Raw genomic sequence first — 104,058 nt, 5'->3', positions numbered from 1 at the left:
GTTAATTGAATGATTTACATCTCCAATTATGGCACTTTGATGCCGCATTAAAGAGGAGGAGACCATCTCATCACCTTTTAGGCACTTTTTTAGTAAGCATTATCATTCTCTCTAGGCATTACCTAGAAGTGATTGAATGCATCTCTGATTCATTTATCTCTAGCTTAAATAATTTTTCAGTTTGATTTATGTTAATTTTCTTTGATCAGAGAATTGCTATGATGTTTCGCTCAATACTAATTCGACGGAATGGAATCATGAAAAAAATAGTAATTATCGCGGGCATGAGCATGATTTTCTCAGCTCAGGCAAATGCGCAGACTGAAACAACAAAAGCAGAAACAAAAGCAGCAGTCAAAGAAGCTAAAATGATCACTAAAGCATTTGGTGGTGAGCTTAAAAAAGCACTCAAAAAAGCAATGAAAGCAGGTGGCCCCATTAATGCACTCAATGTTTGCAATACTGAAGCCATGCCAATAACCAAAAAGGCAGCAATCGATCATAACGCTCTGGTAACACGTGTCAGTCTTAAAAATCGTAACCCTGAAAACATTCCGAATGAATGGCAGAAGTTAGTGCTTGAAGACTTTGATGCACGAGCGGCAAAAGGCGAAGACGTAAAGAAAATGGGCTATAGCAAAATTGTGGAAGCAGACGGCAAAAAAACATTACGCTTTATGAAAGCCTTACCAACTGGTGGCAATTGTCTGGAATGCCATGGTTCAAAAATAGATGCGGATGTACAAGCAAAACTGAAAGAACTATACCCAGATGACAAAGCAGTCGGTTATGAAAAAGGCCAGGTGCGTGGCGCTGTAGTGGTAGTCAAAGAGTTAAATTAATAAGAACAGTTACTATTATAACGACTTAATTTGTATTTGTATTTAATCATTCAAGCAATAAAAACAAAAATTACATTAACCGTTCACGCTCAATAATCAGATTATTTGCACCATCATTGATCTGTAAATCACCATCCTGCAAAGTGCAGTTTAATGTCATTCTTTTATTATTGAGCTTTTCTAGTTCATCCGCATTCACCGAAAATACTTCAAGATTCTTAAATCGACTCAGCTTATCTTTATTCTTGTCCCACCAGCTATCGGTATGATCTTGATTGTATGAATAGACAATGACACTTTTTGATAATCTACAGGCTTTTTTGATGCGCTTGACATCCGGCTGCCCAAAATCTATCCAGAGTTTAATTTGATTATCAGATGATTGTTCAAGAAGTTCTGGCTGATCATGTTGCCACTGCTGATTCCGCACAGTAAGTTTATCATTAGCATTATAAATATAGGCCACAATACGCATCATGCTTTTTCTGATGGTTTCAGTCGATAGATATGCCAGAGTAAGTTGATGTGATTGGTAATAGTGCCGATCGATATCGGCGATGCTGAGTCTAGCTTTACACACCGTCGTAGCCGGAATCAACGCAGACGTTGCCGATGATGTTGACTGTGTAGATCTAGATGCAGACAAAGATGAAAATATTGAACTCATAGTATCCCCCTTTTGTTATTTTTAGTATTCGGGGGAATTTGTCTAACGGGGCTATTATTACTTATTGAAGCTTGCTACAGGATGAACGGTACATCCCCCATCTTTTGATCGGTTTTTATTAAGTGAGAATTTAGAAGAAAAGAATAAAGAGTCATTTGATCAAACCGTTAGCATAGCTATAAACTAAACAAAAACCTGACCTTTAACCAAACATCAGCCATAAAAAAAGCCGATGATATTGCTATCATCGGCTTTATATCACTATAAGGTTATTACGTATAAACAGTTGTATCAGCGTTTACTTTAAAAACTGAAAGGGTGATAAACCATTGACTGTCAAAATGACATTAACTAACACAAATAAAATTGAGAGAATCAACATCAACGTCATAGTATCCAGAGAACCCTGCTTAGCGTTTTCATTTCTTATATTTTTTAATTTCATTTTCGTCCTCCATCTATTCTAAATTAACTAAACTGATATAGAGTCTCGCTATATCCAACGATGCCATTTGTGAGTCATCACTATGACACTTTATATAAGTTAATATATTAGCATATATAACTATACTAAAATAATAACATTGATTTTTGTGTAATAACTTTTTCAAGTTTTATAAAACATTAATAAAATGAATTGATGTTTTTAAAGCAATTTGAGATAAATCAAAGACAGTATATTAATATATGCTAATATTCTTTTATCAAGGAGAGTCTAAAAATGTCTAATTTAAAAGAAGCTGAAACAAAACTAATAAAAGGTGGAAATCAAGAAGCCGCAGAAGCACTCGAAACCTTTGAGTTCAGATGGCGTTATGCCGTGTTCCCAGCGATGATCGCCTTTACGATTCTCTCAGCATTTGGTTTTTATTTAATTTATGGCATGCTCCAGCACATGCAAAGTATGTCAGCGGATATCCACCGTATGACTAGTCTTATGGAAAAATCAGTACCCGTGATAAGTTCTGATATATCTTCGCTAAACTCTACCATCGGCACCAGCATGCCAAGTATTCAACAAAATGTGGCAGAAATGTCAGATTCAACGGGGTCAATGGCGGTCAGCACACAACAGATGGATAGAACAACCTGGGAGATGAATCGTTCTTTCGCCAAACCGATGAATATGTTTAACTCATTAATACCCTTTAATGTTCCACCACCGAATCCTGTGGGTTATCAATCTTATTAATGATGCAAACTACATGAAAAATAATTCATAGTATTCAACATGAATTTTATACGCAATATATATTAAAAGAATCCAAGCATTAAAGATCCGTTACTTAGTTTCATTCAAAAATATAAATAATAAATAAACTCATAGAACCTCATAATTTTATTCAATTTATTTTGCAATATTATTGCCAGCAATGTTAAAAGTTTTTCTTATAGTAGATATATTCTTTAATTTATAGTAATTTCTCCATCAGTATTATTTATCCAAGGAGAAAGGATATGCGTTCAAGTTACATCTGGAAATTTATACCACTATTACTAACTACTAGTTTAACCCTGTTATTGACTGCATGTGGAGGGGGTGGAAATAATAATGACGAAGAAATACTTGATGATACTGAAGCTCCAGTTATAACACTTATTGGAGTAAATGAAGTCTCCATAACAGTAGGAGACTCTTATTCTGACGCCGGTGCAACGGCAGAAGACAATGTTGATGAAAATGTAATTGTTACATCAACTGGCACTATAGATACTTCTACGGCAGGAAGTTACATAATAACGTATAGCGCTGTAGATTTAGCGGGAAATAATGCAACAGCAGTTACCCGAACAGTAATAGTTGAAGCAGAAGATATAAATGAATCCATTACAGATACTGTTGCTCCAACTATAACCCTAATTGGTGACAGTGAAGTCACCGTTATGATTGGAGATATTTACAGTGACGAAGGCGCGACAGCATCTGATAATATAGATCAAACGGTCGAAGTTATTAAATCAGGAAATGTAGAAATATTAACTGCCGGAAGTTATACACTAACTTACAATGCAGCTGATTCTGCCGGAAATAAAGCCACTCCCATCACTCGTACAGTCATTGTTATAGATTCAGATACTAATCCTCCTGTTATATCTTTAATTGGCAGTAACTCTATTTCTATAGAACTGGATGGAACATTTACTGATCCCGGTGCCACAGCAACAGATAATATTGATAATTCAGTAACCATAAATAAATCGGGATCCGTTGATACAACAACTGAAGGCGTTTATATAATTACATATAACGCTAAAGATGAAGCGGGAAATTCGGCCATCCCAGTAACACGAACTATCACTGTTAGTGCACCAACGGTGACTGCATTAAGAGGGGTGTTTGAGGACTCTCGTGTCATTGGGCTTAATTACGAAACACCGACTAGAAGTGGGATTACTAACGGACAGGGCGAATTTGAATGTCTACCGGGTGAATTTGTTAACTTTAGTCTTGCTGACATCCCTCTGGGATCATCAATCTGTGCAGCGCTTATATCTACCTTTGATATTGGAGATTCTTTAGATAAAGATGGAACAACTGGAGATTACATAGACATCAATATAGCTGCCCTCCTTCAAAGTCTAGACAATAACCAAAACCCAGCTGATGGATTTATAGACCTTACAGGGATGGTTGCTAGTACAACGACAGGGCTTACTCTTGAAGATATACAGGACGGTGTAACACAAGCTGAATTAGATACCATTACTGGCGAAATCGGAAAAGCAATCAGAGTTACTCCTGAAGAAGCTGTTAAGCACGCAACGATTAGCTCGAATAACTCTTTTGTTGAAGAAGACGGTGTTTTAAAATTAAATACCATTTTGACTCAAGATGATATCGATGCTGGATACTATCGAGTTCATAACAGGATTGGGCGTATCTTTGAGGCTGTTGAACCCACCTCAGAAAATCCTATCTTATCAATTGAAAGTGACTTAACTGCAATTTCTCATCAGGACCTTGATCAAGGTCGTTTGAGAAATAGTATTGTCCTACATAGTTTTCCAGAAACTCATTACTTTGGTATAGGAATCACATACAGAAATGATACCTTCAGTTTAAATTTTTATGTCGAAAGGTATGACTCTTTAGGATATGAAGAACTTGTCCCTGAAAAACTACCGTCATTTTATGATGTAACCATTGAAGAGGGTAAGACATATAACTTTAAACTTGAATACTTTATCGAAACTGAGGATGTTTATACATATGTTGATGGGGTAAAGATACTTACTTGGAATCTCAAAAACTCATCAAGAGTTACGACAGATCAAATATCTGATACTACAACGATAAGAACTTTTTCTGAAACAAGAGCGCAAAGTACTATAAACCCTTTAACTGGAGCAGGTAACATTGTAGGAGCAAATATCATTGGATCTGTAGATAATCTAATTGTTCATTTAGATGGTCAGGATATTTTAACAGATGATTTTAATGACAATGACTTCTCTAACCCTGATATTAACTATTCTGAAAGATTTTTAAGAGCTGGAACTATTACTCCACCTACCCCGACTTTTGAAACGTTAGGCTCTCATCCTACTGCATTAACAACACCTAATGGAGGCGAAGTATGGACATGGTACTCAACAGAGCAAGTTCAGTGGGATAATACTAAAATTACCGGAAATACGGTGGATTTATACATCTTACATGATGACCCTTCGGATCTTAATAATTTTTCAACAAGTACCGATTTACTCTCAAACAAAAACTGGTACAAGTTTGGTGAGGGCATCTCAAATAATGGAAATTATTCAATAAACCCAGTGGATCTTAATGGATCAGGTGATGCCTATATAGTACTGATAGTATCTAGCTCAAATCCTGAAATGTGGGATGTCAGTGATCAAACTTTCACTTTGCAATATGCTCCACCAACTTTTGAAACGCTTGGCTCCAATCCTTCAGCCTTGATTTCACCTAATGGTGGTGAAGAATGGAAATGGGGTGAAATTGAAAATATTGTATGGGATAACATTGCAATTACTGGCAATACGGTAGATCTATATATATTATTTGATGATCCATCCAATCTACATGACTTTTCAACAAGTAGCGATTTACTTGCAAACAAAAACTGGTGGAAGTTTGGTGAGACTATATCAAATACTGGTAGTTATTCAATAGATCCAAAGACTCTTGGTGCACACAGCGGACAATATGTAATAATGATTGTTTCAAACTCAAATCCTGAAAAATGGGATTTGAATAATGCTTTTTTTACAATTCTGTTACCTGATTTAACGCCAGAATTATTAACTCAGGGAGCTTGGTATAGTGTTGATGATCAAGGTGAATGCCATTCAAAAAATACCTATAATTATGACGGAACAGGAAATGCTGAAAATCTTGATGAGAATGGTTTTAATTCAATTCAGCCATTTACTTATACTATAGCCGATATGAAAATTTTGACTGTTGATATAAATATCAATAGTCAAATTGAATCTGTTCACTATGAACTTATTGGTGTGAATGACAATTATTTGAACTACTTTAGGACAGATTCAATTGGCTCTCAGTTTATAATATCATTTTCGAGTTATTCTGAAGCTATTAACTTTTCAGAATCCCTTGGCAATACTGGTTGTGTTAATGTAATTCCAGAATAAATGATTCTACAACCAGCAAAAATTAAGCCACTATTAAGTGGCTTAATTTTTAGAAATTGAAGACACACATGAAGAACAAAAAAATGATTCTTTCGGAGCAATAAATTATTAAGAGCCCGCAACCACCATGCCTTCCACAAGAATAGAACCTGTTTGCGTTCCGCCACGTAAATCAACATCGCTACCGACCGCAACAATATTCTGGAACATATCTTTGAGGTTACCCGCGACTGTCACTTCTTCGACGGCAAACTGAATCTCACCATTCTCCACCCAGAAGCCTGCTGCTCCGCGTGAATAATCACCCGTGATATTATTCACGCCACTACCGATTAGCTCAGTCACAAACAAACCTGTTCCGAGCATTTTCAATAGTTCTTCGAAATCCTGACCTGTCGAATCGATGGTTAAGTTATGGGTGCCACCTGAATTCGCGGTACTTTTTAAGCCTAGTTGACGCGCTGAGTAACTGCTCATGATGTAGTTTTGAACAATACCATCGACAACTAAATCGCGATTACTCGTGGCTACGCCTTCTTTATCAAAATAACCACTGCCGAATCCGCGCTTGATGTGTGGCTGTTCGTGCAAATGGATAAAATCTGGGAATACTTTTTCACCAATACTATCGAGTAAAAAAGTTGATTTACGGTATTGTGCGCCGCCGGCTATTGCCCCCGTGAAATGACCAATCAGGCTGCGAGCAGTTTCTGGCGAATACAGTACATTAGTTTCCCGGGTACTGATCTGCTTACTCATTAAACGTGCCAGAGTTTTTTCTGCCGCTTTTTTGCCTACTTCTTGTGCTGATTGTAGTTCGGTATTCACCCGCGAGGTGCTATACCAGTAATCACGCTGCATTGCGTCATCGCCCACTTCCTGACCGATTACCGAGCAACTTAAGGTATGTCGACTGGAAGGGGTTGTGCCCATAAAGCCATGCGAATTAGCAATCACACCAATTCCACTGTATGTGCTGAGTGCGCCGCCATCTGAATTGATAATACGTGGATCATGCGCAAATGCCGCTGCTTCACATTCCTTAGCTACTTCAATCGCTTTTTCTGCGGTTAAATCCCAAGGGTGGTATAAATCCAGATCATTAGCATCCGTTGCCATCATATCGGCATCGGCTAGACCGGTGTATTTATCTTCTTCGGTATATTTTGCGATGTTACAAGCCGCTTTTACTGTGTCTTCAATCGCTGCTGGTGATAAATCACCAGTACTCGCTGAGCCAGTATGTTTACCGATATATACCGATAAATTCAAACCCTGATCGCGGTGATATTCGAGTTTATCGACATTCGCTTTATGAATTTCTACGGATAAACCTGCGCCTTTATTCAGGCTCAGCTCTGCATCTGTCGCGCCGTATTTTTTCGCTAATTTTAAAACGGTTTCTGCTGTTTCTTGTAGAAACGCTTCATCTTGTTTGATGTTGTTATTTGCCATATCTAGTTTATCCCCGGACTAAGCGTCCGTGCCCCCTACTGTCAATCCATCAATCTTCAAGGTTGGCTGCCCAACACCAACTGGCACGCTTTGACCGCCTTTGCCACAAACGCCTACGCCTCTGTCGAGTTCTAGATCGTTACCAATCATGCTGACTTTAGTCAGTACATCTGGACCGTTACCAATCAAGGTTGCACCTTTTACGGGGCGAGTCACTTTTCCATTTTCAATCAAATACGCTTCAGAAGCTGAGAATACAAATTTACCAGAGGTGATATCGACCTGACCTCCCCCGAAATTCACGGCATATAGGCCTTTCTTTACCGAAGCAATAATCTCTTCAGGATCATCATTGCCAGGCAACATATAGGTGTTTGTCATACGCGGCATGGGTAAATGCGCATAAGATTCACGACGACCGTTACCGGTTGATTCAACCCCCATCAATCTCGCATTGAGCTTGTCTTGCATATAGCCTTTCAACACGCCGTTTTCGATTAAGGTTGTGCAATTTGTTTTAGTGCCTTCATCGTCGATACTTAAGGAGCCACGACGATTTTCAATGGTTCCGTCATCCACCACGGTTACCCCTTTTGAAGCAACGGTTTCGCCAATACGCCCGCTAAATGCTGAGGTACCTTTGCGATTGAAGTCGCCTTCTAAACCGTGCCCGATCGCTTCATGCAGAAGAATTCCAGGCCAACCTGAGCCTAATACAACGGTTTGTGCCCCTGCTGGTGCATCAACAGCATCCAGATTAACCAGTGCTAACCTAACTGCTTCATCAGCGTATTCTCGAATACGATCAGCCTGTGTGAAGTAATCAAACCCAAATCGACCACCGCCACCCGTGCCAGCTGATTCACGTTTACCGTCCTTTTCTACAATGACGGTAATATTCATTCTCACTAATGGACGAATATCTGCATTGAGATGCCCTTCGTTATCGGCCACTAATATGTGTTCATGGACACCCGCAATATTCGCGATAACCTGAGTTACGTATTGGCTTGCAGCTCTAGCTGATTTATCGGCCAGTCGTAGCAATGCTATTTTTTCATCTTCCGACATTGCAGCCAATGGATTATCAACGCCATACAGTGCAGTCACTGATTTATTTTCACGCGCCTGCCATGCTTTAGTTTGTGAAGATGTGCCAGAGCGACCAATAGCGGCAGCCGCTTTAGCTGATTCGGTTAGTGCTTCCAAGGTAATTTCATCTGAGTAAGCAAAACCGGTTTGCTCGCCGACCACCATGCGTACACCCACACCTTGATCGATACTGTATGAACCGTTTTTGATGATGCCTTCTTCCAGCACCCACGATTCAAAGCGGTTTGATTGAAAATAAAGATCGGCTAAATCGGCACCTTTCAAATGGGAAAAGACATTCTCAAGATTTGATTCTGTCAGCCCAGAGGGCTCTAGTAAATGCTGTTTAGCTTGGTCTAGAATGGATGAACTCATATATACAATGCTCTTTATACGGTTTTGGGTATTTATAAACACACCCCCCTACTTTTAGGCCTTTTTTATTTAGGACTTATGTGGGGTGTATCAAAATCTGAGTCTTAAGCCAGTAATTTAATAACTGACTTTAATAATTTTTTAGTCATAACAACGTAGATAATATCTGTTAGCAATACTATCTATTAGTAACAATATCTATTAGTAACAGAAACGAAAGGGTTTAGCGTTTAGATCAGCTTAGTGTGTTTTAGCACAGGAAAACTATCGCGCACTTTTTTCTGTGCTTCCAAGTCTATATTAATGGTGATGATTCCCGGGCCTTTCAAGCGCAAACCGTGAACTTGCCCCAAATAATCAACCGCCATGGTATTTCCATAAGTATGACGACCGTTGACATGATAACCACCTTGAGCGGGTGCGATAACATAACACTGGTTCTCGATAGCACGAGCTTTGATTAATGGCTCCCAGTGAATCTTGCCCGTTGTTTTGGTGAAGGCTGAAGGAATAAGAAATATTTCCGCACCTTGTTTAACCATCTCACGATATAAAATGGGGAAACGTAAATCATAACAAATCGACATACCAATTTTGCCGAAAGGCGTATCGACAACGACGATATCTTTGCCGTGTTCGAAGGTATCGCTTTCTCTGTAATGTTCTTGTGCTTTTTTATCTTCACAGGCGATATCGACATCGAATAGATGAATTTTGTTATAACGCGCGACTGCCTCACCCTTATCATTAAACATGATAGAGGCCGCACTGACTTTTTCTGACTCGTCTTGTTTTAAAGGAATAGAACCAGCAACAATCCATACTTTATTATCAATCGCACATTGACGCATCGTATCTTGAATCGGTCCCTTGCCATACTCTTCGGCGAGGTCAATATTCTCCGATTCGTGCATTGCCATTAAAGCAAAACTCTCAGGCAAAACAACCATTTGTGCGCTTTTCTTGGCTGCTTCTCGAATCAGTCGAGTGGCTTCCATTAGGTTCGCTTTTATTTGTGGCCCTGAAGCCATTTGTACAGCTGCTATTTTAGTTAACAAATATTTTTCCCTTGCAGGTTCCTTTATGGTTTTTGAGCAAATTTATTTAGTTTGAATTGGTTTGACTTAGCTTTCTATAACGTTTCCTATAACACTTTCTAGTGTGTTTAAGTGCGTATAGTACAGAAAATGATAATGCTTAAGTCACCCCCCTACTTTTGAGGGGTTTTTCAAATGTTTTCAACACATTAAAATCTAACTAATTTATCAATCCAGAAACGCAAGAATCTCTTTCTCTATATCCTGTTTATCAATAACGGTGCTTTGAGTGACTTCTTTATCAAATAGACTGCTAATCATTTCAGGAATAGCGATATTGGCTTTGCTAGCAATTGCCTGTAGTGCTTCTTTATCACTTCCACCGTCTTCGCCTGTCAACGCATTCGCAATTGTTGGGGAAAATTTAGTCCATTCTGCAGTTGAATAAACAATCGTTTTTAAAGGCTTATCGCGACAGGTATCGTACGTTTTAAAACAAGTCGCCGTATGAGGATCCATTAAGTAACCTCCCTCAAAGGCCTGCTTTATGTATTCCTGACCTTCTTCATTCGTACAGAAATCAGCGGAAAATACCTTTTGAATTTCAGCCAGTTCACTAGGGATCAACGCATAACGTTTATCTGTATCCAGATCTGACATTAGTTCTTTAGTACGCTCACTGCCAAATAAATCAAATAGGATACGTTCAACGTTCGATGACTTCAAAATATCCATCGCTGGTGAGCTTGTAGGTATCACAGATGAATCACTAATATCGTAAATACCTTCATTAATTAAATGCGTTAACACATTGTTTTGATTAGAGGCAATGAGAATTTTTTCAACGGGTAATCCCATTCGCATCGCGTAATAACCACCCAGTGCATTACCGAAGTTTCCGCTTGGTACGTTAAGATAAACCTTATCACCCAGTTCAATTGCACCCTGTCTAACTAGTTCTAAATAACTGTGAATATGGTACATCAACTGGAAGATAATACGACCAAAGTTGACTGAATTCGCCGCAGATAAAGAGATGTTCTTTTCTTTCAATTTGGCATTGAATGATTCAGAACTAAGCAATAGCTTTAATGCAGATTGTGCATCGTCAAAGTCACCATGTATTCCGATGACTTTGAGGTTTTCTGCATCTTCAGTCACCATTTGCAGACGTTGAACATCAGAAGTGCCACCATCAGGATATAAACACGCTACACGCACATTTTTACGATTCTTAAAGGTTTCTAGTGCTGCTGGGCCAGTATCACCACTGGTCGCTGCAAGAATCAGATATTCTTCATCACGCTTTTGCGCAATGGACGAAAGCACCACACCAAACGGTTGCAATGCCATGTCTTTAAAAGCACGGGTTGGGCCGTGATAAAGCTCACTCACATAAAGGTCATCTTTAACCTTCACTAATGGTGCAGGATTTTCGCTATTATCGAACTCATCATACAGATTCAATGCCGTTTCAATATCTGACTGATCAATATCGACATTAAACGCAGCCAGAATGTCACGCGCTAACGCTTTATAGTCTTTGTCCAGATGACTTTGTAAAAAATCAGTGCCAAGATCAGGTAAAGACTCAGGTGAATAAATCCCACCAAAAGATGACATTGGGCCGAGGATAGCTTCTGAGAAGCTCACTTCAGTGGCTCTTGTTCCATCATTTCCGCGTGTTTCTATAAATTTCATGCTGAGTTTTCTTCCTGTTTAAACGTATTTATATATTCTTTCTAACTATCTGATTAGCAATAGTATTACTAATCAGATATGGTTAAATCTAGCTGAGTGATTCAACACGAATTCTGGTTGCTTCACCATTGATCACATCCAGTGCAGCAATCTGCTCTAGCGCACTATTCATATTGCCTTCATTGACCACATGCGTCAGCAAAATAATATCAACGTCTGTTTCACCTTGTCTTGGCTCTTTCTGGATAAATGCTTCTATGCTGATTCCCTGTTGACCTAAAACACGCGTCACTTCAGCGAGAACGCCAGCCTCATTCTTGGCAGACATGCGTAAGTAATAAGCCGTTTCAATATCATCCATACCAACGACAGGCGTGTCGGATAAAGCATCTGGCTGGAATGCCAGGTGAGGTACTCTGTTCTCAGGATCAGTCGTTAAAGCACGAGTGACATCTACGATATCAGCAATTACAGCTGATGCTGTTGCCTCATCACCTGCACCTGCACCGTAATAAAGCGTTGCACCCACAGCATCGCCTTTCACAAGCACTGCATTCATTACGCCATCAACATTTGCGATTAAACGTCTTTCCGGTATGAGTGTTGGATGCACACGTTGCTCGATGCCTTTGTCTGTACGTTTTGCAACACCAAGATGTTTGATGCGGTAACCGAGCTCTTCTGCATAAGCCACGTCTTCCTGAGTTATCTTGGAGATACCTTCGGTATAGGTTTTATCAAACTGCAGTGGAATACCAAATGCGATTGATGAAAGGATACTCAATTTATGCGCAGCATCAATCCCTTCGACATCAAAGGTCGGATCCGCTTCGGCATAACCGAGTGCCTGAGCTTCGGCTAACACATCATCAAAATCTCTGCCTTTGTCACGCATTTCAGTCAGAATGAAGTTACCTGTTCCGTTAATGATTCCCGCCAGCCATTCAACGCTGTTTGCAGATAAACCTTCACGCAATGCTTTGATGATTGGGATACCACCAGCTACTGCAGGTTCGAATGCAACGACTAAGCCTTTCTCTTGTGCTTTAGCGAAGATTTCATCGCCGTGAATGGCAATTAATGCTTTATTCGCTGTGACCACATGCTTGCCGTTTTCCAGGGCTTGCATCACAAGCTCTTTAGCCGGTGAATATCCACCAATTAGCTCAACCACGATATCGATATCTGGGTCGTTTACAACTTCGTAAGCATCTTTGGTTAAACGGATATTCTCTACGCCTAATTCAGCTGCGCGTTCTGGTTCTAGGGTTGCAATAAAGTCGATTTCAATTCCGCGTCCAGCGCGTCTTGCGATTTCTTTTGCGTTTCTTTTTAGAACAGTCGCTGTACCGCCACCCACTGTTCCTAATCCCAATAATCCAACCTTTACCGCTTTCATTAGTTACCTTCATTTCGTGTCAATAATTAGACGCAGAACATTACAGTTGTGTACCTTGACTGTCAATCAGCATTCACTATGATAGGGTTAGGTTTTCCTGATATTTACAGCCTTTATTTAAGCTGTAAATATTACCATTTACTTAGCGATTAATTGACTCATCAATGCAACTATGAAATTTGCCGAAGATCACAATAGCTCACGCTATAAAATCAGTGCTTACGATAACGATTCTATTGCTATCAATGGCGAACCTTATATGCGTTCGCTAGTATTATCTCCCATGGAATTAATTGCAGACTGGGCACCTCAACGCTATTCAGACTTAACAGCTGATCACCTTGAAGCGTTTTATCGTTTGAATGCAGAAATTATTATTCTGGGAACGGGCAATACCCAGATTTTTCCATCCGCCGACATTCTACGACGATTAGCCGAGGGTAAAATCGGTTATGAAGTGATGGATACTCAAGCAGCCTGCCGTACTTTTAATATTTTAATGGCAGAAGGCAGAAACGTAGTAGCTGGACTGTTTCTTGATTAACTAAACTTTAAATAAAATAACTGGCTTAAAATAATCAATCTAAAGCTATCCCATTATTCCACCCCCCTACTTTGGACGACTTTTTATTTTATCATTGTCTCACTGTTGCGCATTGAAAGTGTAAATAGAACCGATTCAAATCTGTGAGTCTTTATAGATACTCAATTTTTAGACAAAAAAAAGCATGCCTATAAAGACATGCTTTAATTTACAACAAGTTACGTTTCATTGTGCGATCTTCACCTCAACACGTCGTGCTTCATTACGGGTACCCGAACCAACAGTTTGTGTCGGTTTAGCAACGATTATTTGATCGGCTGAGATACCCGCACGCTTCAGAGCAACCACAACAGCTTCTGCTCTTTTTAATGACAGAATCTGGTTCAGCTCAAGGTTACCCGTAGCATCATGAAAACCTGAAACCAGTACCTTTGAGCCGTCATTATCTTTTAAATAGTCGATAATTCCAGACAACGTTTTAGTTGTATTTGCAGGTCTCGATGCACTATTAATCCTAAAATAAAGCTTAGCCGTATCAGGCAAATCACCTGCTGGAGCTTGCATCATTTTTGGTTTAGCGCTCTCCAGTTCCTTAATGCGTGAACGTAATCCCGGAATAAGCTTGTTTTCGATCTCAAGGAAATTAACTTTATTTAATAGCTTGGGGTTGTCCACTTCTTTAGTCACGGTCACGGGCTCGATACTTTCAAGTGCCGCAATCTTGGCTTTAAGTCCGGCTATTAGACCATTCTCTTTTTCCAGTTCAGCGAGACGTGCAGCTAATTCAGGATCTTCTTTCTTAATCGTTATCGGATCAATGTTTTCCAAGGCTGTGATCTTAGCTTTTAAACCGGGAATTAAACCATTCTCCTTTTCTAAAGCTTCAATACGTTTCGCTAACTCAGGATTTTCTTTACCGCCGGTAATTGGGTTTATCCCTTCTAAAGCGGTGATTTTAGCTTTCAAACCAGGAATTAAAGCATTCTCCTTTTCCAGCTTGGCTAAACGCTCAGAGAACTCTGGGCTCGCTTTGTTAACTGTTAATGGGCTAATACCTTCAAGCGCGGTAATTTTTGCACGTAAGCCTTCAATCAAGCCGTTTTCTTTTTCAAGCTTAGCCAGACGTTCAGTGAGTTGTGCATCAATCGCATCTGCTTTTTTGATCACAATTGGATCAATTTTCTCGAGTGCGCCAATTTTCGCCTTTAAACCAGGAATTAAGCCATTCTCTGTTTCGAGTAGACCAATTTTCTTCAACAGTTCTGGATTATCAACTTCTTTGGTGACAACTTTGGGTGGCATAGCCTCAAGTTCAGCTATTTTAGCTTTTAGCTCTGCAACCATGCCGGTTTCTTTTTCCTTAGCTTTTTCGAGATCAGCAATTTGAGTGAGTAACACAGGGTTGTCTATGATTTTTTCTTTTTCTACAACTTTTTCAACGATAGTAGGGGGAACTTCGCAGTTTCGACCACCGGGGCCATAACCTAATGCCCACAGTAGCAAAAGCAATAAGAATAAAATAACAGCAATGACGCCCCATATTTTACGAAAACCAGGCCAGTTAGATGATATTTGTGAATTATTACTCATGATTATTGCCCTCCATCCAATTCATCTTGCCACTTCTTTAAAGCGTCCCATCTATTCTCCGCAGCCATTTTGGCTTGGTCTGGCCATGTGCCAGGTTTTGCCAGCTTATATCTTGGGCCAGCATCGTCGAGAATTTTCTGGATATCATCTACTGATGTTGTTGCCAAAGCAGCGTAGTAGTGAATATCGGCAGCATGGATTAAGTCGTTTATTTTTGGTCCGACTCCTTCAACAATAGTAAAATCGTCTTGTCCGTTCTTTTGTTTTACTCTAAAACCCGCTTTTTTTGCAGCATCCAGATCAACCGTTGAACCTTGTGAAGATGATGGCTTAGTCACAGGAGTTGAAACAGAAGATGGCGTAGAAGCAGCTGGAGTTGCGGCAGTTGTAGATGTACTCGCTACACCGTAGGTATTTGTATTGCCTGAGGAAGCTGGAGCTGTTGATGCGTTGCTTTTAAGCGCACGAATTTCAGCTTCAAGCTCGCTTATTCTCTTTAAATGTTCAGGATTATCTACTTCGACTATTTTTTCAGACTTAACAACTTTATCTACCGTTACTTCTCTCGTTTTAGATCGTGCTGATTCTAGACTTGCAACTTGAGACTGTAGTCCCGCTATTTGGCTATTTTCACTTTCTAGTTTACTGATAAGCGATAAATGTTTTGGATTATCTACAACTCTCTCAACTTGTTTTTCTACAATTTTTTCAACAGGTGGTTCACCGTGCTTAAGTCGTTTAGCTAACCAGCCGGCGAGTAACCATCCAATCAAAGCACCAGCCAGATATGGCCATAGCTGACATAAGAATAAAGTCATATGTATTGCTCCTAACAGTAAGTAAAAAGTGAAGGTTTAAATTTTAAACAAAAGGTAAAAATGCCAAACAACATTCCCTCATTAACTCTAGTAGTATCAAAGATATAGATAGTTCATAGCAGGCATTTAAAGTCTAAGATTCAAATTTATTTCGGTGCAGGTGGCGGCATTTCGTCAAACGTTTTTATGCTCTCATCCATGCAGTCCCAGACTGGTTTCTTTTTATTATAAACAATGACTTGTGGCTTAAACCAAGAACTATTATCAACACAACCAACGGCAATACTAATGATTGCTGGCGCAGAAGTATTCGTACCAAACAACCTGCTACCGCAATCAGGACAAAAATGACGTGTTAACTGCGCACCATCATCTGCCGTTGTTGTGTAGGAGCTTGTTTGCCCTGCAATTTTGACATCTTCTTTCTTGAAGAAAGCGAGAGACATATGCCCTGTGCCTGTAGAGCGTCGACAGTGATCACAATGACATTGCGCCATTCGTGCCGGTTCGTTTGCCAAGGTATACGTAACTTTTCCACATAAGCAGCCGCCGCTTGCAAAGGATTGTTCGCTCATATTTTTCTCTCTTTCTATATTAAATAGTAAAGAGTATAGAAGTTAATCTGGACTACAGCATGAAGAACCGATAATTTGTGCTTGAGGACAAGGATAATCACCATAACTACAGTAAACACAACACTCACCTTTTTTGGTTTTAATCACCTCTTTGCATTCAGCACAACGAAAACTAGATTGATACGTATTCTCGGGCATTTGTTCTTGAAATTTATGGTTACAATTAGGGCAAGTTAGTATTGAATCAATTATCATAGCCATACATTAACACGATTTTTCATTTAGCTAACGACATTCAGACCTCCATATATGAACTTGAATACCAACAATAAAAAAAGAAGAAAATACCCCTTTAAGCGTCAGTTAAATAGAAAAGTCAGACGTATTGTCTTTATATTAGTGGCCGCTGCAATTGCAACTGGCATCAATTATTACAACACCAATTTTAAAGACTCCGATAATTCACACGTCGAACTCAGTGAAAATCAAAATAGTTCTGGTTTACAAAAAGATCAACTGTTCAGCAATAAGCACCAGACTCAGGTACTCGCACAACTTGAAAAGGCAAAAGATCAAACTAACTCACGATTCTGGGTTGGGTTAAATGCAACTGTCATCAAACTATTAAAAGATGATTTAACAGGCAGCCGTCACCAGAAATTCTTAATCAAAGTAGAAAATGGTATGACTCTATTGGTTTCTCATAATATTGATCTTGCACCACGCGTTCCGATTAAACAGAATGATCAAATCAGCTTACAAGGTCGTTATGAATGGAATAACCGTGGCGGAGTGATTCATTGGACTCACCACGACCCCAAAGGTAAAAAGGCTGGAGGCTGGATCTCTGTTAATGGTAAAAAATATAAATAATTCAATAGCTCAACCGATTCATTTAAAGCCACATCAAGTAAACGACTATGCCTGACCTTATAACTAATTTATCTGTCTTGTTAGATAATCTCCATCTCCCTACTAATTCTAGTGAACTTGAACAAGCTCAACGAATTTTTCATGGTAGAGGGCATGCCTATGAAGGTTTACATCATGTAACGATTGACTGGTTACCACCGATTATTTTGATTACCCTGTTTGCCAAGGAATCAACAACTGCTATAGACGAATTAGCTGCAGAACTTAGAAAAAAGCTTCCAGATGCAAAAAAGGTATTGTTGCAGCACCGTTATTTATCGCATGGACCTATAGACGAGATTTACAGTGATGATCCATCTAACCCCGTGCAAAGACTGGAAGTTTTAGAAGGTAATTTAAAATTCCAGATAACTTTAGGAAAAGCGAGAAATACTGGCTTATTTCTAGATATGAGGAATGGCCGTCAATGGGTTAAGCAACACAGCCATGGCAAACGTATTCTGAATTTATTTTCGTATACCTGCGGTTTTTCTGTCGCTGCAATCGAAGGCCGTGCAAAGTCCGTATTGAATATTGATATGAGCAGTGCTGCATTGAATATCGGCCGAACTAACCATCGACTCAATAACCATGATCTGGATAATGTACGCTTCCAGAAACTGGATATCTTTAAATCTTTCAGCAGAATAAGAAAATATAGCCCTTATGACTTATTGATTTGCGATCCTCCAACCATACAAAAAGGAAGTGTCGATATCGCAAAAGACTACGCTAAGATTATTCGTCGACTGGATAGCTTTATGGATTTTGATAGCCAATTGATGATGTGCATCAATGCGACTCAAATTGAAGGAGAGAGCAGCAAGGAATTCTTGCTCAGCAAGATGGAAGAGTTTGCGCCAAATTACCAATTGATCGAGGAAATCAAACCGCCAACGGTTTATAAAGAAACACAAGGAAGAGGCGTTAAAATACTGATCTATAGGCGATTTTCATAATAAAAACAGGTAATTTACACCCCCCTACTTTGAGGGCTTTTTTTTAACTGTAAATGCTAATTGGAAAAAACTCGGTGACTATAATCGCAGGATGACCATTAACCCGAATACGGTAACTTCGAGCGATTATTTCACCTTGAAGTTGATTGGTTAGTGCGTCTTCAGCAGGGGCAGATTTTATATAATTAACATCGAAAATATCTCTGTAGGTTTCCACACCCTGCTCTCTTAACAGTTCACCTATACCTATTTCACCCTCTTCTAAACGTTTACCGATGTGCTCTGGCAAATGCTTTAAAGATACGGTGGATCTGGCTGCAGCAAATATTTGGCCACTATGGTCACCTTTTAAATACACTTCACGTTGCAATACTTTATCCCCTGCATTTACCTCCAAACCATCAACTTTATGGCTTAGAATTTTCAAAGTATTGTTTAAAGGAGTGATGCTAATAGGTTCCCAAAACCAGGCTTCAAGCGATTTGGTTACAGTCCCATCTGTGACCAGCATAGTCCTTAAAAATGGTGACATATTATTAAGATCAAGGTCAGGTCCAATGTCTGATTTAATCATTGAATCAGCGGTATAGCCACAGCTTTTAAAGTAAGAATTCTTTGTCATTATTATTTATTGCTGCTTCCAAAGCCCTGTTAAGGAGATAAAACGATTACCCATTTTTTTAAAGTTTTTGACATTCTTTGAGGTTGGCCAAGAATCGTAATTGCCACTGAGATTTTCAGTACTGGTGGGTAAAAGCTGCTTTTGATCCGTTTTTATCCACTTCAAGGTTAATCTGATACCTTCTTGAAACAACAAACAATTATTAAAAAACAACGATTTGGTTTTATCGACATCATACGCACGCTGCATGAGTATTTCCCCTGAATCAAATGTTTCTGCCATCCTGTGTACAGTAACCCCAATCGTTTTTTGCTCATCGTTCATCGCGAAGAACACCGGATCAACACCTTGATATTTGGGAAGTAATGAAGGATGTATATTGATACATTGAATAGAGTCTAATGCTAATACATCTTTTTTTATTAATTGATTGAAATGACTGCCCAATAAAAAATCTGGTGTCACCGATCTTATAAATTCAATAGAGTCTATAGAATTAATGTCTTTGGTATCGTGAACGGGAATATTATGTAATTTAGCCAATCGATGTACATCTCGTAATGGCCATTTCTGGAACAAGAAAAGGGGCTGCAACGCTTTAAATGCATCGGTCACCATAAAAAGATAACTCGAGTAACGTAAGCCCGATGTTTTTATTAGTTTAAGCGCACCACTTAAATGCCCATATTTAGTACTTAAAACACGGGTAGAGTTTATTACCCCGACTAGTTCTATATCATTATCTGCTATGAGCATTTCCATAACTTTGGAGGAATAAATGCTCGCATAGGTGCAAAAAATAATTCTTTTTTTAGCTTGAGCAGACGTACTCTCATTCTTTAATAGAACCATCGTCTATTAAAACTTACCCATTTCTTCAACGAGAATATCGATGGTCTGTTCTATTTGCTCTTCAGTATGAGAAGAACAGATAAAGAAACGTAGGCGCGCCATACCTTCTTGCACTGCAGGATAAAAAATAGGTTGAACATTGATACCGCGTTCAAAACACGCATTAGCAAGTCTTCCAGCAGTTGCTGAGCTACCTGTTATGATAGGAATGACTGATAAACCCGCGCTCGACCCAACATTCAATCCTTTTTCTTTAGCTAATTTCAAAAATTGCTGACCACGAGCTTTGAGGCTTTCAACGCGCTCTGGTTCACGATCTAGTATTTTTAAAGCAGCAATTGCAGAAGCTGCTAGCGGTGGTGAAATTCCTACGCTGTATAAAAACCCGGGAGCTGAGTACTTAAGGTGTTCAACCAGTGCTTTTTCACCAGCGATATAACCCCCACAGCTTGCTAAGGTTTTACTGAGTGTGCCCATCCATAAATCAACTTCATGTCCGTCTACACCTTCCTGCTCTTGAAGTCCGTGACCTTTTTCACCCAGCACCCCCAAAGAATGAGCTTCATCTACCATCAAAAAAGCTTTGTGACGTTTTTTGATTTCTATAAAACGTTTCAGATCGGGATAATCACCATCCATGCTATAGATGCCTTCGATGACAATAAGTACACGTTCATAATTTTTACGTTGCTGGAATAGCAATTCATCCAGAGCTTGCCAATCATTATGAGGAAACGGTAGTCGAGTTGCGCCCGATAATTGACCACCTTGAACCACACTATTGTGAATCAAAGAATCATGTAAAATTAAATCTTTAGGACCAAACAAATAACCAATAGTGGTGACATTAGTCGCATGCCCACTGACAAAAACAATACAATCATCGACTTCGTATTTTTTCGCTAAGGCAATTTCCAATTCACGTTGAATAGGTCTTTCACCCGCCACAGGTCGACTCGCTGATGCAGAGGTACCATATTTGTCGATAGCTTGTTTTGCCGCTTCAGAAACCTCAGGGTGCCCACATAAATCCAGATAGTTGTAACTGGCAAAGTTAATATATTCATGACCATTGATAGTGGTCGTATTACCAGCAACACCTTCATGTTCTTTAAAGAAAGGACTGGGTACGCCTAGTTGTTTTCCGCCCGCTTCCAATATTCTGATTTGTTGATAACCAGGAAACATATCAAATCGACAAAATTCATCAGGTATCTTCGAATTTGATTGAAGTGACTTTCTTGTTCTTAACACATCGCCGTTCTGCATCTTGGCTTCTGTGACTTTCTTTAAGCGTTTTTCCAGCATTTTTTGTGCTAGTTGGTCTTTCACAGACCCGCTTAAACCGAACAAGTTACTCTTTTTAGTTTTTGACATCCGTTTACTTTACCACTGGTTAATGCTTCATTGCATCTTCGATAAGTTTCTTCGATAACTCTTCAGCTTCTTTCTCAGTCATATTTTCTGCATGACCGTGACGAGATGCTGCAACAGAAATACTTTCTTCATGTGTTGATTTATTATTAGCCAGATCTGAATCAGCGCCCATTGAGTCATCATCAGACTCAGATAATTGCTCGGTAATTCTTTCTGCAATTCGGAGAATATTAGCGCCTTCAGTCAACGCCATTACAGGCAATTTAACCCCAAAACGTTCTTCAATCGCTAACACGAGTTCCATACCCATTAACGAATCCATACCTAGATCAAAAATTGACCTCTCTACATCAAGTTTCTCTCTTGGCAGACGCAATATCTGTTCTATCTCATCAAGCAACAAATCTACAACAAGCTCTTGAATCTCCGCCTGCCCCAGATTTGCAATCAGCGTCTGAATATCTTCAAAATGGTCGCTTTCTGATGTTTTGACCATTCTTTTCAATTCATCATATTTTGGAGAGTTAGCAGCAGGCATTACACGTTGTATGACCCCCCAATCCAAATCTATAACTCCAACACCGACCTTATCGCTAAGTATTATTTTTTCTAACATTTTAAGCGCTTTATCTGAGTTTAGCGCTTCACCACCTAAACGTGATTGTAACGCTTCTTTAGTTTCCTCGTTTCGTGCTAAATAACCTACATCAGAGATCGCACCCCAGGCTACATAATTTGCAGCCAGGCCTAATGACTTTCTATACGCGGCTAAAGATTCGAGGTAACTATTTGCGGCAACATAGTTAGCCTGACCCGGATTACCGACATAAGTAGTGGCAGACGAATATAATACGAAGAAATCAAGATCAATGTCAGTTGTAGCCTTATGTAAATTCCAGCCACCCATTACTTTAGGCTGCATTACTGTAAGAAACTGTTCTTGAGACATATTTCGAATTAATCCATCATCCAAAACCATTGCTGCATGAACAACCCCTTTTAAAGGAGGTATATCTTGTTGAATCTCACACACTAATTTAGTTACAGACTTCATGTTAGTAACATCACAAGCACGAGTATAAATACTCACACCCTTAGCTTTAAGTGAGTCTAATATCGCTTTTGTTTCTTCATCTGTTTTGGAAACATTGGCACTTCTACTCACTAGTACTAACGATCTAGCACCCTTATCCACCAACCAACAAGCTGTTTTTAAACCAAAACCACTCAGTCCACCGGTCACTAAATAACTAGCTTTTGAATCACAGACTAATTCTTCATCTTTCATTGGTAATGGATGAATATCATCTTGAGATATCGAGTTACTATTTTCAAATGAAACAACAACCTTACCTATTTGTCTTGATTGTTGCATATAACGAAATGCATCTTCAATTCGAGTGGCTGGGAAAGCTCGGTAAGGCATAGGCCTTAAACTACCATCATCAAATAACTTCATCATTTCTTTAAAGAGACGATTAGCTAGCTTAGGTCTTTCTATCAGTAACTGATCTGCGTCGATGCCAAAATAGGAAATATTATTTCTAAACGGTCTTAACCCAACTTTACTATTCTCATAGAAGTCACGTTTTCCCAACTCAAGGAATCGACCAAATGGTTTTAATATTGACAGATTTCTTGTAATAGCCTCACCCGCCAGAGAGTTCAGTACTATATCAATACCCGAACCATTGGTTATTTCCATGATCTCATCAGCAAATGCTAGAGATCTGGAATCCATCACGTGGTCTGCACCTAGTAATCGAACAAAATCTCTCTTCTCATCACTGCCGGCTGTAGCAAAAATCTCAGCACCACAATATCTCGCGTATTGAATAGCAGCAATTCCCACTCCACCAGCAGCTCCATGGATCAGTATTTTTTCACCTGGTTCAATTTGTGCTAAATGCTTAAGCGCATAGTAAACAGTGAAAAAAGTAGTAGGTATTGTCGTTGCTTCTTCAAAACTCCAATCTTTGGGCTTATGGGTTATAGCGGTGGTTTGAGTAATGACTCTTGAGCTAAAACAAGCTGGAGCAAAACCAACGACTTCATCGCCCATATTGAACTCAGTAACAGCACTACCTATCTTCGTCACAACTCCAGAAACTTCCATTCCCAAGGTTGGACCAGCAAAACCGTTTTCTACTGCTTCATCAGAGAGAAGCCCCATTGCGTACATAACATCTCGAAAGTTAAGTCCTGCCGCATGCGGCTTTATTTGTATCTCATCAGCTCTACAGAAGTTTTCTGACAATTCTTGCCAAATTAAATTTTTGAGCTGACCTGGAGAACTAAACTTCAAACAGTAATCAATGTCTTTTTTCGTTTTCGCAGTTGTTGTTTTTATATTTTTCGCATTCTTTATCTTCTTAGTAACCGCTTTCGGACGTAGAACTGTACGTTTCATTCGCATTACATGACGTACGTTTTCATTAACAATGACTTCGTTTTCATTGTTATCAGTACTGACCAGCAATAGTTCATTCATAAGAACACGGCTAGTTATATCTAGATCAAATTTTCCCTGTAAATCAATAAGCTTGCAATCAAGATCTGGATGCTCATTCATGATGACTCTTCCAAGTCCCCACAATGGCGCTTGCGATGGATTCGTATCAAACAAAAAGTCCTGATTATCCTCTGCCAGTGTTGCACCACCAGAAGTTACAATTTTTAATTGAGGCATTTTTGTTACGCCAGACTTTTCTAAGCCTTTAACCAAATCTATTGTACTGCTACACCTTAAATTCTGAAGTCCAAGCTCTATATCTTCAACTTCACTAGATTCGGTTTCGTTATACCAACGTAAGCCCATCAAATGCACGATCACATCACAACTCACCTCTTGTTTCTTTAAGGTAGAAAGGATGTGATCAAAATGTTCTTCTTTTTCATTGTTGCTGGAATCAAAATTCAATGAAAAATGCATAGGACCCAGGCGTTTATAGGTTTCACCTGTTTCAACAAGAATGACTTGATGACCTGCTTTATTCAATTCTGTAATTACTGCATGCGATAATGAACTAGAGATTTCATCATCATCTTTCAAAATCATCCAGTTTTGAATTTCGTTTTCTTTGGTAGCTGTTTTTTCAATTGCTACAGTGTGATTATGATTTGCTATAACCATAAAGGCACCAACATCACCTGTAGCTTCAGGTTCAACTAACAACTCTACTTGATCAAAGCCTAAATCCTTCAAATCAGAACGCCAGGAATTAGCTGTCATAAGAAGCGGAGATGGTCTAGTCACATCAGAGGTGTGTATCCACCAATCAGCTTGCAAACCAAAAGTCATATCCATAAAACGGTCTGATTGTCTTTCTATCAACAACATAACCCCTTTAGGTGAAAGGACCTTTTTTATATTTTCTTGCGCTTTGGCGCAGTCATCTGATCTATATAAGGTATTGGCTGCAATGACTATGTCAAATTTAGCATCATTTAATAAACTGTTAGAAATATCCTGACTTAAGTCTATTTGTTGAGTATTTACAAAGTCCCAATCTTCTAATGAAAAATCCGCTTTTAATAGCAACTCTTCATCGTGATGTACGTATAGGTAATCACACTGCTCTTCTGGAAGAACAGGCAATATTTGCTGGCTGATTTCTGTATAGTTACCACCAATTTCTAAAACCCTAAGTCGTTTATTTGCAGGCCAGTCAGATACAATTTCACTTAAAATATCTCGTAGAGCTAGATTCATGCTCAAGTTACTAGGAGAAGCACCACTCCAATGTTCTTGAATACTACTTTTATTGGAAAATAACAAACTTTTAGCATCGATTTTATTCTGTAAAACATCTGCCAAATGTTTGCCGCATCGTCCTAATAGCATTAACTCTGGAAGATAAACAGGAGAGTCGCCAAGAACCGAAAGCCAAATATCCTCTGCTGAAGGTAAGTCACTTGATGCAACTAAAAGCCATTGCTCATTTTCAAAAGTAGCTAAATCATCCTCTACTAAAATCTCGAGTAAACGAGATAATAAAGGAAGCTTTACAGATTCAATATGAGCCTGTTCTGCTAATGATTGAAGAGTGAACTCATCTCCTTTTGGATTTAACGTTTGTATCGCTTGCCAAGCAAACATGGACACCATTAAATCAAATAATGGCAAAACTTCTTGATAATGCCTATCTCTTTGTAGAGTAGACTCATGATCTTTTAAAAACTCAACGGCATTACTGACTAACACAGCGGGCTCAGCAACCGGTGAAACAGAAGCAGAATCATTCAAAGGCATTAAGAATGGCTGGAATTCATAACACGCTGGTAATAAAGCTGCACTGCGCATCAGCTGAACACCTCTGAAACGGCAGTCTTTCAATTCAACCAAGACTGCCCCATCAGAATCCAGTAATAAATAATCAGCAACTACTGATTGAGGGCTTTGTTTAGTTACATTCACATGTAAATAAGATAGGTTTTCTATGGACGATGAATAGTAATAGAGTTTACCTATTTGAACAGGTATTAATGCTGCTTGATTTCCGTTTTCAATCTTATTAGAGAAGATATCTACCAGTACCTGAAAACCAGCATCAAGCAAAGCTGGATGCAATAAATATAAACTATTATCTATATTTAATTGGCTTTCGCTTTTAATTTTGGCCAAAGCACTCAGCGATGAAACCCATACTTCTTCTATTCCCTGAAAGGTTGGACCATAGCTCAAACCAACTGATTCAGTTAATTTGTAATGCCCTTTAGAAGAGATAGTATGATTAGAGTTTGTAACAAAACTATTTAGTGCATAGTTTTCCGGAACTTTCTTATTGGTTTTACCTAACAGTCTACCAACAACATTTTCTGACCATTGACTTTCACTGAGACGATCTCGACTACTAATAATGAAACTGCCATCTTTAGGAAACAATTTGAAAAGTAATGACTTACCATGATCTAAAACGATTGGGGCTCTGATTTCTAAGTTTTCTATTTCCCACTGTTTCTTTAGGCCATCATCCGTTGAAAACCATTCATTAGAAGCTGCTAAAGCCATCTCTACAAAAGCAGCAGCAGGCATCACTGCACCACCATCTACGACATGATCATTCAAATAAGATAAGATTTCGACATCTACTTGATTTTCCCAGCACGCTTCATGATTCTTTAAGCGATAGCCTAATAGAGGGTGCACTCGATCTCTATTTACAAGATCTGATCCTTCTGCTGTCAAAGAATACCAGTGCCTTTCTTTTTGCCAAGGGTAATGAGGCAAATCAACATATTGACTAACTTTTTTAGGAAAAATAACTATTTCATCCAAGTTACATCCAGCCAGATAACAGCTGTAGAGCGCACTTAATAAACCAGTTTTAGTTTCACTTTGACGCTTAATCGTTGTTAATGCCAGAGATGATACATCCTTAGCTCTGCTACACTCATTAACGTAAGTTCGAAGTACCGGATGAGGACCGATTTCAAGATAAACTTGATAACCTTCATCCAACATATTACCCATAGCACTGGAGAAAAGAACGGGCTTTCGAATATTCTCCCACCAATAATTTGCGTCTAGCTCTTCACCTTTGAATAAGTCTCCACTGACTGTAGAGAAAAATTCTATCTTGGTTTTCTGAGGCTTCAATTCTTTCAAAGAAGTCTGAATCTCATTTTTAACAGGGTCCATAGCACTGCTATGAAAGGCATAATCCAAATCGAGAATGCGGCAAAAAACATTATTCTGTTTTAAGTTACTTTCAATTAACTGTAGAGACTCCAAAGAGCCAGACAGCGTGACAGATTTGGGGCTATTGATACCCGCAATTGACACATCACTTTCAAGAAGTAGTTCTGATATTAATTCGTTAGCATCTGATTCACTAATAGCGACTGCAGCCATTCTACCCATGCCACTGGTTTTACCCTGTGCATGGCTTCTTCTATAGATAACTTCCGTTGCCTGAGCTAAATCCAGAGCTCCTGCCGCCCATGCTGCCGCTACTTCACCAACACTATGGCCAATAACAGCATCGGCTTTTAAGCCTTTTGATTCGAGAACTATTATTACACCAACTTGTAATGCAAATAGTAGAGGTTGAGCAACTTCTGTTAGATGAAGTCGTGAGTTTCCCTCAGAAGCCTTAAACTCATCAATTAAAGAAATATCATCATAAACATTAATCAGCTCATTAATTTTCAATACTGTTTCCAGGAAAAGAGGTTCTTTTTCTAATAATTCACACCCCATTCCTTGCCATTGTGATCCATTACCGGAAAACACAAGCGCAAGTTTCACACCACCGTCTTGATTCAAAGAGTTTTTGTTTTGAATCTCTACTTTTGTACCCGCTGTAGCGCCGGTATGAATTTCCCCTTGAGAATAAGCATGCAAACACTCGACAACTTCTTCTACGGTATCAGCATTTATCGCTAAGCCATGATCAAACTTCTGACGAGTTTTATAAGCCGAGTATGAAATATCATCAAAATCTTCACTCGCACTCTGTAATAAATCACGATACTGGCCGGCCATGGCTTTTAGTGCATTTTCACTTTTAGATGAAAGCAATAGAGGAGAATGTGCAGCGTGTTGCTCTTGTTTATTTGCAAGTGTTTTATTTTTAACTTTTTTTGTATTCTGAGAAGTTTTTATTTTCTCTTTCTTATATTCCTCAACAATAATATGCGCGTTTGCTCCACCAAAACCGAATGAATTAACACCCATCAATAACGGCTTTTTTCTTTCTCTTAATGGTGTAAACGAAGTAACAACGGATAATTTATCTGCTTCAAAATCTATATTAGGGTTAGGTATTTCAAAGTGTAAAGAAGGTGGTATTGCCCTGTTTTTTAAACTTAAAATTACTTTTAATAATCCAGCCATACCAGAAGCAGTTTCAAGATGCCCAAGATTCGTTTTAGCAGAACCAATAGGCAATGATTTTTTGCGAGGTCTTCCCAGTACTTTTGCCAGCGCTCCAGCTTCTAAGGGATCACCTACTGCCGTACCTGTTCCATGCGCTTCTAAATAACTAAGATCATTTGGATGAATTCCTGCACGGCTGTAAATCGTTTCTAATAAGCCAGCTTGCCCTTCAGTACTTGGCAATGTAATTCCATTTGTACGACCATCACTATTTATCGCCGTATCAACGATTACAGCATGTATAGGATCGCCATCAGCTTCTGCATCTTCCAAAGGTTTTAAAAATAAAACAGCAGAGCCTTCGGATCTTACGTAACCATCTCCAGTAGCATCGAAAGCACGACAGCGACCGCGAGGAGACAACATAGAAGCTTTTGAGAAACCGACAAAACCAAACGGATGAAGCAACATATTCACCCCGCCAGTTATAGCGGAAGGGGCATCACCATTCCAAATGGCGTTACATGCTTGATGAAGAGCGACTAAAGAAGAAGAACAGGCCGTATCTACGGAAACACTTGGTCCATGCAAATCGTAAATATAGGAAATTCTATTTGATGCAATACTGGCTGTATTACCTGTCATTGAATAAGGATCTAAAGAACTCAAATCATCCATACGTCGATGCGCATAATCGGTGCTCGCTATACCTATGTATACAGCACACTGTGTGCCAGCGAGAGACTGAGGAATTTGTTTACCATCTTCTAACGCTTCCCATGTTAATTCTAAAAGAAGACGTTGCTGAGGATCCATCTGTGCCGCTTCACGTGGGGATATCCCAAAGAAGGCAGCATCAAATTCATCTACTTGTGGCAGAACACCTGCGGCAAAAGTGTAACTTTTACCGGGTTCTTTTTTGTTTGGATGTTTGTAAAAGTCAGTTCCCCAACGTTCTGAACTAACTTCTGTGACGACATCTTTACCATTTTTCAACACATCCCAATAAGCATCTGGTGAAGAAGCTTCACCCGGGAAACGACAAGCCATACCGACAACGGCAATTTTCTTTTTTACTTCTGACAATGAACTATCCTTGAGGAGATCTCACATCCTAATTATGTGAGGGATTCTACATGATATTACACCTTTCGTGCATAGCTTCTGTCACTTAATTACAGGCTATGTTTATAACAGAAGAATCCAGAGTAACAATAAAAGCCGCACAAACTATTTTTCACTTAATTAATACCATATAAATAAAGCGTTAACTCATTAATTTCTATTTTGAATTATCATTGGTAAACGCCCTTTTGGCCTTAATGTCAGGCGACACTCATGCTCAACTTTTCTGTTCTCATCGAGTGACAAGCGAAATTTTTGAGCCAAAATAGCAATTGATAAAACGGATTCGATAATTCCGAAATTTTTCGCTAAACACACTCTGGGTCCCGCACTAAATGGGATATAGGTAAATTTAATTGGCTTCGGCGCATCGGGCATAAAACGTTCAGGTATAAAATGATCCGGCTTATCCCAATATTTTTTATGACGTTGAATTAACCATGGAACAATCAACATAATCGAACCCGGTGGTACTTTCTTACCTCGAATAATATCTCCTTCGAGTGCTTCTCTGGATAAAATTGGAACCGGAGGATACAAGCGCATGGTCTCATCGAGAATCGCGCGCGTATATTTTAGCTTATCAACATCCGCAAATTCAGGTGTTCTCCCTTGCAATACTTCATCTAACTCTGCGTGGAGCTTTTTTTCAACCTCAGGTGCTTGTGAAATTAGATACCAAGTCCATGCCAACACATTAGCAGTAGTTTCATGACCAGCCATAAATAAAACAATTAATTCATTACGAATTTGTTCCTTAGTCATGGTATCGATGCCACTTTCAGTCTGATTCGCCTTCAGCAGTTCGGCAACCAATGTCCCCTCATGACCACCTTCTTCGGCTTTCGCAATGATTGCATCGACAGCATTATGAATTGTTTTTGCTGCCTTACGTGCCTTGCCCACTTTAGCATTAACATTTGGCCACCAATCCGGCAATCCGAGAAAATTACTTAGTGCCATTTGCTTTACTACTGACTGATAAGCGGCAAAAGCATCAACCACAGCAGCACTATTTTCAGAGCCTAATTTTTCCCCAAACAAAGTTCTTGCGATGATTTCAGCAGTCAGCTTACCCATCTCTGTATGAACATTTACCTCTCCACCTTCAGGTACTTTCGCCCATTCTTCTGCCATCTCATGAATCGTCGAGGTCATCACCCGACTAAACATTTTGATATGCGCAGAATCAAAAAGTGGCATTTGAATTTTGCGCCTACTCGCCCAGGTATCACCATCACTAATAAATAAACCATCACCCAGTAAAGGCTCGAGCGCCCGTCTCATTTGAGGACTCTTACGCTCATAGTTTTCTTTCGCTTCTACAAATATATAACGCACTAGATCTGGAGAATTCGCAATAAAAATATTCTGCTTCAGAATTTTCCGATGCATAAACTCTACTTCGAATGATTCCTCATCCCAGACAGAGAGCAAGTCTTGTTGTGCATAGTAAAGCGCTTGAAACGGATTTATTTCTTTAGTATGACGCTTCGGGTATGGAGGTATGAAATCACTCATAAAATTTTATTCTAAGTTTGGAGAGCGGCATAATATTGCCAGCACAGGCATTAAACAAGAGACTTATATCAAATTTAATCGCTTCAACCGTTTGATTTTCACTAAGTCACACCCTACTTTGAGGCATTTTTTACACGTTTAAATTAGTAAGATGCAATTAAATCAGTGTGATTTATATCATGCCATTCGCTTTAACCATTGCAAACACTTCCCTCAAACCGGTGCCATTAGTACCTGAGATATAGACGGGATTCGCTTTACCATTAAATTTCTTTTTGTGTGAAGCATTCCCCTGGAATGGGTAGATATGATTTAATTTTTCGAAGGCATACCAGAAGGCTTTGCGAGTCAATTTATTATAATTGAGCTCTTGCGATAATCCTCTTTGCAAAAACAACGGTGACATCCCCAGATTTACAACTTCGACGCCCTCAGTTTTAAAAACCTCGATTGCCGCTAAAATAATCGTTGCGCTGGTGCCGTGTGGGACATTATCAGCGATACGATCAATATTGTGATAGTAGGCTACAATCATACCGTCTCGATAGATTGGATCAAAGGTGGCAAAAGCTATTAATTTATCATTTTGGTAAGCCCAGAAATAGCGTACATCTTTTTCGGTATCCGTTCTTAACGGCCGAACTAAAAAACTATATTCACTACCACCTTTATTTTTCAACCAATTTTCAGAAATCTGCGAAATCGCTTGTTGCTCTTCTGTAGCTGACATATCAGAAATATTTTTCTCTAAGACAGAAACACCTTCCCGCTTACATTTATTTTGCCATTGCCTTAGCTTTGCCCGCTGCTTACCTGCCAGACTAAAGTCTGAAACAGGTATCTCAGTTTCAATACCGAAAATATTTGTTTGATAGCCCGCCTCATTTAGCACTTCTGCAAAACTGCGAGACGCTTGAACAAAAATCACATCTGAAAATTTATAGATAAAAGCATCCAGCATTTTTCTGTAGTTGTCAGGATGACAGACGGGATTAGAAAGTACTATCTTTCGTTCTTTGCGAGACCAAAACCAATGCTTGAAATCGATATAGGCGATATAGCCAATATCCTCCATAACAAAATATTTCATGCAGGGCTCTAGGCTTGTATAAGCCATACAATGACTTCCATATTTTTCCAGATAGGGAATCAGTCTATTTTCACTAGGAGACAAGTTAATACTCTTTATTATTTCTATTTTTTAGCTATTCAGTAGCGGACAATAAATTAACTCAGGACAGTAATTAACTGCCCCAAGTACTTAGCCGACTTCTCTGCTATCTTCATCATCTGAATCAATGGTAGATGGGTGACCTATTAGCGTCAGAGGAGCAAGTTCTTGTAACGCACGCTCATACACTCTTCGTTTAAAGTATACGACCTCTTTTGCGGGTAGCCAATAATTAACCCAACGCCAGCCATCAAACTCAGGCACGTCACATGCCTCCAAATCAACCGAAGAATCATCACAGGTAAGTTTTAACAGGAACCAACGCTGCTTCTGACCAATACACACTTTTCCATTATTACAACGACGAACCATTTTATTGGGAAGGCGATAACGCAACCAGTCTTGAGTAGAGCCTACTACCTCAACATGTTTCTCACGCAAACCTGTTTCCTCATGCAATTCTCTAAACATCGCTTCAAGTGGTGTCTCACCTTCATCTATACCACCTTGTGGAAACTGCCAGGATGTCTGGCCAATTCTTTTTCCCCAAAATACTTCACCATCGCAATTAGATAGAATGATACCAACATTGGCTCGAAAGCCGTCATCATCAATCACGATATTCTCCAAAACTATTAATTAAGTCGATTCTTCCACATCGGCAGTGAATCAGCAAATTTTTAGCGATACAATAAGGGAATTAATATTTAATAAGCAGGAAACAGCATGGCACTAGCATTATTCGATTTAGACAATACTCTTCTAGATGGAGACAGCGATTATGAATGGGGTAATTTTTTAGTTTCTAAAAAACTCGTAGATGCGGAAGAATACGAAAAAGCAAACACCTACTTTTATGAGCAATATAAACAAGGCACATTAGATATCGTTGAGTTTTCAGCTTTTAGCTTTAAGCCGCTCTCCTTAATTCGCAGAGAAGAGCTTGATAGTTTGCACCAGGAATTTATGCAAACTTATATCTTACCAAGAATAAAACCTCAGACCCCTACAGTATTGAATAAACACAAAAACCAGAGTGATACCTTGGTCATCATAACTGCGACCAATAGCTTTATCACTCGCCCTATAGCGACTCACTTAGGCATTGAACACCTGATTGCTACCGAACCCAAAATTATAGATGGAAAATATACAACGGAAATAGAGGGCATCCCCTGTTTTCAAGAAGGCAAAGTCACGCGTTTAAATGATTGGTTAAAAATGAATAATGATTCAATGGAGGGAAGTTATTTCTACAGTGATTCAATCAATGACCTACCTTTATTAGAAATAGTAGATACACCTATTATTGTTGATCCGGATGAGAGATTACGCGAGGTTGGCACTAAACGAGAATGGGAAATAACTTCATTAAAATAATCAAAATAATAAGTCACCCCCCTACTTTTAGGCAGTTTTTATAAGATTATTTGCAAAACCCCATCAAAACTTTTCACAAACCATAAAATGGTGGCGAAGCAACTTCAGGCAAGTTAAATCTTTCAGGATATTTAACACTGACAAAATACAAACCACAGGCGGGGGCAGTTATCCCTGCTTGTGTACGATCTTTTATTTCCAGGAGCTCTGTAAACCACTGCGGTGATTTATCGCCAGTTCCCACCAGAAATAAACTACCTACAATATTTCTAACCATATGATGTAAAAAAGCGTTGGCGACGATATCAACATAGATATATCGATGATCACGTATTACTGTAATTTCCTGTAACTCACGCATCGCATGTTTTGCCTGACAGCCAGCCGCACGAAAACTACTAAAATCATTTTCACCCAGCAATCTAGTCGCTGCATCCTGCATAGCAATCTCATCCAGTTGATAACGAAACCAACAGACTTTTTTATCTAATAAAGCAGGACGTGTATTTTGATTCAGAATAATGTAACGGTAACGTCTGGATTGCGCAGTAAATCGAGCATGAAATTCATCGTCAATCGATTTAATCCAACGCAAAGCAATATCATCAGGTAGATTGGTATTGGTCCCCATAATCCAGGCTTTCTCATCGCGAACAGCATCAGATTCAAAATGCACAACCTGACCTATTCCATGCACCCCGCTATCAGTCCGACCAGAACACGTTAAATCTATTTGATGGTTTGCCACTGAAGACAAAGCTTTTTCTACTTCGCCCTGCACAGAAGGCCCATGCGACAAACGTTGCCAGCCATAATAAGCCGTTCCATTATATTCAATGCATGCTGCGTATTTCATTAAAAGTTCTCTGTTGATAAGACATAAGTATATAGCTTTGTCTTACATTAGTTCCATATTTTGCTTACTACCTCAACTACCAAAAATCAGTTTATTTCAGCCATAAAAAAACCGGGCTATGCCCGGTTTTTAATTTACTTTTGAGTAGTTAAGTAATTACTTAGCCATTGTTATGAAGTAACTCTTCAGCCTGACGCTTTTGCTCGTCACTGCCTTCTTCCATAACTTCTTCTAAAGTACTTCTTGCTCCTTCAATATCTCCCATGTCGATATATGCTTTTGCAAGATCAATTTTAGTTTCAACTTGTGTTTCTTCGATTACCTCAGAACCTGAATCCAGATCAAGGAATGATAAGTTATCATCAAAATCCGCGAGTAAGTTATCATCATCAAGCTTGCTATCTAAGGTTTCACTAGCAACCGCTTTGTAAGCATGATCACCAGGCATTATTTTATCAAAGTCATCCGAATCTAATTCAAGATTAAGATTTGCTAAATCATGACTCTCTGCCATATCCAAACCTTCTTCCAGAGACACTTCAGAGAAGTCTTCCTCATCTAACAATTTGTCTAATGAATCATCATCCATTGAGAATTCAAGGACATCAGATTTATCTGCAGCGATATCTAATACTGAATCTGGTGCGTTATCAGCCTTATCTGTTATATCATCCATCGCATCATCAATATCAATACTAAAGTCATCATCAAGATCAATTACATTTGTATCGGCAATATCAATAATGTCAGTTTCAAAATCTTCTAGATCATCAATCTCTGCTATTGGATCAATATTGTCGTCTTCACCTAATATGTCATCTAAGTCAAAGTCTTCTAAATCATCAATATCACTGCCTAAATCATCATCTAAATCGCCCAGGTCATCAAGTTCCGACATTTCTGCATCAAAACTTAATTTTTCAGATTCATCCAGAATAGTATCTTCGATTAGATCATCATCAGAAAGTGCATCAGCCATTTCACTAACGACCTCTTCTGCTTTATCTCCTGCCGATGCTACCGCTGTTCCCGCTACCATTGCGACACCCGCTGCTGCACTAGCCATCTTAGGTAATGATGATGCATCATATAATTTGCTATCAGGTAGTAATGCTTTACCCCATTCACAAATTTCATCCCAGTAGTTCTGTTTATCATCTGCTTCCAGATCCATAAACACTTTAGTGGCTTCTTCAAATGACTCTTTTTCACCCGCTGCTTTATAATTTTCTAGCAACTTAGCATGTAGAGCAGCATTATTAGGATAGCTAGTAATAGCACGTTTAATTTCAGATTCTGCCTGATCATGTAAGCCATATACGATGTATACATCTGCTTCCTGGATCAAATCATCCAGTTCATTATCAGTTTCAGCTGACACAGGTTCTGGATGGCTTTCTTCGACATCAGTATGAGCATCGATATCAGCTTCACTCATTGCAAATTCTGATTCTTCAATCATCTCGTTATCATCAACGAATGTTGCTTCATCGTTTGCAAAGTCATCAATTTGATCACCGTGCAGACCATCATCAATCATGCTTGAGAAATCTTCTACATCTTCACCTTTAGATTTACGACGTCTTATGTAAGCTAATCCGCCAAGTAGAGCTAGCAATGAACCTCCACCAACACCTAAAGCAACTGGTGAGCTTATGATACTCATGATATCGAATGCTGACTCTTCTGCAGCCTCATTCTTAAACGGTGGCGTTGGTTTCTCCTTAGCTGCAACTGGTTCTACAACCACTGGGGTGTTAGCTACAACCGCAGGATCTGGAGTACGAATTATTTCACCATTCTCATTTGCCAAACTACCGGCTACTTGTTCCTGAATATCAGTACCTTGATTTTCAACAACTGGTTGAGGTGTCTCTGATGAATTTTCAGAAGCAGTTTCATTATTATTTTCTACTGCCGCATCAACTGTTTGCTCAGTACTCTGCACTGGAGCAGGCTCACCATTCAGATTAGCTTGTAAACCAGCGAGCTGTTCACTCTTAAGTGTAATCAAACGGTTCTTTTTACGCAGTAACGATTCAAGTTCTGACACTCGAGACTTCAATTCTTCGTTTTCGTTTTGTTTAGAAGTCAAAGACTCCGTTAACATCGCTAACTGTTTATTAAGTCCTGCTACAGAACCATCACCAGATCCTGTTGCTGATCCAGCGGCGTTATTATTTTTACCCATTACTTCTAGACGGGCAGACTGGTTAGCAGTCTTTGAACTACCTTTTGCTTTTGCAACCTGTTCAGCACGCGCTGCTTTCCAGGATCTTGCCTGGGCAACAATTTGAGATTTTGCTGTACGAATTGTGGTAGATCTAGCCTCTTGAATAGAAGGACGAGCCATCAGAACACCTGATTTCAGGTTATTCATATTACCCTGACTAAATGCTCTTCGGTTTTTCTCAAACAAGGCAACCATCATCTGCTCTTTACGAACACCTTGATAACCTAACTTACCTGCGATTTTAGATAATGTATCACCACGTCTTACACGGTAATTTCTAATCTGTGGAGCTTGCGCAACCCTAGCAGGTGCAGCAGCCGGCCTTCTAAGAGGCACTCTATTTGCTGGTGCTGGAGCAGCTGCTCTTACTACGCGACGTGGTTGTTGTTGAACACGACGTGGCTGAACAGCAGGTCGTGTAATTCGACCTTGTGCTCTTGGCTCTGCTCGAACACCTGCGTTGTTACTGGCGATCGCTGTATTAGGTCGCATTAACACCGGTGGATCAAGAAGAACCGTATATTCTTTAAGGAGTTGCCCATTTGGCCAGCTAACTTCTAATAAGAAGTTAAGGAAAGGCTCATTAATAGGCTGATTAGAACTAACCAGAATAACAGGTCGGCCATTTTGCACAGTTGTTTTAAAACGAATACTGTTCAAAAACGCTGGTCTATCAATTCCCACTCTATTAAATACGTCAGGAGAAGCAACTCTAACACGTAGACTTTTCGCTTCTGCGACGCTTGTTGAAAGTAAGTTAATTTTACCCTGGAAAGGTTGATTCAAACTGGATTTGGATTCAATCTCACCTAGACTGAGTGCATTAGAAGCTGTTGGGATAGCCATTGCCATGCAAATGGCTAGACTTAAGGCTTTCTTATTCACTTGTTATTCCCCTTTTATTATTTTTATCAACATTCTGAATCCATTCATTGCTTCAACACACTTACGAAACATTCCTGAGACTCATTGCTCTAAACAGAGCTAATGGTTAGTTATATTTATTGTTATTGCATCTACGCATAGGTCTTTTAATTATTATTAATACTATGATGTAAATACTCCAGACCCCTAAATACTGGATACTGTGCACAAATATATCAAAATAAGGATGAATCAAAACTGAACGATTCACTTTATTGTCATTTTTTGTCCTTATTTGTCCTTATGCAAAAAAAAACCTGTCAGAAAGTGACAATTTCTGACAGGTTTTAACGTTGTAAGCTATATAAACCCTACTTATATAAGAAGAGTCTACTAACGAAATTACAAACAATATTGTTTAAATATAATCTCTTATGAGTACTTCAGCGATCTGAATGCTGTTTAATGCAGCACCTTTTCGTACATTATCTGCAACAACCCACATATTTAAACCATTTGAATGTGAAATATCTTCGCGAATTCGACCGACATACACAGGGTCGTTGTTTGCACCTTCAGAAACAGCAGTCGGATACCCGCCATCTTCACGTCTATCAATCACTTCTACGCCTGGTGCATTCTGTAACAATTCAGTTGCGTACTCTGCAGTAATTTTGTCGCGTGTCTCAATATGCACAGCTTCTGAATGACCAAAAAACACTGGAACACGGACAGCTGTCGGATTTACTAAAATATCATCATCCTCCATGATCTTGTTAGTCTCCCAAACCATCTTCATTTCTTCTTTGGTGTATCCATTATCCTGGAATACATCGATCTGCGGTATGACATTAAAAGCAATTTGCTTCGGATAAACTTTCACTTCTGCTTCTTTACCGTTTAATAACTGTGCTGTTTGACCAGCAAGCTCATCAATTGCTGGCTTACCAGAGCCAGATACTGCTTGATAGGTACACACATTAATACGCGTGATTTTAGCCGCATCATGAATCGGCTTTAACGCAACGAGCATTTGAATCGTCGAACAATTTGGGTTCGCGATTATTCCACGATTAGTATATTCAGCAACCGCATGAGGATTAACCTCTGGTACGACCAATGGAATATCGTCGTCATAACGGAATTCAGAAGTATTATCGATAACGACACAACCTTGAGACGCTGCGATTGGCGCATATTCACGTGAAATTGCGCCACCAGGCGAGAACAAACCAATTTGCACTTTCGAAAAATCAAACGTCGCAAGATCTTCAACAACCAGACTTTTGTTTCCAAACTTTACACGTTTACCTGCAGAACGCTCACTTGCTAAGGCGTAAACCGTTCCTACTGGGAAATTACGCTCAGCCAGAATCTCCAGCATTACTTCACCTACTGCGCCAGTTGCGCCAACTACCGCTACATCGTATGTTTTATTAGACATCTTAATTATCCTTTTAGGGCAGCAACTACTGCATCGCCCATCTCACTTGTTGAAATCTTTTTCAGACCTTCGCTTTCTACGTAAATATCCGCTGTGCGTAATCCTTGCTTTAATACAGCCTCTACCGCTGCATCGATCTTGTCTGCCAACTCTGCTTTATCTAAAGAGTAACGTAACATCATGCTCACAGACATAATTGTCGCCAATGGGTTTGCAATATTTTTTCCTGCGATATCAGGTGCTGAACCATGAATCGGTTCGTACATGCCTTTGCCATTTGCATCTAAAGACGCTGATGGAAGCATACCGATAGACCCAGTTAACATCGCTGCTGTATCAGACAAAATATCACCGAACATATTACCCGTTACCATCACGTCAAACTGCTTAGGATCTTTAACTAACTGCATCGATGCGTTATCCACATACATATGACTTACTTCAACTTCAGGATATTCCTTAGCAACACGATCAATCACTTCATGCCACAATTCCATCACTTCAAGAACGTTAGCTTTATCTACTGAACAAAGACGTTTACCACGCTTCATGGCAATCTGGAATGCAGAATGAGCGATACGCTCGATCTCAGACTCTTTATAGATCAGTGTGTTGTAACCTTGGCGCTCACCATTTTCCAATGTGCGAATACCACGTGGCTCACCAAAATAAATACCACCGGTTAATTCACGAACAATCATCATATCCAGACCTGCAACAATCTCAGGACGTAACGATGAAGCATCTGCCAACTCTTCATTCAAAATAGCCGGACGAAGGTTTGAGAATAATTGCAGATCAGCTCGAATACCTAACAAGCCGCGCTCAGGTCTAAGGTCACGAGGTAACTCTTCGTATTCATAACCACCTACAGCACCCAATAAAATGGCATCGGCTTCTTTTGCTAACACTTGAGTAGCTGGAGGATAAGGATGACCAGCAGCGTCATAAGCTGCCCCACCGATATCACCGTTGGTAATTTCCACATCCAAACCAAAATTTGATTTAAGGGTGTCGATTACTTTGATTGCTTCTGCAACAATCTCTTTACCGATGCCGTCACCGGGAAGTACTAAAATCTTCTGTGTCATTTCTCTATCCTTTCCAATCTTTAAAATTCTTTAATTAGTCGTTTGCTTAATCACCTAAACAACAATATTCAAAAAGTGCCTATAAGTAGGGGGGTGGCTTAAATTAAGTCACCCCCCTACTTTTGAAGTGTTTTTTAACTAAACAACCAAGGTGCAGTCTGTTTACGTTTCTCCTCATACGCTTTGATTTCATCGGCATGTTGTAAAGTTAAGCCTATATCGTCCAGACCATTCAACAAACAATGTTTGCGCACCGGATCAACCTCAAAACTGGTAGCTTCAGTATGCAAATCATCTTGCTCGATCACTTGTTGTTTTTCAAGATCAATCGTTAGGCTGTAGCCTTCCATCATTTCTGTTTCTGAAAATAGCGAATCAACTTTCTCTTCTGATAAAACAATCGGCAAAATGCCATTTTTAAAGCAGTTATTATAGAAAATATCAGCAAAACTCGGGGCTATTACTGCACGTATTCCAAAATCTTCCAGAGCCCAAACCGCATGCTCACGTGATGAACCGCAACCGAAATTTTCTCGCGCCAATAAAATCGAACCACCTTGGTAACGCGGCTGATTCAAAACAAAGTCTTTCTTAAGTGCACGCTTGGAATGATCCATTCCTGGCTCGCCTGTTTTTTCATAACGCCAATCGTCAAATAATGTCGGGCCAAAGCCTGTGCGGCTAATCGACTTTAAATATTGTTTAGGAATAATCGCATCAGTATCCACATTCGAACGATCTAATGGGATTACCAAACCTTTATGAACTGTAAACTTTTCCATAACTACACCTCCGCTCTTTCTAAGTCGCGCACATCAACGAAGTGCCCTTTGATCGCTGCAGCCGCTGCCATGGCAGGACTTACCAAATGTGTTCTTCCGCCTTGTCCCTGACGCCCTTCAAAATTTCGGTTTGAAGTCGACGCACAACGCTCACCTGGCTCCAACTTATCGGCATTCATCGCCAAACACATGGAACAGCCCGGCTCTCGCCATTCGAAACCGGCATCAGTGAAGATAGTATCCAAACCTTCATCTTCAGCTTGTTTTTTGACTAAACCAGACCCCGGAACAACCATCGCCAAGGTTACGTTATCAGCAACTTTATGACCTTTAACGACTGACGCCGCCTCGCGCATATCTTCGATGCGTGAATTGGTACAAGAACCGATAAAAATCTTATCAACAGCAATTTCATTGATCGATTGCCCTGCTTCAAGCCCCATATATTTAAGTGCCGAAGCAATGCCCTGACTTTTAACCGCATCATCTTCTGTCGCTGGATCAGGTACTTTCGCATTAACCGATAGCACCATTTCAGGAGAAGTTCCCCACGTTACTTGTGGCTCAATACTACCCGCATGGATACGTACGATTTCATCGAACTCTGCATCATCATCTGATTTTAAGTCTTGCCATGCTTCAACCGCTTTATCCCAAGTATCACCAGTTGGAGCATAAGGACGACCCTTGACGTAATCGATAGTTTTTTGGTCTACCGCGATCATGCCCGCACGCGCTCCACCTTCGATAGCCATATTACAAACTGTCATACGACCTTCCATAGAAAGATCCATAATGGCTTCACCAGCAAACTCTATCGCACAACCAGTGCCTCCCGCTGTACCGATTTCACCAATAATCGCTAGCACTATGTCTTTAGCGGTGACACCAGGGCCAACTTTGCCTTCAACGCTAACCAACATGTTTTTCATTTTCTTTTGAATCAAACACTGAGTCGCCATTACGTGCTCAACTTCAGATGTGCCGATACCATGTGCTAATGCGCCAAATGCACCGTGTGTAGACGTATGTGAATCACCACATACAACCGTCATACCCGGTAAAGTCGCACCCTGCTCTGGGCCGATAACATGTACGATTCCCTGACGGATATCATCCATCAAGAATTCATTGATTTTGTATTCTTCACAGTTCTTATTCAGTGTTTCAACCTGAATCTTAGCCACGGGATCAGAGATACCCGCCGTACCATTGCCGCGATGGGCTTTAGTCGTTGGTACATTATGATCAGGTACTGCAACAATTGAATTCGTGCGCCATAGATCACGATTAGCCAATCTTAAACCTTCGAAGGCCTGTGGCGATGTAACCTCGTGAACCAGGTGTCTATCGATATACAATAATGAAGTACCGTCTTCTTCACGGACCACATGCGAATCGAATATCTTGTCGTAAAGTGTTTTTCCTGACATAAAATTTACCTTTCATTAACTAGTCGTAGGGCATTTAAATTTTTAAAAAACCAACAGCGCCCAACTTATCTATCATTCGGGCGAGTTTACTCTTAATACTTATATAACTATAATTGTATATTTTCATAATTTTCATTCCAATTAGTTATATAGAATCTACTCTTAACCGTTATGGATATTTCAGCCTACAAAGCCTTCATCTCAGTCGCCGAATTAGGCACCTTTTCTAAAGCAGCGGAACACCTTTATATAACGCAACCCGCCGTTAGTAAACGCATAGCGTTGTTAGAAGAACAACTCGGTAGCAAATTGTTTGACCGTATTGGCAAACGCGTCATGCTCAATGAAGCAGGTCGTGCTTTATTACCGATTGCAGAACGCATTTTGCAAGACATGAAAGAATCACAACGTGTTATCGACAACCTCAATGGTCAAGTCAGCGGTGAATTATCATTAGTCACTTCGCACCATATCGGCCTGCATCGTTTACCCGACATTTTGAAAAATTTTACCGAAAGCTATCCACAAGTGCGATTAGATTTAGCTTTTATGGATTCTGAAGACGCCTGCCACGAAATAGAAAAAGGCCATTTCGAACTGGGTGTCGTGACCCTCCCATTAAGTAATTCAAAACGTTTAAAAATCACGCCACTGTGGAATGATCCATTAACGATTGCCGTATCTCCCGATCATCCTCTAGTAGCAATAGCCAAAGACAAGGCTATTATTCTTTCTGAACTTGCCAAACACAGCGCTATTCTTCCTGCGGTGGGCACTTACACCAGAAGTGTTATCGAAAAACCGGTGATACAAAAACAAGGTGCGTTAGATGTAATACTGGAAACCAATTATCTTGAAACTATCCGAATGATGGTCACCATCGGTTTAGGCTGGAGTGCGTTGCCTAAAACCATGCTCGGCGATGATTTAACGGAGATAAAAGTAAAAGGTCTTAAAATTGAAAGAACGCTCGGGATTGTCCAACATGCCAGCCGAAGCCTTTCAAATGCAGGAAAAGCATTCATACAAATACTGGAAAAACATACGCCTGACAATTAGAGCTAAGCCACCCCCTACTTTTGAAGGATATTACGTTTTTGTTTTTTAAAAACGTAAATAGAGTTTATGCAGAGCTAGGCTTTTTTTACAGAATAGTTTTGTTAATGATAACTTATAAAGCAAGAATCTAAATTAACCAGTAATCTTTCGCTCAAGATTCTTGTAAGTTTCGCTGGTTTTATCTTCTTCCCGACACACACTTAACAAATCCTCAATAAAATAATTTAGGGCGCGACGTTCAATCTGCTTAATTTGCGCCTGTTGTTTTTCATTAACCATGTGATACATCGTCGCAGCACCAAAGTCTCCAACAATAATATTCGCTTCTTCATCGAACAAAGCATTGTGCGCATACAAGTCCCCATGACAGACCTGACTGGAATGCAAATGGTTAAAGACATCTTCCATTTGTTCCACCATTTTCTGAATTTGCGCTATCGACAAGAAAAAATCATCAGGAAAGGTATCGCGAGTACACGTTTCAAAATTCGGTGGTTGACCTAGATTATCAAAATGCGGCGGAATCAAACTCATGATTAAAGCGAGATTACCTTTTCCATTCAACCCTGTTTCATTTACCTGAGCCAAAGACTTCACCAGATTTGGATGATTGCCTACTTTCAAACAGGCATTCAATTCATCTTTTGGATAACCATCGCTGGTGACTTCGCCTTTAAATACTTTAACCGCAATATCGTTTTGAAACTGTATATGGTACTCAGATTGCTGCTGATTCCAGCGTGCTCTGGAAATCACTCCAGAAGCGCCACGCCCAAGTTCTTCTAGCAACTCATAACTTTTTGAAGGTATTTCAGGAGCTGACTTGATCTCGATATCCGAATAACTAAAAGGATTACCCGAAAATGCAAACCACGCAAGTTTCGGCAAACCCAGTAATTGATCGGGACATTCCGTCAATTTATTCGCCGAGATTCGGACTAATTCTAAATTAGTAGATTTAGCTAAAGTTTGCGGTAGCTCTGTTAATCGATTACCTGCCAATGCTAATTTTTGGAGTCGAGGTCGCTCACCCAAAGAATCAGGCATTTTAGCAATCTGGTTATCCGTTAATATCAACCAACGTAATTTAGGCGGTAATGCGTTCTCAGGAACGTGCTTTATTTTATTCGATTTAAAACCAATCATTTCCAAATTCAGGCATTGCCCAAGCACCTCTGGTAATTCTTCGAAGTCATTATCTGAAACAAACAGTATTTTAAGCTTCTGCAACTGCACCAACTCTTCGGGTAATGAAGACAAGTTATTGTCAGTTAAATCAAGGATTTCTAAACTATCCGCCAGAGATAGAATCTCCATAGGAAATGACGTTAGATTTTCTGACAATGATAGACGTTGAATGCCTGAAAGTTCACCAGATTGTAATTGGGAAAGAGTATGCAAAATAATGAATCCAGAAGTGGGTAGATACGAAAGGGCGTGAGTTTACTAGAAAACAGAACAACATCTTAAAAAAACGATAAGAAAGCTCAAGAATTGATAAATTTAGTCACCCCCCTACTTATAGCGGGTTTTTCATTCATCTGGCATAAATAGTGAGTCTGCTAAATTACTTCTTACATTAATTTGTATACTAATTAAACAATTTCAAAGAAACAAAATGCTAATTCTTTTTGTAGTAAGCCTGTTCTTCTTCTGGATGATTTATCGGGAGATTAAAAGTCATCAAGCACTGGATACCTTTTCTAAAGGTTATATAGCCGTGCTTTTCATACTCGGCGTGCTTTCGTGCAAGCCGATTCTCGATCACTGGCGTTTTGAAAGTCTATTATCTTCTAAAGCCACTTTACTGGCTGATGGCAAACCCGCACATGTAAAATGCGCAACTGTATTTCAATCGGTCTATGACAAGTTTGGGCTTGCTGGCACAGGCAATCCAATAACGGGAGAAATCGTATTGCAATATCCTACCTGCAATGATTTACGTGATTATCTGGAAGCCCCTGAAACAGCGAATACACGAGAAATCACCAGCCTCCATGTTTTCACACATGAGGCTATGCATGTGCGCGGCGAAATGAATGAACAAAAAACCGACTGTCAGGCCATCCAAAGAAATGTCAGAGCAGCCAGAATGCTAGGCGTACTGCATCACGTCGCTGAACAAAATGCGCAAGATTATTACGATGGAGCTTATAGGTTTCATCCTTATTTTAGTGAGAAATGCGCTAAGGGGAAGGAGATGGATGAAAATCTGAGTGAAGCGATCTGGTAGACTTTATTTGTTCAAGACTATTTTGAAGGCATTATTTATAGAAGACGCAAGTCACCCCCCTACTTTAGAGCACTTTTTTATCTGTCTCTAAAAAATAAAAGATTTGCCATAAAAAAGGGCAACTTAATGTTGCCCTTTTTTATGATCAGCTATATTGAATGTTTTACAAACGCTCAAATACCACTGCAATTCCCTGACCACCACCAATACACATAGTCACTAATGCATGTTGACCATCGACACGCTCAAGCTCATAAAGTGCTTTAGTTGCGATGAATGCACCAGAACAACCTACTGGATGACCTAATGCAATCGCGCCACCATTTGGATTTGTTTTATCCATATCAAGCTCTAAACCTCTTGCAACTGCAATAGCCTGAGCAGCAAACGCTTCGTTCGATTCAACAACATCCATATCCTGAATCGTCAAACCTGCTTTTTTCAGTGCTAATTTAGACGCTGGAATCGGGCCTTCACCCATGATTTCATTGGATACACCAGCAACTGCGTATGAAACAATTCGTGCAATCGGTTTCTGACCCGCTTTTTCTGCCGCTTCGGCTGCTGCCAATACGAAGAATGCTGCGCCATCATTGATACCAGATGCATTTCCTGCGGTTACCGAGCCATCTTTTTTGAAAGCAGGACGCATTTTAGCCAGAGATTCCATACTGGTCCCTGGTCTTACATGCTCGTCTGTATCAAATGTCACTTCACCCTTACGAGTTTTCATGGTCACTGGAACAATCTGTGATTTAAATCGACCTTCTTCGATGGCTTGTGTTGCACGACGATGCGATTCTACAGCTAATGCATCTTGCTCTTCACGGGTAATACCCCATTTTTCAGCGAGATTTTCTGCAGTCACACCCATGTGCCCAACACCGAAAGGATCTGTGAGCGTTGAAGTCATCATATCAACCAGGTGCGTATCACCCATACGTGCGCCTGTTCGCATCGCAGGAGACATATAGCCGCCGCGTGACATCACTTCTACACCACCACCAACACCATAATCACAATCATCAAGCATGATTGATTGCGCAGTTGAAACGATTGCCTGAAGCCCAGAACTACATAGACGATTAACAGCCATGGCAACTGATTCCATCGGCAGACCTGCTTGAATAGCAGCAACACGTGCGACATAAGCAAAACGAGAATCAGTAGGAATACAGTTACCTACGGTTACATAATTAATATCTTTAGGGTCAACAGTTGAACGGCTTACAGCCTCTTTCATCACTTGTCCGGCTAATTCATGTGGTTCCATCTGGCTCAATGAACCACCAAAACCACCTACAGCTGAACGAACAGCACTTAAAACTACGACATCACGACTCATCTTTTTGCTTCTCCTACCTTTGTGTTTTAGTTATGAATGTTACTTGCTATTAACCATAGCAAAATAAAGTAAGGTGTGAAGCTTGATTAGGCAATTATAGAGATAAGCATAAAATGACTGTTTTCTTTTTAATCATTGAGCTGGTCTATAATTTTTTACACTAGCATACAATTTACAAATAAATATTCGTTTTAAGTCCCCCCCGTACTTTAGGGCACTTTTTTACTAAAATAATTTCAATAGATAAAAAAGGTAATTTTATGATCATCGACCACATCGGTATAGCAATATCAGATTATGATAAAAGCCTAGCTTTTTATACCAAAACTTTAGCGTCTTTAGATATTTTTTTGGTAATGGAAGTTGAAGGTTGAGCGGGATTTGGCAATAACAAAGAAAAGGCTGAATTCTGGTTTGGTCCAGACGAGAAAGCGCAGAACCCAATGCATATCGCATTTTTAGCTGATAGTCGCCAACAGGTGGACGAGTTTTATACTGCTGCAATAGCAGCAGGAGCAACATGCAACGGCGAGCCAGGAATTAGAGAAATCTACCACCCTAATTATTATGGTGCGTTTGTGATTGATCCAGATGGGCATAACATCGAGGCTGTTTGTCACAGCCCCGAATAGTGATTTACTACAAGGCGAGCAATTATTTAGCCGTCCAACCGCAATCGATTTTCCAGTTAGATCCGGTAATTGATGAGCCTTTATCAGAACACATAACGAGTACCAGATTGGCTACTTCGTTAGGCTCGATCAAGCGTTTGATTGCAGCAGGTTCCAGCATAACTTTTTCAACCACTTCTTCTGGTGTAATGTTGCGTGTTTGCGCCTGATCTGCAATTTGATTTTCGACCAAAGGAGTACGGACGTAAGCTGGGCTTAGTGCATTAACGGTAATACCATGTTCGCCACCTTCTAAAGCCGCTGTGCGCGTTAAACCGATCAGGCCGTGCTTGGCTGATACATACGCTGATTTATACGGTGAGGCAATCTCACCATGAACCGAAGCGATATTGATAATACGTCCCCATTTTTGCTTTTGCATGGTTGGCCACGCATAACGCGTTAATAAAAATGGTGCAGTCAGTAGGATGTGAATCATTTCATCCCAGGTATCTTCAGGGAAATCTTCAATAGGTGAAATATGCTGATAGCCACCGTTGTTTACTAGTACATCAATACGACCAAATGTTTTTAAGGTTTCATCAATGAGGTTTTTGCAGGACTCGCGACTGGCTAAATTGGTCATGGTAAAATGACAACCTAAATCAGCCGCCAATTGATGCCCCATATCCTCATTTAAATCTGCGATAACGACATCGTAACCTTCACCAATCAAAGCTTCTACACAGGCTTTTCCTATACCGCTCGCACCACCCGTAACTATTGCACATCTTTTCATTTTAAAATCCTATTAGGTAAAGTTTATTATTTTCGAGAATAAAAAATTTCGTGAATAAAAATATAGCAAAAAAAAGCCCCGACGAATCGGGGCTTTATTAATACAAACTATATAATTGCTGTATTACTTTTTGTTTGCTTCAGCTCTTTCTTTAGCTTCTTTGATAACTTCTTCAGCAACATTCTTCGGACAAGGCATATAGTGTGAGAACTCCATAGAGAACTGACCACGACCAGATGTCATTGTACGTAAGTCACCGATGTAACCAAACATTTCAGATAGTGGCGCATCAACTTTGATACGTACACCTGTTGGGCCTGGCTCTTGTGACTTGATCATGCCGCGACGACGATTCATATCACCAATTACATCACCAACGTGATCTTCTGGAGTGAATATATCGATCTTCATGATAGGTTCGATTAACTGAGCACCCGCTTTAGGCATAGTCTGACGGAAAGCGCCTTTTGCTGCTAATTCAAATGCCATCGCAGATGAGTCAACCGCATGGTAAGCACCATCCATTAACGTAACTTTTAAGTCAAGAACAGGATAACCCGCAAGTACACCAGTATCCATCATGCCTTTGAAAGCTTTATCGATAGCTGGCCAGTATTCACGAGGAACATTACCACCAGTAACTTTAGATTCGAAAACATAACCTTCACCCACTTCTGCAGGCTCAAGAATATAATCGATCTTACCGAACTGACCAGAACCACCAGACTGTTTCTTGTGTGTGTAACTGTCTTCTACAAGCTGTGTAATTGTTTCGCGGTAAGCAACCTGTGGCTTACCCACTTCAACGTCAACACCGTGAGTACGCTTAAGGATATCAATTTTGATATCCAGGTGAAGCTCACCCATTCCTCTAAGAATTGTCTCACCTGAATCTTCATCAGTTTCAACACGGAAAGAAGGATCTTCTGCAACCATTTTACCAATCGCAACACCCATCTTCTCCGAACCACCTTTATCTTTTGGTGATACTGCGATCGAGATAACTGGATCAGGGAAAACCATCGCTTCAAGCGTAGAAGGATGCTTAGGATCACATAGTGTGTGACCTGTTTGAACATTCTTCATACCAAGAACAGCAACGATATCACCTGCTTGCGCAGATTCTAATTCGATACGATCATCAGCTGACATTTCAACGATACGACCAATTCTTTCAGTCTTACCTGTGAATGAGTTTAATACAGTAGAACCTTTCTCAAGCTTACCTGAGTAAACACGTAAGAAAGTTAATGCGCCGTAACGGTCATCCATGATTTTAAATGCTAGAGCGCGTAATGGCTCATCAGTACTTACAATCGCGTACTCACCTGTCTCATTACCTTCTTCATCAGTTAGTGGCTGAGGATCTACTTCAGTAGGATCAGGTAGGTAATCAACAACTGCATCCAATATAAGCTGGATACCTTTGTTCTTAAACGCAGAACCAGTATAAGTTGGGAAGAATGCCAGGTCACGAGTTCCTTTACGGATACACTTTTTGATAACGTCCATATCTGGCTCATTACCTTCCAGGTATTGCTCCATTGCATCATCGTCTTGCTCAACTGCAGTTTCGATAAGCTTTTCACGCCACTCTTCAACCTGATCAACCATATCAGCTGGTACATCTTGAATAGTATATTTCAGTGGATCATCAGATCCGTCCCAAACCCAGGCTTTACGCGTTAATAAGTCTACAACACCAGTAAAGTTGTCTTCAACACCAATAGGAAGAACCATTACTAAAGGATGCGCACCCAGTACGTCTTCAACTTGCTTAACAACTCTGAAGAAATCAGCACCAACACGGTCTAACTTGTTTACAAAGATAATACGAGCAACTTCTGATTCGTTCGCATAACGCCAGTTAGTTTCTGACTGAGGCTCAACACCACCAGATGCACAGAATACACCTACACCACCGTCTAGTACTTTAAGTGAACGATATACTTCAACCGTAAAGTCAACGTGACCCGGGGTATCGATAATGTTCATGCGGTGATCTTTCCAGAATGCACTTACTGCTGCTGACTGGATCGTGATACCACGCTCTGCTTCTTGCTCCATGAAGTCAGTTGTAGATTCACCATCGTGTACTTCACCGATTTTATGAATCTTACCTGTAAGACTTAGGATACGCTCTGTAGTTGTCGTTTTACCGGCGTCCACGTGGGCGAAGATGCCGATATTACGGTATTTTGATAGGTCTGCTGACATGACTTTACTCTGTGTTATTACTCTTAATTAAAAGTTGTAGTCAGGCTGTGTAAAAAATAAACAGCAATAACTACGCTTTGTTATATGCATATATTATTAGTAGCTGTATCTAAACAACGGACTAAATTATAGGCGAGTCGAAAAAACGCGATATTATATATTAAAGCGCCTTTATGACATAGTAAAAAGAACAATCATTTTCTACCATGTTCCTTACTTTAAAAATGGCTTTGTTAATCGCTTCATTAATCAGTTTATTCTTCAGCCTAGCTCCATTAGAATTCCCAACTAAAATAATCATCTAGCATTGTCGTATTTAGATATTAATATCTTTGTATTTAGATCGATTTAACATCTAATTAACATCAACTCAATGGATAAAAAATGCAATACACACTAAATAATTCTGATTCTCCTGCAAACATTCAAGATGATTGTATTGTAGTACCTGTATTTAGCGCCAATGAGAGCGCTGAACTTCATCTAGCAGCTAAGAGCGTCGATGAAGCCTGTTCTGGAAAAATAAGTAAGTTCATTGACACTGGTGACTTTAAAGGAGCTCTTGAAGAGACTCATATTTTTTATAATCTTGACGGCGTTAAAGCGTCAAGAGTTTTGCTAATCGGCTGCGGCGAAGAAGATAAATTTGATATAGCAAACCTTAACAAGGCAACTAAAGCCGCTGCAAAAGCACTTAAATCATCGACATTATCTTCAGTAAGTCTGTATTTAGCTGATGCATTTGACAAAAAGACAGTGCAAAGCGCAGTAACGCAAATGATCATTGCCTACGCAGACAATGAATATCAGTTACTTGATTATATAAGTGAGAAGAAAGACCCAAGTAAATTAGATGCTATTAACATCGCATTTACTAAAGCATCAAAAAAGGACACTGAAAATGCCGAACAAGGCATTTTGCACGGATCTTCAATTGCGAAAGGCATGAAGTTATCCCGTGATCTTGCAAACCACCCTGGTAATGTTTGTACCCCTACCTACATTGCTGACGAAGCTAAAACTGTCGCTAAAGACTATTCTTCAATTAAAATTGAAATCCTGGAAGAGTCTGACATGGAAAAACTAGGAATGGGATCATTCTTATCTGTCAGCAAAGGCAGTGATGAGCCGGGTAAAATGATTGTTCTTGAATACCAAGGCGCTAAAGATAAAAAGCAGGCACCAATTGCTTTAGTAGGAAAAGGAATAACCTTTGATACAGGTGGTATTTCACTAAAACCTGGTGCAAACATGGATGAAATGAAATTCGACATGTGTGGCGCAGCAGGCATGCTGGGAACACTCAAAGCTTGTGCCGAAATGAAACTACCTTTAAATGTTGTAGTTGTATTAGCCGCTGCTGAGAATATGCCGAGTGGCAGAGCATCTAAACCTGGCGATATAGTCACTTCTATGGCAGGCAAAACTATCGAAGTATTGAATACTGATGCAGAAGGTCGACTGGTCTTATGTGATGCCCTCACCTATGTTGGCAAATACAAGCCGGAAGTCGTTATCGATGCAGCAACACTTACTGGCGCTTGTATTGTGGCATTAGGTCATCATATCTGTGCAGTACTGTCTAATGACGAAGAGTTGGCAGGCGACATCATTGATGCTGGCAATGCCATTAATGATCGTGCCTGGCAGTTACCGATGGGCGAAGACTACAAAAAACAACTTAAAAGCTCTTTCGCTGATTTAGGCAATATCGGTGGACCACCAGCAGGAACAATTACAGCTGCATGTTTCCTTGCCGAATTCACTAAAGAATATAAATGGGCACATCTCGATATTGCTGGAACGGCATGGTCTGGAAAGGACTCCACAGGAAGACCAGTACCATTATTATCACAGTACTTAATCAATCGAGCTTACAACTAAAAAACTCGTTAGATAAACACACATGACTGAAATAAATTTTTACGTTAGCAAAGAACAAGGTTTAGACAACAGGTTAGCTGTTGTTTATCGTTTGCTCGGCATGGCTTTAAAAAGAAATCTTTGTGTTCATATACATACGGGCTCTGAGACTCTGAGTAAAAATGTAGATGAGTTTTTGTGGAGGAATGAAGCTTCAAGCTTCATTCCTCACTCAATCATTTCAGCTGAAGACCGTGAAAATGAAAACACTAGCAAACCTAGTAAATACGAAAAAGTCAGTATTTCCCATGATTTTGAGCCTATTGAGAATTGCGATTATTTGATAAACATGTCGCTAGAACGCCCTTCATTTTTCTCGAGATTTACCAAAGTTGCTGAAATATTGGACACTGAGGATGAAATTCTAACCGCCGGTCGCAAACGATATTCCTTCTATCGAGATCGCGGATATACTCTTGGATACCATAAGCTGTGATTTTCAATCTATCTATTTTTAATGAAAAAGCACCCCAACATTCCCATGGTAACCAATCTGGTTGCCGCAGGTGACCCTAAACTCAAAGCTTTAGCTATTGCAGCCAAAGAAAAGGGAAAGCGTTCGAGTGCGCTTCATCTTGATGAATTAAATCAAAGAATCGATGAGCTGGAATCTGCAATAGGTCAGGATAAATCAGGACCCATTGGCAGAGCTTTTGCGATTAGGGCTGAAACAAACAGAAAAACGAGAACAAAAAGAAAAGTTACCACCAAATAATCTATAAGAAAAAATAGTGTGTACTAATTACTAAACTTTAGACATATATCAAACAAGAAATTTCTAATACATTTAAATTAAAAATGTATTTATATTAATTTAAAATGAACATTTCTTGTCAAAAAAACCACTGAATTGAGACCCCATTTTTTGAAATTGATTGATTTCGAATAGTCATTTATAAGCATATTTGATAGGATAACCTTATAATGAAAAACCTTGCCATACATCAAGCCCTCCGCTTAGACAAATATCCAGACGAAATGGCATGGCTTTGCTTTCCGGATTCTGAATTACCTGAAGGCACCACTGAATTACTTCGTTTATGTACTTCTAAAAAACAACTAGAAGAATTTGCTAAAGTACATGACCTGGAAAGCGACGTCCTTCATCATGCCCTGCTTAACTTTGTAGAAAAAGCGATGGTTATTGATGGCAATAGCGATGAAAAAATCCTGGGAACGAAATTAGCAAACACCACATTTACCAATCGCAACGAATCTGAAGAAACATTAAAGTTGCACTATCAACTGCTAATGAAGATTTTTCACCCTGACCTCAATTCAAATCCAAATGCTACACAATATTCATCACTAGTTACTAGTGCCTATACGCATTTAAAACAAAAACGTACTGATCAAGAAGAATTAATAACCGTATCTGAATATCGAAAGCCACCTAAAAGTTTTTACAGCGCCACTCAAAAAACTGAGACTCAGATCTCGAATACCAGAAGTGCGATGGCCATCATTTCAGCCATAACAATTTTTACCTTAGTGGCTATGGTTGGACATTTTTATGATCCCGCAAATCCAGAATTAATTACAACCAGCATAGATGACTCTTCACAAGATCCAGAATCTATGGAACAAGTCAATCCTATAAGAAAAGCAGCAATTAGTAGCACTGTCGAAGTTTCTGACACTAACCTTCAGACAATGCTGAGAAAACTCGAAAGTGCTTATGAAGAAGGTCGTGTGGATATCATTAAACCGATTCTTGCGAATACACCTGAAATAAAAAATCAAACTGATCAACAGCTCAATGACAAATTAGAAACTCTTTTTGAAATCACCAGTGAAAGAAAAATGGTGTTATTTGATTTTGATTGGAGCAATGTTTCTGGTGAAGTTCAAGGTAAAGGGAAATTCCTTTCCAGATATCATTTAAAAGGTGAAGAAAGATGGCTCACCAGAGAAGGTATCGCTACAATTACTCTATTAAAAGATGGCAACACCTTAAGCATTAACCAGCTAGAACTAGAAAATAGCTCAATTGAGCAATAATATTTAGTTTTCGCCCTCTTTTAAAATCATTATCATTTAACTTTTTATTAACAGCGGCATACCATTAACGTTTTAAAAATTGCTGACATTCAGATCGGCTCACTCCAAACCCTCCTTGCCAAGTATAAGTTAGCGCTAAAAATCTCAAGCCCGTCTGAAGAAATTCCCGGTAGTTACTGGGGAGACTCAGAAGCGGGCTTAATCGATAATCAACTATTTGTTCGAAAAGACACCCCGCTACATTCAGCCCTTCATGAAGCCTGCCACTTTATTTGCATGGACCAACAGCGTCGAGAAAATCTCGATACCAATGCAGAAGGTGATTATGATGAAGAAAATGCAGTATGCTATTTACAAATACTGTTAGCCGATGAAATACCAGAAATGGGTAGACTAAAAATGATGGCGGATATGGATGAATGGGGCTATACATTCAGACTGGGATCCGCAAAAAACTGGTTTGTGGAAGACGCAGAAGATGCTCTTGAATGGTTAATAACATTCAATTTATTAGATTCTTCGAACCAACCTAATTATCAGTTACGACAATAGACCCATACGACTTTCCCTAATCAGGAACAGAATAATACTCGATAGATGCTGGCAACATACTCGCACTTTTCTATTTAGTATCCCTTTCGAATTTTTGCAATAAAGCAGAGGCATACACTGCAATACCCTCCTCTTTACCCGCAAAACCCAAACCTTCAGTAGTTGTTGCTTTAATGCTAATTCTATCAAGCGACACACCAAGGTCTTCGGCTATAACTTGTCTCATAGTCAATATATTCGGCGCCATCTTTGGGCTCTGAGCCACTATCGTGCAATCACAATTTGATAGCTTATAGAATTTTGAAGTTACCAGTTTATACACACTCTTGAGCAGTACTCGGCTATCAATATTTTTAAAATCAGAGTCATTATCTGGAAAGTGTTGCCCGATATCACCCAACGCCAACGCACCAAGCAAGGCATCACACAAAGCATGGATAAGAACATCACCATCCGAATGCGCTAAAAGCCCATGTGTATGCTCTATTGTTACACCGCCTAATACAATATGATCACCTTCTGTGAAAGCATGCACATCATATCCATTACCAATTCTCATCATGACTCACTACCCATAATTTATAGTATTTCTATCCATCTGATTTCTATTCTTAGAATCTTTATATATCAGCTATCTTTCTGTTTATTCTTTAATAAGAAACTGGCGTATTGAATATCTGAAGGATAGGTTACTTTTATATTTTCATGACCCCCTTTTACTAATTCAGGATGTTCACCAAGCGCTTCAAAAGCCGACGCCTCATCAGTAACAGCAATAGATTTAGTTTTACAAAATTCTAAAGCTTTCATTAAAGGACCTAGCTTAAATAGCTGAGGCGTTAATGCATGCCATAGATTTTCTCTTGATTCTGTGTGTGAGATTCTAAATTGATCTGGAAAGCTCCGCTTCATCGTATCGCGAACAGGTGTTGCCAAAATAGCGCCAACACTTTCACCAGAGCGAATTTCTAGCAAAGCATCAATATCAAGCTGCGATACACAAGGTCTAGCTGCATCGTGCACCATAACCCAACTATCATCATCGATTCTTTCTACCATACGTAGATAAACAAGAGCCTGCTCTACAGAGTCACTTCTATCCTTGCCACCTTCAACAGTAAATATTGGGGTTTTGTTTTGTTTTATATTTAGCTGTTTCCAGTAAGGATCATCCGAGCTCAAGGCAACAATGATACCCGCGACTTGAGGATGATTGATAAAACACGCAAGTGTATGCTCGATGATAGTTCTATCTGCAATTTTCAGGTACTGCTTAGGTTTCTCAGCCTCCATTCTAGAACCCACACCTGCTGCAGGAATTACAACCCAAACAGATGAGAGAATGGAATCAGTCATTACCTGTTTTGATATCTATACTAGAAGAGTCTTTTTTTGAGGGTTTAACAGCAGTAGATTCATTTTTAGCACCATCTACTGCTACTGCTTCACTAGTTACAGCCTTAGACTTTTTCTTAGGTTCTGGCTGAAGCACTACTTCGAAAAAAGTTTCACCCTTTTTGGTCATCCCAAGCTCACTACGTGCTCGTTCTTCCAATGCATCCTTACCCGAAGCGACATCATCTAGTTCGGCTTGAATTTTGCGAATCTGTTCCTTCTTCTCAGCATTCGATTGCTCTTGCACTACTTTACGGTTTTCCAGTTTCCACAGATGCGGAAAACTACCTGGTCCAACCCACAAGCCAGCCAATAGCAGCATAAGAAGCACTGAAAAAATAATTAACAAGGCCTTCATAGATCGATTTCTAATAGTAAATTGGGTAATACTTTAACGCAGTATAATCTACCCCGGTTTTTTCAACAAACACGGGGTAAATTAATGATTTTAGTTCTTAAACTAACGATTTAAATAAAAATTAAGAAAGGTGTTTAAATGCAGACTTTCCTGCATACACACCATTGCTTCCTAACATCTGTTCGATACGAATCAATTGGTTATATTTTGCGATTCTGTCTGAACGAGACAGCGAACCTGTTTTGATTTGACCTGCATTAGTCGCAACCGCAAGATCAGCAATAGTCGTATCTTCCGTTTCTCCAGAGCGATGAGAAACAACCGCAGTATAGTTAGAGTCATGAGCCATCTTAATCGCTTCTAAAGTCTCAGTAAGCGTTCCAATCTGATTGAATTTAATCAAAATTGAGTTAGCGATACTTTTCTCGATACCCTCTGCAAAAATCTTTGGGTTAGTCACATACAAATCATCACCCACCAGCTGGATTTTATTACCCAGACGCTGAGTAAGCACAGACCAACCATCCCAATCAGCCTCGTCCAATCCATCTTCGATGGTAATAATCGGGTACTGATTTACCCAAGTTTCAAGGTAATCGACCATTCCTTCCGCATCAAAGCTTTTACCTTCTGAAGCCAATACGTATTTACCATCTTTGTAATACTCAGATGCCGCACAATCCAAACCCAAGTAAATATCTTTGCCTGCACTGAAACCAGCATTTTCAATTGCTTCAAGAATCACTTCGATCGCTTCTTCATTTGATGAAAGGTCAGGTGCGAATCCACCTTCGTCTCCGACTGATGTATTCATTCCCTTCTTGGAAAGAACTGATTTCAAGTTATGAAAAACTTCTGTTCCATAACGAATAGCTTCAGCAATGCTATCTGCACCAACCGGTACAATCATGAATTCTTGCATATCAACACTATTGTCAGCGTGCTCACCACCATTGATGATATTCATCATTGGAACTGGCAACTGAAATTTATCCTTACTCTCTTCACCAGAAGCAAACTCATTGCCAAGGTATTGATACAGAGGCAATCCATTATCGTTAGCTGCTGCATGCGCTACCGCGAGAGAAGCACCTAAAAGTGCATTAGCACCAAGGCGTGATTTATTGTGCGTACCGTCTAGTTCGATGATTGCTTTATCGATGCCTTTTTGATCGTTAACGTCCATGCCTTTAATACAATCAGCAATCTCGCCCTCGATATTAGCAACCGCTGTTAACACACCTTTGCCCATGAATCTCGACTTATCACCATCACGTAACTCAATGGCCTCACGTGCACCCGTAGAAGCACCAGAAGGTACAATCGCACTTCCCTTAACACCATTGGCCAGCGTAACTTCCGCTTCAACAGTTGGGTTACCACGAGAGTCAATAACCTCTCTTGCTATAATATTTGAAATCTCAGACATGACGTCTCCAATTAATTATTAAATTCGAATTCTATTAATGGAAAAAAAGTGCCCCGCAAAGCATAAATTCTATTTACGTTTTAATACGACAAAAACGTAATATCATTCATAAGTAGGGGGGTGTCTTTTTATTCTCTTATTTGGCTTATTCGTTTTTGCAAGACTTTAACTTAGAGCGTTTCTTCCAAAAACGGCGCAGACTTAACAGCCTGATCAATCTTGAGTAGCATTTCAAGCAGTTCACGCATACGACCTGTCGGCCATGAGTTTGGTCCATCACTTAAGGCTTCATCTGGATTTGGATGTGACTCCATAAATACACCAGAAACGCCTGCTGCTATCGCAGCTCTTGCTAACACAGGCACATGCTGACGTTCGCCATCAGATCTATCGCCTTTACCACCGGGCTGTTGTACAGAATGCGTTGCATCAAATACCACTGGGCAACCTGTTTCACGCATCGTCGCTAAACCACGCATATCAGACACTAAGGTATTGTAACCAAAGGTATAGCCACGCTCACATACCATAATCTGTTCGTTGCCCGTCGCTTTTGCTTTATCCACGACATTTTTCATATCCCAAGGTGCGGTAAATTGACCTTTTTTGATATTTACAGGTAATCCCTGTTTTGCCACATTTTGAATAAAGTTTGTTTGGCGACATAGCAATGCCGGCGTTTGTAACACATCTACTACTGATGCAACTTCATCTAGAGGCGTATCTTCATGAACATCGGTAATTATTGGCAGACCTAGATCTGTTTTTACTTTTTCGAGAATTCGTAAACCCTCTTCCATTCCAGGACCACGATAACCGTTTATAGATGAGCGATTAGCTTTATCAAAAGAAGCCTTGAAAATATAAGGAATACCTAGCTCATCTGTGATTTCTTTTAAACTAGCCGCAATTTCCAGAGTTAGTTTTTCAGATTCAACAATACAAGGGCCTGACAACAAGAAGAAAGGCTTATCTGGTCCAACTTCAAAATTACATAATTTCATATATATTCCTAGCTTACTTTCTTTATGAATAAGGTGTTAATTAAGTAGAGCTTTTCTTAGGTTTTGAATCTCGATATTTAATTGCTGCCGTAATAAAACCGGTGAAGAATGGATGTCCAGTACGTGGATGCGAGGTGAATTCCGGATGAGCCTGACAAGCCAGGAACCATGGGTGATCAGGTAACTCAACCATTTCTACCAGAGTTTTATCATGTGAATACCCAGAAATTACCAGACCATTATCGGTCAGCACTTTACTGTAGTTATTATTAAACTCGTAGCGATGACGGTGTCTTTCTACGATTTCATCAGTACCATAGGTTTTATGCGCCAATGTGCCTTCTGTTAGATAACACGTTTGACCACCCAAACGCATGGTGCCACCCATATCAGAGTCTTCATCGCGCGTTTCTACTGCACCTTCTTCGGTCTTCCATTCGGTAATTAAACCAATAACGGGATCAGGGGTACTTTGATCAAACTCTGTACTGTTCGCATTCTCAAGGCCCGCTTTATGACGTGCAAATTCGATAACAGCCAACTGCATACCCAGACAAATTCCCATATACGGGATATTATTTTCTCGTGCATACTGGATTGCGGTAATTTTACCTTCAACGCCACGCGAACCAAAACCACCGGGTACTAAAATCGCATCGACATTTTCAAGTTCACCTAAACCTTCTTTTTCAATTTTTTCAGAATCGATGTATTTGATTCTAACTTTTGATTCAGTCTGAATACCTGCGTGACTCAAGGCTTCATTCAATGATTTATAGGATTCTGTTAAATCAACGTACTTACCCACCATCGCAATCGTTACTTCGCTTTTCGGGTAAGCCATGCGATTCACAACCAATTCCCAATCTGAAAGATTGGCTTCTGGAAGATTCTCAAGCTTTAATTTTTCAGCGACTATTTGATCAAGATTTTGCGAATGCAACCATAATGGAATTTTGTAAATATTATCCATATCAATCGCTGGAATAACCGCGCGTTCTTCAACATTGGTAAATAATGAGATTTTACGACGCTCATTATCTGGAATGGGTTGTTCGCTTCGACACATCAAGATATCTGGTTGAATACCGATCGAACGTAACTCTTTTACTGAGTGTTGTGTTGGTTTTGTTTTTAACTCACCAGCCGCTGCTAAATATGGCACCAAGGTTAAGTGCATAAACAAGGCATTACTGCCCTCTTCTACACCCATTTGGCGAATAGCTTCCATAAACGGTAAAGATTCAATATCACCTACCGTTCCACCAACTTCAACCATGGCGATATCGTAGCCTTCTGCACCAGCGCGCACAGAGCTTTTGATTTCATCGGTAATATGAGGAATAACCTGAACCGTCGCACCTAAATAATCACCCTGTCGTTCTTTACGAATAACGGTGCGATAAATTCGGCCTGTGGTGAAGTTATTTAATTGAGTCGCAGTGAAGTTTACAAAACGTTCGTAATGACCCAAATCAAGATCAGTCTCTGCACCGTCTTCGGTAACAAAAACTTCTCCATGCTGAAACGGACTCATCGTTCCGGGATCAACATTAATATAAGGATCAAGCTTCATCATGGTTACTTTTAAACCACGTGCTTCAAGAATTGTGCCCAAAGAAGCGGCTGCAATACCTTTTCCCAAAGAAGAGACAACACCACCGGTGATGAATATATATCGTGTCATAAAAAGGTTTTCCGCTTCTGAATAGTTGCCATATATCTAGATTTAAATAGATAATTATCAGAGGCGAATCGTAACATACAGCGCTGACAGTAAACAGGTTTAGCAAGCACTTAATTAGCTTCTTTTAAAATAAATTATGAATATCTAATATAAGAAAAGTCACCCCCCTACTTATAGCCGTTTTTTTTCATATTATTCAGGTGTATATCTTTACCATAGAACATTAGCTTTATAACTCTAACAAAACGCCAGCACTCACTTTAGCGCGTCGTGACACTGACTTTTTTATACAAGTGCGTTGAGTTAACACTGATTAACCATTATTCTCAGGCTTCGTTTAAAAAGAGATATCAGGCTAACAATCCAATGAAGAAACGCGCACCTAAAAAAAACAATCCTAACCTTCATTTACTCTGGCCAACACCCATCCTGATTAAGAAATTTGGCCAACACCAAAAAGTGAATAAAGAGTTACTCGAACTTTTTGGCAAACATCGTAGCGCGCATCAAACGGTAAAATCTGAAATGTACGCCAGCACCGATGATATGTGGGCACAATACAAAGACAACCCAGCGCTACAAAAGTTGGTTAAATTTATTATGGATGGCGTTTTCGAAATCGGCAGCGAAGTCAACGCGCCTTACTGGGGACAACCCAAAGATATCAATATAGAAATTACCGGCTTATGGTTTCAGGTTGCTAATGGACACACTTTTCACGAGACACACGTACATGGAAATTGCGCGTGGTCTGGGGTTTATTATGTGCAATCGGGTGATGCGGACAAGTCAGCCGAGGATGTTGAGAAAGGTAAAATGCCTAATGGCGTAACCCGTTTTTATGGACCGAATATGGAAGCTTCAGCAGGTGGGCATGGGGAATTTGGTAATGTTTATTTGCAGGATACCCATTTCGATTCGTACCCTGAAGATGGCAAACTGGTGATTTTTCCACCGCACATCAAACACATGCCATTCCCCTACTCAGGAGAAAAAGATCGTGTAATCGTATCTTTCCATGCACGTATTCATAACCCTTCGGGATTTAAATATGGATATTCAAACGCTTAGGAATAATCGTTAACTTTCTTTCTATTAGACTTTTGCAGGCATCCAGGGCGGAAGTCTGATATTCCATTGCTCAAAAAGCGCTTGTAGCTCTCCGCTTTTGATAAGCGTTTTCATTCTTTTTTCGTAAATCCTGATTAACTCGTTTGATCTTTCACAATCGAGGAATCTTGGGTATGTATCTATAGTATAAGCAATTTCTTTTCCTATATTACTCATATCTGGATTATTGTCTTTTATATAATTCTCTGTCGTTAGAGAGTCATCGAGAAAATAATCAACCCTGCCGGCTCTCAACAGTTCCCAACCTTGTTTTAGTGTCCCAATCTCACTCCAGTTGACATCAACATCAAGGTATTTGTGAAACCCGTAACCATGCATCCAGATAACTTTTTTGTTTTCTATCGATTTTTGGCCATTCCAGTCAACCTTGCTTTTATCAAATAAAGCAAGCGTGTAGCTCGTGTTCATGGGTTGCTTAGGATAAATAAAAGAAGGCTTCTCAGGCGTTAAATAGGCATTCACCATAAAATCAGAATTACCCGACTTTACCTCGTGAGTAGCTCTTCTCCATGGTGCAATAATAAATTCTAATTGTATTCCTTCAGGCTCATAGATTTTCCTGAAAAAATCGAAATAAAACCCAGTGCCATCCTCATTAGTATACCCATCCCAGGAAGGCGTAATCATTTTGATGGTTTTAATGGATGTATTTTTTATTGGCGTACTGTTTACTGGTGCATTTTTTACTGGTGCACTTTTTGTTGGCGCGCTATATGCAACAGAGGATATAAAAAAGGCATGAAAGCCCCCCAATATAATAGATAGTGCAATTAATTTAAAAGGTAATGTCATCTAATATTATTGGTTCTTATTGTTTTTCAGAAAGTAACAAACATTATGATTTTATTATATTTTATTCATGTTTTCCATTTTTATTTGTTTATCAATTGTTCCTCTATAAACCATATCACCATCTTAGAGTTCAGCAGCAATGCTTGATCAGCTAAATTTCACGAGTTTGAATACATTTAAACCTTACCAGACCTTATAATTGGTCTAATCAAAAAATTAAACTAAAACAAAAGCAATCGCATAAACAATCAAACCAACAAGTATCGTTTTAAACGTATGCTTGGTAATCCAGGCTGTAATTACCGCTGCAATAAGCGCATATAAATAAGGGTTACTAAACGCGATATCGAGTTCACCATCATGCACTAAACTAGTTTGCGCGATTATCGCTGTTAACACAGCAATCGGAACAAATTCCAACGCGCGACCTAATAATGGCGGAATCCTAAATTTGCCCGCCAAAGCGATGGGTAAATACCTTGGGATGAAAGTGAGCGCCATCATCCCGATAATCAATAACCATTCATTCACTGTTGTCACCTACTTTGTTGCCACCTGCTTCAATTTGATTCTTTGCATAGGTATCACGGGATAAAAACAAGCCAACCAATATCGCTAATAAAGAAGAAAATAACAAACCTGTTTGATGTGGCCAATTGAAGGTTAACAGAGCAGAAATAAATGCCGTTCCCGCACACGCCCATTGTGCTTTATTTTGTAAAATCGGCACCACTATTCCTACAAAGGCTACGACCATCGCAACATCCAAGCCCCATTTGGTTAAATCCGGTACTTGCTGCCCTAAAAATACGCCAATTAAAGTACAACATTGCCAATTGAAATACATGGCAAACGCAGCGCCTAAATAATACCTTTGGAAATTTGGCATTCCAGGTTCATCCAGCAAACGCTTACTCAACGTAGCGTAGGCCTCATCAGTCAGCCAAAATGACATAATTAATCGCAGCTTTTGCGGTAATTCACTCACAAGAGGCATCATACTTATCGAGTACAACATATGCCTGAGATTGACAATAAACACGGTGAGTAAAATGACCGGCAATGCAGCACCAACACCCAATAAAGTCACTGCCACAAATTGTGAAGAACCCGCAAAAACGAACAGCGACATTCCAATAGTCGCCAATGTGGAAAGCCCGTTTGCCTGAGCCAAAGCGCCATAAACGATACCAAAAGGAGCGGCAGCAATTAACAGGGGAATAATATCCCTCGTACCTTGCCAGAATAATTTCGTGGTTTCTTTCATAGGCGCAAGTGTAGTGCATGTAAATCAATCAACAAGGTACATTTTTTATTTTTTTGATGCTGACAGTTACAGCTGAATGTAATTTAGTCACCCCCCTAGTTTTAGGCACTTTTTTTAAAAATCCGAAAGTAAAGTCAATAATTTAGACTAGAATCATCCTAATAAAATAAAATCACAAAGAGGCTTAAGATGGCAGATGTACCAGTATATATGGTAGTGAACTTACACATTACCGATAAAGATGAATACCGAAAATATGAGAAGAGTTTTTTCCCTATTCTGAAAAAATATGGCGGAGAATTTTTAACCTATGATGATTCTGCAGAAACGCTAGAAGGCACTATACCTCGCGAAGGGCGCATGATTCTTTTCACTTTTCCCTCAGAACAAGCTGCCAAAGACTGGTACGCAGATGCGGATTATCAGGCAATTTCTGAACATCGCCGTACGGGTACCAATATGGAATTTTTAACGATGGTTAAGGGGTTACCACCTCGCGATTAAACACATCACTTGATAAAAAATTAAATGGTCACCCCCTACTTATAGGGGGTTTTTAGTTTATATCGACGCTACATTTATATTACTTCAAAGCAATCCACGCTCAGCAAATGAAACAATGTCATCGCCAATAATAAAATGGTCAAGCACACGAACATCAATCAACTGGAGCGCATCTTTAAGTTTTTGGGTAATGAGATTATCACTTTGACTGGGCTCGGCCACGCCCGAAGGATGATTATGGGCGAGCACAATTGCAGCGGCATTATGATGCAATACCCGTCTAATCACTTCTCTAGGGTGAACACTAGCTGCATCAATAGTGCCTCTAAAAAGCTCTTCGTATTCGATGACTCGATGTTTATTGTCCAGGAACAAACAGGCAAATACTTCAAACGGATATTGCTGAAGACGAGATTGTAAATACTTTTTAACATCGCTAACATTGCTCATCGCATCGCCGCGATGAATCTTTTCTTCGAGGTAACGACGACTCATCTCGACCACCGCCTGCATTTGTACATACTTCGCCTGACCTAAACCTTTACCCTGACAAAAACTTTTTTCATCAGCACTCAATAATGGACTTAAACCACCACTTTCAGCGAGCAAGTCTCGTGCAAGATCGACCGCTGTTTTGCCTTTTATGCCAGTGCGTAAAAAAATCGCAAGCAACTCTGCATCGGTTAATGCTTGCGCTCCTTTAACGAGTAATTTCTCACGAGGTCTATCTTCTACAGCCCAATCAGTTATTGCCATAAGTACGGGGGTGTCCTATTGCTTTGTGTTTAACAATGAATCAAGACGAACAAATCAATTCATCTCGTCATGTAACATGCAATATTCTCAGGTTATTTGGTATAATTAGCGCAATTATGTCATTTATAACGAATAAACAAATACTTATAGGGATAAGCGGTGGTATTGCTGCTTATAAAACTGCTGAATTAACGCGCCAGTTAATCAAAAATGGGGCTGATGTCAGAGTGTGTATGACAAAAGCAGCTTGCGAATTCATCACGCCACTCACACTGCAAGCACTCACCGGGAATCCAGTACCTACAGATCTATTAGATGTCGATGCTGAAGCGGGAATGGGTCATATTGAACTCGCACGCTGGGCTGATCTCATTATGGTCGCGCCTGCTAGCGCTGATTTCATGGCTCGAATTACCCACGGTCATGCTAATGACTTACTTTCTACGATTTGCTTGGCGACTGATGCGCCGATTCATTTAGCACCAGCGATGAATCGATTAATGTGGTCGAATGCAGCAACTCAACATAACGCTCAGATTTTGCAGTCACGGGGAATCACTTTGCACGGACCGGCCGAAGGCGAGCAAGCCTGTGGTGAAACAGGTGCTGGTAGAATGCTTGAGCCGCAAGAATTAACGGAAGCGCTGTTATCTTTAGAACAAAACTCTTTCGATCAAAACACAGATTCATCGACAAAGCCCCTTGCTGGTAAAACCGTTTTACTAACCGCGGGCCCAACTCGTGAAGCAATCGACCCTGTACGATATATCACCAACCGTAGCTCAGGGAAAATGGGATATGCCATTGCTAATGCCGCTAAACAAATGGGAGCAAACGTTATTCTGGTGTCTGGGCCTGTTGCTTTAGAAGCACCGCTTGGTGTCGAAAGACACTTGGTAGAATCTGCCAAAGAAATGCATGCAAAAACATTATCGCTGGCAGATAAGGCAGATATTTTTATCGCGACTGCTGCTGTGGCAGATTATTCACCTGCCAATATAGCCGATCAGAAAATCAAAAAGTCTGAAGATGATTTATCGTTAAAACTGGCTTACAACCCTGACATTTTATTTGATGTATCTCATAAATACCCAGACCTATTTAGTGTAGGATTTGCCGCTGAAACCGAGCATTTAGTTGAACATGCAAAAGCAAAAATGCTGCGTAAGAAACTGGATATGATTGTTGCGAATCAAGTGGGTTCAAACAAAGCATTCGACAAAGACACCAATCAAGTAGAAATAATTATAAAAGATGGGGAAAACGACAAACAAATCTCAATTCCTGAAATGGACAAATCAGAATTAGCATTCAAAATCATGAAAATTATTTCTGAAAATGCTTAACCTTATTATTTAACTATCGTTAAAGTTTTATTAAACCAAATTTTAATTTTCGACACTAAGCAATACAGACATGTCGAAATACATGCACAAAAGGGCTAAACACAAAAATGCACGAACCAAATTATATCGTAGATTATAAAATTCTTGATGATCGTATCGGAGATACCATTCCACTTCCTTCATACGCGACTTTAGGTTCTGCAGGTATGGATTTAAGAGCCTGTATAGACGAAGCACTTGTGGTTAAACCTGGCGATACGCATTTAATTCCAACCGGTATAGCCATTCATATCGAAGACCCAACACTCGCAGCAACGATTTTACCTCGCTCTGGTTTGGGCCATAAACATGGCATCGTGTTGGGAAATTTAGTCGGACTGATTGATTCTGACTACCAAGGCCAACTATTTATATCCTGCTGGAATCGTGGTGATACCGAATACACCATCGAATCCGGAGATCGTATTGCACAGTTGGTGATAATTCCCGTGATTCAGGCAAAACTGAATCTGGTTGAGTCTTTTGACGATAGCGAACGAGGAACTGGTGGCTTTGGACACTCTGGTCAAAAATAAACATATCAATAAAGACATTTTCAAAGCCTATGACATACGTGGTCAAATAGGCAAAGAATGGTGTTCTGAAAATAATTTTCATGATGCCTTTCTGATTGGAGAAGCGATTGGCAATCAACTTCTCGAACAACATTCACCGAATATAATCATTGGGCGCGATGGCAGACTATCTAGTCAGGACATCTCCCAACAGTTAATTAAAGGACTTTTAAGCTCCGGCTGTAACGTCACTGATATAGGCCTAACAGCGACACCTGTAGTCTATTTTTCTTTACAGTACCTCAATATGACTAATGCAATCATGATTACGGGTAGTCATAGTCCATCTGATCATAATGGCATCAAAATTGTTTTCGATTCTCAACCGTTATCCACTTCAGCCATTGAATCGCTATATTTTGATATAAGCAAAAACGATTATCCTATCGTTAAAAGTGGAAAGCTGACAGCATTTGATTCTGCCAATCAGCATTATCAAGAAGCTGTCATAAAAGACATAGCAATCCAAAGAAAACTGCGTATCGGGATTGATTCAAGCAATGGTGCTACCTCACTATTTTCTGAAGATCTTTTTAATAATCTGGGTTGTGAAGTCTACCCCCTATTTTGTGAACTAGATGGAACATTTCCCAATCATTCACCTGATCCTACGACGCCTGAAAATCTCACCTATTTAATTAAACACGTTAAAGAAAACAATCTCGATATCGGTATCGCCTTTGACGGCGATGGTGATCGTATGATTGCTGTAGATAATCTAGGCAATATTTTATGGCCAGATAGAATCATGATTTTACTGGCACAAAGTATCCTCCAATCCTTTCCGGGTAGTCGTATTGCCTACGAAATCAAATGCAGTTATTTACTTCCCAAAGCAATACGTAAAGCTGGCGGACAAGCTGCAATTTGTGCCAACGGCCACTCAAAAATAAAACTTGAGATGAAGCGTTTAAATGCAATTATGGGGGGTGAATTTAGTGGCCATATTATTTTACGTGATCGATGGAATGATTTTGATGACGCCCCTTATGTTGCTGCACGATTATTAGAAATTTTATCAAAAACAACACAATCTACCGCCGAAGTATTTTCAGAAATTCCTAATGGTTTCGCTACTGAAGAATACAAACTAAAATTCGCAAGCCACAATGAATCCGTTGAGCTAATAACCCAGTTTATTAAAAATGCGTCTTTCCCCGGCGCTGATCTCAATCTAATTGATGGACTCAGAGTCGAATACGATGATGGCTGGGGATTTATTCACGCCTCAAATACCAGCTCTAGTATTGGTTTACGTTTTGAAGGAGCGACTGAAGAACGTCTGCTAGAAATAAAAAAACAATTTAAAGCGGTATTTAAACTTATAGACTACAAACATCACCTTCCTTTTTAGTTATAATCTGCGTCACAAAACACATCTAATGACTGTGGAATTTAATCAACAGTTATTAGAAACAAATTAACTAAAAAGCGAATTTCATATTATGTCTGTCCAAGATGCCAATCAAACTGCCCATATTTTAACCGAAGCCTTACCTTATATTCAGCGTTATGCGGGTAAAACGGTAGTGATAAAGTATGGCGGCAATGCCATGACAGATGAAAACCTTAAAAAGAGCTTTGCCAGAGATATCGTGCTGTTAAAACAGGTAGGTATTAATCCGGTAATTGTTCATGGTGGTGGACCACAAATTGGCAAACTACTTGATCAAATAGGAAAAGAAAGCAAATTCATCGAAGGCATGCGTGTCACAGATGGTGAAACCATGGATGTTGTTCAAATGGTTTTAGGCGGACTGGTAAATAAACAGATTGTCAGTAACATCAATCAAGCAGGCGGAAGAGCCGTTGGTTTGACGGGCAAAGATGGCAATCTAATTCTGGCTAAAAAGCTTGAGATGAAAAGCAAAGCGACTGAATCTCAACCTTCAGAAATCATTGATCTTGGATTAGTTGGTTCTGTAGAAAAAATCAATCCCGACATTGTTACTTTGCTGGATAATGAAAAATTCATCGCTGTTATTGCTCCTATTGGTGTAGGTGAAGACGGCGTTTCATATAATATTAATGCCGATATCGTTGCTGGTGAAATGGCCGCAGTATTGAATGCCGAAAGACTATTATTACTCACCAACACACCTGGTGTACTCGATAAACAAGGTGAATTATTAACGGGCCTGAATAAAAATGATGTTGCAAGACTCACTGAAGACGGCACTATTAGTGGCGGGATGCTACCTAAAATTCAGTGCGCCTTAGATGCAATAGAAGCGGGTGTTGAATCAGCAAGTATTATTGACGGACGAGTGCCACACGCAGTACTGCTAGAGTTACTCACCGATGAAGGCAAAGGCACTCTTATTAATAGATAGGATAGATCGTAGTATATTTTATCTTTTACAAACTTAGCGAGGCGGTCTATCCGAGATCAGCTTGGCTTCTGGCACAGATTCAATAATCGCAGTTATAATATCGAGCATAACGCCCTTAACTGGGCGAACTGAAATCCAGAGTAAATTCATTTTAAGATTTAAATCTGCAAAAACCACCACTTCCTGATAACGATGTAATACTGCATTGAGTTTATCTAAGGTTAGCTTTTGATGTTCAGGGGGAGCAATTTTTAGTTTGGGAATCATGATCATGAAATCCCCTAGATAATTTCCAGACTCATCTTTTGTAGGAACACGCTTCCATAACGGTGAATTAGGTTTTAATTCTAACGTTTGTTTGAGATCTGTTTGTTCTTTATCGTTAAGCGCTTTGCTCATTCAATTAGTATAAAAGCAGATTAATTTATTTTCAGAATTTTTTGATGCGTATTTTAATAAGACACCATTTTCATGCGCTATTAAAATATCCAAGCTATAGATTTTTTGATTACATCACGACACTAGGTCGTGATGTAATTTGAAGTTTTCTTTAATTCGTAATTAGCTGTCTTTAGCTTGCTTTTGATACAGGCGGGAACATATTAGCAATGCGACTCGCCGTAGAATCCATTCTGCGAGAGATCTTACGAACCTCAGGATCTTTAATAAACTCTGACAAGCTAATACCGTCTAGAAAATCGTAAAGTCTATTACTCAAATCATTCCATAAATGATGCGTTAAACAACGCTCGCCTTTATTGCAATCAAGGTTGCCTTTGCAACGTGTACTATCTATGGACTCATCAACAGCTACAACGATATCAGCAACACTGATTTGGTTAGCAGGCTTACCTAAGCGATATCCACCACCTGGACCACGAACACCCTCAACTAAACCTGTTTGACGAAGCTTGGCAAAAAGTTGCTCTAAATAAGAAAGTGAGATTCCCTGGCAGTTTGAGATGTCGGCTAATGTCACAGGGCCATCCCTGTCGTGGATAGCCAAATCCATCATTGCGGTAACTGCGTAACGCCCTTTTGTTGATAATTTCATGTCGATCTCCGGGTTGGTGTAGGACCTTAACGTCAGAACTGATGCAACAGATGCATCCAGACTGCACTAATACCCTACTAATTTAGTAAGGATTGTTAAACAACCAAGGGTTTTTGTCAAGTATTAGCAACCACCATTTGTACAAATTTATTTGATGTTTTAATTAATAAATTTTGTGGATTTACTCTATATCTTCAATAAAAAACTATTTTTACGTAAAGTATTACTTATCCACTTTAAAAGAATGACCTTGATGCTCAAGGTAGCCTAACCATTTATAGAGGAAACGGTTCAGGCGCCAGCGACACAATAAGACATTATCAAACTGCTTTTCCCATAGACGAATATCACGACCAGTGATTCTACAATTTCGGCTAACCACGTCGGCCTGACGGGAATCATGATAAATTTGTACTTTTAAATCAGGACGTCTTTCTTCATCTTCAAACAAATAAGTTATCATCAGAAGAGTCGTATGTCGTGATCGCTCAATGACTTTCAAACTTACAGGTACTCCACCCTCTACCTGAGAGATCGTTTCATCAGGAAGTTGACGAATATCGCCACAGAAGAGCCGAAGACGTATATAATTGCCTTCATACATATTCATTAAATCAATAAATGAATGCGGTCGTGGGGTGAATGCGTCTGTATTTTTATTTTTTACTTCCATTTAACTATTTTAACATAACAATCATGTACTACAGCAAACCAATTAAACTTCAGCCAGTAAAAACTCAACCTTTTACTGACCAAAAACCTGGCACATCTGGTTTACGTAAAACAGTTAATACATTTAAACAAACTGACTACCTACAAAATTTTGTACAGTCAATTTTTAACTGTTTACCCGACCTTGCAGGATCAACATTAATTGTTGGAGGAGACGGTCGTTACTATAATCGAGAAGCGATTCAGATAATCTTACGCATGGCTGCTGCCAATAGCGTTGGCAAGGTCATACTTGGACAAGGTGGTATTTTTTCTACGCCTGCAGCCTCGCACATGATTCGCAAGAATAAAGCTCTAGGCGGCATTATACTCTCTGCAAGTCACAACCCGGGCGGCATGGATGGTGACTTTGGTATTAAATACAATATCAGTAACGGCGGCCCTGCCCCTGAAGAATTCACTGATGCTGTATTCGAAGCCTCAAAGAAAATTACTGAGTACCGCATTGCAGGTATTAAAGGTATTCCTTTAGATATTATTGGTGAATACACAATTGATAGATTGCAGATCGAAATCGTCGATTCTGTTGCTGATTACGCTGATCTAATGGAAAGCTTATTCGATTTTCCTAAAATTAAACAACTACTCACGTCCGATAAATTCACCATGTGTTTTGATGCGATGTACGCTGTTACAGGTCCATACGCGAAAAAGATTCTGGAGGAACAACTCGGTGCAGACGAAGGCACCGTGATACGTGGGGAGTGCCTACCTAATTTTGGCGGTGGTCATCCAGACCCAAACCTTGTGCATGCTAAACAACTAGTCGATCTGATGTACGACGCTGCGGAAACGGGTTCTTCACCAAATTTTGGAGCGGCATCAGATGGAGATGGCGATCGTAATATGATTATGGGTGATTATTTCTTTGTGACACCTAGTGATTCTCTTGCGGTTATCGCAGCCAACGCACACCTTATTCCTGCTTACAAAGGCGGCTTGAAAGGTATTGGGCGCTCTATGCCAACCAGTCAGGCACCTGACCGTGTTGCAGAAAAACTGGGTATTCCTTGCTACGAAACACCCACAGGCTGGAAGTTTTTTGGCAACCTATTAGACGATGGTCGCATTACTTTATGTGGTGAAGAAAGCTTTGGCACAGGTTCTGATCACGTCAGAGAAAAAGATGGTATATGGGCAGTTCTATGCTGGTTAAATATCCTTGCTGAACGCAAACAAAGTGTCGAAGATATCCTACGTCAACACTGGGCTGAATACGGCCGTAACTACTACACCAGACATGATTATGAAAACATCCCAAGCGAAGCTGCGGATAAATTAATTCAGAATCTACAGAGCAATATGGATTCTTTAGTAGAACGTGAATTCAATAATCGCAAGGTAGTTACCGCAGACAATTTCACGTATAACGATCCGGTTGATGGCAGCATTAGCGCCAATCAAGGTATTCGAATTTTATTTGATGATGCTTCACGTATCATCTTCCGCCTCTCTGGAACGGGAACTGGTGGTGCTACTTTACGTTTATACATTGAGCGTTATGTGGAAGATATAAAGCATCACGATCTTGATACTCAGGAAGCGCTTTATGATTTGATTGAAACCGCCGAATTGATTGCGAATATCATTGGATTTACAGGCCGCGATGAGCCAACCGTAATTACGTGATACACGCCCTTATAAATTATCTAATAGATTAAAAATTAAATGATTAGAAAAAAAGGCCTATAAAACTGCCTATAAGTAGGGGGGTGACTTTTCTAATTTAACGATAAAAAAACTGGGTAGCAATTCTCGCTACCCAGTCCAGTTTGCCTCAATTCGCAATAGTCTAACTATCAAGGCTTAATATAGGTATAACCCTGCATTTGTAACTTGGCTAATTCTGCAACGCCACTTGGTACAATCTCTGATTGTTCAACATTATATAAGTCATTATCAACGCTAACCTTTCTACCTTTAACAGTATTATTACAAACATTAAACACAACACCCTGATCTTTTAGACCATCAATCCTAACAGTCATTTTATCAGTCGCATTTGCATGTTTGAATTTTGGTACATTAGCCAATGAATCAGGCTCTAAGAGTAATGCTAATCCATTTCCGTGCAATACAACTTTGATCTCCATATTTTCGGCACCAACAGCGTTAATGTGATTTTGAATATTCACTAAAGCACCTTTCTGCTTTTTCGGATCATCATAGTTAATGTGGTAAACCACCTTTTGTTTTCCATAACCATTATCAGCCGCATTGACTGTGCTGATACTCGCTATCGTTAAAAATACTAACGCTAAAATACTGGTAATAATTTTTTTCATCATTGATCTCCTATCGGGTTAAATTACATTTTTATGAGTTTTTTTAATATTTCATAAATATAAAACGTATTCGGTATTTATTATTGCTAGCTTTTCTCTTCTACCGATGAGCAGAAAAGCATATTGAACGCGGTTAAACCTGAATATATAACCAACCTTGTTGCAGTCTCATAACGACATAGGCAACACCAGATTGAGTTGATTCTGCTTCTGAGATTAATTTTACGTCGATACCATTTTCTCTTTTAATTCTATCTATGGTATTCAAACAAGCGACAAATGTGAGTTCAGGATACTGTTTAGACAAGGCAGTAATACGTGGTTTTTCGGTCGACAAACGCTCGCGTAACAAATCAAGACCTTCTGCATGCGCCACCACTTCAACTCTGATCTTCTGATTATCTTTAATCGATTGTTCGAGTAAGCCTTCTATATCATCCAGTAATTCGTTAGCACTCAAACGCGTTGTGCTCGATACGTGAAAAACCACACGCAGTTCTTCACTATTATTCTGGCTCAGGTTTTGAGCTCTGCCATCCGGATCAAGTACCACCAATCTTTGAGAATCATTTGATGATGCAGTTTGCGTTGTTGAACGATTGTTTTCTGAATTATATGTGCCATTCAACCCTACAACCGCTAGAGCAACCACAACAAGTGCAAAAAACACACTCGAAACCATTCGATATAAATGTCGTTTTGCTATTTTGACTTTTACTTGTGAGGTGGGTTGTGGAATATCACTGTATGCTGTTTTTACTCGGTCTTTTAGATAACTGATTTCACAAGCTCTTTCTTTACTGACTTTATCAGTCTGCAAATGCGCCAGTAACTCAGAACGCTCTGCCGCAGGAAATTCGTTATCCACCAGCGCATTCAAAGTTTCATCTGATAGCGATTTATATTTTTTGAATGTCATGTTTATTTAACCCTTCTTAGGCGAGGTGTTGTTTGGGATAGCTTTTTTTCTATTTGCTTCTCAAGTTGCTGACGTTCAATATTTTCTAGTTGTTCTTTAAGCGCTTGTCTCGCGCGATTTATTCTACTCATGACAGTTCCCATGGGAATGTCTAAAATTTCAGCCACTTCGGCATAACTAAATTCTGCAATATCTATCAAACTGATTATTTTTCTTTGTTTATCATTTAGTTGCGATATTGCATATCTAACCAGCTGGATAGATTCTTCACGACTTGCCAGAGTAATGGGATCGAGATCAGACATCAGATGCTTGTTCTCAAGTTCGACATATTCCTTTTTAGCCCGAAAATAGTCCGCATGTAGATTCACCAGGATTCTAGCGAGCCACGGTTTAAGTTTGGTTAAATCCTTGAGTTGAGATCGATTCTTTAGTGCTCTTGCATAAGTATCCTGCACAAGATCCTCAGCTAGGGTGACATCATGACACCACGACCACGCAATCTTGTATAGCGCTGGACGATGTGCTTCCAGAGCTTTTTTAAATGTACGTTTAGAAGCGGTTTTAAAGGAAATTTGTATCATTAATTTTCTATAAATTACTCATGTCTTTAAATTTTATTTCGTGTTCATATACTATAGACGTAGCGCTTAGCTTTTTATTCCATTTTTTAATATATTATTTTCATTTTTATCTTTTTCCTTAAAATCTTTTTTTAAACCTGTCTTTAAAAAATATGCCTTTAAAATATGTCGTTAAAACAAAATAAAACTCAATATGCAAATGCAGACCAACTAGTTACTGCATTAAGAAACAAACGTAAAATCTGGGTGCTTAGTGGCGCGGGCATCAGTGCACCTTCTGGAATCCCGACCTATCGAGACAATAAAGGTAACTGGCAGGCGGGAAATCCAATTCAGCATAATGAATTTATTACTCAAGAGTCATTCAGAAAACGATACTGGGCGCGTAGCATGGCAGGCTGGATAATAACCGGTCATGCAAAACCAAATGCTGCACACCAATCAATTACACAACTGCAGGAAAACGGTCTGCTATCAAAAATTGTGACGCAGAATGTAGATAGACTTCACAGTAATGCGGGAGCAAAAGAAGTCATCGATTTGCACGGTCGCATTGATCAAATCATTTGCCTGGATTGCAATGACATCAGCAGACGCGCTGATTATCAACCCAGATTAGTCGAATCAAATCAAGACCTGGAAGCCTACATTGAACGAATCAGCAGCAAGGCTTTGCCAGATGGCGATGCCAATATCGATGACTACGAAACTGACACAGTCAACATTCCACCCTGTGAAAAGTGTGCCGGTAGATTAATGCCAGATGTTGTATTTTTTGGCGGCATTGTCCCCAAAGAACGTGTTGAACTCGCTTTTAAAAGCCTGGCAGAAGCTGATTGTTTACTGGTGATTGGTAGCTCGTTGAAAGTATTTTCAGGATTTCGTTTTCCTCGCTGGGCGCATCAAAACAATCTGCCTTTATACGCCATCAATCAGGGCGAAATGCGCGGCGAAGACATGTTTGATCTGGTTGTAGCTGAATCTTGTGAAGAAGTACTTCCTGAGCTGGTTAATCAATTGATCTAAATAATATAATGTACACCCCCCTACTTTTAGCCTGTTTTTCGCTTTGTATGTATAACGTTAAACTCGTTTATTTTTTCCAGCATTAGACATTTTCAGGTTCTGTTATTATGGATATCTCCAGCGAATATATCGCACTATTTACTGACATTGCTCAGAAGATTGATTTTCCCGAAGTCGAAGGTATCTATCTTCCTCATCTAGCTGATGAAAATACTGAAAGTAATGATAAGCAAAAGAAAGACGAATTCGGTGTTGTTATTCTAGAAGACGGCAGCGCTGGCGCTTTCTATGTCAGTTTAGACGACACGCTAAAGCAGCTCGAAGCGTACCTTGAAAGCAACTATTCTAATTCTAGCGGTAACAGGGAAAAACCAGATACCCTAAGCCTCATCAAAAACTTCAAAAGCACTACACTGCATGAAAGGGCAATAGCGCTGGGTGCAATCAATGCTGTCAGCCAGTTCATTATGAACCAAGCTGGATTTACAGCGCCTGGAAAAGATAAAAACAAGACCAGTAGCATCGGCATTGATCAGGCAAAAAAAGGCGAACGAATCGGCATGATTGGTTTCTTCTCTCCTTTAATCGAGAGGTTGTTAGAAAAGGGTTTTGAAATATTGGTGCTGGAGAAAAATCCAGCTCGCGTTGAATTGCAAACAGGCGTTACTTTGACAGAGAATGTAGCAGATCTTTCTAACTGCGATCATATCCTGTGTACCGCTTCTACACTCATCAATAACACCTTAGATGTAGTCTTATCCCACAGCAAACAAGCCAAGTCATTCAGTTTAATTGGACCAAGTGGCAGCAGCCTCCCAGATATATTGTTTAAACACGGTGTTGATGCAGTCGGCGGTTACCACTTTACAGATATTACTGCTTTGAAACAGGCACTAGATAATCAAGAATCATGGGGACATTCTGGCAATAAATACCAGCTAACTCGTGAAGATTATCCCAGTATTGAAACCTTACTAGAAAGGATTAAAAATAAGGATAATTAAGGTTTTTAGTCACCCCCCTACTTAAAGGCGTTTTTTTATAAACCTTTCTTGTTACGGGTAGCAAACCAGTAAATAGCGATCAAAATAATATTTAGTTTATTCAATCCCACTAAAGCAAATAATAGACTCGTAATTGATAGAGACTCTAACTGGGCGCCAGCGACATCACCTTTATCGTTTTGCTTTAGCTCAGAATACTTTTCCTGAAGAAGATTACGGTCGATGGTTTCCTGACTCATCAGCTCTTCCAGTAATTCAATCTGAGATGACTGACTTATCATCACTGAAGACTTTTCACCAACAGGCAAAAAGTCTGGTGCCTTAAAAACTATCGCTATCGACAAAAGAGAAGTAAATAGAATCCAGCCTAGTAATATCTTCATAGTGTATTAATTGCTTTCAAATGCCTCAATCTCCGACATTTCTTCTCGCTATGATTCGGTCTCTAGATGACTGACATTGCGGTAACCTTGAGGTAATAATTTTCCGCGTTTACCACGTTCTGCCTGATATTCGATCACTTCTGCACCCTGAATCATCTTATGCTTTTTACCCGCATGGATAATGAGCTTAGCCCCTTGTGGGAAAGCGATCATTGCAACCACACTTTCTTCACCCTCTTTAAGACGCTTGCTCGGTACATTGATGATTTTATTACCTTTACCGCGTGGTAATTGAGGTAACTCACTGGCATTGATAATCAATAAGTAACCTTCAGAAGTTACCGCCGCAATCATGTCGGTTTCGATATCTGTGATCGGTGAAGGGTTGATGATTTTCGCCCCCGCATTACCCAAACTCACCGTAGCCTTACCTGCTTTGGCGCGACTTAACATGTCTTCGAATTTACAGATAAAGCCGTAACCGAAGCTGCTTCCTAATAAGAAAAACTCTTCATTCTTACCCATCAAAGAGTAATTAAAAGTTGCACCTTCAGCGGGCTTGAAACGTCCACTGATTGGATCACCCTGCCCACGTGCGGATGGTAATGTATGCGCAGCCAATGTATAGCTTCGCCCAGTACTATCGAGGAGCACGACTTGTTGATTAGATCGCCCTTGTGCTGAAGACTGGAATTTATCACCTTGTTTATAACTCAAAGTGTGTGGATCTATATCGTGGCCTTTTGCAGCACGAATCCAACCCATTTGTGACAATACAACGGTTACTGGCTCAGATGGGATTAATGCATTTTCATCGAGAACTTGTGAGGCTTCTCGCGTAACGATTGGAGAACGACGATCATCGCCGTATTTCTCTGCGTCTTCTTTGAGCTCTTTCTTGATTAATGAAGTCAGCTTGTTAGGAGAATCCAATAAGCCCTGTAGCTCATCACGTTCTTTAATTAGCTCTTCTTGTTCTGCACGAATCTGGAATTCTTCTAGCTTTGCCAGGTTGCGTAAACGCAAGTTGAGCACCGCTTCTGCCTGAATATCACTGAGAGAGAAGTGCTCCATCAGAATCGGCTTAGGCTCATCATTCTCACGAATAATTCTGATCACTTCATCTATATTTAGATGCGCAATCAATAAACCTTCCAGGATATGTAAGCGTTCAAGCACTTTGTTTAAGCGCCATTCAATACGTCTTATGACAGTTGCACGACGGAATTCTAACCATTCAGTTAACACTGTCTTCAGGTTTTTAACTTGTGGCTTACCGTCAATACCGATCATATTCATATTGACGCGGTAGCTACGTTCGAGATCGGTACTGGCAAACAGATGTGACATTAACTGCTCAATATCGACGCGATTTGAGCGAGGTGTAATAACTAATCGTGTTGGATTTTCATGATCAGATTCATCGCGTAAATCTGCCACCATCGGTAGCTTCTTGGCACGCATCTGCGCCGCAATTTGCTCCAGTACTTTACCGCCTGAAGTCTGAAATGGTAATGCAGTGACAATCACATCGCCATTTTCTTTTTCCCAAACCGCGCGTTGTTTAATACTACCTTTACCGGTTTCATACATTGACGCAATTTCTTCCTGCGTACTGATGATTTCAGCTTCAGTAGGATAGTCTGGACCTTTTATGAATTCACTTAATTCTTCAGTGGTAGAGGTCTTCTTTTTTAGTAACTGGAAACAGGCATTCACAACTTCGCGCAAGTTATGTGGTGGAATATCGGTAGCCATACCAACAGCAATTCCCGATCCACCATTTAACAATACATTGGGTAAACGCGCAGGCAGTAAGGAAGGTTCTTTTAATGTGCCGTCAAAATTATCAGCCCAATCAACGGTTCCCTGACCCAACTCTTGCAGTAATACTTTTGCATAGGGTGTTAAACGAGATTCGGTGTAACGCATCGCGGCGAAAGACTTTGGATCATCTTGAGAACCCCAGTTCCCCTGACCATCAACCAAAGGATAGCGATAGGAAAACGGTTGCGCCATCAGCACCATCGCTTCATAGCAGGCTGAATCGCCATGCGGATGAAACTTACCCAACACGTCACCGACAGTACGTGCCGATTTCTTATGCTTTGATGCAGCTGATAAACCAAGCTCCGACATCGCATACACTATGCGTCGTTGCACAGGTTTTAGACCATCACCAATATTTGGAAGAGCACGATCCAGAATAACGTACATGGAATAATCCAGATACGCTTTTTCGGTGTACTTTTCTAATGAAAGTCTTTCTATGCCGTCGTCGAAAGATCCTCCCCCACTGCCAGAACCTCCGTTATTATTTCCGTTACCATCATCACTGCCACCATTATCCTCGGCATCAGCGTTTAACAGATCTAATTGTGTTTCATCTACCATTTAAAACTACCATTTGATTTTTTCATATCAAGAAACTGCCCAGGATTTTGAAAATTCTTCTAAATGTGATTTCCCGGATTGATCCAATACGTCACGTAACAGCGCAAATTCAGTTTCTAATTCTTCGTTGTCTAATTCTCCACGCATCAACTGATAACGCAGATATATAAGATAAGTATTAAGCACATCGGTTTCGCAATAATTCCGTATTCCGCTTAGATTACCATTTTGATATTCATCCCAAACCTGAGAGCCATCCATGCCCATTTTACCGGGAAATCCTAACAGCATTGAGATATCTTGCAAGGATGCTGCTGCTTTATGATTGTAGCTGGCGAGAACATCTTTTAAATCAGTGTGACGTTCATGATATCGACTCAAATAATTGTCGTGGCGAAAGGCACTATTATTGTCGCCTTTCTCCCAATAACCGGGAGCACTTACTTTATTTTTCAAGGTGCGATAATGAACTACGGGCAAATCAAAACCGGTTCCATTCCACGATACAATCGTTGGCGTTCGCTGTTCAATTTCCTTAAAAAACAAAGTCAACAACTCAGCCTCAGTACTGTTTTCATCACCTAGACTTCTGACCGAGACTTCGTGCCCCATATCATCACCCATGCCACGATATACCACGGAGATGGCGACAATTTTTTGTAAATGAAGCGGTAAAAAATCACTACCTGTTTTTTGTTTTTGCAGGTGAAACAGTGCTTTTGAAGTACTTTCATCGTCTAGGCCTTGAAGGTCATAGATGATTTTACCTCCAGCGATATCGGGTACTGTTTCAATATCAAACACTAATACATTCATGAAGGAAAAACTCCCGTGGAGATATAGCGATCACCTCTATCACAGATGATCGTGACGATGGTGGCGTTTGTAACTTGTTCTGAGAGTTTTAATGCTGCTGCAACTGCCCCACCAGAAGATACGCCACAAAAGATGCCTTCTTCAGTGGCGAGTTTAAGCATGGTTGATTCAGATTCTTTCTGAGTGATATCAATTTCAATATCAACCACGCTAGCATCGAAGATTTCAGGTATATATTCTGGAGACCAGCGTCTAATCCCAGGAATTTCTTCATCATTAGTTTTGGGGCGAACACCTACGATTTTGACATCTTTATTTTGTTCGTGCAGATAACGACCGGTACCTGTGATAGTACCAGTGGTTCCCATAGCACTGACAAAGTGAGTTACTTCGCCTTGTGTATCTCGCCATATTTCAGGTCCTGTGGTTTCGTAATGCGCTAAAGGATTATCTTGATTAGCAAATTGATTTAACAGCAACCCTTCCCCATCCTGTTGCATTTTCATGGCTATATCTCGTGCGCCTTCCATGCCACCTTCTTCTTTAGTGACTAACCTTAGTTCTGCGCCATAAGCTTTCATTGATGCACGTCTCTCGGCGCTAAGGCTCGCAGGCATCAACAGTTTCATTTTGTAACCGCGCATGGCAGCAACCATAGCTAAAGCTATGCCCGTGTTGCCACTAGTAGCTTCAATTAGCGTATCGCCCGGTTTGATATCACCGCGTTCTTCAGCGCGTTTAATCATGCTATACGCAGCCCGATCTTTAACGGAGCCAGCTGGGTTATTTCCTTCTAATTTAGCCAGAATAGTATTTGTGCTGTCGCCTGGTAAACGTTGCAGTTTTACCAGCGGCGTATTGCCGATAAGATTTTCTATGATTGGATAATCCATTCGTCTCTTCCCTGATCCCCCAAATTACGATTTAACATTATAAATAAAAAGTGCCTTAAAGTGGGGGGGTGTGTTTTAAAATGATTATAAATAGCTTTTATTCAATTGTATCAAGCCTATTGAGATAAAAATGAAACTATATATAAATCTAGCTAGTTTTCTAAAATAACATAGGCTATTGCGTATTTTTTCTCATCACTGAGTGTAATATGGTTTTTTTTCACACCAAGCTTATTGGCTACCGCTAACGTTTCACCATAGAGTGTTAATACAGGCTGCCCGTCTTTGGTATTGCTGATTTCGATATCGTGAAATGAGACACCACCGGCAATACCCGTCCCCAATGCTTTTGATACCGCCTCTTTTGCGGCAAAACGCCTTGACACATACGAAACGGGATTCTTAAAACCCTTATAAATCTCTAGTTCGTTTTTATGCAGAATACGCTCGACAAAACCCACAGGGAACTTATCTATCAATCGTTTGATTCGCTTAGTTTGAACGATATCCGTACCAATACCTATAATTGCCATACTCTAATTAGCCTCTGATAAAAAGGCTATCTAGCCCAAATCTCTTGCTTCGCGCATGATTTGTAACATTTGACGAGTGGCTCGACTAATACCCACGAACACAGCGCGTGAGACAATCGAATGACCGATATTTAATTCCATGATTTCTGGGATTTTAGCAATGGCTGTAGTGTTTGAATAATCCAGGCCATGCCCGGCATTCACATGAATGCCTTGTGCATGAGCAAATGCTGTTGCTTCACGGATACGATCAAATTCACGTGTTTGCGCATCACCCTGAGCATTAGCATAGGTGCCGGTGTGTAGTTCGATGACTGGCGCGCCAATATCATTAACACGTTTGATCTGTTCGATATCCGGCTCAATAAAGAGGGAAACTCGAATCCCCTGCTCTGATAATTGTTTTGTACATTTTTGAATACGATCGAATTGACCTATGATATCTAAACCGCCTTCAGTTGTTAATTCTTCACGTTTTTCAGGAACGATACAGGCATCTTCAGGATTAACATCGCAAGCAATACGCACCATTTCATCGGTCGCTGCGAGTTCAAGATTCATCCGTACATTTATTTGCTTACGGATATCATAAACATCCTGATCTTGAATGTGGCGACGATCCTCCCTTAAATGAATAGTGATTGCTTGAGCGCCCGCTTCTTCAACTAAAAAAGCCGCTTCTAACAAATCAGGATACGAAGTCCCGCGAGCCTGTCTTAAAGTGGCGATATGATCAATATTTACCCCAAGCTCAAGTTCTTCTTTTACTGCTTTATCCTGCATCGCATACCTTCATATAATATCTAAGTAAATTTTATTTTGAATTATAGGTTAAATTCTTCCAAGGGTGAAAGTATTCGAAGCATCTTAGGATACTATTTACGATTCAAATATGTAGGCCAATGTATTCAAGTGATTTTTCACCTATTCGAAGCTACAAGTTCAATAATTTACGTGTATTGATAACCCTTGGCGTCAAATTAGAAAATACTTTGTCTAAAAACGGTCGTAATTCTGTCCAGCATTCAACATCCATCGACTGCATATCTTGAATAGCATGGAGCAATTTCGCGTCAATAATTGGAGTTTGAGAGCTTACTGGATGATTCATATCTATTTCAGTCAGTCCTTCCTCCGAAGTAAACTGATATTTCATATTCTGATCAATAACGTCCTGAGATAATTCTGCATTATCAACCGGAAATCCTAATATATGCAGTAAATAAACTTCAAAACGCATCAGAATTTGGCGATTAATCTGAGTATCACCCAGTTTATGCAACGTATATTTATAAGCTGAAAAAAGCTCACTTTGAGAGACATGCTGTTGGGTCAGCATCAACAGGAGTTCATTCAAATAAAGACCCATCATCAATTCAGAGGGAGGAATTTGGTGCCTTCCCCTTTCATCGGCTTCTACTAATGTCTGGACGTCGCCTTTACCAATCCATTGCAAATGCAGGTATCTAAATGGTTCGGTATTTCCTTTTACGACTTTTCCACGTTTTTTAGCCGGTCGCGCAACACAGCAAATTCGGCCAAAATCTTCAGTAAATATATCTAGTAATAAACTGGTATCACGAAATGGTCGCCTATTTAGAATATAACCAAAGGATTGATACATTATAGTTTGTTAATGATTACTAAACATTGTTAACGTTTTTTGGATATTAAAACATTTGTATTGTGACAACTTACAATTCACGATTTGAGATAATACCTAATTCATTTAAATGTCGCGGATTGTTCTGCCAGTTTTCTTCGACTTTAACCCATTGTTTGAGCATAACTTTTTTCATCAGAAATTCTTCCAGTGATCTTCTAGCTCCTTGACCAATACGCTTCAGAGTTTCGCCTTTTTTACCAATTATGATACCTTTCTGATTTTTTCTATCGGTCCAGATAACCACTTCTATTGTTACTAAGCTATCTGTTTCTTCATATCTCTCTATTTCAACAGCGGTGGTATATGGTAGTTCTTCATGCAGATTGAGCACTAGTTGTTCGCGAATTAACTCACTACAAATGAAACGTACAGATTTGTCCGTAATATAATCTTCCGGATAAATAAATTCTGATTTAGGTAATACTTTTAAAAGAGACTCAATAAGGATATCTGTGTTTATACCTTTAGCCGCAGAAACAGGAATCAACTCTGCGAAATCTCTTTTTTTAGAAACCATCTGCAAAAACTCAAAAAGCCTTTCTTTCTCTTTGATACGATCTACTTTATTAATTAATAACAAAACAGGTTTTGTAGTATGTACTAGGCGACTTATTACAAAATCATCTTCATCAGTCCATTTCAATGCTTCAACTATAAAAATGATCGCATCAACATCTTCAACAGCAGCAACCGCCTCGCTGTTCAATGTTCTATTCAATAGGTTTTTAGAATTTAAGTGAATACCTGGCGTATCTGTAAAGATAATTTGATAACCTGGGTGAGATTCATTTTCTAATTCAGTGACTATACCCCTAATATTCGTTCTCGTGGTCTGAGGCTTGTTAGCTATTGCAGAAATTTTATATCCTACTAGATGATTTAATAATGTAGATTTACCTACATTTGGTCGACCTATAATGGATACGGTCCCACACTGGGTTTGTATGCTAGGTATTACTTCACTGCTCACTTGGTTTTTTCCTTTTTCTTAGAGAAAAGCTCTCTAACGATATCATACGCGTTTTGTGCAGCTTGTTGCTCTGCTTTTCGTCTAGAACCTGAGATTCCCTTGGTTTCGATATTAAGCGTTTCTATAATGCACTCAGCCGTAAACACTTGGCGGTGATCATCACCACTTGTGTCAATTAAAGCGTAATTAGGAATTTCATATTTACGGGATTGCAAGAGTTCTTGCAGACGACTTTTAGGATCTTTCAATGAATCTTCTGAAGGAAGCTCATCAAAACGGTTGGTATATATTTTTAGCACAAAACGTTTTGCTTCTTCCATGCCTTTTTCAAGAAACACGCTGGCTATGACAGCCTCTAGAGTATCTGACAAAATAGACTTACGTCTGAACCCCCCACTTTTTAATTCCCCAGCACCCAAACGCAAAAAATCGCCCAACGATAACTCGTTAGCGATTTCAGCCAGCGTATTTTCATTCACTAAAGATGCACGAAGACGAGAAAGATAGCCTTCAGAAGCACGAGGCATGCGTTCATAGAGTTCATGTGTGACAATCACGCCTAAAACGCTATCTCCCAGGAATTCCATACGCTCGTTATGAGTATTATGAGCGCTTCTATGGGTCAACGACTGCACAAAGCAATCGGTTGCCATGTGTTTATGGCCTAATAGTTCGGTAAGTTTCGATCTCAAAAGTAAAGACACTCCATGTCTTTGAATCAGCTGTTAAGTTTAACCTAGCATGAGATTACTTACCTGTTTTATTATCAGGTTCGCCTAATACAACTGAGTGCTTGAAATCAATTAGGAAATTGAGATTATAGAACCAGTTTGTTTTTACTGGATATTCAACAGTTAATTTTTTTCTTTTATTGCCTTTTTTAAGCTTCGTAACAGTAAATGGGTTTTTAATTCTTTTAGTTTTGTCCTTGCTACCATAATAACTATCTTCAAGACTTCTAAGATTATTTAAGTTTAAGTATTTTTCAACCTTACTATATATGACTCTTTTATCGGCATTTTTAATACCTGGCTCTGAAGCTATATTTTTCATCAACCCTTTTACACTGTTAAATTCAACATAGTAAGGAGCTACTTTAACAACCGCACTAGCCAATAAAATTGCAACACCTGCTGCCATCAACCAAGATAACATTGTTGCGCCACGTTGTTTATTTTTATTAATTTTCATTTTATTATCTCATTAAAATTACAACTTTAATCAGCAATAAATATGCCACACTATTCGTTAAGCTAAGCTTAACCACTTATATAGATTTATATTTAATCGACAGAAGTCCCAATGCGTGATGCCTTAAATCCATCACCACCATCGGACCAGTCCCAATGCATCCAGACAAAGGATGCTTTACCCACTAAATTCTGTTCAGGAACAAATTTCCAGAATCTGCTGTCACTACTATTATCTCTATTATCTCCCATCATAAAGAAATGACCTTCAGGGACTTGCCACTCTCCAGCTTGAGAAAAGCCTGGGAAATTAATTAGTTTATGTTCATTATTACTGTCAGGTAAAAATTCTTTTAGCTGAGAAACTTCAATTTCTCTTCCAAGTCGATCTTTAGTTAAATAATTTTCATCATTTTCATAAATAACAGGTACATCATTGATAATTAATTTTTTATCGGCTGTCCAGCGAATCTTGTCACCGGGTAACCCTATAAGCCTTTTAATATAGTTAATTTTGGGATCAGGAGGATAACGGAAAACTACCACGTCTCCGCGCTCTGGCTTTCCAGTATTTATGATTTTATTATAGGTAATCGGAAGTCTTATTCCATAAGCATACTTCTGTACCAATATGAAATCACCTATCTCTAGCGTTGGAATCATTGAGCCTGATGGTATACGAAAAGGTTCTGCTACGAATGAACGTACGACAATCACAATTAATAATATTGGAAAAAATGACCTTGAGTAATCAAGTAATAAGGGCACCTCCCCACTTTCATCGTCTTTTTTAAGCTTAAGAAAGTAATAAAGTATCACTATCCCTGTAAATAGGGTCAGGCATACTAAAATCACTTCTAAATTAAGATGAACACCCATCAATTATCATCTCTTTTGAGTACGGCTAAAAATGCTTCTTGAGGTATCTCTACGTTACCCACCTGCTTCATTCGCTTCTTACCCGCTTTCTGTTTTTCTAATAGTTTTCTTTTACGGGATACATCACCACCATAACATTTAGCGGTTACATTCTTACGTAAAGCTTTCACATTAGAACGCGCAATAATATTACCGCCTATCGCAGCCTGAATCGCCACATCAAACATTTGACGTTGAATTACTTCACGCATTCTTTCAACCAAAACTCTACCACGAGACTGAGAAAAATCTTTGTGCACGATAATGGACAAAGCATCTACAGGCTCGCCATTAATCAAAATATCTACTTTAACCAAAGGTGCAGGTTCAAAATGGTCCAGCTCATAGTCAAAAGAAGCATAACCACGACTCACAGATTTGAGCCGATCAAAGAAATCTAAAACTACTTCACTAAGCGGCAGAAGGTAATCTAAAGTCACTTGGTTACCCAAGTACTTCATTTCTTTCTGAATACCACGCTTTTCAATACAGAGAGAAATCACATTACCCACATATTCCTGTGGAACCATGATTGTTCCACGAATAATTGGCTCACGTATTACTTCTATATAATTGACAGCAGGCAACTCAGCGGGATTATGGATATTAATTGTTTCACCTTTGGTTGTTTCTACTTCGTAGACAACCGATGGCGCTGTAGTGATCAAATCCAGATCATATTCACGTTCAAGGCGTTCTTGAACGATTTCCATATGCAGCATCCCGAGGAAACCAAGGCGAAAACCAAAACCAAGTGCCTGTGAAGTTTCTGGCTCATAGTGCAAAGATGCATCATTTAAATGCAACTTATCCAAAGCATCACGCAAATTTTCGTAATCATCCGCACTGACAGGAAACATACCAGCAAAAACACGGGGCTGAATTTCTTTGAAACCTTCCAGCGGTTTGTCTGCAGGGTTTTTAACCGTAGTAAACGTGTCACCTACTTTAGCAGCCTCTATATCCTTGATGCCTGCAATCACATAACCTACTTCACCTGCAACCAGTTCATTTTTTTCAACACGCTTTGGAGTGAATATACCTACATTATCGACTTGATACTCAAACTTGGTCGACATTGGCATTACTTTAGATTTTTTACCTATCTTGCCATCAATGACTCTCACCAATGAAACAACACCCAGATAATTATCAAACCAGGAATCAATAATTAATGCTTTAAGTGGTGCTTCCGGATCACCTTGTGGTGGTGGAATACGCTCAACCAATTGTTCTAATAGGTCTTCAATACCAATGCCTGTTTTACCACTAACATGAATAGCATCCGTGGCATCGATACCAATAATTTCTTCTATTTCCTGAGAAACACGAAATACATCGGCCGCAGGTAAATCAATTTTGTTTAGAACGGGGACCACTTCCAAATCAAGATCAATCGCGGTGTAACAATTTGCCACACTTTGCGCTTCAACACCTTGAGAAGCATCGACGACTAATAATGCACCTTCACACGCAGATAATGAGCGTGAAACTTCATAAGAGAAATCTACATGACCTGGCGTATCGATAAAATTCAAATGGTATGTTTCACCGTCTTTAGATTTAAAATCCAATGAAACACTTTGTGCTTTTATTGTAATGCCACGTTCACGTTCGATATCCATCGAATCAAGAACCTGATTATCCATTTCACGCTCAGTTAGTCCTTCACAGACTTGAATGAAGCGGTCTGAGATGGTTGATTTACCATGGTCGATATGAGCGATTATGGAAAAGTTACGAATATTCTGATTTGCTAAAGCCATTATGAATTCTTTGCTAGTGCTTGTCGTACGGCAATTTCATCAAAAAAATGATAAAAAATCACCTCATCTTGGTAGGTTACCACTGGAATATCAGCGTTGTATTGCTTGCGTGTATGCTCGTTTACTTGAGGATCGCAGTCGATATCGATTTGCTTAATTTCAAACCCTAACTCTTGTTGCAGTTGAGTTAAAGATTCGACAACAACATCACACAGGTGGCAGCCATCGCGATAATACACTATTAATTCTTTAGAGAGTATGGGCATTTTGATATGAGCTACATGCATAAAGCATGTTTTAAGGTTTAACCTAAGTTTATATTTTTATTAGTAGTTATTATTTCTTTTCCGTTTTAATCGCCAAGAACCTTGCTGATCCAGATCTTAAAACTAACAGAGCATATATTTTACCTTCTTCTATATCTTCTGTTAATTCATGAAAGTGCTCAAGATCATCGATATCTTCACCATTGAACATCAGTAAGATATCGCCACGCTCCACCCCTGCATTTCTGGCTGGATCTTTAAGCACGCGCTTAACCATTACACCATTATCAACATCCAGAGATTCTTTTGCAGTTTCATCTATATCTGCCAACTCCATCCCCATGAAATTATCTATTTTTTTAGGAGCAACCTTTTTTTCAACGGGCGCTTTAGCGACATCATCGGAAGGCAATTCAGACAACTGAAGCGTCAAAACTTCGGTTTTACCGCCTCTTCTTACAGATATTTTTACGTCTTTATTGAGTTCTGTTGACCCAACAATTACTGGCAAAGCAGATGCATTCTTTATTTTCTTGCCATTAAATTCCAATACGATATCGCCTTGTTTGAGCACACCCATTGCTGGGCCATCTTTTATCACCTCAACAATTAAAGCACCTCTTGGACTGCTTAAACCAAAGGACAAGGCTAATTCACGAGTTACTTCCTGAATATATACCCCTAACCACCCTCGAGATACTTTACCATTATCCTTTAACTGCTCTATTACTCGCTTTGCAACATCTACAGGAATGGCAAAGGACACCCCCATAAAACCACCAGTACGGCTAAATATTTGTGAGTTGATGCCTACAACCTGACCTTTTAAATTAAACAGCGGTCCGCCAGAGTTTCCTGGATTAATTGCAACATCCGTTTGAATAAATGGCACATAGTTTTCAGATGGAAGACTTCTGCCTTTGGCACTAACGATTCCAGCGGTAACACTATGATCAAAACCAAATGGAGAACCAATCGCAATTACCCATTCTCCTACTTTTAGATTTTCAGAACTACCTGTTTCAAGTACAGGCAAATTATCTGCCTCAATTTTAAGTAAAGCTACATCGCTGCGTTTATCACTGCCGACTATTTTTGCAGAAAGTTCTCTGCGATCACTGAGCTTGACAATTATCTCATCGGCTTCTGCGATAACATGATAGTTAGTAACGACATAACCATCTTTAGAGACGATGAAACCAGAGCCTAAAGAACTAGTGTCGTTATCATTAGGGAATCCACCGCCTCCATCTTTATCCAGAAAGCGCTTCATGAGTTCGTCTAGCATTTCATTTCTTTCGCCTTCACCAAAGAGATCTTGAGAAAATTTCTTACTAGCCTTCTGATTCTTTTTTGTACTTATATTTACGACTGCTGCGCTATGCTCTTCAACTAATTTAGTAAAATCAGGAAGTTCTGCAAACACAGGCTTGGTGATCATTAAAAAAATGATAGTGAATAAAGGAATTATTGTTTTTATTGATTTTATCATTTGTAAGCCTCTTTGATTTCCTTAATCACACTTGACTAAAAAATACCGCTATAAGTAGGGGGGTGTCTCTAATATCTAATATATTGTCTTTAAACTTTCTATTAATTCAATTGCACCTAAATATAAGACATATTAAGGTTATCTGATTATATATCCAAAATCATTATGAACTAGAAGGATTTATCAATATTATTTTTTTAAGTAATTTAGGCTCAAATTGGTCAGAAAGACCCTTATTAGACATGATACGTTTAGTAATAAATAAACTTAGAACAAAACCTGCAATCCCGAATAATATACTAAAGCCCTCCCCCAACAATAACTTCCCAATTATAGAAAAAACTAGAAGGCTCACTAAAGGCAGTATATAAACCAGTAAAGTCCCCAGCACCAGCTTCTCGGTTTTTAGTTCCACCATTACCCGATCTCCTTTTTCAAGACTTAAAGTATTAAGTACTTTGAGTGACCGACTTGGCGTATTTGAGAAGAAAGAAAAGCTAGAACAACCGGACTGTGAAGAACAACTTTTACAAGATGCGTTGTTGGTGCTTAGATACACATAACCATTGCCAACGTCATCTACAACTGCTTCTTCTTGTGTAAATTGCATTTGCTTATTGGTTAAGGTTTTTCTTACGTAAATTTTTCACAAGGTTTTTAAGGGTAATTTCTGGCACTTCTCCAACAGCAGTTATTCTGTGCTTGCCCTTTTGCTGAGTAACAACATTCAATGCGCCAGAATTAATCTCAACCGCATCCATTGGTGTACTCTTTATATAGGGAGTAACAAATACAGACACTGTGCTGAGGCCATCTGATAATACATAATGCTTTGTATCACCATTGTTATTATTTTTTTCTTTTAAGTGAGGAGCCTGTTTTAATTCATACCCCAAAGGGATTGTTTCTATCACCCAGCCATCTTCAAGAGAAGTATGGCTAACCTGTCTCAATACCTGTTTGGAAATAACATTAGGATTGTTTTTTGCAACAGTCGTTTGAATAGGATCTACGGTAGTGACTGATTGATCGAGTATTGCTGTAGTCGTACCCGCACCAGAATTCAGGGGCTGTAAAGCACAATCGCCCGCAGCACATATCGAATTATTAGATGATGAAACGTTTTCTGGCACCCTGATTTCTATAGTCGTAAACATAAACTGCTCAACAGGCTTATGTGATTTACCCACTAACATATAATCAAGCAACATACCCGACACTGTATCAATACAGTATTTTTGTAAATAGCGTTGTCGATCTTTGGGTCTCGCAGTAATGATTCTACAGGGAATGTTAGCTACGCGATTTTCTCTTCCCATATCAAAGGAATAGACCTTTTCCATTTCAGGGCGAATTTTTGGAATTGATGATAATGAAAAACCCTTCAACTCTCTTGAAACTTCACTACCTGCTTCGTTTAATCTTACAACGCGCTCCCCTTCGACTCCATTAACCACAGAGTGATCAATATGAAGCGTAGAAAGAGAATTCCCTTGAAGATAAGCTAAGGTGCCCTTGTAGTTTAATTCATGAAGCGCCTGATTCATTCTATTCAACAAATCAACAGCAGCTTTATCGGCAAATGCCGAAACCGGTAAAAGCATAGGAATTAGCATTAAGTAGGCAAAAGGCTTCATGGCTGTATTTTTTTTATCTTTTATACTATTTTTTAAATAACGTTTTATCATTATTGATTATCTGTGTATGCAATGACTCTAACTGAAGGAACGAATGCTGCGGTAGTGGCATATTGCATGTGAGAATCTACATAACGTTTCAATAAAGAACGAGTTTGTGTATCCGCTTGTGCATATTCTTGTGTGGCAGCCATTGAATCATTGCCACCTGAGGAATTGCTCGCTACCGAATCGTTAGATGCCAAAGTAGCAGCTGATACTGGTATCGCAGAAGCCATCTCACTTTCACTAAGCTGAGCTTTTTGCGCAACCATCGTTTGGCTATTTAAACTATTGGCAGCGATCGTAGACTGGTCTAACAATCCTGATTGTTGAAAATTCTGAAAACCCAACACAGCGACGGCTGCAACTGATGCCGCTAACGCAAAACCACCGACAGGCTTTAACCATGATTGAGAAGGAGCTGATTGACTGTTTACTGCTTGATTGATTTGAACATCGTTATACTGCTCTTCTTCCTCAATTTGGGCATGAATACCGGCGAGGAAGTTTGAATCTAAATTCAACACGGGTTTATCCATATCACTAGATCGCATGGTTTCACCGATCAAAGCATAAGTGGATAATTTATCGCGCAACGAATCGTTTGATTTTAATTCATCTAGAACACGTTTTTGTTCAAATGAGCCAGCCTCATCATCAAGCAAAGCAGATAGATGTTCGGGCATTGAAGTTGGGTTATTGCTATTTTCCATTTGTCACTTCCATAATATTCATGTTCATAGACAAGACTTTAATCACTTAGTTCGCAGTCATTATAAAATATTACGACTTAAACTCTGCTGAATTACAAGTAAGGTTAAATTACTAAAGACAGACGTATTAAAAACTTCCTATTAATGGTTCTAATTCACTTTCTATAGATTCACGTGCTCTAAATATTCGTGATCGCACCGTACCTATGGGGCAATCCATGGCATCAGATATTTCCTCATAGCTCAAACCTTCAAGTTCTCTTAACGTTATAGCTATGCGTAAATCATCGGGTAGCGCTTCAATTGCCTTATTTAAGGTATTCTTAATTTCATCAGTCATCATTTGATTTTCAGGTGTACTGATATCTCTTAGTTTTCCACCGCCATCGTACTGTTCTGCTTCTTGCGCATCTATATCATCGTCTGGCATACGACGGCTTTTAGATACTAAGTGGTTTTTAGCGGTATTGATGGCGATCCTGTAAAGCCAGGTATAAAAAGCACTATCTCCTCGAAAGTTCTTTAAACCTTTATAAGCTTTAATGAAGGATTCCTGGGAAACATCCATAGCGATATGGGGGTCGTGCACATATCGCGTGACAAGATTAATAACTTTCTGCTGGTATTTTAATACCAAAACATCGAAAGCCGACTTATCCCCTGACTGTACCCTTCTCACCAATTCTAAATCTGTTTGATTCGCGCCCATCAGGGCTCTCTCCTATAAGGCGCTGCTGATAAGATAAGTGGAATCACTCGGTCTATTTTTTGCAAAAATGCCTTCACTTCTAAGTTATTAATTGAGCGTATGATAATCTAATACGTTCACATAAGGAATATCTCAATCAATCTATCACTTTAGTAAAGCAGATTAACCAGAAGGCATTCATTTTTATAAATAGTTGTTTTTGAATGACTGTTTGAGTACTACAATGAAATTATTAATTACTAATTATCCGAAATTTAGAGTTTATCTATGTACGATGTTTTAATAATAGGCAGCGGAGCTTCTGGCTTAACACTGGCCTTGAGCCTTCCAGAATCAATGAATGTAGCTGTATTGAGTAAAGAAATACTTACCGAAGGCAGTACCATGTATGCGCAAGGGGGAATCTCAGCAGTTCTGGATGAGAATGATTCATTCGATTCGCATATCGCCGATACTCTGGATTCTGGAGCAGGACTTTGCATTGAATCCGTGGTTCGCCATGTGGTTGAACAAGGGCCTGAATCAATTGAATGGTTAATAAAGGCAGGTGTTCCATTCACTCGCGAAGAAAATAAAGTGAATGGCGTAGATACCCTGCATTTAACACGCGAAGGCGGTCATTCGAATCGACGTGTTGCTCACGCAGCTGACGCCAGTGGACGGGCAATCGAAACCACACTCGTTTCTATGGTCCGCGCAAGAAAAAATATAAAAGTTTTTGAGCATCACATCGCCATTGATTTAATCACCTCAAGAAAATTACATCTTAAAAGCAGGTTGAATCAATCGATAGGCGCTTATGTTTTAGATATTAAAAATGAAGAAGTCATCACATTTAAATCCCAATACACCGTACTCGCAACAGGTGGTGCAAGTAAAGTATATCTATACACCAGCAATCCAGATGGTGCGAGTGGCGATGGTATCGCAATGGGATGGCGCGCCGGCTGCCGTGTAGCAAATATGGAATTCATGCAATTTCACCCGACCTGTTTATACCATCCACATGCTAAATCCAATCTCATTACCGAAGCCGTTCGTGGCGAAGGCGGACGATTACTGTTGCCGAATGGCTCCCGTTTCATGGACAAATTTGACCCCAGAGCAGAGCTTGCACCCAGAGATATTGTCGCCAGAACAATTGACCATGAAATGAAACGACTGGGAATTGACTCCGTATTTCTTGATATCAGCCATAAATCCCAAGATTTCATTATGGATCACTTTCCCAATGTTTACGCCATGTGCCAAAAATTTGGATATGACATGAGTAAAGAACCAGTACCAGTGGTACCCGCTGCACATTATACCTGCGGTGGCTTGATGGTCGATAAATTCGGTCATACCGATGTTGAAGGTTTATATGCCATTGGTGAAACAACATTTACCGGTTTGCACGGTGCAAACCGTATGGCAAGCAACTCATTATTAGAATGTATTGTTTACGGACAATCTTCAGCAGAAGATATCTCAAAACGGTTTGCTTCAAATAAAAACGAGTTTGAAAATATAACCATACCTGAATGGGATGAAAGTCGAGTTACAGACTCAGATGAGCGTGTTGTCATCAATCATAACTGGGATGAAATTAGACGGTTTATGTGGGATTACGTAGGTATCGTGAGAACCAATAAGCGTTTAAAACGAGCAAGAAACCGTATTGAGATGCTACTGAGAGAAATCGATGAATATTACTCAAACTTCCGTGTCACTAGCGACTTGGTAGAATTAAGAAATCTAGCTGAAGTTTCCAGACTTATTATTAGATCTGCACAACAAAGAAGTGAGAGCAGAGGGCTGCATTATAATTTAGATTATCCAGATTTAGATCCTAAACTAAATCAAGTCAACAGTATCCTCGACCCAATGAAAACGAGCCGATGAAAATCGGCTTGTTTATACTATTTTTTAAAAAATAGTCACCCCCCTACTTTAAGGGGGTTTTTATATAATTTGATTTAAATATGTATTAAACGCTTCCAAGTAGCACATCACCAGAATATCCCTGATTCTCAAGAATACGACGTAAACGTCTAAGCGCTTCCATTTGGATCTGGCGAACGCGTTCTCTGGTTAACCCAAGTTCTTCACCGACTTGCGCCAACGTTGAATTATCATGACCGTGCAATCCAAAACGTCTAACAATCACTTCCTGCTGCTTAGGCTCAAGTTGTGTTAACCAGCTTTCAACCGAGTTACATACAGCTTCATCATTGATAGATTCAGAAGGTTCCTGTTGCGATTCTTCAGAAACAAAATCTACTAATGGATTATTGCCTTCTTTACCGATATTGATATCCAGTGAACTGACTCGCTCACCGTAATGTAAAAGCTTTTGAAGTTTTTCGACAGGTTTACCCAACGCTTCTGCGACTTCAGCAATAGTAGGCTCTTCACCACTCTTTTGCGTCAACTGTTGGAACTTACGATAATATTGATTGATTTCTTTATTGATATGAATAGGAAGTCGAATAGTGCGAGATTGATTCATCAGTGCACGTTCTATGTTCTGTCGTATCCACCAGGTTGCATAAGTAGAAAAACGGAAACCACGTTCAGGATCAAATTTTTCAACCGCGTGAATTAAACCAAGGTTACCTTCTTCTATTAGATCAGGTAGTGGTAAACCACGGTTCATATAACGCCGAGATATTTTAACCACCAATCGTAAATTGCATACGATCATTTTTTTACGACCAAGGGCATCACCCTCTCTCGCTAAACGCCCATACTTTATTTCTTCATCTGGAGTTAATAAGGGAGAGAACTCAATTTCTTTTAGATAAAGCTGAATCGCATCAAGCTCCTTACGCGGAATTTTAACAGCAGCCTTTGGTTTTTCCGCAGTCAGATTATCCGATAACTTATCAAGATCTGCTTGTTTGGATATTTTTTGTTTCTTCGCTTCAATAAGACTAGTTATATCATCACTTTTCTTGGGTGACTTAGTATTAATTGTTTTAGTTTTTTTTGTAGAAACACTCTCGAAAAGAACATCAGGGGCCGAATGTCCAGTTTGCATAGATCACACTCCAATCCTTTGGTGAAAATAATAATGAGTACAAAATTATGAGTACAAATAGTAGGGAACATTATTTATTTTCTTGGGGTAATAGTATTGCTACCATAAAATCCAAATTATCAAAAAAGACAATAGTCTTTTACAGGGGCTGATAATTTAGCTCTATTTTTTTATCGCTATTTTCATCAACTTAAGTTTCTAAGCTGCTGTAGCATTCACACGAAGATAACATAATAATTAACATTGATTCTACCCCTTTAGGTATATTAGTACACACTATTAAAAACCCAATGGGATATTTTTACTAATTATTGAGTGAATCAACACTGCTATTAATTGAGCTTATTTTTCTGTTCTATTTATACGATAAGTTTTTCCAAGTTACACAATATGTTTCACCAGAAATTGCTATCTGGATTATAATGCCCTCAACAAAAATCATATCAATAGCAGACTAAACCATGACAAAAACACTCTCCTTGTTAAATCAAAGCATTGTCGCTTTCTTACTGACAATTATAGGATTCACAATTACAGCTTCTACTGCTTATGCCTTTCCCAGCAATAGTTTACGACCGGGTGGCGTTGCAGTTTTGAGTATCACCCCTTCGCAAAATGCCAAACCATTTGTCAGCTATAACTCTAAACCTGTTGCATTGGTTAAAGGACAACAAAACTGGCTTGCCGTTATCGGTATATCGTTAGATGCAAAAACGGGACAACATGAAATTAATATAACGGAATCATCGGGTAAAAAGAGCGTACAGAAATTTACGGTTAAACCACATAAATATAAAACCCAGTACCTAACTATAAAGAATAAAAACAAAGTTAATCCAAATAATAAATCCATGAAAAGGATTGAAAGTGAATTTGTGATGAAGAAAAAGCTGAAAGCAACTTTCTCAAATTCATCACCAAAACTCAATTTTATTCGTCCGGTAGCAGGACGAGATAGTGGAAGATATGGTTTACGTCGTATTTTAAATAAACAAAAAAGAAACCCACATAGCGGAATGGATATCGCTGCCCCAGAAGGTAGATCGGTTAAAGCTGCAGAATCCGGCACAGTGCTTTGGGTAGGCAACCTATTCTTCTCTGGAAACGTGATCTATGTAGACCATGGCAATGGACTTTTAAGCCTTTATGCACACCTGAGTAAAATGAATGTAAAAAAGGGGCAGCAAGTAAAACGCGGTGAGATAATTGGCAAAGTGGGCAAAACGGGCCGTGTTACCGGAGCACATTTACACTGGACTGTTTACCTGAACGGAAATGCTGTAGACCCTGCTCTATTCGTTGCTAAATAATAAAAAACCTCATTATTTGTCAATTTTTACTACATGTAAACTATTGATATATATTGCTTTTTACAATTTATCTGCTTTTAATTGACAGTTTTTAATCTCATTCAGCTTCGATTCAGCCTTATAAAGGTATTCTATATACAACTTCAGCAAGAAGTCACTTTTCAAAGGGGTTTGTGGTGTGACTTTTGTTGACGGGGGAAACCTAGACTCCTAAAAATAATAAAAAAGGCTTGTATTCAAATACAACCGAATTAAGGAATCTCCCAACGACAGCTGAACAAAGTCACCGTTCCGAAAATCGGCCAAATATTGGGGAGCTGGTTTGCTGGGCTAACACGATGACGGTTATTGGTCTTACGGGGGTATAACTAATAACCCAAAAAAAGCGAGCTTCGGCTCGCTTTTTTTGTTTGTAATTAAGGTAAATCGCTATAGTTTTATAAAACCCTCTTAGGAGGCATTGTTATAGGTGACTTCTTCACGCCATGCTCTACTGCCATGACTGCCGCAGTAATTCTCGAACTTATATTTAATTTTCTTAAAATCGCTTTCACATGTAACTTAACTGTTCCATCAGAAATACCAAGATTCCTTGCGATAACTTTATTACTTTGGCCTTCTGCGAGTAAGGTTAAAATTTCAAATTCACGTGGCGTCAAAACGGCAAATGGATCTTCTTTCTCAGCTTTTTCCTGATTATCACCCTGCACTGCGCTTGCTAATACCGGAGCCAAATCTGGTGCAACCACTGTTTTACCCGAAATGATATCTCGAAGAGCTACCACTAAATCATCAGGCTCCATGTCTTTTAGCAAATAACCTTGAGCACCATTTCTTAACGCACCAACCAGATCGCTTTCGTCACTACTGGTGGTGAGCATTGCCACAGGCAAATCAGGATGCGCAGCTTTGATGACTTTGAGCACACTAATGCCATCCATCTCTGGCATACGCATGTCTAGCAATACGATATCCAATTGCTCATCATCAATTATTTTCACGCCTTCAGAACCGTTACCAACATCCGCAACGACTTCGATTTTTCTTCGTGTTAACAAATCACGCAATCCTGCACGAAATAAAGTGTGGTCATCTATTAAAAGTATTCTTTCGTTCATATCTATTTGTACTCAAGTTGTACTTGTTTATGCACTAATTCTGCATTCAAATTTATGCTCAGAATTTATACGTTAAAATCTCAAAAATAAAATTACTTCTTAAATGTATTTAATGTCACTGGATTGCCACCTACAGCTACGTCAAAGTTCAGTTGCAACAAAGTACCTTCACCTTCATCACTTTCGAATTGAATTTCACCATTAATTCTTTCTGCTCTTTCATTCATAATGGAAAGGCCTATGTGATCTCCTGTTTCATTATTCTGTTCAGAACGGTCTTTATTTAAACCAACACCATCATCTTCTACCAGAACACTACAGTGACCTTCTTCGGTACTTGTCATTAAAATACGCACATTTTTCGCATTGGCATGCTTTTTAATATTTGCCAATGCTTCCTGCACTATTCTAATCACTTCAACTTCAGTATCTCGAGTAAGACATTTCAGATTCCAATTGTGATAGAAAAATACATCCGCTCCTGTTTCTAACTTAAAGCGATTAACCACTCTTTCTACTGCTCGTACAACGCCTTTACCATCAATAGGTGCTCTGAAGTGAGTAATTAAACTTCTAAGCTCCGAATAGGCTTCATCGATAGTATTTTCTAACCCTTCTAATTCATGCCAGATAACTTCTTCATCACCTTGGTTTAAAGAATCATCCAGCAAACGAACTTTAAATCTTAAGGAAGCCAGGGTTTGCGCTAGCGAATCATGCAACTCATGCGCCATGCGCGTTCTTTCCTCGATAATAGACAGCATTCTCGCATCTTCTTCGACACCTGCCTGCTCTATTGCCATACCAAGATGCTGACCAATACTCACTAATAGCTCGTGCTCACCTTCCAGGAAATCGTGCTCTTTACGGGGAACAAATAAATTATATACGCCTAGTGTTTTACCGCGATATTGCAACGGTATTGCCAGCATTTCTATGTCTTCATCACTTTCAAAAAAGTTTTTACCAACCGTAATGCCACACTGCCTGGCGTCTGTTACCATCACGCTTGCTTCGCTCAAAGCTTTACCACATAAGCAATTAGGTGCAGGTAATGTATCTTCCAAAGCTATAATTTCATCACTTAAACCAATGCTTGCCACCAACCGCATTTGATTATCCTTATCGAGCAATCTCACAGTTGCAGCCTCAGCTTTAACAACATGGGTTAATGTATGTAAAAAACGCTGTAACAGATCTTCTAAATTATTCGACTTATTGATGGTTGATGAAACATCGTATAAAACACCAAGATAATATTTTTTTTGTTCAATACGTTCTGCTTGTCGCTCGAAACGTTGTTGCTCAAACTTGGCGAGTGCCTCGTAATCTTCAGAAATTTTGTTCACATGCATTCTGATGCCTTCAGAGGGGCACGTTGAAGATCGAATTAACATTCGGGAAGACAAATCACCCTGTAATAATTTATCGGCCCAATCCGTTAGATCTGTACAAAACAAACTGAACTGTCGCCACATTAATAGCAATAGTCCAAGCACACCGACACCTGAAGCCACCCATAAAAAAGTCATTAATGGCGCGATCCATGTCGGAACATTATCATTGCCAACGGCCCAAAAATAAGTTGCGCCTATAATGACGAAAAATATAAATAACACAGTAAAAGCAGTGCGTGCCAACAAGGGTAATTTAATTAGATCTTTCGATACCTTGTAATCATCTTCTCTGGTTTGAGATACAGAATCTTCTTCTGTAAAGGTCTCGTTTTGGCTTTCACTCTCAACACTTGTCTTTTCAACAACTTTAACTGGAATTTGAATGGTATTTGGTTGAGGCATTTAAATCATTTTACTCGGTAGGAGGCTTGAAATGAGGATCATTTGGATTAAGAAAAACAATCTCATGCTTTCCATCTATTTCAACATAATCCATCGTCATACCACCTATAAGTGGCATGGTGGCAGCATCAACAACAAACCCGATATCTTTCTCGACAAAACTCTTATCACCCTCGTGCTTATTGTCGTCAAATCCCATATTGTAATGAAAAGAACCGTCTTCCTGTACTTTAATGGCGATTCTGAGTGGCAAAACATCCGCACCCATTTGCTCCAATGAAATCATCACTTGCTTTGCTGCATTATCTGAAACTTTGATCATTTTATCTCCCTACTTTATCTTTACTTTTTAATACGATCTTCTTAACTTTTTTAAATTTCTTATAAACTTCTATTTACGTTATCTTTCAAACTATGTTCTTTGAATCTAGCTTTCTCCCGCACAAAACCAACAAATTGTTTTGCCCATTCGAATTTCTCTGTATTTCTTAAATGAGAATAGTTAGCGAGTAAATTCTTGTATATCCAGCCATCTTTGTCACCGGTTATACCCACCCCTCTATGTACATTATAGGCAAATTTTCCTTCACCAGAGATATTTACCAACCGCGAATAGTGAAATTCATGCGCATTGATTATGGGCGTATATTTACTATCATTTATTTTAGCTGCACTAACTTCACTAGATTCATTACTAGACTTACCCCACGGCATTTCTGACGTTGCTTCTAATTCCACATACCCTCTTCCCTGAGGTTTTTTATGCATTAGGGTATCAGCTGGAATTACCCCGACCATGTCTGCTTTTTGATCATTCCACTCCAAACTGCGAGTCAGATACATCAAGCCGCCGCATTCCGCGTAGGTCGGCAGATCCGCTTCAATGGCATCACGAATACTGATTCGCATGGATTCATTATCTGATAGCTGCTGCATATGTGTTTCAGGAAAACCACCACCAATAAATAAACCATCAAGATCATCAGGCAAACCATGATCATGTAGCGTATCAATACTGACCAATTCCGCACCCGCATCAATTAACGCTTGTTTGTCATCAGTATAATAAAAGCCAAACGCGGCATCTTCGCAAATACCTATTCGCACTCTTGTTTTACTTTGAGACACGTTAGCGATACTAGAAGCTTCTTTTTTGTTAATAGATAAGACCGGTGTTAGCTCAGGAGCAGAATTTGCAATTTCGATCAATTTATCAAGATCAACCGAATCACCCACCATTTGTGCAATATCAGCAATTTTCTGACTAGCATGTTGATCTTCATTGCTAGGCATTAATCCTAAATGCCTTTCATCAAGCTCCATTCCACTATTCTTTCGAACCATGCCTAAAACAGGAATATCAGTATATTCTTCAGTTATGGCTCTCAATTTTTGTTCGTGACGAGGACCGCCCGTGAGATTGAATATGACGCCTGCAATATTTACATCAGGATCAAAGTGTCTATAACCAGATAAAAGTGGTGCAACACCACGGGTAATTCCACGGCTATCTATAACTAAAATTACAGGACTTTGCGTAAGTTTTGCTACCGCTGCATTGCTGTCACTGCCATCTAAAGCAACACCATCGTATAAACCTTTATTGCCTTCGATAAGGCTAATATCAGCGTTATGGCTATGCTTAAAGAGCGTTTGTAATATCTCTTGTTTAGACTGAGTATTGAAATCTAAATTATAACAACCCTCTATATCACCTTGAGCATCTAAATTTTCAGCAATACTTCCAGATAGGCCACTCGCACGCGCCAACCAAAGCGGATCAATATAGTCTGGGCCTTTCTTAAACGGTTGAATTTTTAACCCTTTTTTTGAAAGTGCAGCGCACAAACCAATCGATATCGTGGTTTTACCCGATGACTTATGAGCTGCTGAAATATAGATTCTGGACATATCCCTCTATAGTACATTAGTATTCGCTAATATAGAAGTAAATACTTCATTTACTAGGGTTATTGAAGACACTGCATATACTATTAAGAATAAAGACACCCCTGTACAACCCACTAGTGTCCCGTTAACTTTCATATCAGCCCCAATTGATGAATATTCGTGTTTTTTATTATTGGCGGATCACCCCTCAATAAAGCCATGAGATCTCTTTTCTCGAATAGATTAAGCTGCAATAAACGTAACATTTGTTGCATGCTTTTTCTTAACTTCGATTGAAATTTAAGATAGGCAAGTAACAAATACATGCACAGTGCGACCCAAATTTGAGTCATCACTGCATTTTTACTTGTACCTATAAATGATTTGATTTTAAGATTTTGTTTAACCCACTTAAAGAATAATTCAACCTGCCAACGTGACTTGTAAATATCGGCAACGGTCTTTGCTGATAACTCAAAGTTATTCGTTAAGAACGAATAGTGTTTCCCGGTTTTAGGGTCGCGATAGCCAACACGACGTAAAGGAATTGGACATTTGTAGGGCTTATCTTTACTGACAAATTGAATCGTTTGATCTGAGGTCACACCCTTTGTTTTATCGATGATATGTCGTTCAATGACTTTATACTTTGCACTGACTTTAAGCCGTGTCACAAAGAATATTTCTTTTTGAGTCAGTCGCTTATACCAAAGATGATCGACATAACCACGATCAATAACAATAATACTGTGTTTGGGAAAAGTAAATTTTCTACCTTCGGTTATATCCGCTACGTTACCCTCAGTAATCGTGACAAACTCAGGAAGATATCCTTCGTGGTTTAACCCTACGTGTAACTTGATAGCACTCTTGGTTAATTTAAATTTTGCCCATGGAAATATGTTTAAGCATAGATCAATGGTTGAGGCATCCATTGAATATAAGGTATTTTTAAAGGTAAATTGATGTCCTGGTACATGCCCTTGACATCGTTTTAAGAGTTTGGCGCTACCTAAGTGATACAAACGATGCGTTTGAGCAGAAATATTTTCAACCATGTCTCTTAAGCTGTTGCGTCCTGTCAGTTGTGCCATTGAGAGACAAACAAACTGTGACCATCTAGAAGCGGTTCTAAAAGCACGTCCATGGTGATGGGCTTTTGCTAGGGTTTCAAATTCATGTCTCGGAACGAGTTTTAGAATTTGTGAGAAGACTGTATTATGATGTGCCATGCCTGGTTCCTCTTTTTGATTCAATCACTTGTGGTAAAGCAATTTTATCAAAAATTGGAATCAGGCTCTTGTTATTTATAGTTAACGGGACACTAGTGTGTACCCCCCCCCAGGGCAAACGCATTATAATCATAAGTTAAACAGCGTTTTGAACCGAAAGTTATCATTCCAAGCGGCTTTAA

At 39.5% G+C, this 104,058-nt stretch carries 93 protein-coding genes and 1 pseudogene; 27 read left to right on the top strand and 67 right to left on the bottom strand.

Annotated features, from left to right (window positions below; all coding sequences use genetic code 11):
* Positions 1–257 precede the first annotated feature (257 nt).
* Positions 258–842, top strand: coding sequence for a DUF3365 domain-containing protein (locus Q1A31_RS10790; protein ID WP_299876209.1), 585 nt, complete (start codon positions 258–260; stop codon positions 840–842).
* Between the two features lie 70 nt (positions 843–912).
* On the opposite strand, the gene Q1A31_RS10785 is transcribed toward Q1A31_RS10790, so the two are convergent.
* Positions 913–1,509, bottom strand: coding sequence for a YaeQ family protein (locus Q1A31_RS10785; protein WP_299876208.1), 597 nt, complete (start codon positions 1,507–1,509; stop codon positions 913–915).
* A 721-nt stretch (positions 1,510–2,230) separates the two neighbouring features.
* Between Q1A31_RS10785 and Q1A31_RS10780 the strand changes: the two genes are divergently transcribed.
* Entirely contained in the window at positions 2,231–2,701 is a 471-nt protein-coding gene (locus tag Q1A31_RS10780) for a hypothetical protein (protein ID WP_299876207.1), read from the top strand.
* Between the two features lie 266 nt (positions 2,702–2,967).
* Complete coding sequence (locus tag Q1A31_RS10775) at positions 2,968–6,129, top strand: DUF5011 domain-containing protein (protein ID WP_299876206.1); 3,162 nt, start codon at positions 2,968–2,970, stop codon at positions 6,127–6,129.
* Positions 6,130–6,237: 108 nt separating this feature from the next.
* Here the strand turns inward: Q1A31_RS10775 and pmbA are convergent, their stop codons facing one another.
* From pmbA to Q1A31_RS10750, 5 genes are all read right to left on the bottom strand, one after another.
* The gene (gene pmbA, locus Q1A31_RS10770) at positions 6,238–7,584 is read right to left on the bottom strand and encodes a metalloprotease PmbA (RefSeq protein ID WP_299876205.1); all 1,347 of its coding nucleotides are present in this window, start codon (positions 7,582–7,584) and stop codon (positions 6,238–6,240) included.
* 18 nt (positions 7,585–7,602) lie between these two features.
* Entirely contained in the window at positions 7,603–9,051 is a 1,449-nt protein-coding gene (tldD, locus tag Q1A31_RS10765) for a metalloprotease TldD (RefSeq protein WP_299876204.1), read from the bottom strand.
* A 230-nt stretch (positions 9,052–9,281) separates the two neighbouring features.
* A complete protein-coding gene (locus Q1A31_RS10760) occupies positions 9,282–10,109 on the bottom strand; it encodes a carbon-nitrogen hydrolase family protein (RefSeq protein WP_299876203.1) in 828 nt (275 codons plus the stop codon).
* Between the two features lie 207 nt (positions 10,110–10,316).
* Positions 10,317–11,789, bottom strand: coding sequence for a threonine synthase (gene thrC, locus Q1A31_RS10755; RefSeq protein ID WP_299876202.1), 1,473 nt, complete (start codon positions 11,787–11,789; stop codon positions 10,317–10,319).
* An 88-nt stretch (positions 11,790–11,877) separates the two neighbouring features.
* Complete coding sequence (locus tag Q1A31_RS10750) at positions 11,878–13,188, bottom strand: homoserine dehydrogenase (RefSeq protein ID WP_299876201.1); 1,311 nt, start codon at positions 13,186–13,188, stop codon at positions 11,878–11,880.
* Between the two features lie 172 nt (positions 13,189–13,360).
* Here Q1A31_RS10750 and Q1A31_RS10745 point away from each other — a divergent pair, with 172 nt between their 5' ends.
* Positions 13,361–13,732 carry an Mth938-like domain-containing protein gene (locus Q1A31_RS10745; RefSeq protein WP_299876200.1) on the top strand — a complete coding sequence of 124 codons (372 nt, stop codon included), beginning with the start codon at positions 13,361–13,363 and terminating at the stop codon, positions 13,730–13,732.
* Positions 13,733–13,957: 225 nt separating this feature from the next.
* Here Q1A31_RS10745 and Q1A31_RS10740 read toward each other — a convergent pair whose 3' ends face one another.
* The 4 genes from Q1A31_RS10740 to Q1A31_RS10725 all read right to left on the bottom strand — a co-directional run bounded on the left by Q1A31_RS10740 (position 13,958) and on the right by Q1A31_RS10725 (position 16,970).
* Entirely contained in the window at positions 13,958–15,322 is a 1,365-nt protein-coding gene (locus Q1A31_RS10740; RefSeq protein ID WP_299876199.1) for an OmpA family protein, read from the bottom strand.
* A gap of 2 nt (positions 15,323–15,324) precedes the next feature.
* Complete coding sequence (locus Q1A31_RS10735) at positions 15,325–16,140, bottom strand: hypothetical protein (protein WP_299876198.1); 816 nt, start codon at positions 16,138–16,140, stop codon at positions 15,325–15,327.
* 146 nt (positions 16,141–16,286) lie between these two features.
* A complete protein-coding gene (locus Q1A31_RS10730; protein WP_299876197.1) occupies positions 16,287–16,715 on the bottom strand; it encodes a GFA family protein in 429 nt (142 codons plus the stop codon).
* 42 nt (positions 16,716–16,757) lie between these two features.
* Positions 16,758–16,970 (bottom strand): GDCCVxC domain-containing (seleno)protein, encoded by a 213-nt coding sequence (locus Q1A31_RS10725; protein ID WP_299876213.1) that lies wholly within the window; start codon positions 16,968–16,970, stop codon positions 16,758–16,760.
* A gap of 54 nt (positions 16,971–17,024) precedes the next feature.
* Here Q1A31_RS10725 and Q1A31_RS10720 point away from each other — a divergent pair, with 54 nt between their 5' ends.
* Positions 17,025–17,588 (top strand): DUF3465 domain-containing protein, encoded by a 564-nt coding sequence (locus tag Q1A31_RS10720; RefSeq protein ID WP_299876196.1) that lies wholly within the window; start codon positions 17,025–17,027, stop codon positions 17,586–17,588.
* A gap of 47 nt (positions 17,589–17,635) precedes the next feature.
* Positions 17,636–18,586 carry a class I SAM-dependent methyltransferase gene (locus Q1A31_RS10715; protein ID WP_299876195.1) on the top strand — a complete coding sequence of 317 codons (951 nt, stop codon included), beginning with the start codon at positions 17,636–17,638 and terminating at the stop codon, positions 18,584–18,586.
* A gap of 43 nt (positions 18,587–18,629) precedes the next feature.
* Here Q1A31_RS10715 and Q1A31_RS10710 read toward each other — a convergent pair whose 3' ends face one another.
* The 7 genes from Q1A31_RS10710 to Q1A31_RS10680 all read right to left on the bottom strand — a co-directional run bounded on the left by Q1A31_RS10710 (position 18,630) and on the right by Q1A31_RS10680 (position 32,692).
* Positions 18,630–19,208, bottom strand: a complete 579-nt coding sequence (locus Q1A31_RS10710) for a chorismate lyase (RefSeq protein ID WP_299876194.1) — start codon at positions 19,206–19,208, stop codon at positions 18,630–18,632.
* A gap of 6 nt (positions 19,209–19,214) precedes the next feature.
* Positions 19,215–19,964 (bottom strand): formyltransferase family protein, encoded by a 750-nt coding sequence (locus Q1A31_RS10705; RefSeq protein WP_299876193.1) that lies wholly within the window; start codon positions 19,962–19,964, stop codon positions 19,215–19,217.
* A gap of 102 nt (positions 19,965–20,066) precedes the next feature.
* Positions 20,067–21,437 (bottom strand): aminotransferase class I/II-fold pyridoxal phosphate-dependent enzyme, encoded by a 1,371-nt coding sequence (locus Q1A31_RS10700; RefSeq protein WP_299876192.1) that lies wholly within the window; start codon positions 21,435–21,437, stop codon positions 20,067–20,069.
* 19 nt (positions 21,438–21,456) lie between these two features.
* Positions 21,457–29,343 (bottom strand): type I polyketide synthase, encoded by a 7,887-nt coding sequence (locus tag Q1A31_RS10695; protein ID WP_299876191.1) that lies wholly within the window; start codon positions 29,341–29,343, stop codon positions 21,457–21,459.
* Between the two features lie 189 nt (positions 29,344–29,532).
* Positions 29,533–30,903 carry a cytochrome P450 gene (locus Q1A31_RS10690; protein WP_299876189.1) on the bottom strand — a complete coding sequence of 457 codons (1,371 nt, stop codon included), beginning with the start codon at positions 30,901–30,903 and terminating at the stop codon, positions 29,533–29,535.
* Between the two features lie 172 nt (positions 30,904–31,075).
* On the bottom strand, positions 31,076–32,077 hold the full coding sequence (locus tag Q1A31_RS10685) for a DUF2156 domain-containing protein (RefSeq protein ID WP_299876187.1): 1,002 nt from the start codon (positions 32,075–32,077) through the stop codon (positions 31,076–31,078).
* An 87-nt stretch (positions 32,078–32,164) separates the two neighbouring features.
* Positions 32,165–32,692, bottom strand: a complete 528-nt coding sequence (locus Q1A31_RS10680) for an RNA pyrophosphohydrolase (protein WP_131906446.1) — start codon at positions 32,690–32,692, stop codon at positions 32,165–32,167.
* 108 nt (positions 32,693–32,800) lie between these two features.
* On the opposite strand from Q1A31_RS10680, the gene Q1A31_RS10675 reads away from it, so the two are divergent.
* Complete coding sequence (locus Q1A31_RS10675; protein ID WP_299876183.1) at positions 32,801–33,454, top strand: HAD family phosphatase; 654 nt, start codon at positions 32,801–32,803, stop codon at positions 33,452–33,454.
* 73 nt (positions 33,455–33,527) lie between these two features.
* Here Q1A31_RS10675 and truA read toward each other — a convergent pair whose 3' ends face one another.
* The 6 genes from truA to leuC all read right to left on the bottom strand — a co-directional run bounded on the left by truA (position 33,528) and on the right by leuC (position 42,157).
* Positions 33,528–34,310, bottom strand: coding sequence for a tRNA pseudouridine(38-40) synthase TruA (truA, locus tag Q1A31_RS10670; RefSeq protein ID WP_299876181.1), 783 nt, complete (start codon positions 34,308–34,310; stop codon positions 33,528–33,530).
* A 160-nt stretch (positions 34,311–34,470) separates the two neighbouring features.
* Positions 34,471–37,428: a FimV/HubP family polar landmark protein gene (locus Q1A31_RS10665; RefSeq protein ID WP_299876179.1), complete on the bottom strand. Its 2,958-nt coding sequence runs from the start codon at positions 37,426–37,428 to the stop codon at positions 34,471–34,473.
* A gap of 397 nt (positions 37,429–37,825) precedes the next feature.
* Positions 37,826–38,851, bottom strand: a complete 1,026-nt coding sequence (locus Q1A31_RS10660) for an aspartate-semialdehyde dehydrogenase (RefSeq protein WP_299876177.1) — start codon at positions 38,849–38,851, stop codon at positions 37,826–37,828.
* Positions 38,852–38,856: 5 nt separating this feature from the next.
* On the bottom strand, positions 38,857–39,942 hold the full coding sequence (gene leuB, locus Q1A31_RS10655; RefSeq protein ID WP_299876175.1) for a 3-isopropylmalate dehydrogenase: 1,086 nt from the start codon (positions 39,940–39,942) through the stop codon (positions 38,857–38,859).
* Between the two features lie 134 nt (positions 39,943–40,076).
* A complete protein-coding gene (leuD, locus tag Q1A31_RS10650; RefSeq protein ID WP_299876174.1) occupies positions 40,077–40,724 on the bottom strand; it encodes a 3-isopropylmalate dehydratase small subunit in 648 nt (215 codons plus the stop codon).
* A 2-nt stretch (positions 40,725–40,726) separates the two neighbouring features.
* On the bottom strand, positions 40,727–42,157 hold the full coding sequence (gene leuC / locus Q1A31_RS10645; protein ID WP_299876172.1) for a 3-isopropylmalate dehydratase large subunit: 1,431 nt from the start codon (positions 42,155–42,157) through the stop codon (positions 40,727–40,729).
* 171 nt (positions 42,158–42,328) lie between these two features.
* Between leuC and Q1A31_RS10640 the strand changes: the two genes are divergently transcribed.
* Positions 42,329–43,216: a LysR family transcriptional regulator gene (locus tag Q1A31_RS10640; RefSeq protein WP_299876170.1), complete on the top strand. Its 888-nt coding sequence runs from the start codon at positions 42,329–42,331 to the stop codon at positions 43,214–43,216.
* 132 nt (positions 43,217–43,348) lie between these two features.
* Here Q1A31_RS10640 and Q1A31_RS10635 read toward each other — a convergent pair whose 3' ends face one another.
* On the bottom strand, positions 43,349–44,617 hold the full coding sequence (locus tag Q1A31_RS10635; protein WP_299876168.1) for a leucine-rich repeat-containing protein kinase family protein: 1,269 nt from the start codon (positions 44,615–44,617) through the stop codon (positions 43,349–43,351).
* Positions 44,618–44,834: 217 nt separating this feature from the next.
* On the opposite strand from Q1A31_RS10635, the gene Q1A31_RS10630 reads away from it, so the two are divergent.
* A complete protein-coding gene (locus tag Q1A31_RS10630) occupies positions 44,835–45,449 on the top strand; it encodes a hypothetical protein (RefSeq protein ID WP_299876166.1) in 615 nt (204 codons plus the stop codon).
* Between the two features lie 163 nt (positions 45,450–45,612).
* On the opposite strand, the gene Q1A31_RS10625 is transcribed toward Q1A31_RS10630, so the two are convergent.
* Complete coding sequence (locus Q1A31_RS10625) at positions 45,613–46,794, bottom strand: acetyl-CoA C-acyltransferase family protein (RefSeq protein ID WP_299876164.1); 1,182 nt, start codon at positions 46,792–46,794, stop codon at positions 45,613–45,615.
* Between the two features lie 260 nt (positions 46,795–47,054).
* On the opposite strand from Q1A31_RS10625, the gene Q1A31_RS20990 reads away from it, so the two are divergent.
* Complete coding sequence (locus Q1A31_RS20990; RefSeq protein ID WP_366943007.1) at positions 47,055–47,168, top strand: VOC family protein; 114 nt, start codon at positions 47,055–47,057, stop codon at positions 47,166–47,168.
* A gap of 54 nt (positions 47,169–47,222) precedes the next feature.
* Positions 47,223–47,426: pseudogene (locus tag Q1A31_RS10620) on the top strand (VOC family protein); the annotation flags it as partial.
* Between the two features lie 22 nt (positions 47,427–47,448).
* Here the strand turns inward: Q1A31_RS10620 and Q1A31_RS10615 are convergent.
* Together Q1A31_RS10615 and fusA are read right to left on the bottom strand one after the other, a co-directional pair.
* A complete protein-coding gene (locus Q1A31_RS10615; RefSeq protein WP_299876160.1) occupies positions 47,449–48,204 on the bottom strand; it encodes a 3-hydroxybutyrate dehydrogenase in 756 nt (251 codons plus the stop codon).
* Positions 48,205–48,327: 123 nt separating this feature from the next.
* Entirely contained in the window at positions 48,328–50,421 is a 2,094-nt protein-coding gene (gene fusA / locus Q1A31_RS10610; protein ID WP_299876158.1) for an elongation factor G, read from the bottom strand.
* A 384-nt stretch (positions 50,422–50,805) separates the two neighbouring features.
* On the opposite strand from fusA, the gene Q1A31_RS10605 reads away from it, so the two are divergent.
* The 5 genes from Q1A31_RS10605 (at position 50,806) to Q1A31_RS20985 (ending at position 54,897) form a co-directional block, all read left to right on the top strand.
* Complete coding sequence (locus tag Q1A31_RS10605; RefSeq protein ID WP_299876156.1) at positions 50,806–52,305, top strand: leucyl aminopeptidase; 1,500 nt, start codon at positions 50,806–50,808, stop codon at positions 52,303–52,305.
* A 22-nt stretch (positions 52,306–52,327) separates the two neighbouring features.
* Positions 52,328–52,780, top strand: a complete 453-nt coding sequence (locus tag Q1A31_RS10600; RefSeq protein ID WP_299876154.1) for a DNA polymerase III subunit chi — start codon at positions 52,328–52,330, stop codon at positions 52,778–52,780.
* A 21-nt stretch (positions 52,781–52,801) separates the two neighbouring features.
* Positions 52,802–53,059, top strand: a complete 258-nt coding sequence (locus tag Q1A31_RS10595; RefSeq protein ID WP_299876152.1) for a hypothetical protein — start codon at positions 52,802–52,804, stop codon at positions 53,057–53,059.
* A 209-nt stretch (positions 53,060–53,268) separates the two neighbouring features.
* A complete protein-coding gene (locus Q1A31_RS10590; RefSeq protein ID WP_299876150.1) occupies positions 53,269–54,345 on the top strand; it encodes a hypothetical protein in 1,077 nt (358 codons plus the stop codon).
* Between the two features lie 276 nt (positions 54,346–54,621).
* Entirely contained in the window at positions 54,622–54,897 is a 276-nt protein-coding gene (locus Q1A31_RS20985) for a hypothetical protein (protein WP_366943006.1), read from the top strand.
* Between the two features lie 70 nt (positions 54,898–54,967).
* Here Q1A31_RS20985 and ispF read toward each other — a convergent pair whose 3' ends face one another.
* The 6 genes from ispF to Q1A31_RS10555 all read right to left on the bottom strand — a co-directional run bounded on the left by ispF (position 54,968) and on the right by Q1A31_RS10555 (position 60,770).
* The gene (ispF, locus tag Q1A31_RS10580; protein ID WP_299876211.1) at positions 54,968–55,456 is read right to left on the bottom strand and encodes a 2-C-methyl-D-erythritol 2,4-cyclodiphosphate synthase; all 489 of its coding nucleotides are present in this window, start codon (positions 55,454–55,456) and stop codon (positions 54,968–54,970) included.
* A 68-nt stretch (positions 55,457–55,524) separates the two neighbouring features.
* On the bottom strand, positions 55,525–56,253 hold the full coding sequence (ispD, locus tag Q1A31_RS10575; protein WP_299876148.1) for a 2-C-methyl-D-erythritol 4-phosphate cytidylyltransferase: 729 nt from the start codon (positions 56,251–56,253) through the stop codon (positions 55,525–55,527).
* Positions 56,246–56,650: a septum formation initiator family protein gene (locus Q1A31_RS10570; RefSeq protein ID WP_299876146.1), complete on the bottom strand. Its 405-nt coding sequence runs from the start codon at positions 56,648–56,650 to the stop codon at positions 56,246–56,248. The genes ispD and Q1A31_RS10570 overlap by 8 nt, the downstream gene beginning before the upstream one ends.
* Before the next feature lie 121 nt (positions 56,651–56,771).
* The gene (gene eno / locus Q1A31_RS10565; protein WP_299876144.1) at positions 56,772–58,079 is read right to left on the bottom strand and encodes a phosphopyruvate hydratase; all 1,308 of its coding nucleotides are present in this window, start codon (positions 58,077–58,079) and stop codon (positions 56,772–56,774) included.
* A 170-nt stretch (positions 58,080–58,249) separates the two neighbouring features.
* Positions 58,250–59,083, bottom strand: a complete 834-nt coding sequence (gene kdsA, locus Q1A31_RS10560) for a 3-deoxy-8-phosphooctulonate synthase (protein WP_299876142.1) — start codon at positions 59,081–59,083, stop codon at positions 58,250–58,252.
* A gap of 40 nt (positions 59,084–59,123) precedes the next feature.
* Positions 59,124–60,770 (bottom strand): CTP synthase, encoded by a 1,647-nt coding sequence (locus Q1A31_RS10555; RefSeq protein WP_299876140.1) that lies wholly within the window; start codon positions 60,768–60,770, stop codon positions 59,124–59,126.
* Between the two features lie 366 nt (positions 60,771–61,136).
* Between Q1A31_RS10555 and Q1A31_RS10550 the strand changes: the two genes are divergently transcribed.
* Complete coding sequence (locus tag Q1A31_RS10550; RefSeq protein WP_299876138.1) at positions 61,137–61,841, top strand: putative 2OG-Fe(II) oxygenase; 705 nt, start codon at positions 61,137–61,139, stop codon at positions 61,839–61,841.
* Between the two features lie 24 nt (positions 61,842–61,865).
* Here the strand turns inward: Q1A31_RS10550 and Q1A31_RS10545 are convergent, their stop codons facing one another.
* The 3 genes from Q1A31_RS10545 to Q1A31_RS10535 form a co-directional block, all read right to left on the bottom strand.
* Positions 61,866–62,693, bottom strand: a complete 828-nt coding sequence (locus Q1A31_RS10545) for an ABC transporter substrate-binding protein (protein ID WP_299876136.1) — start codon at positions 62,691–62,693, stop codon at positions 61,866–61,868.
* 216 nt (positions 62,694–62,909) lie between these two features.
* Entirely contained in the window at positions 62,910–63,224 is a 315-nt protein-coding gene (locus Q1A31_RS10540) for an AzlD domain-containing protein (protein ID WP_299876134.1), read from the bottom strand.
* Positions 63,217–63,960 (bottom strand): AzlC family ABC transporter permease, encoded by a 744-nt coding sequence (locus tag Q1A31_RS10535; protein ID WP_299876132.1) that lies wholly within the window; start codon positions 63,958–63,960, stop codon positions 63,217–63,219. Before Q1A31_RS10535 ends, Q1A31_RS10540 begins: the two co-directional genes overlap by 8 nt.
* A 189-nt stretch (positions 63,961–64,149) precedes the next feature.
* Between Q1A31_RS10535 and Q1A31_RS10530 the strand changes: the two genes are divergently transcribed.
* Complete coding sequence (locus Q1A31_RS10530) at positions 64,150–64,464, top strand: DUF1330 domain-containing protein (protein WP_299876130.1); 315 nt, start codon at positions 64,150–64,152, stop codon at positions 64,462–64,464.
* Between the two features lie 84 nt (positions 64,465–64,548).
* Here the strand turns inward: Q1A31_RS10530 and radC are convergent, their stop codons facing one another.
* A complete protein-coding gene (gene radC, locus Q1A31_RS10525; RefSeq protein WP_299876128.1) occupies positions 64,549–65,220 on the bottom strand; it encodes a DNA repair protein RadC in 672 nt (223 codons plus the stop codon).
* 116 nt (positions 65,221–65,336) lie between these two features.
* On the opposite strand from radC, the gene coaBC reads away from it, so the two are divergent.
* From coaBC to argB, 4 genes are all read left to right on the top strand, one after another.
* Complete coding sequence (gene coaBC / locus Q1A31_RS10520; protein ID WP_299876126.1) at positions 65,337–66,566, top strand: bifunctional phosphopantothenoylcysteine decarboxylase/phosphopantothenate--cysteine ligase CoaBC; 1,230 nt, start codon at positions 65,337–65,339, stop codon at positions 66,564–66,566.
* 107 nt (positions 66,567–66,673) lie between these two features.
* A complete protein-coding gene (gene dut / locus Q1A31_RS10515) occupies positions 66,674–67,141 on the top strand; it encodes a dUTP diphosphatase (RefSeq protein ID WP_131906483.1) in 468 nt (155 codons plus the stop codon).
* Positions 67,119–68,534 (top strand): phosphomannomutase/phosphoglucomutase, encoded by a 1,416-nt coding sequence (locus tag Q1A31_RS10510; RefSeq protein WP_299876121.1) that lies wholly within the window; start codon positions 67,119–67,121, stop codon positions 68,532–68,534. Before dut ends, Q1A31_RS10510 begins: the two co-directional genes overlap by 23 nt.
* A gap of 91 nt (positions 68,535–68,625) precedes the next feature.
* Entirely contained in the window at positions 68,626–69,513 is an 888-nt protein-coding gene (gene argB / locus Q1A31_RS10505) for an acetylglutamate kinase (protein WP_299876119.1), read from the top strand.
* A gap of 33 nt (positions 69,514–69,546) precedes the next feature.
* On the opposite strand, the gene Q1A31_RS10500 is transcribed toward argB, so the two are convergent.
* The 3 genes from Q1A31_RS10500 to Q1A31_RS10490 all read right to left on the bottom strand — a co-directional run bounded on the left by Q1A31_RS10500 (position 69,547) and on the right by Q1A31_RS10490 (position 71,171).
* Positions 69,547–69,912, bottom strand: coding sequence for a hypothetical protein (locus Q1A31_RS10500; RefSeq protein WP_299876117.1), 366 nt, complete (start codon positions 69,910–69,912; stop codon positions 69,547–69,549).
* Positions 69,913–70,084: 172 nt separating this feature from the next.
* On the bottom strand, positions 70,085–70,567 hold the full coding sequence (locus Q1A31_RS10495) for an Rrf2 family transcriptional regulator (protein WP_299876115.1): 483 nt from the start codon (positions 70,565–70,567) through the stop codon (positions 70,085–70,087).
* Positions 70,568–70,790: 223 nt separating this feature from the next.
* Entirely contained in the window at positions 70,791–71,171 is a 381-nt protein-coding gene (locus Q1A31_RS10490) for a DUF1249 domain-containing protein (protein WP_299876113.1), read from the bottom strand.
* A gap of 110 nt (positions 71,172–71,281) precedes the next feature.
* On the opposite strand from Q1A31_RS10490, the gene Q1A31_RS10485 reads away from it, so the two are divergent.
* Positions 71,282–72,928, top strand: a complete 1,647-nt coding sequence (locus Q1A31_RS10485) for an alpha-D-glucose phosphate-specific phosphoglucomutase (protein WP_299876210.1) — start codon at positions 71,282–71,284, stop codon at positions 72,926–72,928.
* A gap of 170 nt (positions 72,929–73,098) precedes the next feature.
* Here Q1A31_RS10485 and Q1A31_RS10480 read toward each other — a convergent pair whose 3' ends face one another.
* The 3 genes from Q1A31_RS10480 to Q1A31_RS10470 all read right to left on the bottom strand — a co-directional run bounded on the left by Q1A31_RS10480 (position 73,099) and on the right by Q1A31_RS10470 (position 75,087).
* Positions 73,099–73,587 (bottom strand): DsrE family protein, encoded by a 489-nt coding sequence (locus Q1A31_RS10480; protein WP_299876111.1) that lies wholly within the window; start codon positions 73,585–73,587, stop codon positions 73,099–73,101.
* Between the two features lie 130 nt (positions 73,588–73,717).
* A complete protein-coding gene (locus tag Q1A31_RS10475; RefSeq protein ID WP_299876109.1) occupies positions 73,718–74,503 on the bottom strand; it encodes a hypothetical protein in 786 nt (261 codons plus the stop codon).
* 2 nt (positions 74,504–74,505) lie between these two features.
* Positions 74,506–75,087, bottom strand: coding sequence for an RNA polymerase sigma factor (locus Q1A31_RS10470; protein ID WP_299876107.1), 582 nt, complete (start codon positions 75,085–75,087; stop codon positions 74,506–74,508).
* 165 nt (positions 75,088–75,252) lie between these two features.
* Here Q1A31_RS10470 and Q1A31_RS10465 point away from each other — a divergent pair, with 165 nt between their 5' ends.
* Both Q1A31_RS10465 and Q1A31_RS10460 read left to right on the top strand, forming a co-directional pair.
* Entirely contained in the window at positions 75,253–76,113 is an 861-nt protein-coding gene (locus Q1A31_RS10465) for an NAD-dependent protein deacetylase (RefSeq protein ID WP_299876105.1), read from the top strand.
* 107 nt (positions 76,114–76,220) lie between these two features.
* On the top strand, positions 76,221–77,117 hold the full coding sequence (locus tag Q1A31_RS10460) for a DUF364 domain-containing protein (RefSeq protein ID WP_299876103.1): 897 nt from the start codon (positions 76,221–76,223) through the stop codon (positions 77,115–77,117).
* Positions 77,118–77,152: 35 nt separating this feature from the next.
* Here the strand turns inward: Q1A31_RS10460 and Q1A31_RS10455 are convergent, their stop codons facing one another.
* The 18 genes from Q1A31_RS10455 to rpoE form a co-directional block, all read right to left on the bottom strand.
* A complete protein-coding gene (locus tag Q1A31_RS10455; RefSeq protein WP_299876101.1) occupies positions 77,153–77,500 on the bottom strand; it encodes a hypothetical protein in 348 nt (115 codons plus the stop codon).
* Positions 77,501–77,548: 48 nt separating this feature from the next.
* A complete protein-coding gene (gene parC / locus Q1A31_RS10450; protein WP_299876099.1) occupies positions 77,549–79,894 on the bottom strand; it encodes a DNA topoisomerase IV subunit A in 2,346 nt (781 codons plus the stop codon).
* Between the two features lie 27 nt (positions 79,895–79,921).
* Positions 79,922–80,710 carry a 3'-5' exonuclease gene (locus tag Q1A31_RS10445; protein ID WP_299876097.1) on the bottom strand — a complete coding sequence of 263 codons (789 nt, stop codon included), beginning with the start codon at positions 80,708–80,710 and terminating at the stop codon, positions 79,922–79,924.
* Positions 80,707–81,603, bottom strand: coding sequence for a cysteine synthase CysM (cysM, locus tag Q1A31_RS10440; RefSeq protein WP_299876095.1), 897 nt, complete (start codon positions 81,601–81,603; stop codon positions 80,707–80,709). The genes Q1A31_RS10445 and cysM overlap by 4 nt, the downstream gene beginning before the upstream one ends.
* A 152-nt stretch (positions 81,604–81,755) precedes the next feature.
* A complete protein-coding gene (gene acpS / locus Q1A31_RS10435) occupies positions 81,756–82,136 on the bottom strand; it encodes a holo-ACP synthase (RefSeq protein WP_299876093.1) in 381 nt (126 codons plus the stop codon).
* A gap of 30 nt (positions 82,137–82,166) precedes the next feature.
* Complete coding sequence (gene pdxJ, locus Q1A31_RS10430) at positions 82,167–82,919, bottom strand: pyridoxine 5'-phosphate synthase (protein WP_299876091.1); 753 nt, start codon at positions 82,917–82,919, stop codon at positions 82,167–82,169.
* 151 nt (positions 82,920–83,070) lie between these two features.
* The gene (recO, locus tag Q1A31_RS10425) at positions 83,071–83,760 is read right to left on the bottom strand and encodes a DNA repair protein RecO (protein WP_299876089.1); all 690 of its coding nucleotides are present in this window, start codon (positions 83,758–83,760) and stop codon (positions 83,071–83,073) included.
* A 70-nt stretch (positions 83,761–83,830) separates the two neighbouring features.
* The gene (era, locus tag Q1A31_RS10420) at positions 83,831–84,772 is read right to left on the bottom strand and encodes a GTPase Era (RefSeq protein ID WP_299876087.1); all 942 of its coding nucleotides are present in this window, start codon (positions 84,770–84,772) and stop codon (positions 83,831–83,833) included.
* Positions 84,769–85,464: a ribonuclease III gene (gene rnc / locus Q1A31_RS10415; RefSeq protein WP_299876085.1), complete on the bottom strand. Its 696-nt coding sequence runs from the start codon at positions 85,462–85,464 to the stop codon at positions 84,769–84,771. Before rnc ends, era begins: the two co-directional genes overlap by 4 nt.
* Positions 85,465–85,519: 55 nt before the next feature.
* Complete coding sequence (locus Q1A31_RS10410; protein ID WP_299876083.1) at positions 85,520–85,963, bottom strand: DUF4845 domain-containing protein; 444 nt, start codon at positions 85,961–85,963, stop codon at positions 85,520–85,522.
* 92 nt (positions 85,964–86,055) lie between these two features.
* Entirely contained in the window at positions 86,056–86,730 is a 675-nt protein-coding gene (gene lepB, locus Q1A31_RS10405) for a signal peptidase I (RefSeq protein ID WP_299876081.1), read from the bottom strand.
* A 110-nt stretch (positions 86,731–86,840) separates the two neighbouring features.
* Complete coding sequence (gene lepA, locus Q1A31_RS10400; RefSeq protein ID WP_299876079.1) at positions 86,841–88,646, bottom strand: translation elongation factor 4; 1,806 nt, start codon at positions 88,644–88,646, stop codon at positions 86,841–86,843.
* The gene (locus Q1A31_RS10395; protein ID WP_299876077.1) at positions 88,646–88,912 is read right to left on the bottom strand and encodes a glutaredoxin family protein; all 267 of its coding nucleotides are present in this window, start codon (positions 88,910–88,912) and stop codon (positions 88,646–88,648) included. The genes lepA and Q1A31_RS10395 overlap by 1 nt, the downstream gene beginning before the upstream one ends.
* A 70-nt stretch (positions 88,913–88,982) precedes the next feature.
* On the bottom strand, positions 88,983–90,404 hold the full coding sequence (locus tag Q1A31_RS10390; RefSeq protein ID WP_299876074.1) for a Do family serine endopeptidase: 1,422 nt from the start codon (positions 90,402–90,404) through the stop codon (positions 88,983–88,985).
* A 163-nt stretch (positions 90,405–90,567) separates the two neighbouring features.
* Positions 90,568–91,014: a SoxR reducing system RseC family protein gene (locus Q1A31_RS10385; RefSeq protein ID WP_299876072.1), complete on the bottom strand. Its 447-nt coding sequence runs from the start codon at positions 91,012–91,014 to the stop codon at positions 90,568–90,570.
* A 4-nt stretch (positions 91,015–91,018) separates the two neighbouring features.
* Complete coding sequence (locus Q1A31_RS10380) at positions 91,019–92,092, bottom strand: MucB/RseB C-terminal domain-containing protein (RefSeq protein ID WP_299876070.1); 1,074 nt, start codon at positions 92,090–92,092, stop codon at positions 91,019–91,021.
* Complete coding sequence (locus Q1A31_RS10375; RefSeq protein WP_299876068.1) at positions 92,092–92,796, bottom strand: sigma-E factor negative regulatory protein; 705 nt, start codon at positions 92,794–92,796, stop codon at positions 92,092–92,094. Before Q1A31_RS10375 ends, Q1A31_RS10380 begins: the two co-directional genes overlap by 1 nt.
* Positions 92,797–92,923: 127 nt before the next feature.
* On the bottom strand, positions 92,924–93,505 hold the full coding sequence (gene rpoE / locus Q1A31_RS10370) for an RNA polymerase sigma factor RpoE (RefSeq protein ID WP_299876066.1): 582 nt from the start codon (positions 93,503–93,505) through the stop codon (positions 92,924–92,926).
* A 267-nt stretch (positions 93,506–93,772) separates the two neighbouring features.
* Between rpoE and nadB the strand changes: the two genes are divergently transcribed.
* Positions 93,773–95,389: an L-aspartate oxidase gene (gene nadB / locus Q1A31_RS10365; RefSeq protein ID WP_299876064.1), complete on the top strand. Its 1,617-nt coding sequence runs from the start codon at positions 93,773–93,775 to the stop codon at positions 95,387–95,389.
* An 85-nt stretch (positions 95,390–95,474) separates the two neighbouring features.
* Here the strand turns inward: nadB and rpoS are convergent, their stop codons facing one another.
* Positions 95,475–96,527, bottom strand: a complete 1,053-nt coding sequence (rpoS, locus tag Q1A31_RS10360) for an RNA polymerase sigma factor RpoS (RefSeq protein WP_299876062.1) — start codon at positions 96,525–96,527, stop codon at positions 95,475–95,477.
* Positions 96,528–96,988: 461 nt separating this feature from the next.
* Between rpoS and Q1A31_RS10355 the strand changes: the two genes are divergently transcribed.
* Positions 96,989–97,837: a M23 family metallopeptidase gene (locus Q1A31_RS10355; RefSeq protein WP_299876061.1), complete on the top strand. Its 849-nt coding sequence runs from the start codon at positions 96,989–96,991 to the stop codon at positions 97,835–97,837.
* A 437-nt stretch (positions 97,838–98,274) separates the two neighbouring features.
* Here the strand turns inward: Q1A31_RS10355 and Q1A31_RS10350 are convergent, their stop codons facing one another.
* The 5 genes from Q1A31_RS10350 to Q1A31_RS10330 all read right to left on the bottom strand — a co-directional run bounded on the left by Q1A31_RS10350 (position 98,275) and on the right by Q1A31_RS10330 (position 103,876).
* A complete protein-coding gene (locus Q1A31_RS10350; RefSeq protein WP_299876059.1) occupies positions 98,275–98,955 on the bottom strand; it encodes a response regulator transcription factor in 681 nt (226 codons plus the stop codon).
* A gap of 92 nt (positions 98,956–99,047) precedes the next feature.
* Entirely contained in the window at positions 99,048–100,754 is a 1,707-nt protein-coding gene (locus Q1A31_RS10345; protein ID WP_299876057.1) for a histidine kinase, read from the bottom strand.
* Between the two features lie 10 nt (positions 100,755–100,764).
* Positions 100,765–101,076 carry an iron-sulfur cluster assembly accessory protein gene (locus Q1A31_RS10340; protein WP_299876055.1) on the bottom strand — a complete coding sequence of 104 codons (312 nt, stop codon included), beginning with the start codon at positions 101,074–101,076 and terminating at the stop codon, positions 100,765–100,767.
* Between the two features lie 59 nt (positions 101,077–101,135).
* Positions 101,136–102,665: a cobyrinate a,c-diamide synthase gene (locus Q1A31_RS10335; RefSeq protein WP_299876053.1), complete on the bottom strand. Its 1,530-nt coding sequence runs from the start codon at positions 102,663–102,665 to the stop codon at positions 101,136–101,138.
* Positions 102,666–102,796: 131 nt separating this feature from the next.
* Positions 102,797–103,876, bottom strand: coding sequence for an IS4 family transposase (locus tag Q1A31_RS10330; RefSeq protein WP_299876051.1), 1,080 nt, complete (start codon positions 103,874–103,876; stop codon positions 102,797–102,799).
* Between the last annotated feature and the right edge of the window lie 182 nt (positions 103,877–104,058).

It is taken from the genome of uncultured Cocleimonas sp. (assembly GCF_947495625.1).
In the GTDB taxonomy this organism is placed as follows: Bacteria; Pseudomonadota; Gammaproteobacteria; order Thiotrichales; family Thiotrichaceae; genus Cocleimonas.
The sequence above is the reverse complement of the archived record's forward strand: the minus strand, read 5'-3'. Positions and strand labels throughout refer to the sequence as shown.

What these genes read in the sequence shown, in the direction of transcription:
- Q1A31_RS10500 (WP_299876117.1), bottom strand. Translation starts at nt 69,912, where the DNA reads ATGAGCAAAGCGCTTAACGATAAAGAACAAACAGATCTCAAACAAACG.
- Q1A31_RS10675 (WP_299876183.1), top strand. Translation starts at nt 32,801, where the DNA reads ATGGCACTAGCATTATTCGATTTAGACAATACTCTTCTAGATGGAGAC.
- Q1A31_RS10340 (WP_299876055.1), bottom strand. Translation starts at nt 101,076, where the DNA reads ATGATCAAAGTTTCAGATAATGCAGCAAAGCAAGTGATGATTTCATTG.
- truA (WP_299876181.1), bottom strand. Translation starts at nt 34,310, where the DNA reads ATGAAATACGCAGCATGCATTGAATATAATGGAACGGCTTATTATGGC.
- Q1A31_RS10570 (WP_299876146.1), bottom strand. Translation starts at nt 56,650, where the DNA reads ATGAAGGCCTTGTTAATTATTTTTTCAGTGCTTCTTATGCTGCTATTG.
- Q1A31_RS10720 (WP_299876196.1), top strand. Translation starts at nt 17,025, where the DNA reads ATGAACTTGAATACCAACAATAAAAAAAGAAGAAAATACCCCTTTAAG.
- Q1A31_RS10705 (WP_299876193.1), bottom strand. Translation starts at nt 19,964, where the DNA reads ATGCTCATAGCAGATAATGATATAGAACTAGTCGGGGTAATAAACTCT.
- recO (WP_299876089.1), bottom strand. Translation starts at nt 83,760, where the DNA reads ATGTATCAATCCTTTGGTTATATTCTAAATAGGCGACCATTTCGTGAT.
- Q1A31_RS10495 (WP_299876115.1), bottom strand. Translation starts at nt 70,567, where the DNA reads ATGAAATTATCAACAAAAGGGCGTTACGCAGTTACCGCAATGATGGAT.
- argB (WP_299876119.1), top strand. Translation starts at nt 68,626, where the DNA reads ATGTCTGTCCAAGATGCCAATCAAACTGCCCATATTTTAACCGAAGCC.
- pdxJ (WP_299876091.1), bottom strand. Translation starts at nt 82,919, where the DNA reads ATGCAGGATAAAGCAGTAAAAGAAGAACTTGAGCTTGGGGTAAATATT.
- leuB (WP_299876175.1), bottom strand. Translation starts at nt 39,942, where the DNA reads ATGACACAGAAGATTTTAGTACTTCCCGGTGACGGCATCGGTAAAGAG.
- Q1A31_RS10615 (WP_299876160.1), bottom strand. Translation starts at nt 48,204, where the DNA reads ATGAAAAGATGTGCAATAGTTACGGGTGGTGCGAGCGGTATAGGAAAA.
- Q1A31_RS10605 (WP_299876156.1), top strand. Translation starts at nt 50,806, where the DNA reads ATGCAATACACACTAAATAATTCTGATTCTCCTGCAAACATTCAAGAT.
- Q1A31_RS10715 (WP_299876195.1), top strand. Translation starts at nt 17,636, where the DNA reads ATGCCTGACCTTATAACTAATTTATCTGTCTTGTTAGATAATCTCCAT.
- Q1A31_RS10380 (WP_299876070.1), bottom strand. Translation starts at nt 92,092, where the DNA reads ATGATAAAACGTTATTTAAAAAATAGTATAAAAGATAAAAAAAATACA.
- thrC (WP_299876202.1), bottom strand. Translation starts at nt 11,789, where the DNA reads ATGAAATTTATAGAAACACGCGGAAATGATGGAACAAGAGCCACTGAA.
- Q1A31_RS10390 (WP_299876074.1), bottom strand. Translation starts at nt 90,404, where the DNA reads ATGATAAAATCAATAAAAACAATAATTCCTTTATTCACTATCATTTTT.
- radC (WP_299876128.1), bottom strand. Translation starts at nt 65,220, where the DNA reads ATGGCAATAACTGATTGGGCTGTAGAAGATAGACCTCGTGAGAAATTA.
- leuC (WP_299876172.1), bottom strand. Translation starts at nt 42,157, where the DNA reads ATGTCAGGAAAAACACTTTACGACAAGATATTCGATTCGCATGTGGTC.
- Q1A31_RS10410 (WP_299876083.1), bottom strand. Translation starts at nt 85,963, where the DNA reads ATGAAAATTAATAAAAATAAACAACGTGGCGCAACAATGTTATCTTGG.
- Q1A31_RS10480 (WP_299876111.1), bottom strand. Translation starts at nt 73,587, where the DNA reads ATGATGAAAAAAATTATTACCAGTATTTTAGCGTTAGTATTTTTAACG.
- Q1A31_RS10550 (WP_299876138.1), top strand. Translation starts at nt 61,137, where the DNA reads ATGAAGAAACGCGCACCTAAAAAAAACAATCCTAACCTTCATTTACTC.
- Q1A31_RS10775 (WP_299876206.1), top strand. Translation starts at nt 2,968, where the DNA reads ATGCGTTCAAGTTACATCTGGAAATTTATACCACTATTACTAACTACT.
- Q1A31_RS20985 (WP_366943006.1), top strand. Translation starts at nt 54,622, where the DNA reads ATGGACCAACAGCGTCGAGAAAATCTCGATACCAATGCAGAAGGTGAT.
- Q1A31_RS10395 (WP_299876077.1), bottom strand. Translation starts at nt 88,912, where the DNA reads ATGCCCATACTCTCTAAAGAATTAATAGTGTATTATCGCGATGGCTGC.
- Q1A31_RS10745 (WP_299876200.1), top strand. Translation starts at nt 13,361, where the DNA reads ATGAAATTTGCCGAAGATCACAATAGCTCACGCTATAAAATCAGTGCT.
- Q1A31_RS10385 (WP_299876072.1), bottom strand. Translation starts at nt 91,014, where the DNA reads ATGCAATTTACACAAGAAGAAGCAGTTGTAGATGACGTTGGCAATGGT.
- Q1A31_RS10690 (WP_299876189.1), bottom strand. Translation starts at nt 30,903, where the DNA reads ATGAGTGATTTCATACCTCCATACCCGAAGCGTCATACTAAAGAAATA.
- acpS (WP_299876093.1), bottom strand. Translation starts at nt 82,136, where the DNA reads ATGGCAATTATAGGTATTGGTACGGATATCGTTCAAACTAAGCGAATC.
- Q1A31_RS10785 (WP_299876208.1), bottom strand. Translation starts at nt 1,509, where the DNA reads ATGAGTTCAATATTTTCATCTTTGTCTGCATCTAGATCTACACAGTCA.
- coaBC (WP_299876126.1), top strand. Translation starts at nt 65,337, where the DNA reads ATGTCATTTATAACGAATAAACAAATACTTATAGGGATAAGCGGTGGT.
- Q1A31_RS10740 (WP_299876199.1), bottom strand. Translation starts at nt 15,322, where the DNA reads ATGAGTAATAATTCACAAATATCATCTAACTGGCCTGGTTTTCGTAAA.
- lepA (WP_299876079.1), bottom strand. Translation starts at nt 88,646, where the DNA reads ATGGCTTTAGCAAATCAGAATATTCGTAACTTTTCCATAATCGCTCAT.
- Q1A31_RS10335 (WP_299876053.1), bottom strand. Translation starts at nt 102,665, where the DNA reads ATGTCCAGAATCTATATTTCAGCAGCTCATAAGTCATCGGGTAAAACC.
- ispD (WP_299876148.1), bottom strand. Translation starts at nt 56,253, where the DNA reads ATGACTGATTCCATTCTCTCATCTGTTTGGGTTGTAATTCCTGCAGCA.
- eno (WP_299876144.1), bottom strand. Translation starts at nt 58,079, where the DNA reads ATGTCTGAGATTTCAAATATTATAGCAAGAGAGGTTATTGACTCTCGT.
- cysM (WP_299876095.1), bottom strand. Translation starts at nt 81,603, where the DNA reads ATGGATTATCCAATCATAGAAAATCTTATCGGCAATACGCCGCTGGTA.
- leuD (WP_299876174.1), bottom strand. Translation starts at nt 40,724, where the DNA reads ATGGAAAAGTTTACAGTTCATAAAGGTTTGGTAATCCCATTAGATCGT.
- Q1A31_RS10710 (WP_299876194.1), bottom strand. Translation starts at nt 19,208, where the DNA reads ATGACAAAGAATTCTTACTTTAAAAGCTGTGGCTATACCGCTGATTCA.
- dut (WP_131906483.1), top strand. Translation starts at nt 66,674, where the DNA reads ATGCACGAACCAAATTATATCGTAGATTATAAAATTCTTGATGATCGT.
- kdsA (WP_299876142.1), bottom strand. Translation starts at nt 59,083, where the DNA reads ATGAAATTATGTAATTTTGAAGTTGGACCAGATAAGCCTTTCTTCTTG.
- Q1A31_RS10555 (WP_299876140.1), bottom strand. Translation starts at nt 60,770, where the DNA reads ATGACACGATATATATTCATCACCGGTGGTGTTGTCTCTTCTTTGGGA.
- Q1A31_RS10530 (WP_299876130.1), top strand. Translation starts at nt 64,150, where the DNA reads ATGGCAGATGTACCAGTATATATGGTAGTGAACTTACACATTACCGAT.
- rpoS (WP_299876062.1), bottom strand. Translation starts at nt 96,527, where the DNA reads ATGCAAACTGGACATTCGGCCCCTGATGTTCTTTTCGAGAGTGTTTCT.
- Q1A31_RS10700 (WP_299876192.1), bottom strand. Translation starts at nt 21,437, where the DNA reads ATGTCAAAAACTAAAAAGAGTAACTTGTTCGGTTTAAGCGGGTCTGTG.
- nadB (WP_299876064.1), top strand. Translation starts at nt 93,773, where the DNA reads ATGTACGATGTTTTAATAATAGGCAGCGGAGCTTCTGGCTTAACACTG.
- Q1A31_RS10660 (WP_299876177.1), bottom strand. Translation starts at nt 38,851, where the DNA reads ATGTCTAATAAAACATACGATGTAGCGGTAGTTGGCGCAACTGGCGCA.
- Q1A31_RS10345 (WP_299876057.1), bottom strand. Translation starts at nt 100,754, where the DNA reads ATGCCTCAACCAAATACCATTCAAATTCCAGTTAAAGTTGTTGAAAAG.
- pmbA (WP_299876205.1), bottom strand. Translation starts at nt 7,584, where the DNA reads ATGGCAAATAACAACATCAAACAAGATGAAGCGTTTCTACAAGAAACA.
- Q1A31_RS10640 (WP_299876170.1), top strand. Translation starts at nt 42,329, where the DNA reads ATGGATATTTCAGCCTACAAAGCCTTCATCTCAGTCGCCGAATTAGGC.
- Q1A31_RS10590 (WP_299876150.1), top strand. Translation starts at nt 53,269, where the DNA reads ATGAAAAACCTTGCCATACATCAAGCCCTCCGCTTAGACAAATATCCA.
- Q1A31_RS10790 (WP_299876209.1), top strand. Translation starts at nt 258, where the DNA reads ATGAAAAAAATAGTAATTATCGCGGGCATGAGCATGATTTTCTCAGCT.
- Q1A31_RS10465 (WP_299876105.1), top strand. Translation starts at nt 75,253, where the DNA reads ATGTCGTTAAAACAAAATAAAACTCAATATGCAAATGCAGACCAACTA.
- Q1A31_RS10535 (WP_299876132.1), bottom strand. Translation starts at nt 63,960, where the DNA reads ATGAAAGAAACCACGAAATTATTCTGGCAAGGTACGAGGGATATTATT.
- Q1A31_RS10725 (WP_299876213.1), bottom strand. Translation starts at nt 16,970, where the DNA reads ATGATAATTGATTCAATACTAACTTGCCCTAATTGTAACCATAAATTT.
- Q1A31_RS10600 (WP_299876154.1), top strand. Translation starts at nt 52,328, where the DNA reads ATGACTGAAATAAATTTTTACGTTAGCAAAGAACAAGGTTTAGACAAC.
- rpoE (WP_299876066.1), bottom strand. Translation starts at nt 93,505, where the DNA reads ATGGGCGCGAATCAAACAGATTTAGAATTGGTGAGAAGGGTACAGTCA.
- Q1A31_RS10375 (WP_299876068.1), bottom strand. Translation starts at nt 92,796, where the DNA reads ATGGAAAATAGCAATAACCCAACTTCAATGCCCGAACATCTATCTGCT.
- Q1A31_RS10455 (WP_299876101.1), bottom strand. Translation starts at nt 77,500, where the DNA reads ATGAAGATATTACTAGGCTGGATTCTATTTACTTCTCTTTTGTCGATA.
- Q1A31_RS10350 (WP_299876059.1), bottom strand. Translation starts at nt 98,955, where the DNA reads ATGAACGAAAGAATACTTTTAATAGATGACCACACTTTATTTCGTGCA.
- Q1A31_RS10470 (WP_299876107.1), bottom strand. Translation starts at nt 75,087, where the DNA reads ATGATACAAATTTCCTTTAAAACCGCTTCTAAACGTACATTTAAAAAA.
- Q1A31_RS10460 (WP_299876103.1), top strand. Translation starts at nt 76,221, where the DNA reads ATGGATATCTCCAGCGAATATATCGCACTATTTACTGACATTGCTCAG.
- Q1A31_RS10750 (WP_299876201.1), bottom strand. Translation starts at nt 13,188, where the DNA reads ATGAAAGCGGTAAAGGTTGGATTATTGGGATTAGGAACAGTGGGTGGC.
- Q1A31_RS10445 (WP_299876097.1), bottom strand. Translation starts at nt 80,710, where the DNA reads ATGAATGTATTAGTGTTTGATATTGAAACAGTACCCGATATCGCTGGA.
- Q1A31_RS10735 (WP_299876198.1), bottom strand. Translation starts at nt 16,140, where the DNA reads ATGACTTTATTCTTATGTCAGCTATGGCCATATCTGGCTGGTGCTTTG.
- Q1A31_RS10625 (WP_299876164.1), bottom strand. Translation starts at nt 46,794, where the DNA reads ATGAGTCGTGATGTCGTAGTTTTAAGTGCTGTTCGTTCAGCTGTAGGT.
- Q1A31_RS10780 (WP_299876207.1), top strand. Translation starts at nt 2,231, where the DNA reads ATGTCTAATTTAAAAGAAGCTGAAACAAAACTAATAAAAGGTGGAAAT.
- parC (WP_299876099.1), bottom strand. Translation starts at nt 79,894, where the DNA reads ATGGTAGATGAAACACAATTAGATCTGTTAAACGCTGATGCCGAGGAT.
- tldD (WP_299876204.1), bottom strand. Translation starts at nt 9,051, where the DNA reads ATGAGTTCATCCATTCTAGACCAAGCTAAACAGCATTTACTAGAGCCC.
- Q1A31_RS10630 (WP_299876166.1), top strand. Translation starts at nt 44,835, where the DNA reads ATGCTAATTCTTTTTGTAGTAAGCCTGTTCTTCTTCTGGATGATTTAT.
- Q1A31_RS10330 (WP_299876051.1), bottom strand. Translation starts at nt 103,876, where the DNA reads ATGGCACATCATAATACAGTCTTCTCACAAATTCTAAAACTCGTTCCG.
- Q1A31_RS10730 (WP_299876197.1), bottom strand. Translation starts at nt 16,715, where the DNA reads ATGAGCGAACAATCCTTTGCAAGCGGCGGCTGCTTATGTGGAAAAGTT.
- Q1A31_RS10475 (WP_299876109.1), bottom strand. Translation starts at nt 74,503, where the DNA reads ATGACATTCAAAAAATATAAATCGCTATCAGATGAAACTTTGAATGCG.
- Q1A31_RS10355 (WP_299876061.1), top strand. Translation starts at nt 96,989, where the DNA reads ATGACAAAAACACTCTCCTTGTTAAATCAAAGCATTGTCGCTTTCTTA.
- Q1A31_RS10490 (WP_299876113.1), bottom strand. Translation starts at nt 71,171, where the DNA reads ATGTATGAAGGCAATTATATACGTCTTCGGCTCTTCTGTGGCGATATT.
- ispF (WP_299876211.1), bottom strand. Translation starts at nt 55,456, where the DNA reads ATGAGAATTGGTAATGGATATGATGTGCATGCTTTCACAGAAGGTGAT.
- fusA (WP_299876158.1), bottom strand. Translation starts at nt 50,421, where the DNA reads ATGTCAGCAGACCTATCAAAATACCGTAATATCGGCATCTTCGCCCAC.
- Q1A31_RS10545 (WP_299876136.1), bottom strand. Translation starts at nt 62,693, where the DNA reads ATGACATTACCTTTTAAATTAATTGCACTATCTATTATATTGGGGGGC.
- Q1A31_RS10595 (WP_299876152.1), top strand. Translation starts at nt 52,802, where the DNA reads ATGAAAAAGCACCCCAACATTCCCATGGTAACCAATCTGGTTGCCGCA.
- Q1A31_RS20990 (WP_366943007.1), top strand. Translation starts at nt 47,055, where the DNA reads ATGATCATCGACCACATCGGTATAGCAATATCAGATTATGATAAAAGC.